We start from the raw sequence: 115343 nt of genomic DNA, 5'->3' as shown, positions 1-115343 counted from the left end.
TCTCTTGTGCAAAAGAAAATTGCATGGTTAACGCTGTAAATAATGTTAAAATCCATGTAAATTTTACCTTCATATTAAATTGTTTTTGGTTAATAATTCCTCAAAAATGATAAATTATTCCTACAATAGCAATTTTTATCAAAAAATATAAAATAATTTTCTTACTTTATTTTATTTAAAAACGCAAATACAACAAAAAAAGTAAGCTTATATGGCGTTTTAATGAATTATAGTAAAAAATTTACAAATAATAATTAATTATTTTAACAAGAAACAAAATGTTAAAGTTTAATATTTTACGATAAAACCATTTTATTTCATAATCTGTTAGCCATTTATTACGTTTCAATTTCTTTTTTTGTAGCCTATTTCAAGAAAAAATTATAATCTTTGCGATTAAAAATAAAGCATGCTTCAACTCAATTTTTCAGGATATAATTTAGAATCGGGAACCGACGAAGCTGGTCGTGGCTGTCTTGCTGGACCTGTAACGGCAGCAGCAGTAATTTTGCCGTCAAATTTTGAGAATAAAACACTAAACGATAGCAAGCAATTATCCGAAAAAGCGAGAGAAAATCTTAAACCCGTAATTGAAGAACAAGCGATTTCCTTTGCCATTACCCATTTGCATCCTAATGAAATTGATGAAATTAACATCCTGAATGCTTCAATGAAAGGAATGCAGGAATGTATCTTGAAATTAACCCAAATTCCTGAATTTATTATTGTGGATGGTAACAGAATGCTGAATGCAAAATTGGGATTAAAGAATACTACTGGGAAACAATTCACACAAGAAGAAATTGAATTATTAAAATCTATACCTAACCAGAGTATTATAAAAGGAGATGCAAAATTTTTGAGCATAGCAGCGGCATCTGTTCTCGCCAAAACCTATCGCGACGAATATATGAACAAGATTCACGAAGAGTTCCCGATGTACAATTGGAAAAAAAATAAAGGATACCCAACTAAGGAGCATCGTGAAGCAATAAAAAAATATGGCCCCACTAAGTACCATCGAATGTCTTTTAGATTATTGCCTGACCAATTGGAGTTGATATTTTAGACTAATTCCTTGATAAATCAGACTTCACCTTTATCATTTCACCTAATAAAACAGTAACAGGAACTGCTTCAATACCTCTTGTTAAAGCAGCTTTGACAACAGCAAAATTTAGCGTATCAATCTCCGTTTCCCGTTTATTGAGTATGTCCTGATATGTTGATATTTTTTGCCCATCAGACATTTTGCTTATAGCAATAATATTTTGCAATACTTCATCCATAGTTAGTTCAATACCATATTGCTTCGCAACCGTTAGACACTCAAGAATAACTGTTTTTGCAATTTTTAAAGCCACTTCATTGCGATGGAAAATGCCATTATCGACTTCTAGTAAAGGGCAAATAGAATTAAAAACACAATTACTAATTACTTTTTTCCAAATTACGGTCTGAATATCATCCTCACTGCGGAATGTAAAAAGCGATGTGTTGAGTATATTTACTATACTTTGCAACACCTCATCTGATCCCTGGATAATACCAACTGGCGATGGAGCAACAAGTTTAAACCTCACTCTGTTTTTGGACTCTAATTGGCTTGTTGCTAATAACACACATCTGTAAAGAGAAGTAAAGCCTTTTTCTACAAAACTATTTTCGATATGCAGTCCATTTTGAAGAAATACAATTGGCGAAGTCTTAACTTTATCCTTAAGCTTTTCTGCAAGCGCAGCATTTCCGAATGATTTGTTCGTTAATAAAATAATTCCATTAACCGATTCATAATTACTTATTGAACTAATTGTAATCTCGGCATTCAGTATATTACCATCTGTTTCTACTTCGATATTCTCCGTGTGAACCGATTGATCGTCAATACTTCCTCTCAGAATTATTACTTTTCTTCCATTGATAGTCAAAGCAACTGCCAAAGCTTTTGCGATAACACCATTGCCAATGATGTATAAAACCTGATGCAAACCAGATTCATTTTCTGCTATTAGTCCCATAATTATAATCCTTTATGCAGTATTTACTTTAACTGAAGTTCCATTTGGATATTACAACGTTCATAAGGAGTCGGGCGCCCTACAACTTTGCTAAATCCTAACTTGTGGTAGAGATTAATTGCAGGTTTTAAAATAGTATTACTTTCCAAATAAATTTTGGATGCTCCTAGCTCTTTTGCCGCATTTGTAACTGCCTGACCAAGTAACCAACCAATATTTTTTCCCTGACACTTATTCGAAACAGCCATTTTTGCCAATTCGAAATCATAATCCGGATCATCCATTTTTATCAAGGCACAAACACCTACTGGTTCATTTTCATAAAGTGCTACAAATATCTTACCTCCATTGTCCAGAATATATTCTTTTGGGTTATCCAAAGCCTTATAATCTGCTGCTTCCATTTTAAAATAAGAAGAAATCCATTCTTCATTAAGTGCTCTAAATACCGACTGATACTCGTCATTATACTCCACAATCTGCACTGCTCTACTCTCACGCAGTTTCTTTTGTTCGTTGACTCTCTTAAATAACGATTTCTGCCCAAGCAAAAACTCCCATTCTTCCAGAGCTGCCCATAAATTATGATTGGAATCCCCTATAAGATCTTCTACTGCAGCTTCAACATCAACACATTGTAATTTAAGTTTATTAAAAACTAACAAACCCTGCTCTGTTAAAACAATAACATTCTTACGTTTATCGGTCGTTTTTACGTTTTCCTGAATCAATCCCACCGCAATCATTTCCTGAACAATTTTACTAACAGAGGGCTGTGAATGACCTATCTCATTGGCTATTTCGGTGATAGTAATTTCCTTTTCTTCAGAGAGCAAATAAAATACAGGAAACCATTTCGGAATAAAATCTATGCCATGAAGCTCATAAATCTTAGCCGCATCATCAGTTATCATTGTACTCATTAAACGCAATCGGCTCCCTAAAGCCATCTTGCCTACTTTATTAAAAAACTTCATATTATAATTAATTATATAACTAGTTATGTAAATGTAATAAAAAAATTTATTCATCAAATAAAATTGCTGTAAAACGAATCTAGCAACACTTCTTATCGAAATAGTTAATTGCTGTAATCTCAGAAAATGCAAGGTTTTAAAACTAAATAATTTGTATTTTCGTTCTGCAAAAATCTCTCAATCTAAATATAGAGATTAAATTATTCTTCCATAAAATCTAGCTAAGCACTACTTTTACAAGTAGATCTAGGGTTTTTAGATACTTAAAAAATTAAAATTATGACAAAACGAGCTAATAAATATAAACTTACTTTAGAACAGGTTTCTCTAATGAAAGAAGAAACTCCTTTATCTGAACCTGTATCATTAGAATTTGAAAATCACGATGAAATTTTTAAAATTATAGATATAATAAAAGAGAAGAATCTTTTTGAGAATGAAAATCAAGCTACAGAATTTGCTATTGGATTAAAACTGTTTAGCGAAGTTATGCTTAAGAATAGAAAGCATCCGCTTTTTGAGGATTTTTTTCCTGCATTTGGAGAATTCATGAAAAAACTAAAAAGCCAATAATACCTAATAATCTATAGTTTATTGGGTATAACTACTTTTAACAGCTAGCAACATTATTTTTCTGCCTACCCCATTTCTCAAAAACAAGCCTCCCCAAAAATCAAAATGATTAAACGAAAATATCCCTTTTTAAAAAAGAAAAAAAATGAACTATTTGGAATAAGAAAAGAGTTTTATAAACGACTTCTCTATATTGCGCTTTGTATTATTCCTATTGTTTTATTTGGAAACGATAAGGGAACTTATAGATTAGTTCCTCTTCCATTTTTTTTAATCGGAATGTATAATCTACTATTAATAATAAGCTTTTCGCAACTAATAATTGATGATTTTTTTCCTCCTAAAACAGCATTTGAGAAAGTCACCAAACCATTTGATAAGTTTATGTATTATTTTTCATCTGCTTTGTTTTTTGTAAGCTTGGTCTTTTTAATTTTTGAAATAAGAAAAATCGACAACACTATAAACGGAACACAGCTTTTTTGGAGAGCTGGTTTTTCTGGAGTTGTTTTGGCTATCTTAATTACAATCATTTTAAAAGTTAGAAATCCATCAGTATATTTTGAAAGCAAAAGAAGATATGTAGTTCACTTTGGACTATTTATCGGGCTATTTTTACTTACAGCTGCCACAACTAGTTTTATAAATCACTTTTATGCAGCTCCCACCGAATCTTGTAAGCAGTATACAATTTTAGAAAAAGCAATTAGCGGATCTCGAAACAAAGAGCACTTTATTCATATAATTACAGAAAACAATACAAAAGAGCGTTTTTCTATAAAAAAAGTACTTTATGATGAACTAACAGAAGGCGGGGAAATTTAATTATGCATGTTAAAAGGAAAACTGGGCTATGATTATGTGGCAAAATTTAATACAATTAAAAACGAATCCATAGTCATCCATACGAACAGATAAACCACTAAAAATCAACACATTTATCTCTTAATAAAAGCTAACTTTAAAAACGGTTAGCTTTTTTTATTCCTAACTGCTTAAAATGAACTTTTGAACAAAGTGAAATTGGACTTTTAAACAAAGTAAGGCTACTTATTTTGATGCAATTTTGTACCATCAATTAAGAAGTTCACAGGAGTTTTAATTTAAGGTGTGTTGCAACCATAAATAATTTACTTGAATTTGATTCCATAAAATCAATACTAAAACAAATCGAATGAAACGATTTTTAAAAATCACAAAAAGAATTATGATAACAGTAATAAGCATTTTTGCCGTTTTAACCTTGGTTACTTTTTTATACATGATGCACCCAAAATTTGGTAAAGCACCTGAAGGTAATCGCTTAGAATTAATTAAAAATTCTAAAAATTATAGTGATGGGAAATTTCAAAATACCCATGACACACCAAGTCTTACAAAAGGATATAGTTTTGGTGGTATTCTTTATGACCAGCTATTTGGGAATCATCCTAGGCGAGAACCTGTTACATCCATTCCATCAGTAAAAACCGATTTGCATCACCTTTCGCCAGATACCGATCTATTAATTTGGTTTGGACATTCCTCTTATTTTATGCAAATAGACGGAAAACGTTTTCTCGTAGATCCTGTATTTAGCGGAAATGCTTCGCCTTTACCAGGAACTGTAACCGCATTTAAAGGAGCAAATGACTATACTGTAGATGATTTACCAACAATCGATTATTTATTCATTAGCCACGATCATTACGATCATCTTGATTATGAAACGATAATTGCTTTAAAATCGAAAGTAAAAAAAGTGATTTGTGGTCTTGGAGTTGGCGGACATTTTGAGCGTTGGGGATATCCTACTGCTAAAATAATCGAAAAAGACTGGAACGAAACCTTTACTCTCGAAGATGGTTTTAAAGTACATACCACTCCCGCCAGACATTTCTCAGGAAGAGGTTTCTCTAAAAACAATACACTATGGCTATCTTATGTTTTACAAACGCCAAATATCAAGATATACATTGGTGGCGATAGTGGTTACGATACCCATTTTGCTAAAATTGGCGAGCAATTCGGACCGATAGATTTTGCAATTCTAGAAAATGGACAATATAATCTGGCTTGGGAAGCCATTCATATGCTTCCTGAACAAGTGCTTAAAGCAGCACAAGATTTAAATGCTAAAAGAGTATTTCCTGTACATTCTTCAAAATTTAAACTAGCCATGCATTCTTGGGATGAGCCTTTAGAAAAACTATCAACACTTAGCAAAGCGGCTCATTTACCATTGGTAACTCCTATGATTGGAGAAGTTGTCAATTTAAATGATAGTACCCAAGTTTTTAAAGAATGGTGGAAAGATGTAAATTAGCATTAGTTAAATCTAAATCAAGATGAAAATTACCGAAATAAAATCCTGTCATATTGGCCCTGAAATCTCTCCAGAACAATTTGTTCCCGAACATATCTTCTTGTATCTGGCAGCTGGAGAAATTGAAGGTTATGACGGAAATGAAATGCACACCATTAAATCGGGAGATTACTGTATTGTAAGGAAAAATCATCTGGCTAAATACAACAAACAGAAAGATAATGGGCAATTTGAAAAAGTTGTAGTCATTTTTGATGAGTTTTTTTTGACTGAATTTAAAAAAAATCACGCCATTACAAACGTAAAATCGAACTCTAAGAATGCATTTATTATTCTTAAAAAAGATGTTCTAGTGCCAAATTTTGTGCGTTCGTTAATGCCGTATTACAATGATGGAGGTGTTATAGATGAAACCTTTTCGAAAGTAAAAAGAGAAGAGCTTTTATTAATATTACTACAAACCAATCCCGAAATTTCGGATGTTTTATTTGACCAAAGTATCCCCGAAAAATTAGATTTAGAAGCATTTATATACCGAAATTATAAGTTTAATGTGAGCCTCGAAAGACTAGCTTACCTAACTGGCAGAAGTCTATCTTCTTTTAAAAGAGATTTTAAAAAGATTTTTAATGACACTCCTAACCGTTGGTTAATGCATAAAAGACTGCAAGAAGCCCATTTTCAAATTGAAAAAGAAAGAAAAAAACCATCTGATATCTATCTCGATTTGGGCTTCGAGAACATTTCGCATTTTTCATTTGCTTTTAAAAAACAATTTGGATACAATCCTACAAGTCTGATAAAAGGAAATTTATAATCCTAATTATCACTTAGTAAGCAGAAAATGTAAATGTGTTTTTGGTTTCAGGTTTCAAGTTTCAAGTTTCAGGTTAAAAAACTTTGCGTTCCTTGCGTATCTAGATAGCTATTGGCATTGCGAACTTTGCGGTTAGGTTTCAAGTTTCAAGTTAAAAAACTTTGCGTTCCTTGCGTATCTAGATAGCTATTGGCATTGCGAACTTTGCGGTTAGGTTTCAGGTTTCAAGTTTCAGGTTAAAAAACTTTGCGTTCCTTGCGTATCGAGATAGCTATTGACATTGCGAACTTTTCGGTTAAGTTTCAGGTTTCAAGTTTCAGGTTAAAAAAACTTTGCGTTCCTTGCGTATCTAGATAACTATTGGCATTGCAAACTTTGCGGTTAAGTTTAAGGCGAAAAATAAGGTAAATTTCCTAAAATTTAACCTTAAATTTTATTTATCATAAAGTTTTTCCTATATTACATACAATAAAACAACACATAATAATGGAAAAAGATTTAATACTACTTGGAGCCAATGCTTTAAGAAGAGCTGCCATGAATAACAAAGCGAAAGAGCATATACTCTCTAACGAAATATTATTCAGAACTTTAAAAAAAGCAGCAGACAGGTATATAGGCGGAGAAACATTAGAAGAAACAATTCTTAAGGTTAAAACACAAAACAAGGAAGGTTTTAAATGCTCTATGGAATTTATGGGTGAAAATACCCTAACCGAAATTGAAGCTAATGAAGCTACCAAAGAGTTTATTAGAATAGCACAAGAAATTAAAAACCAAAAGCTTGATTCGACTGTTTCTTTAGACTTATCTCATATTGGATTATCTATATCTCCAGATTTATGTTTAAATAATTTGAGCTCTATATGCCAAGAAGCTGAAAAAGAAAATATAGAAGTTACTATAAGTGCTGAAAACGTTGAAATAACAGACGCTATTATTGATATTTACAAAACAGCATCCCAGACCTACAAAAATACTTCAATTACGCTTCAGGCCTACTTACATAGATCTCAAGACGATTTTAAAGAATTGATTCAAGAAAACGGAAGAATACGCATTGTAAAAGGAGCTTTTGACACTCCTCCTAACCTTTCAATTCCAAGAGGTGCGGCATTAGATGAGCGCTATTTGTATTATATTGATCAGTTACTATCAAAAAATCATCGATGTGCAATTGCAACCCACCATGATTATATCCAGAAAGAAGTTGTGTCGTTACTTAAAAAATACAAAACGAGTAATGATATTTATGAATTCGAAAGCCTATACGGAATCCAAACAGAACAATTGAGAAACCTAAAAGAACAAGGGTATTCAACTAAACTATACTTTGTATATGGCAAAGAATGGTATTTGTATTTATGCAACAGAATAGCCGAATATCCTTTGAATTTATTTCAGGCATTGGATGATATCGTAAGCTAAAACAACAAATGGAAACAAGAAACAAAAGATTTGTTTCTTGTTTTATATCCTCCTTATTTTAGAATTACTAAAACTGAAATTGATACCCAAATCCAGACGTTGCAATGCTAGTTTAGCAAAATATATTCGAGATAAAACACAATTCTCAAAGTCATTTAAAATTAAAAAAATCAATTCAAACTATTTATTTTCTTAAACGCAAAATTGGGAGCAATTCTGGAAAGTAAATAAAGAATCTTGACCTTTCCTATTCTAATTTCATCTCTATTTAAAGCAATTTCTCTTAACATTTCGGCTACTGCTTTTTCTGGAGATATTGCAATTTTAGGAGGATTGCCGTTATGCCAAGGTGTATTTACAACTGGAAACAACACTTCAATAATTTGTATGGGCTTATTGTTAAGCTGATATCGTAAGACCTGCGTAAAGGAATGCAATGCTGATTTTGTGGCATTGTAAAAAATATAAAAACCTCTGGGAACATAAACCAATCCTGTGGTGACATTTATAATCTTAGGATTAGAGTTTTTAATTAATGTAGGATAGAACTGTTTTATTAAACGAATTGGAGCAATAAAATTAGTAGCAATTTCATTATCCATCTTTTCCAGAATCAAATCATCTTCAATAAAAGTAGTTCTGGTTACAATTGCTGCATTATTGATTAAAATATTGACTTCTGGATGATTATCATTTATCCATTTTATAAATTCCTCACATTCTTTTTCGTTTGCAATATTACAGGGATAAATGATTAAATCTGGCACTATTTCTTGTGCTAGTTTGAGTTTTTCTAAAGACCGTGAACAGGTAATTACCTTATTTCCATTTTTAATAAACTGCTTACACATTTCTAATCCAATGCCAGAACTGCCTCCAGTAATAACGATAGTACTATTTGAGATTACCATAACTTTAGTTTTAAAATTAGGTTTCAAAAATAGCCTGCCAATTATGCTATTCCATTGATCTATGTTAAGCCCTTATATTTTCTCTTAATCCTACTTAATGATTCTGGCTGAATGCCTAAATATGAAGCTATAATTTGTTGTGAAATGCGATTTTCTAAATCTGGAAATTCTGTTACAAATATTTCATATCGTTTTTCTGCATCCAAAAGCAACAATTCTCGTTCTCTTTTTTCTTTAACAGAAAAGGCTTTTTCAATTATTTTCAGCAAAAAAATATTCCAAAATGGATTCTTCTCTTTTAACTCTAACCAATTTTCATAATTAATTTCTAAAATTTCAACTTCTTCTAAAGCCTCAATAAAAAAATAGGATGGACTATTATAAATCATCGCAGAATATGAACTAACAAAATTATTTTCTGTTATAATACTTTTTGTAAACTCATTCCCATTTTCATGAATATAAACATAGCGAAACAATCCTTTTGTAATAAAAGCAAATTTTCGGGGTATCTCTCCCGCATTAATAAAACAATCTCCTTTCTGAATTACTTTATAAAAAGAAATATCCAATAGCTCCTCTAGCTCTTTTTCAGGAAGTGCTAAACGATTTAAAATTGATTTTTTATCTCTATTCTCCATACATAATTTTACTTAAGAGTGTTCTAATTCATAAAAGCAAAATGCTGAATAAAACAATTCTAAAATTGATCTTATTCAGCATTTATGATACTATTTTTACATTGTGAAAGCTTACTTAAACAAATTCGGCTTCGAACAATTCTGTCAGATGTTTTAGGATTTTAGCTTTTACTTCAGCTTCATCTACTTTTTCTACACCAAGCTCTACCTGAAGTGAAGTGACGGCTTTACCACGTATTCCACACGGAATAATATTGTCAAAATAACCTAAATCGGCATTTACATTTAAGGCAAAACCATGCATCGTTACCCAGCGTGAAGCACGTACTCCCAACGCACAAATCTTGCGGGCAAACGGAGTTCCTACACCTAACCAAACTCCCGTTTCGCCTTCGCTTCGGCCACATTCTAATCCGTATTCCTGAAGAGTAAGAATAATAGACTCCTCAAGTAATCGCAAGTATTTATGAATATCGGTAAAGAAATTTTCTAAATCCAGAATAGGATATCCTACTATTTGTCCTGGACCATGATACGTAATATCGCCACCACGGTTTATCTTGTAAAAAGTTGCTCCTTTGGCTTCCAGTTGCTTTTCAGACAACAGTAGGTTACTCAAATCACCACTTTTCCCCAAAGTATATACATGTGGATGTTCGACAAAAAGAAAATAATTAGGAGTTGGCAGATCAAGTTCCTCCCTCCTATTTTTTATTTTTAAATCTACAATAGCTGCAAATAATTCCTCTTGATATTCCCAAGTAGATTTATAATCTTTTTGACCTAAATCTTGAAGTTGGATTTTTTTATTCATTGTATTATTTTTCAAACTCTACCTCTAACGCCATTTTAGCTGGATTTTCCATATAATCGGTAAAAGGGTATTCAATAGTTATCGTTTTACGGTCTTCGCTAAATACAGCATTACTATTAGATACTTTTTTTACCTTTTTAGGAAAATTGTATTTTAAAATATAAGTTGAAGAAGCAAAAATCATTTTATTCATTCCTAATGAATCTTCTACAGGCTTATTTGTTTCTTTTGGATTTAAGATAACTTTTCGGTTAAACTTTTTACCATCGTAATTAAAGCTTACAGTACTATTATTATTAAAATTCCCGCCAAAAGGTAGTTTGTCTTGTGAATTATTTTTTTCAATATTTTGAATTGCACTCAAGCTTTTCACCATATCCTGCAATTCGTTTACATTTTTAAAATCAGAATTTAAATTCAACAAAAACTGGTTTTCTGTTGTATTCATCTTCATATTAACCACAAAATTTTCTAATTTTTTAAGTTCTTTTTGCTCTTCTGAAGAAAGTTTAGCAATACTGTCTTTCTTATTTTTAAACATTTCTTTAAAAGAAAAAGTGGTATCGATCTTTTGTTTTGAATCATTCATTTCATTCCCTAATTGTTCCCCTGCCATCGCCATCAATGCCGATCCATCCATCTCGAGTGAGAATTTACCCGTTCCGTTATCTGTAATATTGATGTTTTCTGTAAAAGTACAACTCGTTAAAGTTGTCAATAAAAAGGAAAAACTAAGAAATTTTAATAGTCTCATATGTAGATTATATTTTTCTTCAAAGATACAAAGTCTATTTAAAAGAATTGTTGTCTTTAAGAGTTGCTATTAATTTTCAAATGTTACTTTAAAACCAAGTTTCTCTTCATCATCTGGAAAATCTTTCATCGGAATTTCAAGAATAAAGCTTTTTCTATCTTTTGAGATTATTGCATTTTTTAATGACACCGTTTTTATCTTTTTTGGAAATTGATATTCAATTGAATATTTACATTCTTTTAAAATTTCATCCATCTTTTTTGAAAAATCATTAGCTGCATTTTTTTCTTTTTTCTTCTTCTCTTTTTTTGCTTTAGCACCTTCGGGAAGTAAAATCACTTTCTCAAAAACCTTTCCATCGTAATTATATGAAAACATTGTTTTTTTATTTTCTTTTTCAGGCACACTCAAATTACCTAACTGTTTGCCCGGACCAATTTTCGGCATTGCTTCAAGAACCTCTAAAGGCGAAAGCATATTTTTAAGACTATCTATTGACTGAAAATTATATTCCATGTCAAGCTTCAATTGTTTTTCAGCATCATTTGCTTTTACATTGACTTTAAAGTTTTCAAGCATTTTAATTTTTCGTCTTTCAGACTCTGGTAATTTGGCAACACTATCTTTTACTTTTGCAAAAACTTCTTTGAAAGTAAAAACACTATCAATTACTTTACTATTCTTTGTAGAATCGGTACTCTTAAAACCCAATTTAAATATTCCAGACAAATCAAATCCGTATGAAAAACTCCCCGAACCATCTTCATGCATAACCATTTTTTCTTTCATAGTACAGCTCGACAAAGCCAAAACAATCAATAGACAAACTAAAACTTTCTTCATTCCCTTTTTTATATATTTAATTTTATTTATTCTAAAACAACTTCTAAACTAGTACTCGCAGGATCTTGCAAACAATCTAAAAGTTGAAACGTAAGTGTTAATGATTTTTTATCTGAGCTAAGTATTGCTACAGCATTCGAAACTGATTTTATCCTACGAGGAAAATTATATTTAAGTGTGTAAGTTAGCGTTAGATCTAAAGAATGCGTTTTAGATTTAAAATCCTTTATTTGGCTTTTATTTTCTGAATTTCAGCTTCATTTATAACATTCAAAGTCCTTTTAAAAACTGTTCCATCAAAACTATATTGTACATCAAAAAAATGTTTTTCGGCTGTAAGCGCATAATTATTCTCAAGATCACTTGCATAATCTTCTGTGTTATATAAATTAGGAATAGCATCTATTTTGGTAAAAGGAAATGTAATAATAGTTTTAAATTCCTTGTCAAAAGAGCTCTTCCTTACATGCACTTTTACATTTGTATATTTTTGAAATAGCTGTTGCTCTAGCTGGGTGTATTTTAAAAACGTTTCGTTATATTTTGCAATATAATCTCGAAAAACATAGGTTGTATCTTGAAACTTATCTTCTTTAGAGTACTTTTCTCCCGCCAAAAGCATATAACTGTGTTCATCTCTAAGCTGAATTATTTCAATGGTTCCACTTCCATCTTCGCTCAGATTTATTGTTTCGGTAACTTGACAACTTGTAAAAAATATTGTGAGTAAAAGAAAACAGGAATAATTTTTCATATTTATTTAAAGGCTTAGAATCTGAGTTGCTAATGTACTGAAGTTTTGTTCTAAAAAAGTTATCCTACGAAGTTTCTCAGAGAAAACACTAGCACTATTTTAACTTGAAACATGAAGCTTAACCGCAAAGTTCGCAATGCCAATAGCTATCTAGATACGCAAGGAACGCAAAGTTTTTTAACTTGAAACCTGAAACAACAAGAACCACATTGTTTGGTAATTCTCTCGCCAAGCCGTAGTTTTTTAACCTGAAGTTTAAAAATAATTAGTTGCTAATTAATGAGTTTTTTAGCACGCAGATTTAGGAGATTTGGCAGATTTTTCACTTGAAACTTGAAACTTGAAACCTGAAACAACAAGAACTACATCGTCTGGTAATTCTCTCGCCAAGCCACAGTTTTTTAACCTGAAGTTTAAAAATGATTAGTGGCTAATTAATGATTTTTTTAGCGCGCAGATTTAGGAGATTTGGCAGATTTTTCACTTGAAACTTGAAACTTGAAACTTGAAACCTGAAACCTGAAACCTGAAACCTGAAACAACAAGAACTACATCGTCTGATAATTCTCTCGCCAAGCCGCAGTTTTTTAACCTGAAGTTTAAAAATGATTAGTGGCTAATTAATGATTTTTTTAGCACCAGATTTAGGAGATTTGGCAGATTTTTCACTTGAAACTTGAAACTAACAACAAATCACTTTTCACATCTTACATTTCACTTTTCTCTTTTCTCTTTTCTCTTTTCACATCCCCTCCTTCTCTCTCAAAAACGCTATCTAAAACCGAAATATTTCTGCTTCTAAAAAAACTAAAATTATTTTCAAATTTTGAAATTGCCACTTTTTCAAATTTGACTATCTTTGCACACTTAAAAAACAGTATATAATGGCCTTATCTGAACAAGAAATCATCCGAAGAGAAAAACTTCAAAACTTACGCAACTTAGGAATCAATCCTTATCCTGCTAATCTTTTTCCTGTAAATCATACTTCGAAGCAAATTAAGGAGTCTTTTGAAGAAGGTAAGAAGGTTATTGTTGCTGGACGTTTGATGAGTGTTAGAGATCAGGGAAAAGCTTGTTTTGCTGAATTACAAGATAGCGAAGGACGTATTCAATTATATGTTAATCGTGATGTTTTGTGTGAAAGAGATGATAAAACGTTATACAATCAGGTATTTAAAAAATTAACTGATTTAGGTGATTTTATTGGTATCGAAGGAGAATTGTTTACGACTCAGGTTGGAGCAAAATGTATTCGTGTAAGCGGTTTTACTTTCTTAAGTAAAACATTGCGTCCGCTTCCTTTACCTAAAGTAGACGAAGACGGAAATGTACACGATGCATTTAATGATGCTGAATTACGTTACAGAATGCGTTATGTGGATTTAACGGTTAATCAACACGTTAAAGAAACATTCATTAAGCGTACGAAATTGTTTAGCGCTATGCGTAACTATTTTAATGATGCAGGTTACCTTGAAGTGGAGACTCCTATTTTGCAATCAATTGCAGGTGGAGCTTCGGCAAGACCTTTTATCACGCATCATAATTCGCTTGACATTCCGCTATACATGCGTATTGCAAACGAATTGTATCTAAAAAGATTAATTGTTGGTGGTTTTGAAGGTGTTTATGAGTTCTCTAAAAACTTTAGAAATGAAGGAATGGACAGAACGCATAATCCTGAATTTACCGCGATGGAAATATATGTAGCCTACAAAGACTACAACTGGATGATGGAATTTGCTGAAGGTTTACTTGAGCATTGTGCTATTGCAGTAAACGGTACTAGCGAAGTTACTTTTGGTGAACACCAAATTAACTTTAAAGCACCTTATGCTCGTGTTACAATGACAGATTCTATCAAACATTTTACAGGTTTTGACATTTCTGGTAAAACAGAAGAAGAGTTGTTTGATGCTGCAAGAGGAATGGGAATTGAAGTTGACAAAACAATGGGGAAAGGAAAACTAATTGATGAAATTTTCGGAGCAAAATGCGAAGGAAACTACATTCAGCCAACTTTCATCACAGATTACCCTAAAGAAATGTCTCCTTTATGTAAAGAGCACCGTGATAATCCAGAACTTACAGAACGTTTTGAATTAATGGTTTGTGGTAAAGAAATAGCAAATGCCTATTCTGAATTGAATGACCCAATTGACCAACGTGAGCGTTTTGAAGATCAAATGCGTTTGTCTGAAAAAGGTGATGATGAAGCTAATGGTATTATCGACGAAGATTTCTTAAGAGCACTAGAATACGGTATGCCTCCAACATCTGGTATGGGTATCGGAATGGATCGTTTGATTATGTACTTAACCAATAATGCCTCTATCCAAGAAGTATTATTGTTCCCACAAATGCGTCCAGAGAAAAAACAATCTATTGAATTATCTGATGAGGAGAAAGCAATTATACACTTCCTTAAAGAAAACGAAAACAAAATGGATCTTGCACAACTAAAAGTTACAGCTAATTTAAGCGGTAAAAAATGGGATGCTGCAATGAAAAATTTGTCAAAACACGGTTTGACTAAAGTTGCAGTTGAAGGCGAATTTAAATTTGTCGAATTGGTTGAGTAATTCACTATTTATCATAAAATACAAACCCGATAGATTTTAAAATCTATCGGGTTTTTTATTGATTTTTTGCACCCTTTTATTAATCAAAACTATTGCAATATGAGTATCTACAAATTAACAGAAGATGAACAAGATATTCTATATAAAAGCAAAGAAGATCTAGAATGGCTATCGAAATAATTAAACAAATCGTTTAATTATTCTCTATTTAATACAAAAAATAACCCCGACAGATTTTAAAATCTGTCGGGGTTATTTTTTTAATCTTCTAAATCCTTAAAAGGAAATCTTCTGAAATTTTTTATTATCTATATCCAGAATTGAAGGAGATTCTTCTGGAACTTCCCCTTTCCATTTTTCCTGAACTGATGGATTAGAAGGATATTTGCCATTTTTCATTTTTACATTATATAAAACTCCTTTACTGCTTACTATAAGATCCTGAAATTTCTCGGAAGTATTAGGGCCAACAAAAAAAGGAAAATCGGTTACTGTAAAATTATTCAATAAACTTCCGTCATTTTTTAAAATAAAGCCTGAACAGCCTCCCGTACCACAAAAATAAGGGCTAGAGAAACCAACAATATACTCGTCTTTTCCGTCATTATTTAAATCAAAAGCATCGTAGTAAAAAAAGCGATCTTCTTTTGTCATTGCTGCCAAATCGTTTTTCAACAATACTGTAGTTAGTTGTTTGCGAATTAAATCAACTATTTTTTCATCTATCCCTGATAAATTATCATTTGCTATTATTGAGTCGCTTTGAGTATTGGCCTCCATTGTAGTTGAATCAATATCTTTTACCCCATCGATTGAAGTTTCTTTTTCGCGGCAAGAATACAAACTAATTAATACTAAGCCTAGAAGAATTGTCTTTCTCATGATTTCATATTTTTTTTAAAAGTCTTAAAATTACAAAAATAAATTATTGCTACATACAAGTAAATCTGCTTTATACTAACAAAGCCAATTTATTTTCAATATCTTTTTTTATCAATAATTCTTTGATATTATTATACGTTACTAGTACAATTTGTGTCAATGCTTCACTGGTAAAGAAAGCCTGATGTGCCGTAACTAACACATTAGGAAAACTCATTAATCGCTGAATGGCATCATCTTTTATAATATCTTCAGAAAGATCTCTAAAAAATAACTTCTCCTCTTGTTCATACACATCAATACCCAAATACCCTACTTTACCTTCTTTAAGTGCTTCGATAACACTTCCCGTTTCTATTAATGCACCACGACTAGTATTAATAATCATCACATTATTTTTCATGTGTATCAATGAATCTTTATTTATGATATGTTTTGTTTTTTCGTTTAACGGACAATGTAATGAGATAATATCACTTTCTTTAAAAACAGTTTGCAAATCGGTAAACACAACACCATCTTTTTCCATTTCGGGATTGGCGACAATATCATAAGCAAGAATTTTACACCCAAAACCTTTTACAATTTTAGAGAAAGCTTTACCTATATTACCTGTACCAATTATGCCTATTGTTTTACCATTCAAATCAAATCCTAACAATCCATTTAGAGAGAAATTCTGCTCACGAACTCTGTTATAGGCTTTATGCGTTTTACGATTAAGAGTAAGGATCATTGCCATTGCATGCTCGGCAACAGCTTCGGGAGAATACGCAGGAACTCTGCATACATGAATTCCGTATTTCTTTGCAACTTCAAGATTAACATTATTAAAACCCGCACAACGCAAAGCAATTATCTTTACCCCTTTTTCTGCTAGCTGTTTAATTACTGCTTCATCAACTATATCATTTACAAAAACACAGATAATATTTGAACTCTGAATTAAATTTACGGTATGCTTATTAAGCTGTGTTTCAAAAAACTCCAGATCAAATCCGAACTCACAATTATGCTTATTAAAAAAAGTTTTATCATATGGCTGAGCCGAGAAAAATGTTATTTTATTCATGCCTGCTACTCGATCTAAATCCATATGGTGCTATCTTTAAAATTAGAATTCTTTATTCATTAAAATTAAGTAATTAATCGCAAAGTAATTTTACAGGCAGCAAAAAAAAAGCTTCAAAATTGAAGCTCTTTTTTTTTATTTAGTTTTCTTAACCACAATATGTTTTGACTTTAATTTTTTATCTGTTGCATATTTCATTAGTTGCTTACCCGCTTCTACGTTACGATCTGTCGAAAGCACATCGGCTCCATTAGCAACCAGATTGTAATACAATTCATCACCTTTAGCGGCAGCACTTTTGTCAAGATTCCCCATTGTTCCAAGAATACAAGAAATTTTACGACTGTGTAAATACTCATATACTTCTGGTTTTGGTTCTTTAGTACCTACAAATGCAATCATTTTATTGGCTTTAACGCCTAATGCTTCCATACGTTCTATATCTTCTTTTCCTCTTGCCGAAACCGAAATCATTAAATCTGGTGCCAATTTAGCAGCCTCAGCAGCTTGTGTTGCGTTATAAGTAATAATTACAGAATAAGCCTCTGCTTTATTTCTTCTTACTGCATCAACAATCATTTGCATTGGAACTCCTTTTTTAATATCCAAATTATAGATTACTTTGTCTTTACCCCATTGCAAAATTTCGTCTAAAGTTTCAATTTTATATGGAGTTACTTTTCCTTCTGTATCTTTTAAGAAAAGCTGTTGTAATTCTTTATAAGTATATCCTTCGATTACACCTGTTCCAGTTGTTGTTCTGTCTAGCGTATTATCATGCATCATTACTAAAACTGAATCCTTACTAAAAGCAATATCTGTCTCTACAATTGTTGGATTATACTTTATTGCATTAGCAAATGTTTGTGTACAATTTTCAGGAAACCCAACTGTTGGACCACCTCTATGTGCACTTACCAATGGAATAGTTTTTTTAGAATATTTTAAAAACTTTTGCAGTTCTTTAGCGGTTTTAAACTTTAATAAATATTCATTTTCTTGGGCAAAACCAAAATTAAAAATGAACGAAACCAAAACTACAAACCACAAATTTTTACTCTGAAACATATTATTTTTATTAAAATTGGACTGCAAAATTAAGCAATTCCAACTATGTAAGACGCTATTAAAAGCGAAATTACTATAAACTTCAACTGTATTTTCCTTTATTATTTACCCTCTAGGCAAAATACTTGCATCTGATTATTTCAAATCTAAATTCCTACCTACATAATAACCTGCCATCATCTCTATTACATCCTCAAGAATATCAACTTCACTATCCCTACGCTCCTCTATCAAAAAAGCATCAAACTCATAAAATTCTTTTAAGATACTTTCCTTACTAATCCCATCTTTATTCAAATCGATTGCAAGTTGTCTTAGTGATTCTGATGGAAACTCAGTTAAAAAAGCTTTCTTTATTCTCTTCGCAATAATTGATTCCATATATTTCTTTCTTTTGAATCCACAAATAAAAACACTACTTATAAATCTCTAAAACTCATATGATCGGTACTAAATAACAATCCAATACCGCTATAAGGATCTCTTTTTAAATCATAAAAATTAGTTACTTCTTCTAGATCTTTATATAAATCGGCAATTATTAAACTTGGCATAAATCCATCTATTGTATGATTTATAATTGTATCAGCTAGGCAAGTCAGTTCTTTTGTAGCGTTTGTTACACCTACATTCTTTCCTGTTTCCCAATCCCAGATAATCCAATCCCAATTGTGCTGTTTGTGCACACAATCCATCCATAAATAAGACAGGTTATTAATTTTTATTTTTCCTAATTCTTTTCCTTTCCAGTACTCAATACTTTCTATTATTGCTTGAATTGCAATATCGGTTTCACCATAAATAAAATCAGAATTTGAACCTTGAATCGTTTTTATAGCATCTTTTATTTTAGCATCAATCGCTTTTAATTCTTTTTCATTTGGCTTTCTTAAAAAAGCAAATTCAATATCCTGTCGTTCAAAAATAGTTCCTGCTGATTTCTCAAGCATTTCTTTAGGAATACATCTCGTATTAGAATTTTCATCCAAAAATTCATCTTTAGGATTGAAAGAGAAATTCTCATCCTCATAAAAACTGTTACAGTATCGCTGCTCAATTTCTTTTATTAACTTATACGTTTCATAATTTACATCCTCTTTTATTTCGTCTTCATTTTTAAACTTGCAAAAATAATCGGGCTGAAGAAACCAATACAAACAAAGAGCGGTGCCTTTATCACAAATCTTTTGCTTTACGATCCAATTAAAAGGCTCAATACCATCATCATAATTCCAATGCTGAACGAACTGATGTAACTCGGAAGCAGTTAATTTCTTATAAGACATTTCACTATTAACAGCTTTAAGAACCCTATTTTTACTTTTCTTATTTAACTCCATTCTTTCTCTTTACTTCTATCTATTTTAATTTGCTCAATCGCATCACAAATTTAAAAACCTATTCTTACAAACCATCATAATAGCGTATAATTTCCCTTAACCATCACGCATAAAAAAACTCCCATATCCACAAGTTTTTAAACGTATTGATATAGAAGTCTTCTCTTATTTAGTCTTATTTAGTGCTATCCTCTTTTTTAATGGTTAAAATAGAAACATCGTAACCCAGATTACTTAATATTTCTAATCCATCAAGTGGTTCCAATTTATTTTTCCCATTCCATCCTTTTTCCAAACCATATAAAATACATTCTCTAACATATTTAGGTCTATTCAGATTAACAACCTCTTTTTCGCCAGTTAATAGTTTAAAAAGAGGAAATCCAAAATTCAAAGGATGACCAATTATTGGATCATCCCAGGTTACAAAATTAACGAACAATGGGGTTTGCTTATAATCGCTTAGAAATATTTTTAATGACAATGTGCTCTCTTGAGAAGAAAAATCGATATTTCCCTTCATCACATATAGATAAACCTCATCCTCGATAGTTATTTTTCTTAATTTCATATCTACAAATAAAACATCGTGAAATTAACATATAAATCTTACAAAGCAAACTTAATAAATCTCAAAGATTATGAATCCAGCTACAGTGTATAATTCAGATTTATACTCCAACGATAATTAGCCTCCATAGCGCCACTAGACAAGTTTTGGTTTATAGGAAGCATTCCATTTACACCAACCGAAAATTTATCTTTCCCAACCTCTAATCCAAATTTCCCAAAAAGAATATCTCCCGCTGTATTTGGCAAGTCTAATCCGTGTTGTCTGTTTGTAGCATAAACTTCACCGGCAAAACCCAATTGAGGAACTAATTGCACAGATGGCAAATCAAATAAATAAAAGAATGTTCCTGAATAATTAAACTGGTTCCCATATTGGTATTTCTGTTCATTTTCGGTTTTTATAACGTAGTTCAACATAGTATTCAGCCCCAGATTCTTTCTCTTAATTACATATTCAGAAACTAGCAAATAGTCCCAACTTCCTGTTCCTAACTGGAAACTTTTGTTTACACTCCCTGCATTATTCGCCTCATTAAATTTCCCTGTTGGCATTTTTACACCACCACCAAATTCAACTTTATGTGTAAAAACAGTACTGTCTTTTTGCGTTTCAAACACAGTATAAAGCGCCATTACCGAAATATCTCCTAATCCCGAAATACTCTCAGTTCCTGTGGTTAATTCACGGCTATGAAAATGATACGGAACCAATGCCGAAATCTGAACTCTCTTACTAACAGGAATTCTTGCCCAAGCCTGAACCGTATTAAAATTTTCATCTATCCAGGGAGAATTAGCAAAAATACCATCGCGGCTCGTATAACTTTGGTTGAAATAACGTATTCCAACAAAATTAGTATTTAACATCGAGCTAAAACCCATGCTTCCACCACTTGCAGAACAGCCACAAGCATCGCAATCAAAGTCTTCCATCATTGCCAAACGCTGAAATGTAAAGCTCGAAATACTATCTTTTACCGTTGTAGCAAAAGTAAAATTGCAAACTAAAACCAAACTTAAAACTATTATTTTTTTCATTTTATTATTTTTTTTAGGAGCTCCCAACCCGCTTTTCGTTACAAGCTTTTCTTAAAATCCCATTTTTCTATACGTTTACAAAGTTTCCGCTGGTCACTTTGTAAACCCAAGAAAAAATAAGGGCTTTACTCAAAAAGGCTTTACACTACAATCGGGGCTAAAACTCCAATTTTTGTTATATTATATTCTAACAGGTTTCAAAAACCCTATTAGGAAAATCTTAAAACTCCGAGAATCGTCTATCTGTTAGAAATTGACGATCGGTTAATGTTTTTAAGAAAGCGATTAGCTGTTTTTTATCCATTTCCGAAAGTTGGATACCCAGCATTCCATTCTGCCTCAGGATCGGGTCTAAAGTTGGCGAAGCCTCAATTCCGCTAGCATAATGATCCAAAACGGCTTCTAGTGTTCCAAATCGCCCATCATGCATATAAGGAGCAGAAACTTCTACATTTCTTAAACTCTGTACTTTAAACTTATAATAATCACTAGCCTGTTCAGTAACCTTATAACGTCCCACATCGTTTACTTTAGGGTTTACTGCCAAACCATTGTTTCGAAACGAATCATCGGTCATTAAATCAGTTGCATGACATGAAGCACATTTAGAATTAAACAATGCATATCCTGCCAATTCATCGGCTGTAAGCGTTCCTCCTGTTTCATTACGACGGAATTTATCAAAGCGCGAATTAGAAGAGGTTACCATTACCATAAATTGCGAAAGTGCTTTTAACATATTCTCAGTAGTAATTGCACCATCAGTAAAAGCTTGTCCAAACAAAGTCCGATAGGTTTTATCACCTCGCATCATTTCTAGAATAGCATTTAAATTACCATTCATTTCGATTTCACTCGTTAATGGAATTATAGGCTGCAAGTCTAAATGATTCGTTACACCATCGTACATAAACGTTGCTTGATAAGCCAGATTTTGTATCGGTGGTGCATTTCGAATTCCTAGGGCATCCCCTACACCGTGACTCACTGTGTGCCCATGATGTGTAAATGCGTTTTCCTGTATATGACAAAAACCACAGGAAACAATTCCATCAGAAGCCAATCGCCCATCATAAAAAAGTTTTTTACCAAGTTCAAATCCTTTTACAGTTGGTGGATTTGCAGTTATATCATAAGTTAAAGCTGGGAAATTAGAAGGCACTTTAAAGTCTAAAGGCACATTTATATATTCATCATCCTGATCACTACAACTATATAACAACGGAATCATGACCCAAAGAAAATATTTTATTCTCATGGTTTCTAAATTTTAAAAGAAGCACAAAAGCTCATTTCTAGCCCCGATTGCCGCGACATCCTTTTTAATTTTTTTTCAAAATAAAAAAGATATAGCAAAAAGCGGGACAAGAGTTCCTAATGAAAAACAACTTTTGTGCTCCTAAAAATGAAATTAATCGTTGTGTACGTGATCTACTCTAAACATTGTTGCTACATTGACAGTAATTAAAGGCAAAGCTGCTCCACCCATAATCATAGCGCCCATTCCGCCCTTATTGTAATCTGAAAGTTTGATTTTATTTGGTCCGTCAAGAATTTTAGATAAATCGGTTATAATATGTACATCTGGCTGAATATTGGTTCTCACCAAAGCTTTAGTTGGGAAATCTAATGTTACTTCTGTATAATTATAATCGGTTCCTGTTTGTCCTGTATGAATCATAAAAGGAAGCGGAGCTGTCACTGTTTCTGAAGTAAAATTACCCTCGAAAGCAAGAAATTTATATCCGGCAGTCCAGTTCCATAACATTCCTGCCGCCTGAGCTTGCGCAAGAAAATCGCCTTGCCCAGAAGCACCTAATTGCCATTGTTCTTTATCTACTCCTATTCCAAATTTTACTTTTACGTAATCTCCAGCAGGAATATCTGTTAATATAAATTTGTAACCAGCATCACTAGCTTCGTCAGCAATAAAGTAACTTTTTGCCTTTGGGTATGTAAACAACGTTCCGTCACTTTTAGTTAAAACAACATTACTTACGATGTATTTAACGTTGGTGATTTTTAATACCTCATTATTAGAAGTTTTATTCCCTTGTGTTTCCAAAATTAAATCATTGGACCCAAATGAGTTGTCAAATTTTAATCCGATTTTACCCGTTCCAGAAACTTCTTCGTTATTATCACTTGAACATGCTGATACAGCAACAGTTATAGCTAAAATAGCTACTGCTTTATATAATATTTTTTTCATTTTTGAGTTGTATATTCTTAATAGATATTTAAAATAGTATGTGCATAGGCTTACCTCAAATGACAACAATCAAATGAAATAGCAAGACACAAAAGTGTTTTTAATTAAAATTTAAGAAATACGTGCAGGCGGATGAAAAAACAAATCAGCATTAAGATGCGAATACAAATTAGCGTAAGTCGCATTAATTTGTGATTTAGTATTGTTTGGATAAAATTGTAATGCAAATGCATTTGTAGATTCAAACATTAAATCGACTTTATCCAGAAGAGTGTGTTTTTTATCAGATGAAGAAGGTTTTTCGGCATCGGCAGCTTTGGCCAATTCTTTCATTAAATGACACTTTCCATTACATTGCATAACAGGTTGCGCTTTATTCTCGCAAAGTACAGTCGAAATATAATCATAATTGACAATATACTCTATAACCGGAAATACAGGTTTTAGAAAAATAGCTAGAATCAATATGAAGACCATTTTTTTCACGATGCGAATTTAAGAAACAAAATTTATTTTATCACCTGTTAAATAAATTATAATTAAAAAAAGTGCATTAAACCTATTTATTTTATAATTGTCTAATACCAATAACCTTTTAAAACAAACAAATCATGAAAAAATTATTTATCGCTGCTCTATTGTTCGTTGGAATGGTAAGCTTTGCTCAAGACGCGACTCAACCTACTAAACAACAAAGAGAAAGGTTGACTCCTGAACAACGAAATGAAAAACATTTAAAAAAACTAACTACCGAATTAAATTTAGATGCCAACCAACAAGCTCAGATTGGAAAGTTACTAGCTGACAAAAGTGCCAAAGCACAAAAACACATGGAAATGCGTAAAGCCAGAAAAGACAGTAACGTAAAACCAACTGCCGAAGAGAAAGCGGCTCTTAAAAAAGAAATAATGGATGAAAAAACTGCAACTGAAGCGCAGATGAAATCAATTTTAAATGCAGATCAATACAAAAAATGGACTGCAATGAGAGAAGAAAACAAGGAGAAAATGAAAGACAAAATGAAGGAAAGAAGAAATAAATAAAAAGAGACTTTGTACTAGTCATGGTCGGAAGAGTTTTCTTCCGACTTTTTTATTTTCACCTGAATCATTTTATCCATAAAATAAAAAAGGCTCAACTTTAATTAAAAAGTTAAACCTTAAATATTTTATTTATTGTGAGATCTTAAAACTAAAAAGTTTTAGAAACTTTATCAATTGCTTGAATTGTAAAATCTAAATCTTCGTATGTCAATGCATCTGTAATAAACCATGTTTCATATGCCGAAGGAGCAATGTAAACACCTTCATTCAATAATCCGTGGAAGAATTTCTTGAACGTTTCGTTATCTCCATTAGCAGCACTTTTAAAATCAGTTACTGGAGCACCATCAAAATGTACCGAAATCATAGAACCCACTCTATTAATCGTAAAAACTACATTATTAGCTTTAAGAACTCTATCAATTCCAGCCTCTAGGTAAGCCGTTTTCTCCTCTAAACGAGTAAAGATCGCACGGTCATTATCCAAAGCTTGTAACATTGCTAATCCTGCTGCCATTGCCAACGGATTACCTGATAATGTTCCTGCTTGATAAACTGGTCCTATTGGAGCTAGATAATTCATGATTTCTGCACGAGCAGCAAATGCTCCTACTGGCAAACCACCACCTATTACTTTTCCAAAAGTTACAATATCAGCTTTAATATTAAATAATTCTTGAACTCCACCACGCGCTAGTCTAAAACCGGTCATAACCTCATCAAAGATTAATAAAATTCCGTTTTCTGTACACAATTGACGCAAGCCTTCTAAGAATCCTTTATTTGGCGGAATACAACCCATATTTCCTGCAACAGGCTCAATAATAATTGCAGCAATTTCTTCTTTATTCGCTGCAATTAATGTCGCTACATTTTCTAAATCATTATATTTTGCCAGTAAAGTATCTTTTGCTGTTCCCTCAGTAACTCCAGGGCTATTTGGGCTACCAAAAGTCACAGCTCCACTTCCCGCTTGAATCAAGAACGAATCAGAATGTCCGTGGTAACAACCTGCAAATTTTACAATTTTATCTCTCTTTGTAAACCCTCTTGCCAAACGTATTGCGCTCATACAAGCCTCTGTACCTGAATTTACAAAACGGATTTTATCAATATTTGGAACCATCGAAACTGCTAAAGCTGCAATTTGTGTTTCCAATTCTGTAGGCATTCCAAAAGATGTGCCTAATTTTGCTTTTTCAATTACAGCATCAACAACTGGAGCATAGGCATGACCTAAAACCATTGGCCCCCACGAATTGATGTAATCTATCAATTTATTTCCGTCTTCGTCAAATAAATAGGCTCCTTGTGCACTTTTTACAAAAATTGGAGTTCCTCCTACTGCTTTAAATGCTCTTACAGGTGAATTTACACCACCCGGAATTACTTTTTCTGCTTCAGCAAAAAGCTGACTACTTCTTTGATATATCATTTTAATTTTATCTTTTGACTTTTATCTTTATTGGAATTTTACTTTACAATTAACCGTTGTCCGATAGAAAGGGTATTATCGACAAGATTGTTTTTTTGCTTTAAATCATCAACAAGTACGTTGAATTTTTTTGAAATAGAATACAATGTATCTCCTTTCTGAACTTCGTACGAAGCAAGGTTATTTATATTATTTGCTGCATTAGGAGTTCTTGGAACAACAACTGTAGTTGTTTTTTCAACTACAACGTAGTCTTTACCCATAGCCTGATTATCATATTGATGCAATTCATAACGCTCAATATAGCTGATTAATTTTTCAGGATATCTAGGATCAGTTGCATATCCTGCAGCTCTTAATCCTTTTGCCCAAGCTTTATAATCTCCTTTTTCATAAGTAAACAATGCAGCATATCGTTTCTTTCCAGTCAAAAACAAAGCATGATCACGAAACGATTCTGATGGGTCTTTGTATTTTCTAAAACATTCCTGCAATGAATCATCATCATGACGAACACTCTCGCCTACCCAATCCTTATGACATTTTATTCCGAAATGATTATTTGATGAAAGTGCCAAATCTCCTCTTCCTGCACCTGATTCTAAAATTCCTTGTGCCAAAATAATACTTGCAGGAATTCCGTAGTTTTTCATATTCCCCATTGCAATCTCCTTATACTGAGAAATATAATCCCCAATTAGGTTATTAGTAACAACTGTTTTTGAGGTTGACTCAATAACCTCTGTTTTACTATTTGGTGATGGCTTGGTATAAGTAGGCTTTTTCTTTGTGTTTATTGCTACCTTGTGTTTCTGATTAGTAGCTTTCTTTTGGGTTGTTACAATAGCAGGTTTGCTTGCATTACAACCTATTAGCGTTATCGTTAGTAAGAGTAAGAGTGTTTTTTTAAACATTGCTTTTTATTATTGGTACGTTTTTATTCATCAGCTTTATATTCATTCCTTTTATTCCTTGTAATCCTCCTGTATGAATCAATAAAATTTTAGAATTTGCAGGAAAATAGTTTTTCTTAATTAAATCTATAACGCCAAAAACCATCTTTCCTGTATAAATTGGATCCAAAGGGATATGATTTTCATCAAAAAACTGATTAATAAAGGCAATTAGCTCAAAATTGACTTTGCCATAACCACCAAAATGGTAGTCAGTAATCAGTTCCCAATTATGTTTCTTTGCAAAAATACGAATTTCATCTTGTAAAAAATCCCCTTTTAACGCTGGAAACCCTAAAACTTTTTGATTTGGTAACGCACTATTGCTAATTCCTGAAATAGTTCCGCCAGTTCCTACTGCACAACATACATAATTAAACTCGGCATCTTCAGGGGTTAAAATCTCCTCACAACCTCTAACTGCTAGTGCATTTGTTCCTCCTTCGGGCACTAGATAAAACGCTCCAAATTGTTGTTTCAGCTTATCAAGAAAATCTATTTCGTTTTTAAGTCGGTAATCCTCTCTAGTAACAAATTCTAATTGCATTCCATTTTCCTGAACAAATTTTAAAGTGGGATTTCCTTCTATTTTATCAATAAGTTCGTCTCCGCGAATAATCCCAATGGTCTTAAATCCGCTTTCTTTTCCTGCATAAGCCACAGCTGCAATATGATTAGAAAAAGCACCACCAAAAGTGAGTAGCGTTTCTTGATTTTCGGCTTTCGCCTGAAGTAAATTATATTTTAATTTCCGATACTTATTCCCTGAAATAAAAGGATGAATCAAGTCTTCTCTTTTGATTGTAAGTGAAATATTGTTTGGAAAAATAGTATAGATTTTTTGATTCAAAATTTTATTTTATTTGTAATTTAAATACTGTACAAACCGAAAAAAAGGCCTGTTTTTTAAATAATTCATATTAGCTTCATTTTGATATGCTTCTCTTTCAAAACTAATATTATGATAAGCCAAATCAGCATTTTTATATTGAAATAACCGCACTACATATTCAATTAAATACCAAAGAAAAAAAGGTAATATCAATAATTCTATCTGTTGGCGTAAATGTATTTTTTCATGATTAATAAAAACTTCATTTTTTTTATCCGAAGGATATTTCATAACCACAAAAGGAAATACAGCCATTCCGCGATATCCTTTCGGAATTAAATATTTAGCAATAATCAAAAACATTCGCTGTAAAAATTATAAATTTGTACTAGTAAATTACTTCTACACAAAGAAAAACATAATCAACCGAATTTACTTAAAATTAAAGATAAAAATAGCTTTTTGCCAAATTCAGGATTATGAATGAACAAAATAAGGAAAATAAATTAATTGAGGGCGAAGATTTTTATTATACCCCCGAAGGATATAAATGTTTTACAGAAAAACACCATTTAAAAAGAGGTTATTGTTGCAAAAGTGGCTGTCGCCATTGTCCCTATGGATATGATAAGAAAACTGGAGAGATAAAAAAATAAGATTATTTTAAAAATGTACCGATTTCAAAATTAGATAATGCTATTTTTAGATTATCCTAAAAGTCAAAATCATAAGAAATCTAAAATTATTTTGAAACAAGTTTTTAAATCTTTAAATTTCCGAATCTTTAAAATAGGATAATTAGGAAATATCTCAATAAAAAAATAAGATAATTCTTTTTAATTGACTTTTCCAACATTTAAATTCTTGAACCTTTAAATATAAAAATATGGATATCTGTTCACAAAAATATAGGATTACTATCCACAAATCCTATCATAGGTCGGATATCCGGTATCCTTAGCTTTTAATTAGAAAATGTGCCAATGAGTCAATTTGAAAATGAGATAATTATTTCAGATTGAATTTGCATTGATAGTATTTCGCTCCTATGGGCTTTTACCAACTGATCGTGTTGTTTTCTATTAATATTACGCCTTTAACAAGGCTGAAAAAATAAATTCGTTAGGATTACAATATTTTATAGAAATAAAATTTATCGATTAGTATTTGAGCCCCAACAGATCGACAATAATCTGAAGAACAAAAAAATTAATCCGTTGTTAATCTAGCTAAAATACCTTAGCAACATAGAATCTTAACAACTTAGCACCTTTAAAAAATGACTTTCCAAGAACAAATTCAACAAGGAATCCCATCAATATTACCTCCAAAAAAAATATACGATTTAGCTATAAATCACGCTCCAAAACGAAAAGCAATTCTTTCGGCTGAAGAAAAAAAATTGGCATTAAAAAATGCATTACGCTATTTTGAACCGCAACATCATGCTGAATTAATTACTGAGTTTTCAGAAGAATTAGAACAATACGGCCGTATCTACATGTACCGTTTTCGCCCAGATTACAGAATATACGCCAGACCAATTAGCGAATATCCTGGAAAATCAGAACAAGCAAAAGGAATTATGCTAATGATTCAGAACAATCTGGATTATGCTGTTGCACAACATCCACATGAATTAATTACTTATGGCGGTAATGGTGCTGTTTTTCAAAACTGGGCACAGTATTTACTTACTATGCAGTATTTATCTGAAATGACAAATGAGCAAACGCTTACTATGTATTCTGGTCATCCGATGGGGCTTTTTCCTTCACATGCTGAAGCACCACGCGTAGTTGTGACTAACGGAATGGTAATCCCGAATTACTCAAAACCTGACGATTGGGAAAAAATGAATGCGCTTGGAGTTTCTCAATATGGGCAAATGACAGCAGGTAGTTATATGTACATTGGACCACAAGGAATCGTACATGGAACAACAATTACAGTTTTAAATGGTTTCAGAAAAATAAAATTAAATCCAGAAGGAAACTTATTTGTTACTTCAGGATTAGGAGGAATGAGCGGTGCACAACCTAAAGCAGGAAATATTGCAGGCTGCATCACCGTTTGTGCTGAAGTGAATCCCAAAATTACTAAAATCCGCCACGAACAAGGTTGGATCAATGAGATTGTAGAAGATCTTGACCAATTAGTAAAAAGAGTTGCTTTGGCAAAAGCCAATAAAGAAGTAGTTTCTATTGCATACCTAGGAAACGTGGTTGATGTTTGGGAAAAATTCGACCAGGAAAACATCAAAATTGATTTAGGTTCAGACCAAACTTCATTACACAATCCTTGGGCTGGAGGGTATTATCCTGTCGGAATAACCTTTGAAGCAGCAAATGAAATGATGGCAAACAATCCTGATCTATTTAAAGAAAAAGTACAGGAAACATTACGTCGACATGCAGATGCCATAAACAAACATACTGCCAAAGGAACTTATTTCTTTGATTACGGAAATGCTTTTTTACTAGAAGCTTCTCGTGCTGGTGCGCAAGTAATGGCTGAAAACAATATCGATTTTAAATACCCGAGTTATGTTCAGGACATCATGGGACCAATGTGTTTTGATTATGGGTTTGGCCCTTTTAGATGGGTTTGTACGTCTGGAAAACCAGAAGATTTACAAAAAACAGATACCATTGCATCACAAGTTTTAGAAGAAATGGCAAAAACTGCACCTGATGAAATTCAACAACAAATGCAGGATAACATCAAATGGATAAAAGGAGCTCAAGAAAATAAATTAGTTGTAGGATCACAAGCACGTATTTTATATGCTGATGCCGAAGGTCGAATCAAAATAGCTGAAGCTTTTAACCAAGCAATTGCAAAAGGAGAAATTGGAGCCGTAGTTTTAGGTCGTGATCATCATGATGTTTCAGGAACTGATTCTCCATACAGAGAAACATCAAACATTTATGACGGATCAAGATATACTGCTGATATGGCGATACAAAATGTCATTGGTGACAGCTTTAGAGGCGCAACATGGGTCTCTATCCATAATGGTGGTGGCGTAGGCTGGGGAGAGGTTATAAATGGTGGTTTTGGTATGATTCTTGATGGAACTAAAGAGGCATCTAGACGCTTAGCGTCAATGCTTTTTTGGGATGTTAACAATGGTATTTCAAGAAGAAGTTGGGCGCGTAATGATGAAGCAATTTTTGCAATAAAAAGAGCGATGCACACGCAACCTTTATTGAAAGTGACCATCCCTAATATAGTTGACGAAACATTATTTTAAATCAAAGTCGGTATAACTTAAAAACTATCTAAACATGAAAAAATTATTTATTTTACCAATTCTATTACTTCTAGTTCTAACTTCTTGTAGTAGTATTAGTGTATACTCCGATTATGATAAATCTGTTGATTTTACAAAGTATAAAACATATGCTTATTTCAAACCTGGTATCGATAAAGTTGAAATTTCTGATTTAGATAAAAGAAGAATTTTACGTGCTATCGATGAACAAATGGCAGCAAAAGGTTTTACTAAAAGTGATAACCCAGATTTATTAATAAACATTTTTACTAAAGCAAGAGAGGAAGTAAATGTAAACCAGTTTAACGCTGGATGGGGTTACGGATGGGGTTATGGATGGAATCCTTACCTAATGATGGGAAATCAAACTTCTGTATCAACATCTACCCAAGGAACTTTATACATCGATTTTATCGATGCTAAGAAAAAAGAAATGATTTGGCAAGGTGAAGGAGTTGGTTATTTAACCAACCAAGGACCTGACAAAAAAGACAAAGTAGTTGCTGAGTTTGTGGGCAAAATACTAGCGCAGTATCCTCCAAATCTTGCAAAAAAATAATCTTTTTTCGTGTTCTTATCAAATAATTAATACATTTGTTTTTTTCAAATAATAAACAATGACAAATTTAAATAACATTATTATCGCTATTAACATTATTGTAATTCAACAATAGTGGCGAGGTGTTATATAAATAAGTAAACAAAATACAATTTATTAGAACCTCCCAAATCGGGAGGTTTTTTTATTTTAAAAAACAACCAAAACACATGATGCTATTTAACGAAGTAATTACAGCCAAAGAACAACTAAGCAAAGTAGTTGCCGCTACTCCACTCACACAAAACCTCAATCTTTCAGACGAATTTAAGGCAACTGTCTTATTAAAAAGAGAAGACCTGCAAATTGTACGTTCTTATAAAATTAGAGGTGCTTACAATAAAATTTCTTCTCTTAATGATACAGAAAAAACAAAAGGTATTGTATGCGCAAGCGCTGGAAATCATGCACAAGGTGTTGCTTACTCTTGTAATTTACTACAAATTAAAGGCAAGATTTACATGCCTAAAACTACCCCAAAGCAAAAAGTAAAACAAGTACAATTATTTGGAAAGTCTTTTGTAGAAATTGTTCTTACTGGAGATACTTTTGATGATGCATACGCTTCTGCAACAGAAGATGCTACAATGAGTAATAGAATATTCATTCATCCTTTTGATGATTTAAAAGTTATTGCAGGGCAAGGCACCGTAGGGCTTGAAATTTTGGAATCGTATAAAGAACCTATAGATTATGTTTTTGTTCCTATAGGCGGTGGCGGATTAGCATCGGGACTTTCAGAAGTTTTTAAACATCTAAGCCCAGATACTAAAATTATTGGTGTAGAACCAAAAGGAGCCCCATCAATGAAAACATCTATCATCGATGGAAAAAACACCGCTTTAAAAACGATTGATAAATTTGTAGATGGCGCTGCAGTAAAACAAGTCGGGAACATGACCTTTGATATATGTCGCAAGAATTTAGACGATATAATTCTTGTACCAGAAGGTAAAGTCTGTACTACTATTTTGAGATTGTATAATGAAGAAGCTATGGTTGTAGAACCAGCAGGAGCGCTTACAATAGCTGCATTGGATTTCTATAAAGAAAAAATAAAAGGCAAAACAATTGTTTGCGTAGTAAGCGGAAGTAATAACGATATTGAGCGAACTGCCGAAATAAAAGAACGCTCCCTCCTTTACGAAGGATTGATGCATTATTTCATGATTCAGTTTCCGCAACGTCCAGGTGCACTTAAAGAATTTGTAAATGATATTTTAGGACCTAATGATGATATTACTTATTTTCAATTTGCAAAGAAAAATAGCAGAGAAGTAGGTTCAGTAGTAGTTGGATTAGAACTAAAAAACAAAAAAGATATCAAAAATATTAAAAGTAATATGATAACCAAGGGATTTGAGTTTCAATACCTCAATGAAAATCAGGATTTATACACACAACTTATTGGATAAAATACCATTTGTATCGTTCTGAAATATGTTGGTATAAAAAAAATATTCGATTTTGTAACCCGTTAACTAATCAATGCATCAAAAATGACAAATTATAACTTTATTCATACATTTTTTTAGATTCATTTAACTAAACTAAAGAGAAAAACCCTGCATTAAGTTGTATTTTTGCATATAATCTTTTTACATAAAAATATGGTAATTTTAGACATAACAACAATCGAAGACATAAAATTATTAGTCAATACTTTTTATGCCAAAGTTCAAAAAGACGACCTTATTGGACCAATATTCAATGAAAGGATCCAAGGAAGATGGCCAGAACATTTAGAAACAATGTATAAATTTTGGCAAACTATCTTGTTAGAACAACATAGCTATTCTGGAAGTCCATTTCCACCACACAAACATTTGCCTGTAGACCAATCCCATTTTAACAGATGGATTGAAATTTTCACAAAAACAGTAGACAGTCTTTTTATAGGTATTCTTGCCGAAGAGGCCAAGATGCGTGGTGTAAATATGGCCTCTATGTTCCTCTATAAAATTGAATATTTTAGAGATTTAAAAAAAACATCTAAATAAAAAACTAAAAATAGTTCTTTAAATTTGTAATTTCGCAAAAGAACTACAACGATTTCGAAATGAACCCAACTATTGAAACAAATCCTTTATTAGATCGATTGCCTAATCATTTAAAGCAATTTATTAAACCTCAAGATTATAGTGATTATACTCCCATTAATCAAGCGGTTTGGAGGTATGTGATGCGCAAAAATGTAGATTATTTATCTAAAGTAGCGCATCATTCCTATCTAGATGGATTGAAAAAAACTGGAATCGAAATTAATAACATTCCGAGCATGTACGGGATGAACAGAATTCTAACTGAAATTGGTTGGGCTGCTGTAGCAGTTGATGGTTTTATTCCACCAAATGCCTTTATGGAATTTCAGGCTTATAATGTTTTGGTAATCGCTTCTGATATTCGTCAGCTCGAGCATATCGAATATACACCTGCACCCGATATTATTCACGAAGGTGCTGGGCATGCTCCTATTATTGCTAATCCTGAATATGCTGAATACTTACGCCGCTTTGGTGAAATTGGTTGTAAAGCTATCTCTTCACACAAAGATTACCAAATGTATGAAGCTATTCGATTGCTTTCGATCTTAAAAGAAGCTGAAGGAACTCCACAAGCGGATATTGATCAAGCAGAAAAAGCGGTTGAAGATTTACAAAATAATATGGGAGAATTGTCAGAAATGGCACAAATTAGAAACTTACATTGGTGGACTGTTGAATATGGCTTAATTGGAACTATCGAAGATCCTAAGATTTATGGTGCTGGTTTATTATCATCAATTGGCGAAAGCGCTTGGTGCATGACTGATAATGTTACCAAAATTCCATATGATATCTCGGCAGCAAATCAGAGTTTTGATATTACAAAATTACAACCTCAACTATACGTTACACCTACTTTTGCCTATTTAAGTCTTATTCTTGAAGAATTTGCTAATAAAATGGCATTGCGTACAGGTGGGATTTCTGGTATTCAAAAATTAATTAATTCGAATGCTTTAGGAACGATTGAACTAAGCACTGGTTTACAAGTTTCTGGCGTTTTTACCAATGTTATAGAAGCTGATGGAAAGCCTATTTACATACAAACAACAGGAAAAACAGCTTTATCTTACCGTGAAAAAGAATTAGTTGGGCACGGAACACTAACGCATCCTGAAGGTTTTGGTAGCCCTATCGGAAAATTAAAAGGCTTTAATTTGGCTATCGAAGATATGAGCCCGATGGATTTAAATGCCTACAAAATAGTTGAAAATGAAACTGTAAAATTAGAATTTGAAGGCGGAATTATTGTAAAAGGAGAAATCATTACTGGTTCTAGAAACTTACATGGTGAGATTATTTTAATCAGCTTTAAAAATTGCACTGTAACTCACCGAGACACTATTTTGTTTAAACCAGAGTGGGGTAATTATGATATGGCAATTGGCAAAAAAGTAGTTTCTGCTTTTTCCGGACCAGCCGATGTTAATAGTTTTGACCTCATCAATTCAGTTCCAAAAACAAAAACAATCAAAGCCAAACATTCTAAGGAACGTGATGAGCTAGAAGAATTATACCAACAAGTTAGATCTATAAGAGAAACCAATTCTCATGAAACATTATTGACTTCTATCTTTAAAAAAGTAAAGACAAATCATCCTAATGACTGGTTGTTATCTGTAGAGATTACAGAACTTTTAAAGAACAGCAATCAACCTCAATTGCTACAGGAAGTACTCGCACATCTTGAAAATTTAAAAACAAAAAGACCAGAAGTGGCCCATTTAATTTCAGGCGGTCTGGACTTGATTTTTGATAAGGAAAAGTGTTAGAAAGAAACTTTTATAAAGGAGATCTTTGTCAAAGTTCAAAACTTTGACAAAGATTACATAAATATTCTGATTGCAAAATCTGTGTGATATTGACCACAATCTTATCTTTTTCTTCGTAGTCGAAGGGCGTTAACAATGTAATGCTTCGACTCCGCTCATCATGACAAGACTAAAAGAAAAACTTTGTGCCTTTGTCACTTTGAATCTTTCACTTAGATTTCTATAACTTCAAATCGTTACTAAGCTCTGTTTCGTTTTGAATTGTTTTACCATCGTATTGCAGTTTCCATCCCATTGAATTTGTCAGGATTAAAATCTTAGATAACTCGCTAATCAGTCGATTTTGCGCATTTGTTTTAAGCGATGATTTTTCTATTTTCTTTGCCAAATTCGCCTTAACTGATTTGTTTATTTTATTATAATCATCTCCCGTAAATGCGTTTAATTGACTTTGCTCAACATTATAATATTGAATATCTGGGTTGATAGTAATTTCCTCTTTTGGAATTGATACGATTTTTATAACCTTATTTTTTTCATCAATTTCATACTTCATTTTATGTAAATCGTAGGCTACTGTAACATTCGCATTTACTACAATCAACGCTTTCTTTTCAAAAGAAATCATATCCAGCAAGTACTTATTTGAGTTTTTATAGGTTACTACTTCAGAGAAATGTCCTTCGGTAACTATCAGCTTCCCAACGTTTACAATTTGTTGCTGTATTAAATTGGTGTTATAATCCAAACTCGTTGAATCATCTTTCTTGAATTCACAATACTTAAATGCAAGAACGATTCCGACTATAATTACAATTCCTATTAAAATTCTTCTCAACATAATTATGTTTTAATGATGACTATTATATAGCCAATTTAGTGATTTTTTTAGAAAACACCACTACGCTTTATTTATGTTGTCGATAACTTCTTTTAGAATTTTCAAACTTTTTAGTTTATCCTTATGATCAAAAATTGGACTGGTAATCATCAATTCATCTATACCTGAACGCGCTATAAATTGTTTTAAGTCTTTTTCTAACTTTTCTTTATTCCCTGCAAAAGTACAAGCGACCATTTGATCTACATGGAATTTTTCTTCCTCACTCATTAATCCATCTAATGATGCAAGTGGTGGTTGAACTGGCTTCCTGTTATTACGTATTAACCCTAAAAACATTTGATATAAAGTAGTTGATAAAACTTCCGCTTCTTCATTTGTATCTGCTCCAATAGCATTTACACACGCCATTGTTTTAGGGCTACTTAAATATTTTGAAGGAATAAAGTTTTCGCGATAAAACTCAAATGCTTGCAACATCATTCTTGGTGCAAAATGCCCTGCAAATGCATATGGCAATCCTTTTGCTGCAGCTAACGAAGCACTATCCATACTAGAGCCTAATATCCAAACTGGCACATTAGTTCCTTCGGCAGGAAAAGCACGTACTTTTGCGGAAGCATTATCAGGTGAAAAGTAATTATGAATAGCCTGAACGTTTTTCGGGAATTGTTGCGACTGTGCGTAAAAATCTTCACGAATAGCCTGAGCAGTTAAAGAATCAGTTCCTGGCGCTCTACCTAAACCTAAATCTATTCGGTTAGGATATAGTGTTTCTAATGTTCCGAATTGTTCTGCAATAACAAGCGGTGAATGATTGGGAAGCATTATTCCTCCTGAACCAACGCGAATATTTTGCGTTTGACTTGCTATGTAACCTATTAAAACTACTGTTGCTGTACTAGCCACATGCTCCATATTGTGATGTTCGGCCAACCAAAATCGGTTGTATCCTAAAGTATCAGCTAGTTGAGCAAGCTCTTTTGTTTTCTGAAATGTTTCTTTTGCATCACTACCCTCTGTAATTAATGCTAATTCTAATAAAGAAATTGGTATATTATTGTTCATCTGGATTAATCTTTTTACAAAATTAACCATTAATAAATTCTCAATTGTTAATTGAATTATAAATTTTTAACAGCGTTAAATAAATCTAACATCGATAAATATGTGAATTTTTATTTTGAATGATTACATAATAGTTTGATGATACTAAATTTATTAGGCCAACTTAATGAATCCATAAGTTATTTTTTGTAACTTTAAATAACAAATTATAAATCCCTTGTTTATGAAAACTCGTAGAAAAATTAAATATATCACTAAGCGATATATTTACAGAATCCTCAGAGATATAAGCGGCAATAAGGATAAGTCTAAAAAGTTGCTTTTATCTAATTTATTAAAAACAAACGTCCAATTACTTAAAGGTATAGATGTTAATAGTACGATGCTATTTTAGCCTTAGTACAGCAAAAGCACATCTCTACATACACAAGTTTTGTATTGGCTTCTCCTAAAAAGGATATCCAATTGCGATATTAAGTATCAGATTATCTTTTCTCCAAGAACCGCTTCCAAAATTAATATCATCTATTACCCATCGTTGTCCTTCAGGTAAATATGGTATTCTTAACGGAAATGCAATATCGGTTCTTAATATTAAAAATGATAAGTCGAAACGTAATCCTGCTCCAGCACCAACAGCAATTTCTTTCATGAAGTTTTTACTGATTTTTGCTCCAGCTTTATTTATGTCATTATTGAGTAGCCAAACATTTCCAGCATCTAGAAATATTGCTCCTCGTACTATACTAAATAGTTTAGCTCTGTACTCTGTATTAAATTCTAGTTTTAAGTCTCCTGACTGATCTGGCAAAAAGTTGCTTGTTGTATCTTGACTCTTAAAACTACCCGGACCAATTGATCGAGCTCTAAAAGCACGAATACTATTAGTTCCTCCTACAACAAATTGCTTTATCGAAGGCAAAGAAGAAGAATTACCATACGGCAAGCCTACTCCAAGAATAAGTCGGCTTGCTAATTGGCTTTCTTTTCCTAGCTTAAAATAATGTCTAAAATCAGTTTTTAGTTTTACATATTGACTAAAAGGAACATCAAATATTTTTATGGTATTATCCTTCTTGATATTCGCTTTTGTTGCCAAACCTGTTATATTACCAGCTAAATCAAGCTCGCCATTAAAATAGAACGTATTCTTTTTTCTCTTTTGCATCGTATTGGTGTAAGTATACGAATACGTAGGCCCAAAAATCAATTGTTTTTCCAGTACTTTAGATAATGATTGATCTTTCTCTACCTGTTCTAAATAATAAGGTGTTACATGGTTTGGACTTACATAATTAACCTCTATGATATCCAATTGATGTTCTTTTCGAACATTTTCTTTCCATGAATAACCAAAGGATCCTCTAAAAGAATTTAAAGCATATAGATTAATTCGGTTTTGATATTCATAACTTAAACTCGCTTTTGTTCTTGGAACAAACTCACTAGAACCTTGAAAATTAAACGGCGTAATTAATCTTGGCCAGGTTAAACTTGCTTCCCCTCCTATTTTATATATATTATTCCCTTTATTTTGTCCCGAAATCTGAAAATCTGCTCCTCCAAATACTGATAATGTAAATAATTCAGCCCCTCTAAGTAAGTTTCTGTTGTTCCAGTTTGCATTAATCTCTGTACCTGAATAACTAGCCGAATTGGTTTTTCCTAATACCTCAACTCTAATAAATTTCTTTGGCAATAAGGTTAGGTAGTAATAGGCATCTAAAGCATTTTTTATACTATCAGATTCTTTAAACTCATTTTTTACAAAATTAAACGTTCCTAAATTCACAAAACGATTCAGAGAAAGATTGTGATCGGATCGATTATAAAAATCTCCTTTCTTAAAATACAAAGCTCTATCAAATACTCTGGGTCTAAATGTATTTGTGGAATCTATAATCGTGAAATCTTTATACTTTACGATATCCTCTTTTTTATATGCTACAGCTGTACTATCCTTTAAAATAGAAAAATTAGGATATACAACTATATCATTTATTGTGTAAGGCACTTTGGCTTTGGCTGGCGTTTCGTCTTTTATTTTTAATTTTATACTTACCTCGTGATCTCCTTTTGTACTATCAACTTGCGCCAAGATATAATCTGAATTGAAATAATAAAATCCCTTTTCTTTCAATCGCGAATCGATACGCTCTCTCTCTGATTTTATAACGTCCAAGTCATAAGGCTTACCTACTTTTAGCAATGATCTACGAGTTGTTTTAGCTATTGTTTTGGCTACAGCCGAAGAATCATCCGGAAAGCTAACACTCTTTATTTTATATTGCTTTCTAGGTATAACAGTATATTCTGCCGTTGCTCTTTTATTTTTTGCAGTAGAATCTGCACTGACGCTTACTTTAAAAAAACCTTTGTTTTCAGCATAATTTCTTAGCACTGCCGAATTATAATCTAAATCGACTTTACTGTAAAGTACTGGAGCTTCTCCAACTTTATTCCTTAACCAATACCTTGTTCCTTTCTTTTTCTTTGGTTCGCCAGCTATATTGTATATCCATAATTTAATACGCAATCCTAAAAATTGTTTATTAGGCAAAGGGCGCAACAAACTTTGCAGTTCATTTTGAAGTGCTGTTTTTTCTTTCTTTTTAAGAATAGAGTCTTCTACTTTTACCGAAGCGCCTGTGTACAATAAATCTCCTTTGGGCAAATACTTGGTATTACTACATCCAAATGCAAAAAACAAAGAGAGTATTATAAAATATTTTAAATATTTAGTTCCCATATTGCTACGTTTTTTGCTCTTGTTCATTATCTAATTCTTCTTTCTTTTTCTCTTCCTTCTCTTTTTGACTTTCTTTCTCTTTGCGTAATTTTTCTTTTCTAATTAGTTCTTTTTCTTCTTTGCTACGATGAAACAATTCTCTAAACTTATTGTAATTCATCGTAATAATAAATGCAACTCCAGTTTCAATAACCTGACCTTCTACTGCTACTTGATATTGATTTTTTCTATATGCTCTAAGCATATATCGTCCGTCTTTTGTAAGTTGGTAATCTATAGAAACATCTCCTGCTATATTTGCATCCTGCTCATTCTCTCTTTCCTGTCCTTCTAATGCAAAACTACTTCCAATGGTTACTTTTAATCTATCGTCTAATAGCTTTTTAGAAACTCCAACATTTAAATCTGTTCTGTTTTGTTTAGATCCCGAAGTATAATCATCTGTAGATTCTAAATCAAATTCCAATTCGACTCCACTTATCAATTCGCCTGCAAGATTATTTAATTGATCCGAAAGTATTTTACTCACACTTTGTCTCGCCATAGATTCAGCACTTGTACCACCACTTTCGCTTGCAAAAGGATTTTCACCAACAAATCGGTTTAAAAGTAAAAGTGCAAAAACCTGCTTATTTAATTCAGCTGGATCCTGTCGTAATTGCTGTAATTTTGCTTGAGAAGTAGTTATAATATCTGATGAAACATCATAGTTACCATCAGGAAGAACAATATCAAAAGAAATCTCAGGCTTCATAAGCTCCCCATTCATCTTTAATAAAGCTTGAAACGGAATTTTTTGTTTGTATGTATTTTTAACTGCTTGCGACTTACTTCCTAACTGATTGCCTAATAAATCTATCGGAGCAGTATTTACTTTATATATTGCAGTTAAATTTAGATTTGCCATTGTAGGCTCTCCATTCCATATAATATAACTTCCTTTTTGAATATCAAATTTTCGTTTTATCATATTAAAACTCATCTCATATGCCCCTTCACTAAACTCATATTTTCCCGTAAGGGTAGTTTTTCCCGAAGGATCAATTCCTCCAATAAGATCTGCTTCACCCAATAATCTCAGATAATCTCCATTTCCTTTATCTATAACCAAAGTAAGCTCTGCCTTTTTGTCTATAGAAATAGCAACACTCACATCCATACCAATTAATTGAGATTGATTAAGTTTATTTTCCATTGCAACAGTTTGTTTCAACAGTAAATTATCTTCGTTCACAAACTCTACTATTCCTTCTCTATCGGCAATAGATGGATCTGATTGAGGCATAACAATTGTAAATTTTGTATCCTCATTAATTTTTATGTTTCCACCTACAACTGGATTATCAAGCGTTCCTTTTATATTCAAATTAGCATCTAGAAATAAATCTCCATAAAACAAATCGTTATCTGCTTCGGTAGAATTAATAGCTCTAAAATTGTCTGCTTTTATTGTTAATCCAAAATCATAATTTTTAAAATCATTAGAATTGATTTTTCCATTAACAAATAACTCATTCTTATTTTCATCATAAACAGAGAAGTTATCGAAAATTATTGCACCATCCTCTAATTTTATTTTTTCATTAGTTATTTTAAAATTAGAATCAAATTTTGTCACTTTAAAAGCTGTATCATTAAAATCTAGTTCCCCATTGACTTTTGGAGCATCAGCATTACCTGTAATTTTAAAATTACCTGATAAGTAGCCTGAACCATCTTTAAGATTACCCATACTAAAGCCCTGAATACTCTTAATATTTAAATGATTTATAGCTACATCAAAATCAAAAGTACTATCATCAATTTTATAATTTCCTGTAAGATTTACATCATTTCCTTGCTCACTTAATGTAATATTAGCTGTTAATAAATTATTGGTTTTGTAATCTACTTTTATACCTATATCCCCAACTGGCTCTCCTTTAAAACTAAAATCGTCTATTTTTAAATCAGATGTAAAAGTTGGTTTTGTCATAACATTTTCAACCAAAGCCGATCCATTTATCAATCCTTGAGCTAACAATTTGTCTTTGGTAACCATATTTAAAATGGTCTCAATTTTAAAATTGACAAAATCTATTTGTAATGGCGCATTCTTCCCTTCATTTTGAGATTGAATTTTTAGTTCATTTCCTGAATTATCTAAAAAGAACTTATCTATATAAAGTCTTTTATCTCCAAATTCAATACAGTTTTCTGAATTCAAATTCCATTTATCATAATTCAAAACAAAATTATCTGAATCAAATTTTATAGTACTTTTTGCATTTTCGTGAAGTAATTCTCCTTTAATAAAATATTGTTCCTTGTCTTCTTTATCTTTTATTTGCAATGCATACTCTAAAATATTGTTTTCAATTTTACCTGACAAGCCAACAAATGGTATTTTAAAATCTCCACTCTCTACAGGAGCTACAGAAACCTGATATTCTAATGCTCTGTCCTTTGCTTCTATATTTATTTTACCATCAGAAATTGTATTTGTATCATAAATAATTTTCGGAATAGTTCCTTTTACTTCCAAAGAATCTACCACGTTATTATACTTTCCAGTAATTTTGATAGGCTCTAAACCTTTAAGTTTTGGAATAAGCTGAAATAACAATGGATCACTATCTACCGATAAACTAAACGCTACTTGTTGTTCATCTGAATCCCCTTTTGTTTTAGGAACCTGGAGATCCATATATTTTGACAGTGATTTTTTTAATGCTACCGATAATGTCGTTAACTTATACTTTCCATCAACTTCGGCTTTAAGAAATTGCGACTGTATCTTAATATTGTTTCTTTCTTTATCGGCATAAGCCAAAATTTTAATAGAATCCAATACGATTGGTTGTGCCCCTTTTAAAACCTGAATATTTGATAAGAAAACCTTTCCGTTTAAAAAATCAGGATTACTATTGATTATATCTGCATCAATGTTTCCTCGAAGTTTCATCGGGCCTGCATGAAGATTTAGCTTTTCAAGATCTGCAATATCTAAGTTTAATTTTAATTTTACTGCTGGATATTTATCATCAAATCTCCCATTGGCAACTAAACCAAAATTCAAATTCGGATCTTTTATTCCTGACTTAACTGCAAATGCTCCTTTAGCAATCTCTCCGTTTAAAGTTAAATCTTTGTATGTATATTTATTAAATACTGCTTTTTGTACAATCCCATCTAAATGAGCCTGCGCCGTTTGGGGATCCAGTCCCTTCCCTTTTACTTTTGCTTTAAGCGTAATCTTTCCTAATGAATCATTTTTTATTAATTTACCTAAATCAAATTCTGTAAATGAAATTGTTGCGTCATATCTCTCTGACTTCTTAATTCGCTGATCAAATAAAGCATCCACTTTGGCATTTCCGAAACTGCTATTTAATGCCAAATTGGTTTTGAAATTATTAACTGATCCTTTAAATTTTCCTTTTAAATTAAATTGTGACGGCAACTGAATATTTTTAGGAATTGTTCCTGCTGGCACAAACGAAATCACATCTTTTGATGAACTCACAAAATTTTTAATATCTAAATCATAATAGGCTTTCTGTGCATCTGGCATTCCAGTAATTTTTCCCGAAATAGAAACTTTTGTAGATCCAATTCCAGCCATTTCAAACTGCGGAATTACTAAATCTTTTACTTTCCCATTCACTCGTGCGTTTACAGATAAAATCGCATTAGGATTACTCTTAAACGGATTGGTATTTTGTAAATCTGGAACAAAAAGTAATATGTCTTTAAATCCTATTTTCGCCTGATTTAAATTAGCATCCAATGTAAGATTATCAATATTCTTAGTAATCGATGCAATTGATGGATAGCCTACTTTCATCTCTTTTTGTAATAAAGTCTGTGGCGTTTTTAAATATAGATTATTTAAATATGCATTTTTAGGCCCGTAGAAAAAATCAGTTTTAAATTCCTGAATTTTAAGTCCGCTTTTTTCGTTTACTGCAAATGATTTTATACTTCCCGAAATCGTATCATTTGCATAATATAGTTTTTCGGCTTTTAAATTAAAATTATCCAAATCAATATGTCCATAATCAATTCCTTTTTTATTAGGTTTCGATTGCATATCATCATATTTAAAAGCAACATCTTGTATATCAGCAGATTTCAATTTTAACTTCCATCCTGCTTGAGGAATTGCGGTAGAATCTAAATCTGGAGTTTTAATCTGTTTTTCTTTTACTCCTAATTGTAAATTCCCCTTTAGGTTTTTTAACTCAAAAGCATCAAAATCTAGCATTTGATTATTTAAATCTAATGTATTGACCAACAATTGCAATTTATCTAGTGTTACTCCTGAAGCAAGTTTAGAATCTTTATTATCATAAGAAATATCAATTTTAGACAGTTTGATTTTATTTAATTTCAAATTAAAATCTGATCTTTTAGAAATTGTATCTACTGTATTTACCGAAACTTCAGCTATTTTTTCAACCAAATCCTGATTTAAGACTAATTTCAATCCGTTTAAATCAATATTCGGAATATCGAAATCCATTTTATCCAAATCGAATTTCTTAAATTCTGTTTGAAAATCAGTCAGCTTAACACGAATATCATTTTTAGAGAAATCATCTTTAAAATTCAGATTGATTTTATTCAAATTAATTTTTACAACCGATATTTTAAATGGCTTACTATTAGGATCTACTGGCTCTGGCTCTTTGGAAGCAAATGCAGCAATTATATAATCAAAATTAAAAACTCCTTCTTTGTTTCTCGAAATATTAGCAGTAGTATTTTCAAGAGAAATAGAGTTGATCTCTACCTCACTGTCTATTAGTTTAAACAAATCAATATCAACTTCTAAACGTTTCCCACTAAGTAGCGTATCTTTCTTTTGATCTTCAAAATAAAACCCTTCTAATACAATATCTTTAGGGAAATCAATAGAAATTCTATCTAGAGAAACCTTAGTTTTTATCTTTTTTTGCAAAAAGGTGATTGCTTTATCTTTGGCAAAATTTTGTACTGCTGGAACTTGAATTAAAATTATAATCAATAACAATAATGTCACTAATGTTATGACACACCAAAGCAGCACACGAAGTATTTTTTTTAGAAAAGAAATTCGTTTCTTGTTCATATAAAGAAAATAGGGCTAATAAAACTGGTTTATATTATAGATACGTAGTCACTAATTTAGCTAACTATATACAATTTACAAAATTGTAAAAAATATACTTCAATACTTTACACAATTATTTAAACTTATTCTAGAATTAAACACCATTATAAGTATATTCTTGCTTAATATTTAAACAAAGAACGCGTTTAAAATTTTATATATGACCAATTTTCTTCTATACTTTTTATTCTCTTATGCAATTTTGATAAAAAAATACGATGCTGTTCTGAGTCTGGATTAAAACTTCGATGGGAAAGTCCCTTTTGTATTTCGTAGATCTCTCTCATTACAGTAATTCCTTCTTTAGAAATGTAGTTCTCACTAAATCTTTCCCAAATATAATCGATAGCAATCTGATTAGGATGCAACATATCTTCGGCATAAAACCGATAATCACGAAGTTCGTCCATCATGATTTCATAAGAAGCAAAGTATTCTGTTTGCATCTTATATTCTTCCCTATTTAAAGTAGGATACAGTGAAGAAATTAAATTTGATTTACTCCATTGATTTTCAACAAAACCATCTTTTATATGACGAACTGGAGATACAGTAAAAATGATTTTCACTTCTGGATTTATCGAAGCGATTAAGTCAATTGTATTCTTAATGCTTTCTTTGATTATCTCAACCGGTAACAGTTCTTTAGTAAATTGTTTTTGTGGTACTTTATGACAATTAGCAACTACTGCGTTACTCTCTTTTGCACGATACACCCACGAAGTTCCATAAGTTATAATAACATGAGTCGCTTCAGTTAATTCTTGATGTGTCTTTTTAGTAATCTGATTGAGATGATAAATCAAATCTTCTTTATTCACATTACTTAAATCGGAATGTACATCAAACGAGTGCCAACGTTCATTATGAAAGAATACATCCTTTTCTGTAAATGTCTTCTGCAAAACCGCAAAATTTATTAATTTTTCAATTGCCAAAGGATGAAATAAAATTCCTAATGGATTGCAACTATTATTGAACTTAAAATAATCTAGTTTCTCTGCCATATTTACAGCAAAACAAGAACCTAATGACAATACTTTAGAATTATAATCAATCGGATTATTACTTTGTGAAATAGGTATCTGAGTTCTGAATTGCATATTTTGAAGTTTTAAACAAATTTCAACCATTTTATACAAACAAAAAAGCCAAACACAGAAGTATTTGGCTTTTTAAATAATTTAAAAAAAATGGCTTAATTAATATGTGTATTCAATCTCATATTCGATTACACCTCCACCCGTAAATGATGTATGTCTCTTCGGATATCCATTATCATCATAAATATAAGTAGTTATATAAACTGAAGGACTTGAAAACTCATCACTTGTTCTTGTTATTTTGATAACATTATTCTTTCCACAATCATCAACTTCATCAAGCAATAAACTAAATCCTAAAATATTTTTTAAAGGATTTTTTTTAGTATCATACTCATAAACTCTTATTCCATTACCAAAACTAATACTAATATTGTTCGTCTCACTCTTAATAAGGTTTCCATCTTTGTAAATTAATTTTCCTGTACCTTGTTTTTTTTCTACTTGTGTAATCGAGTCAACATCATACACTATATAAGAAATAGTTCCGTCTTGATTGTGCGTATAAATAGTTTTAGTAATATATCCATTAGGTCGATCCTCAGAAATCCTAGTTTTATAAATTCTGATTTTTAACTTTCCATTTTCATATAAATACACAACCTCTTTAGCTTTAACTTCTTTTCCTTGTGTATTTATACTAAATTGTTCTTGTTTTGTGATAAGATCACCATCATAAGTATAGGTTGTTTTTGAATTCTCATCAACAATGCTCAGAATTTTGTTTCCACTATAAGTAATAGTGCTTTTACTATTAGTACCGAAAAAATCAGATGGATAGATATACGAAATTGTTTTAGGTAGAATTAAGATTTCTTCTATAGGAAGTATAGGTGACAAATCATCATTATCTGATGAACACGAACTTAAAGCAAATAATGAAGCAGTGAATAAATAGAGTATTTTTTTCATGTATAAATTTCTTTTTTCGGCAAATTAAACGAAACCAAAGCTAATTACCTAGTAATACAGACTCATTTTTAACAATAAAAACCTTGAGTTTTATTTAATTAGCATAGGAGTACTGAATTATATAATTTGAAGTTTTCAACCATTTTATACAAACAAAAAAGCCAAACACAGAAGTATTTGGCTTTTTAAATAATTTAAAAAAATATAATTAATATGTGTATTCATCTATTCTATTCTCAGTTGTACCATCTTTTTTATAAGATGTAATTTTTGTTGGGTATCCCTTCTCATCATAAACCAACTCTCTTTTATAAACCCTAGCCTCAACATCAGTACTATACGAAGCCGTATATTTTACAGTATTATTAACAGAACTCATAGATCCTTCTCCTTCACTATGATCTATTAATAAACTAAATCCTAAAATGTTTTTTAAAGGATTATTTTTATTATCGTATTCATATGTAGCTGTAAAAACACTGTTTGTTTCACTATTTGTTTCTACGCTTTTAACTAAATTTCCATTTGTATAAGTAAGGACTTCAACATAATTACTTTTTTCTTCTATTCCAGTAGCATAATCTGTCTTATAAACCTCTCTTTTTACTGTACCATCAATATTGTGACTAAGTACTGTTCTCCTTTTGTATTGTCCATTAGGGAAATCTGTCGAGTAAGCCTCCGTATATGATGATTCTACTAGTTTACCATTTACATAAGAATAAACTGTTACATCGCTTATTACATCTTTACCAGGTATGCTCTCAGTATCATAATTAATTTCTTTTACAATAAAATTACCATCATACGTATAATCTGTTCTTCCTGCCTCATCTTTGACACTCAAAATTTTATTCCCATTATATGTAGATATATATGTAGCATTTTCAGATGAATCTTCCATATCCTTATATTTCAATATTTTAGGAAGAATTACACTAACATCTCCAACAGAATCATTAACAGAATTATCATCTTTATCATTTGAACAAGACGCTAAAACTAAAGTCAAAGCACTAAATAGGCATAAAAAATTTTTCATAAATAAATTTGTAGGTTTATAATTTGCTCAAAAGTATCTTTTTAAAAAACCTAACACAAACTATTAAAGGTCTTTTTTCTATCATGAATTAAGAGATGTTTTAACATATGCCAAATCAGCAATTAAACTAAAAATCACAATTTTAATACCTTAAACCAACAGTACAAAGCCAATCAATTCATTACTTTTGCATCTCTTTTAAATTAATATTCATATATGAAATTACTATATTCCTATATAATCAAACATAAAATGCTGTTGTTTCTAGCCTTGGTTATGGCAACTATAAACATCTGCTTCAGCTTATCCGATTCTGTAATTACGGGGAAATTGATGCAAGATTGCGGTGTTGGATTAGCTAAATACAAGGGAAATGAGATTGGTTTTATTAAATCTGTAGCATTTTGGCTTGGTCTTTCACTTGGCGCAGCAATGATTTCAAGAATTACCAAAAACTTTCAGGATTATTTCACCAATGTTGTTATTCAGCGAACTGGTGCTCAAATGTATACTGATGGTATTAAAAAATCACTCGATTTACCTTTTGCTGAATTCGAAGACCAGCGTAGTGGCGAAACTTTAAGTAAACTGACCAAAGTACGCTCAGATTCTGAAAAATTAATTACACTTTCTATTTCTCTAATTTTTCAAACTGTTATCGGATTCATATTTGTAATCATTTATGTTGCCCGAATTGATTATCGCATTTCTATAATATTCTTAATTACAGCTCCAATTATCGCCTTAGTAAGTTCTTATTTAGGTAAAAAGATAAAAATTGTTTCTCGAAAAATTGTAAATCAAACCAATGCTTTGGCTGGTTCTACTACCGAAAGTCTTAGAAATATCGAACTTGTAAAAAGTCTTGGATTAACGTATCAGGAAGAAAAACGTTTGAATTTAAACACCTTCAAAATTCTGCAATTGGAATTGCAAAAAATCCGTTTCATCAGAAGTTTAAGTTTTATTCAAGGTACAACTGTTCACTTTTTAAGAACTTGTGTGGTTTTTACACTGTATTATTTCTTGTTTGGGCAAAAAATAATTGTGGGTGATTTACTAACTATGGTATTCTTTACTTTTTTCATTTTTGGACCTTTACAAGAATTAGGAAACTTTATAATTGCTCTTAATGAAACCAAAGTTTCTATGGAAAATTTTAAAACCTTGTTAAGCGCTCCAAAAGAATTTCGTCCAAAAAACCCAAAACACGTTGGAGCCATTCGCTCGTTGCTTTTTTCGAATGTAAGCTTTCAACATAAAACCGCTAAATTCAAAGCCGTAGAGAATATTAATTTTGATATTAAACAAGGAGAGACAGTAGCTTTTGTAGGTCCATCTGGCTCTGGAAAAACCACTTTAGTAAAACTATTGGTTGGATTATATACACCTGCTCAAGGTAAAGTTCTTTATAATGATATCGATTCAACCGAAATTGATTTATTAGATTTAAGAAAACAACTGGGATTTGTAACCCAAGATGCACAATTATTTTCAGGAACAATTCGGGAAAATTTATTGTTTGTTAAACCATCCGCTACAGATGAAGATTTACATGATGCTCTGAAAAGAGCCAGTTGTGAAAAGCTCTTACAGCGTGCCGAAGATGGTTTAAACACAACAATTGGCGAAGGAGGAATTAAAGTGTCAGGTGGAGAGAAACAGCGTTTATCTATTGCACGCGCCATTTTAAGAAATCCTAATTTGTTGATTTTTGACGAAGCAACTTCAGCATTAGACTCTATTACCGAAGAAGAAATTAATACTACAATCCGAAATATATCAGACAAAAACAGAATTACAGTTTTAATTGCACATCGATTATCAACTGTAATGCATGCTGACAAAATATTTGTATTAGAACAAGGTAAAATTATCGAACAAGGTAAACACGATGATTTAGTACTCGAAAAAGGATTGTATTATGCCATGTGGCGTCAACAAATTGGTGAACGAAAATAGTTTTTCTATGAGTTGCTAAGATCTTAAGGTTCTAAGTAGCTAAGTTTTCTATTCTAAAAACAGAAACCCCTTTCACTAAAATGAAAGGGGTTTCTAAAAATTGTATGTGCCTTTTGTTATTATATAATCCTAAGAACAAGTCTTAAATTATATTTTTTTTTAAATAACTACTGGTAGAAATATTCCGTAGATACTTTTCCTACTTGAGTAGTTTCAATACTTGTTGCAGGGTAATTACTTGTGTTATAAGTATAAACAGAACTAGCCCAAACCGCATCACCAGTATGATCAGTAAGAATATTATGCAAGTTCCCATCAGCTTCACCATCAACAAAAGCAATTTTATCCATACCTAAAACATTCTTTAAAGGATTATTTTTAGTATCATAGGTGTATTTGTGATTTGGTGAATTTGTACTAGTAATTTCAATCACTACTCCATTAAGAAATGTAATGGTACTTTTTCCCGCAACATCATTTTGTGCCCCTACATTTCCTCCATATGAATTTACTGTAATTGTACCATTTGCATTATATGTATATGACTCTTTATATCCATAATCTTCAAGAGGCTCAACTCGTGTAAAAGTTGTCAACTTACCATCTGTACTGTACATATACGAATTTACTTGTTCTAAGGTACCATCTGCTAGTTTAAATTCCAATTTGGTAATTAAATCTCCTGTATAAGTATAAATCATAGATCCACCATTACTATCGATTACGCTTACCAATTTATTACCATTATATTTATAATTGGTAGTTAATGTTAAGCCATCCTCTTTTTCAATTGTCTTTTTTAAGAATGTCTGACCCTCAGTTGGATTAGTTATAGTTGTATCATCATCTTCTCTGGTCACATCACTTGAACAAGAAGCCAGCACTAATAAAGCACTAAAAAGGCAAAGTAGGTTTTTTTTCATTTTTTTAATAGGTTATGTATTAACAATAAGCAACAAATGTAAACCAAAAATTAACAAATAACCTAACAAAAACATACTTAAACACAACAAAAAAGCTCAAACAAAACAATAAAACTATTATTTTGTTTGAGCTTACATTATATTTTAAGAATATTTAAATCTTAGAGACTTAACTTCCTAGAAACCCAGTCCCTTAAATCCTTACTTTACGTACTCAATAGCTTTTGCTAAAGCTTCTGGAATTCCATCTGCATTTTTACCTCCAGCAGTTGCAAAGAAGGGTTGTCCTCCTCCTCCACCTTGGATATATTTCCCTAATTCACGAACTACTTGTCCTGCGTTTAGTTTTTTGTCTGCAACTAATTCTTTAGAGATATAACATGTTAACATCGGCTTTCCTTCTTCGGCTGTAGCCAAAAGTAAAAATAAATTAGTTCCTAAATTTCCAAGTTCATAAACTAAATCTTTAGCCCCTTCTGGAGATAAATCAACTTGTTTTGCCAAGAACTGTACTCCATTTATTTCCTGTAATTCCTTAGCCAGATCCCCTTTCATGTTTTTAGCTTTATCTTTCAATAAAGATTCCAACTGTTTTTTCAATTTAGCATTTTCATCTTGCAACGAAATAACTGCCTTTATAGGATCTTGTGCATTTTTTAAAACTGCATTTATTTCTTTTAATTTCTCAGCTTGATTTGCAAAATATTCTTTTACAGCCTCTGAAGTTATTGCTTCGATACGACGAACTCCAGATGCAACTGCTCCTTCACTCACAATCTTGAAATACCAAATATCAGCAGTATTATTTACGTGAATACCACCACATAATTCCATACTATCACCAAATTTGATTGCACGTACGTGATCTCCATATTTTTCACCAAACAAAGCCATTGCACCTTCTTGAACAGCTTGTTCAAATGGTACATTTCTTCTCTCTATTAATGGCAATTGCTCTTGAATTCTTGCGTTTACAAAGTCTTCAACTTGCTGTAATTCTTCGTCAGTTACTTTTGAGAAATGAGAAAAGTCAAATCTTAAATATTTCGGACTTACCAATGATCCTTTTTGCTCTACATGCGTTCCTAAAATAGTACGCAATGCCTGATGCATTAAGTGTGTTGCTGAGTGATTTGAAGCAGAGCTTTTTCTTGTACTTACGTCTACATAAGCTTTAAAAGTCTCTGATAAATTATTTGGAATTTCTTTAGCGAAATGTATAATTACATTATTTTCTTTCTTAGTATCAATAATATAAATCACATCTCCATTACTAGCCTCAAAATATCCTTTATCACCTACTTGTCCTCCACCTTCTGGATAAAAAGGCGTCATATTAAATACGATTTGATAAATTTCTCCATCCTTAGCGCTCTCCACTTTACGGTAACGAGTAATTTTAACCATCGCTTCAGTACGGTCATACCCTATGAATTCTTCATCTTCATCATCAATCAAAATTTGCCAATCTCCTGCTTTTACTTTTGAAGCTGCACGAGAACGCTCTTTTTGTTTTTGCAATTCTGATTCAAAACCTGCTTCGTCTAATTTAAATCCTTTTTCAGAAAGAATCAAAGCTGTTAAATCAATTGGAAAACCATAAGTATCATATAATTCGAATGCTTTTTTCCCCGAAATAACTTTATCGCTATTATTTGCAATAATATTATCTAGTAATACCAATCCTTGGTCCAGTGTACGTAAAAAAGAATTTTCTTCTTCACGAATTACATTTGCACAAAGTTCTTTTTGCAATTTAATTTCTGGAAACGAAACACCCATTTGTGTGCTTAGTGTCTCTACCAACTTATAAATAAAAGGCTCTTTGGTATCTAAAAAAGTAAATCCATAACGAATAGCACGACGCAATATTCTACGTATTACATATCCTGCTCCTGTATTTGATGGTAATTGTCCATCGGCAATTGCAAATGCAACAGCACGAACGTGATCTACTACTACACGAATCGCAATATTAGTTTTATTTTGCTCTTCACTTATATTTTTAACTTCGTCAGAAGTGTATTTAAAACCTGTAATTTGTTCTACTTTTTCAATAAGTGGTGTAAAAACATCTGTATCATAATTAGACGTTTTTCCTTGTAATGCCATACACAAACGCTCAAATCCCATTCCAGTATCAACGTGTTGTGCCGGAAGTTTTTCAAGAGATCCATCAGCTTTACGGTTGAATTCCATGAATACATTATTCCAGATTTCTACCACTTGCGGGTGGTCGTTATTAACTAAACTCTTTCCTGAAACTTCTGCTTTTTCTTCCTCTGTACGTAAATCAACATGAATTTCTGAACATGGTCCGCATGGTCCCTGATCACCCATTTCCCAAAAATTATCCTTTTTGTTTCCAAGAATAATTCGATCTTCATCGATTAGAGTCTTCCAAATATCCCAAGCTTCCTGATCAAACGGAACATTATCTTCTTTGCTTCCTTCAAAAACAGAAACATAAAGATTTTCCTTTGGAATTTTATAAACTTCAGTCAATAGTTCCCATGCCCAATTAATTGCTTCTTTTTGAAATAATCTCCAAAAGACCAATTTCCAAGCATTTCAAACATTGTATGGTGATACGTGTCAAAACCTACATCTTCAAGATCATTATGTTTTCCTGAAACACGAAGACATTTTTGCGTGTCGGCTATTCTAGGACTTTTTGGCGTTCCATTTCCTAAAAAATATTCTTTAAACTGGGCCATTCCCGAATTATTGAACATTAGGGTTGGGTCGTCTTTAAGAACAATTGGAGCAGATGGGACAATTAAATGCCCTTTACTCTGAAAAAAGTCTAAAAATTGCTTGCGTACGTCTTGTGATTTCATATTTAAATTTGAAAATGTGCCAATTTGAAAATGTGTCAATTATGTATAGATAACTCTATTTTTAATTATCTAAATTATAAATTATCTAACTGACTAATTATTTTATTATTGAAAAAAGGGCAGAACAACTGAAACAATTTATTAAATTTGTTCGACTAACATTTTTACAATGTGCAAAAATAGGGTATTTTAAAATATGGCGAAAGTAAAATATTATTACGATTCGGAAAATTTGGCCTACCGAAAAATAAAAACTAAAAAAAGGACTAAATTTGGCTTTGTTGTCTTGTTTTTAGTGGCTTCTACATTATTTGGCTTTTTGGCTTTTGTAATATTGTTGAACACTCCTTACTTTGAAACTCCAAAAGACCGCTTACAAGCTCGTGAAATTGAAAATTTAAAATTGAATTATTCGATTTTAAATAAAAAAATGGATCAGATTGATGCTGTAGTTGAGAGTCTTGAAGAACGTGACAATAATTTATACAGAGTTTATTTTAATAAAAAAGAGATTCCAGATTCGATACGAAAAGCAGGATTTTCCAGAATTGAAAGATATAAAGCGTTAGAAGGGTATAACAATTCACAATTAGTAATCAAAACAACTAAAAGAATTGATGTTCTATCTAAACAATTAGCAATACAATCGAGATCATTAGATGAAATTTTAAAACTAGCGAGTGCCAAAGAAGATTTATTATCTGCAATCCCTGCCATTCAGCCAGTACAGAATGAAAATTTAAAACGCATGGTTTCTGGTTTTGGTTACAGAACAGATCCTTTTACCAAAGTACGTAAAATGCATGAGGGTATGGATTTTACAGCCAAAGTAGGAACTCCCGTTTATGCCACTGGAGATGGTGTCATAGATAGAGCTGACAATAATGCTTCTGGTTTTGGTAATCATGTCGTAATTAGGCACGGTTTTGGCTACGAGACTCTGTATGCCCATTTAAGCAAATACAACTGCCGACCTGGACAAAGAGTAAAACGTGGTGATGTAATTGGATATGTAGGAAGCACAGGAAGATCAGAAGGACCACATTGTCATTACGAAGTTCATAAAGATGGTAAAGTAGTAAACCCGCTTAATTTTTATTACGGAAATATTTCAGCAGTAGAATACGTCGCCATTTCGCAATTAGCAAACCAAGAAAATCAATCATTAGATTAAAATGCACATAGAATTACAACCTGACAAACGATATTATAGTATTGGCGAAATCGCCAAAGCATTTAATGTGAATGCTTCTTTGATACGGTTTTGGGATGGAGAATTTGATATTCTTAAACCTAAAAAAAACGCTAAAGGCAACAGAATGTTTACGCCTGAGGATGTAAAAAACCTGCAGTTAATCTTTCATTTGGTAAAAGAACGTGGCTTTACACTCGAAGGAGCCAAAATCCACTTAAAAGAAGGACAAAAGAAAACATTAGATAAATTCGAAATAATACGTAAATTAGAGTCGATAAAAAAAGAATTGATAGAAATTAAAAACGAATTGTAACAATAAATTAATAAACTTAAAATTAGAAAAATATGAAAAAATGGTTAATACCTGTCGGAATTATTATTGCATTAATCGCTATTATAGCTTTTTGGTCTATCGGAATTAAAAATACTGGTTTAAAATACAACCAAGCCGTTAATAAAGAATGGGGTAATGTACAAACTGCTTACCAAAGACGTAATGACCTTATCGGAAATTTAGTAAACACAGTAAAAGGAGCTGCTGATTTTGAAAAATCAACATTAACTGCTGTTATCGAAGCACGTGCAAAAGCTACTTCTGTTACAATTGATCCAAGCAATGTTACTCCAGAACAATTAGCACAATTTAATCAGGCTCAAAGCGGAGTTTCATCTTCTTTATCAAAATTATTAGTATCTGTAGAAAGATATCCTGATTTAAAAGCAAACCAAAATTTCTTAAAATTACAAGACGAATTGGCTAGTACAGAAAATCAAATTCTTACTGCAAGAACTCGTTTCAATGAATCTGTACAAGAATATAACGGATACATCCTTTCTATTCCTAACAAATGGTTCTTAGATTACAAAGAAAAACCATATTTTGAAGCTGTTACAGGAGCTGATAAACCTGTAGAAGTAAAATTCTAAAAGAAGTTTATACCTTTAATAAATGATTTTCAATTGTAGAACCAATTGCTACAATTGAAAATCATTACTATCCATTCAAAAAATAATTTCAATGTCAAAAGTAGAAGATTTTTTAACCAAAGAAGAGGAAGAAGCAATTGTTGAAGCTATTCGCGTGGCCGAAAAAAACACTTCTGGCGAAATTAGAGTTCATATAGAAAAATCGACTACTAAAGCACATTATGATAGAGCTTTGGAAGTTTTTCATGAACTAAAAATGGATGAAACACAATTACAAAACGGTGTTTTAATTTATGTTGCCGTAGATGACAAACAGTTTGTCATTTGTGGAGACAAAGGAATAAATGATGTTGTACATCCTAATTTTTGGGATTCTACCAAAGAAGCGATGTTATCACAATTCAAACAACAAAATTTCAAACAAGGACTTATTGATGGTATCTTGGTAGCAGGCGAGCAATTAAAAAAATACTTCCCTGGATCTGCTGACGATACTAACGAATTATCAAACGAAATCTCAAAAGGATAATGATTACACCCAAACTAAATACCTCGATTTTCCTAAAATTAATTGTTTGTCTATTCTTTACCCAAATAGGTTTTGCTCAATTTACAATTCCTGAAAAACCAAAATTTCAGACTTCTGTTTACGATTATGCAAATGTTTTAAGCCCTACAGAAAAAACACAGTTAGAAGAAAAGCTTATTCGCTACTCTGACTCTACCACTACCCAAATTGTTGTAATTACCATAGAAAGTCTTAAAGGCGAAGATATAGGGATATTAACTCCAAAATGGGGACAGGAATGGGGAATTGGTGGAACTGCAAAAGATGATAATGGGGTTCTTATTTTATTGGCTAAAGCCGAAAGAAAAATATGGATATCACCTGGTTATGGACTAGAAGACAAATTAACTGCTGGTATTGGTGGAGAAATTATCCGAAACATTATTATCCCAGAATTCAAAGCGGGAAGTTATTACAAGGGACTAGATAAAGGTACTGATGCTCTTTTTGATGTCTTTAAAGGAAAATACAAAGGAACCCGAAAACAGGCAGCTGAAAGACAAGATTTTCCTTTTTTCATTTTCATCATTATTATAGCTATCATCATATTTCTTATATCAAGAAATAAAGGTGGAGGCGGAAACTCAGGAAACAACGGCGGTGGAGGCCCTAGCCTACTTGATGTAATCATCTTAAGTAATCTTGGTCGAAGCGGCGGAGGTGGTTTTGGAGGCTTTGGCGGCGGATCATCTGGCGGCGGTGGCGGTTTTGGTGGCGGCTTTGGCGGAGGCGGATTCTCTGGTGGAGGTTCTGGCGGAAGCTGGTAATTTTTACTTTTCAGTGACAGTAACGAGTCACAGTTTAAAAACTTATAATATATTTGCAATTCATAATTTATAATAATGTTATCACATAAAGCCAAATATGCTCTTAAAGCATTACTTTATTTAGCGGAGCAAGACGAAAATCACATTTCTAAAACTATAGAAATCGCTGAGGGAGCCAATATTCCTAAAAAGTTTTTAGAGCAAATTTTACTTGATCTAAAACGAGGTCATTTTGTGAGCAGTAAGCAAGGAAAATACGGTGGTTATTATCTTATAAAATCTAAAAACGACATTACCCTAGCCGAAATTCATCGTCTATTTGATGGTGCAATTGCACTTTTACCTTGCGCATCTTTAAACTTTTACGAGCCTTGCTCTGATTGTAAAACCGAATCAGAATGCCACTTAAGACATGGCTTAATGCTTATTCGAGATAAAACTTTACAAGCAATGCAGGGGATTACAATAGCCTCATTAGTAGAAAAATAAAAAAATATATTTTAAATTCTAGTAATTATGTAGAATTTATATATATTTGACAAAAATAAACACACACTAATTAAAACCAACCTTATGAAATCACGTAAAAACCTTGTTGCAAAAACAAGCTGGATGCAGAGCGGCATCCCAAAACCTATTGTAAAAAACAATAATAGCCTTATTATGTGTATGTGTTAGTAAAAAAATTTAATTTAAATTCTACTAATTACATATACTTAATATAAAATGAAAAATTCTATAAAAAATACATTTACAGTACTATTAGTTTTAACCTTCTCAGTCTCATTTGCACAAAATATCGAAGGCGTTGTTACAAACAGCGAAAACATTCCATTAGAAGCCGCTAACATTGTCATAAAAGGAACAACTTCTAACACAATTACAGATCAAAATGGAAAATTCACCATTGAATCTAAAGGAAAACTTCCACTAACACTTTTAGTTCAGTATGTAGGATATAAAACTACAGAAATAGAAATTACACAATTACCAATATCTACTCCATTACTAATAACACTAAACGAAGAAAATGCTCTTATAGAAGTAGTAGTTTCCTCAAGACGCCGAATAGAAAAAGCACAAGATGTTCCTATTGCAATATCTGTAATAACAGGCAAGCAAGCAGAGCAAACTGGTGCATTTAATGTGAATCGTATTAAAGAACTGGTTCCATCGGTACAACTATATTCATCGAATCCCAGAAATACAGGTATTAATATCCGAAGCCTAGGCTCACCTTTTGGGCTTACTAACGATGGGATCGATCCTGGAGTAGGTTTTTATGTAGATGGTGTGTATTATGCACGTCCAGCTGCAACAACACTAGATTTTATTGATGTAGAGCAAATCGAAGTATTACGAGGACCACAAGGATCTTTGTTTGGTAAAAACACTACTTCTGGAGCTTTTAACATTACTACTCGTAAGCCAAGTTTTACATCTGGTGCCGATTTTGAAGTTAGTTACGGAAATTATGCCTTTCTGCAAGCCAAAGCTTCGGTTACAGGAGCATTAAGCAGTAAAATAGCGGGCCGATTATCATTCTCAGGTACGCAACGCGATGGTTTAATCGACAACATTGTAACTGGCAGAGCTACAAACACATTAAACAATCAAGGAATTAGAGGGCAATTACTTTATACTCCATCAGAAAATACAAATATCATTCTTGCTGCAGATATTACAACGCAACGTCCAGATGGATATGCGCAGGTAGTTGCAGGTGTTGCTCCAACACAAAGAGCTCCTTATCGCCAATTTAATGCAATTACTGCCGATTTAAACTACAAACTTCCAACTCTAAATGCATTTGACCGTAAAATTGATCAAGATACACCATGGCGTTCTGGACAAGATTTAGGAGGTATCTCACTTAATGTTGATACGAAAATTGGAAATGGTACCCTTACCTCTACTACAGCATGGCGTTTTTGGAACTGGGATCCTTCAAATGATAGAGATTTTACAGGACTACAAGTACTTGCAAAATCTCAAAATCCTACTAGACAAACGCAAATAACACAAGAAATTCGTTATGCAGGACAGCTTTCATCAAAAATAAGTGGTGTTGTAGGAGTCTTTTTTATTGATCAAACATCACATACAAATGGTACTGAAGAATCTGGAAATGCACAATGGCGATTTTCTCAAAGTTCAACTAGCCCATTATGGAAAACTCAAGGCCTTTTTGAAGGATATGGGATAAAAACTGATGCAAAAATTAGATCATCCAGTGCTGCCGTATTCGGACAGTTAGATTGGGCAATTACAGATCGTTTGCATGTACTTCCTGGTGTACGCTATAATTTTGACAAAAAAGAAGCCGATTATTCTCGTACAACTTACGGAGGACTTCAAACTACTGATCCAGCATTACTAGCATTGAAAAAATCTGTTTATAACGACCAAGCTTTTACTTCTGACACAGACAATACTGACTTTTCAGGAAACTTAACGGTAACTTATAAAGCTTCAGATAAAATCAATGGATATGCTACTTATGCAAAAAGCTATAAACCAGTAGGTGTAAATGTAGCGGGACTTCCAACTGACTCAAAAGGACTGCCATTACTTGATCTTGCTGTAATTAAACCTGAGAAGGTAAATCATTATGAAATAGGAATTAAAACATCTCCTTTCAAGAATTCAATATTCAACTTAGCATTCTTTAATACTGATATTAAAGACTTCCAAACCAATGTTCAAGCTGCCGAATTAGGTGTAAATCGTGGCTATCTTGCTAACGCAGATAAAGTACGTGTAAGAGGTGCTGAACTAGATGCTAGTTTTATAATAAACAGCCATCTAACCATAAATGGTGCTGCTACTTATACTGATGGTAAATATGTTAAATTTACCAATGCGCCACTTCCGTTAGAAGAAACTGGAGCCCCAGTAGCATTCAAAGATGTTTCAGGAACGGCTTTACCTGGTGCTTCAAAATGGGCAGGATCATTAGGAGGAGAACTTTCTGATAAAGCAAAGTTCTTCGGAAATGTTGGTAAAGTTTTCGTAGCAATTGATTCTTACGCCCGTTCTGAGTTCTCATCAAGTCCATCTGCATCTAAATATTTAGTTGTTCCGGGTTATGCAATTTTTAATGCTCGTTTAGGTTTCCGTGCATCCGAAGGGCTATCTGTTCAGTTCTGGGGACGTAACATTTTAAACAAAGATTACTACGAGCAATTATTACCTGCAGGAGGAAATACTGGGCAATATGCTGGTGTATTAGGTGATCAAAGAACCTATGGAGTTACTTTAAAATATTCTTTGTAGAACCAAACATAAAAATTAAATATCTATTAACTGGGGTAAGTTTCAAAATAACTTGCTCCAGTTTTTTTATTAAAATTGCATAGATTGTCTAGAAAGGAATGCTAATGAAACGGATTCGCGTTCTATTTTTAATCAAGCCGACAAATCACAAAATCACACCAAAAGCCCATTTATAATCGGCATCATTTGTATATATTCGCAACCTGAATTTATAACAACTGAATGAAATCCTGCAGATTACTTTTTTTACTAGTACTTACAAGTCAAATACTGGCAGGGCAAACCAAAAAAAATATCGACCAACAAACTCTTACCTGGATTAGATATTACAATATAGCACCACTGACAGAAAAATGGTCACTTCATTCCGAATTCGATAACCGAAGCTTCATTAATCCCATTCATGAGAATCTATGGGTTTTAAGAATACAGGGAAGACATAGAGCAACTAAACTTATTGATTTAGGCGGAGGATTTACTTATTTTCATGTTAATACCCAAGATCCTAATAGGAATCCTGATTTTTCTGTCCCAGAATACAGAGGACAACAAGACATTACGATTATAAATGACATTGCCAAAATTACTCTCCACAATCGTTTGCAGTTAGAAGAACGCTTTATTCAAAAAGCAAGCAAAACAGAATTACTGGATAATTTCTCTTTTTCTTTCCGTATTAGATACCGCTTGCAATCTACTTTTACGATTTGGGAAAAAGACAAACAAAGCCTTAAAGGAACTATTTCTGATGAAATACTGTTTAATTTTGGAAAAGACAACAAGAAAAACACCTTTGATCAAAATCGAATTTACCTCGCGTTACGCTATCATCCCACCCCAAATATTGGCTTAGAATTAGGCTATTTAAATAGCTTTCAAAGAAGAGCTAGCGGAATCGATTTTTATGACCGAGACATCATGCGTTTTACTATTTATCACAAAATTAATCGCAAAATGTAAATTGTGAAAAATGTTAGATGTTAGATGTTAGATGTTAGATGTTAGATGTTAGATGTTAGATGTTAGATGTTAGATGTTAGATGTTAGATGTTAGATGTTAGATGTTAGATGTTAGATGTTAGATGTTAGATGTTAGATGTTAGATGTTTAAAAATTGGCTAATGCCAATTTTTAACCTTTGTCTCTTTGTCTCTTTGTCCCTTTGCCCCTTTGTTACTTTGCCCCTTTGTTACTTTGAGCCTTAGCACCTAAACCTTTAGCCCTTTCTCTTGGATCCTTTTTTGGTCGACGCAAAATTTCCAATTTTATACGATAACGAAAACATCACATAACGTTTTAAAACTGTGTTTTCTTCATCACGAATCGAGGTTGACGAAATTGTTCTCGTTGCACTTTGGTTTTGATTTAAAAGATCATACACTTTTACTTTTACGAACACTTTTTTATCCAAAACCCCATAAGACAAACTTGTATTCCACAAGAAAAAATATTTCTTGAAATCGCTAGAAATATTAGAGTTGTAAGTATATCCAAAATCATTACCAAAAACCAAATTTTCAGGCCAATAGGTTGTTGCTTGTAAATTGATATTATGAATCACATTCGAAGTAGCATCTCTAGAGGAATTCTCATATTTTGTCTCATTATATGACAAACTATACGATGGAGCAATAGTAAGCAGTTCCCCATATTCGTATGACAGATACAATTTTGGCGTGATTGCCGTAGATTTTGCATTGTATAAAACAGCATTTGTATACCCTTTATCAAAAGCATACGTCCCGTTTAATCCCAAGCCGTATCTTAAAACATGAGCATCTTTCTTAATCGATTGATTCCAGTTTCCACCTACAGAAGTACTATAAGTTCCTGAAATGTTTGTATAAGTAGTAGTTCTTTTTCCACTGTCGTCGTAAACAGAAGTCGAAACTACATCATTATTATAAAAATCTGCCCGAGCAAACATACTATAACCTGAACGTGTACGGAAATCAAAATTTCTAAAATTGAAATTAACACTATTTTTTTCTATCGGATTTAAATCTGGATTTCCTATTATGGTATTCAATGGATTACTCAAATTCAAAACTGGTAATAACTGAATTGAAGTAGGAAGCGAATTAGAATGATCTAACCTAAATGACAAATTTTTAGATTTACTAAACTTATATCTAATTTGGAAATCTCCATAAGACAAAGCATATTTTCTATTTAAATCTGTCGTTTTATCCAAATACAAAGAATGATTATCATAATCAACAACAGCCGTTCTGGAATTCATATTAATGGTAAATTTACTTTTTTGCCAAGTAATTCCAACTTTAGGGCTAAATGTATTTTGTCTTGATGTGATATAATTACTCAATGCTGAATTTAAGTTTGAATACGATTCGGTGTCTGCATCAAAATTGAATGTTTTTTCATCGTTTACTGCACTTACAAAATCCAAATTTGTACCAAATCGCACTCGCAAAGAATCCGTAATAGGCTCGGTATATTCTAAATCTAACGAATAGGAATCATTTACAGTATTCTTTTTAGTATTTTGATTTCTCTCATCATCAGGTTTATTGTCTTTATAAAAAATAGTCTTCGAGCGATTAAAAGCATCCGAATCATTACTTGTATTATTATTCATAAATACAAAATTTAGGTTACGCTTTTTTTTCTCAAAATTCTTATTGAAATTTATAGTATTACCAAAACTATTATTCTCCGTTTCTGAATACGATTTTGAATTACTTTCATTTAAAGACACACCATTTTCATCTTCTGAAAAGCTAAAAGAATCAGCATTATTATTAGAACGTGTTTGCCCCAACTTTGGAGAAACAAAAATATAAATACTAGGACTGACTTTATATTCTAAATCAAGATTCACAGTATTTCCTGTGTTTTCATTTCTTGAATTCGATTCAGAACTTGTTACAATATTTCCTGTAGGCAAGAAACTCGTTTGATCTGATTTACTTGCATTATTATTAATCGAATTCGAAAAATTATAACTCGCTGAAGCTTCCAAATCTTTTGCCCATTCATCCGAATAATTAAATCCAACCAAACTAGACTGAGTAATTCCTCTACCTCCTCCAGAAGCTCCTAGACCTTTACTATTCCTTCCTCCTCCCATATTATCAAATACTTCATCCATAGAAAACCCCGAAGAATTAATATTATTAGAAGACGCTAAAACACTTATTTTTTGTTTGTTATTAAAAAAATTCATAATAAGACTACTTTCATACCGATCATCAGAGCCATAACCACCAAGAATTTTACCAAAGAAACCTTTATTCTTTTTTTCGTCTATCGTTAAGTTAATGCTGGAATAATCCGAAGTAGCTTCTTGCTTCGACAACTCTTCTTTTTTGGTTTTAAAATCAGATACCTGAACTTTTTTTATAATTTCTGCTGGCAAATTTTTCAAAGCAATCGCACCATCTTTATCAAAAAATGGTTTTCCGTTTACCAAAAATTGAGTTACTTGTTTTCCGTTTACAGTAACCTTACCTGCATTATCGACATCAACACCTGGCAATTGCTTTAATAAGGTTTCTACATTTGAGTCTGGACGTACTTTATAAGAAGACGCATTAAACTCCAATGTGTCTTTTTTCATTGTTATCGGAGGAGCTTCTGTTTTTATAATTACATTATCTAAGGCATTTACATTTTCTAATAAATATAATTTCCCGTAATCCTTACTTACCAAAAGCCCTTTTTCTTCCTCAAAATAAGGTTGGTACCCCATGTAGTTTATCTTTAAAAAAACTGGTTTATCGTATTTCTTGGTATTTATACTAAAAAAACCGTTTTTATCTGTCGTTGCATAATCAATTACAGTTGAATCTTTGGCCGCAGAAAAATAAACTGTAGCAAGTTCTAATGGTAATTGCGTATTTATGTCAACAACTGTACCTTTAATAACAATATCATTCTGAGCGCTTGCAACATAACCTAAACTAAAAAACAATAAAAAGAAGTACAATCTAAACATGAAAGAATTTTTTAATAGTGTAAGACTCAAAAAAACAGCCAAAGGTTTAATCTATTTTTTTGTTAGACAAATAATTTTCTAAACAAAGATAACTTACTAAAGATATAAATATTTCACGATCGCACTTCATTCCATAAAAAAATCCCGATTTCTCGGGATTTCTTTTTATTATTTCTCTCTAATATAAATATCGATTGGTACTCCTGAGAAGTCCCAGTTTTCTCTAATCTTATTTTCAAGATATCTCTTATATGGTTCTTTAACGTATTGTGGCATATTTGCAAAAAACACAAACTGAGGCGTTGGTGTTGGCAACTGCATACAATACTTAATTTTTACATATTTTCCTTTAGTTGCTGGTGGTGGATATGCTTCGATTACCTTCAACATAAATTCATTAAATTTAGATGTAGGTATTCTTTGTTGTCTGTTTTCATAAACCTGAACTGTTGCCTCTAATGCTTTCAACAAACGTTGTTTTGTTAAAGCTGAAACAAAAAGAATAGGCACATCAGTAAAAGGCATTAATTCTTTTTTGATTTTCTCTTCGTAATCACGAGTTGACATAGTATCTTTCTCTACTAAATCCCACTTATTAACTAAGATTACAACCCCTTTACGGTTTTTCTCTGCCAGCCAGAAAATACTCTGATCCTGACCTTCAAATCCACGAGTTGCATCGATAACCAAAATACAGATATCTGCATGCTCAATTGCACGAACTGAACGCATTACTGAGTAAAACTCTAAATCTTCCTTTACTTTAGCTTTACGACGGATTCCCGCAGTATCAACCAAATTAAATTCAAAACCAAAACGGTCAAATTTAGTATCAATCGCATCACGAGTTGTTCCCGCAATATCAGTTACCATAAAACGTTCTTTACCAATTAATGCATTGATAAAACTTGATTTTCCTGCATTAGGACGTCCCACAACCGCAAAACGAGGCAAAACAACCTCTTCCTGAACTGGTTCTGGTTTTACTGGAAAAGATTCAATTAAAGCATCTAATAAATCTCCAGTTCCACTTCCTGAAATACTAGCAAAAGTAAAATACTCACCTAAACCTAGGTTATAAAACTCAATAGCATCTTTCTCACGCATGGCATTATCTACCTTATTTACGGCCAATAAAACTGGCTTAGTAACTTTACGTAACAAACGAGCAACAATATCATCCATTGGAGTGATGCCTTCTTCAACATCAACTACAAAAATAATTACATCAGCTTCGTCAATAGCTAATTCTACTTGTTTGCGGATCTCTCCTTCAAATACGTCATCACTTCCGCGAACATATCCTCCAGTATCAATTACAGAAAATTCTTTTCCGTTCCACTCGCTTTTACCATAGTTTCTATCACGGGTCACTCCCGAAACTGAATCTACAATAGCTTCTCTTCTTTGTATCAGCCTATTAAAAAGGGTTGATTTCCCTACATTAGGTCTTCCTACTATCGCAACAATGTTATTCATTTTTTTTTGTTTTAGTCCCGATAGCTATCGGGATCAGATTTTAGATTTCAAATTCTCAGTCTCCTAAAAGCCTAATCACTTGTAATCCAAAATACTTTATTTTAATTTTTTGCAAAGGTAGTTAAAAAAGTGGCTAAGTCACTAAGTTTCTAAGTACCTATGTTTTTTATCTTTTCGGAGCTATCCCTACAGGCTAAAATCCAGTTTTCAATTTTATTCTAAACATTACATTTTCAAACCTGAAACTTGAAACCTGAAACAAACTAACAATTAAACAAAAACTATTGGTTATACCCAAAACGTTTTAGCATATTAGCATTACTTCTCCAGTTTTTATTCACTTTTACATATAGTTCGATGTGAATTTGTTTTCCGAAGAATTTCTCCAAATCGGCACGAGCTTCTGTTCCTACCTTTTTCAAAGCAGCTCCTTTATGCCCGATGATAATTCCTTTTTGTGTATCGCGCTCCACCATAATCAAAGAACGAATTCGGATGATATTTTCATCTTCAAAAAATTCCTCAGTTACGATTTCTACTGCATATGGAATCTCTTTACTATAATTCAACAAGATTTTTTCACGGATAGTTTCATTTACAAAGAAACGCTCCGGCTTGTCTGTCAATTGATCTTTTGGATAATATGCTGGTGATTCTGGTAATAATTCGATGATTCTTCCAAAAACCTCAGGCACATTAAAATTCTGTAATGCCGAAATTGGAAAAATCTCTGCATTAGGAACTTTGGCAGTCCAAAAAGCTACTTGCTCTTCTAATTGTTCCTGATTTGAATTATCGATTTTATTCAATAACAACAATACTGGAATTTTAGCATGGATGATTTTATTAAAGAATGCTTCATCCTTAAGTTCCTGCTCCCCTATCTCAACCATATAAACTAGGATATCAGCATCTTCAAAAGCCGATTTTACAAAGTTCATCATCGATTCCTGCATTTCGTATGCTGGTTTGATGATTCCTGGAGTATCAGACAAGATTAACTGAAAATCTTCTCCATTTACGATTCCTAGAATTCTATGACGTGTAGTTTGTGCTTTAGATGTAATGATTGACAATCGTTCTCCAACGAAAGCATTCATAAGTGTTGATTTTCCAACGTTTGGATTTCCGATAATGTTTACGAAACCTGCTTTATGTGACATTTGTGAATTATTTATTCTGCAAAGGTAGTTATATCAAGCCAATACAGAAAATAAAAACATTTTTTTAATTTTTTGTTGAAATATCCAATAATTGGTTATACCTTTGCACCCGAAACAACGCGGGATAGAGCAGTAGGCAGCTCGTCGGGCTCATAACCCGAAGGTCACAGGTTCGAGTCCTGTTCCCGCTACTAAGACAAAAGCTTCAGAGAAATCTGAAGCTTTTTTTGTTTTCGACTACTTTGAAGCACTTTGTATTCACGAGCGGGACGCTCGTGTCAGCAAGGGAAGTAAATCATATCAAATACGAAACCAACTTTACATTAAGCCAATTGCTAAATTCGTTATTATATCTGTTTTAGATATTTTTCTTTTAATCTATAGTTATCATTTTCAATTTAGTTCCTTCTGTATAAAATATCTTATCTTCTTTAATACAATACGTTGAACCAACTTCTCTTCCTACTAAAAAGTATTCTTTGGTATTAATGTTCAAAAAATAAAATTTATTATAATAAACCTCTACTATGAAATTTTTAATATTGTATACCCCTTGACAATGATAAGTATCCTTTAAAATATTGGTTTCAATTCTAATTTCTTTTTCAAATTTATTATTATCTAATTCTCTAATAACTACTTCGTCATGTAGCCTATAGACTATTTTGTTATTATCAGAATTAAATCTATGTCCATTTCCGCATTCGTCAATTCGGTAAGAAAAAATTAATTGGGGATTATTAAAATCACTGACTTCAAATACTGAATAATTTCCTCTTGGACTATTATCATCCTTATTAAAATAAATAAAACCTAGTTTTTTATTATCTGATGATAGAAAAAGACTGAACACATAGTTATCCATTACACGATTATATGAGAAATCATCACTTTCAAAAAAAATGTCAAAAAACTCGAATAGCTTATGTTCTTTAAAATTTTCAATATCAAATATTATATAGTTTTGATCACAATAAAATTCAACTCTTTTTTGAACATCATCTTCAATCTTTTTTATGACGTTTCCATTTGGGTCAATTTCTATATGCCAATCGCCTCCTTCAATTGTCAGGTGTAAATAAAAATTATTATTTGATAAAGAATTAAACTTATTTACTTTACATAAAATTTTATCATTAAGATAGAGAGAACGGGAATAATAATCATTTGAAGATTTATTAACATTATTAAAAAGATTAAAATCTTTTGGATTTCCATGAAAATCATTTAACGAAATAATATCGACAAAATCTCCATTTTCAATATCAAAAACTTTTAAAAACAACCTACATAAGTTATCAACTGTAACTAAAGCAATTTGATGTTTGAAATTAATTAAATCCATTCCAATTATGTTTTCATTACTAATTAGAATTTTTGTATTAAAACAGTTTAAGTTTAGATTCATTTTTTAATTTTATTTTGTTTCTCTAAAATATATCAACGCCCATTTGATACATCAAGTTTCATATTAAACTAAAGCTCATTATTTAGATTTACCAAAACATCCAAATACAAAACCAACTTTCCATTAAGCCAATTGACTAAATCCGCTGTAGTAGAAAATAAACTAAACCTTCAATAGCCAGTATCGAGCTCGATTCCTGTTCCCGCTACCAAGACAAAGCTTCAGAGAAATCAGGAGTTTTTTTTGTTTTTATAATTCTGATTCTCTTTGCGGGCACAGATTGCAAATCTGCGCTATCGTCGTCTAGATATCGGAGAAATCGGGTAAATTAGTTTCTTTCATCTTCTCTATAAAAAGGTTAATTTCTTTCAAGTTATTATTCTTCAGCTTGAATGAATAAAATAGTTTTTGCTCTATTATTTTAGAAGACTTAATTGGTGTTTTAATTAATTCTTTGTCTAACTCTTCATCACATAAATGTTTAGGAACTACACTAAATCCGCTATTATTTTTTAAAGCTTCTATTATATCCAAATAAGAGGGTAAAATATATCTTGGAACTATTCTAGGATTAGTATTAAATGTAGAATCCCAGAATTTTTTTATATCATTTTGGTTATTGTCATATGTAAACCAAGTTTGATTTTGTAGCCATGTGATGAATTGCTTATCATTTTTTTCAATATTCTCTGGAATAACAATGGAATTGGAGCAAATTAATTCTAACTCTTCATTCTTTAAGTATGTGAATTGATGGTCGTAAGTATTGTGTTTATTTATTCCAACCAATAATTGAATTTTTTCCATTTCAAGAGCTTCAATCAATTCTTTTTCATTTCCAAATTGGGTCACTATATACATGTCAAAAGAATAAATATGATGTATTAATTCTTTTCTGAAAAAGTCTGTGGTACAACCAATAGTTATTGCAGATCGTTGTTTTTTTGTTCTTTGACTTGAATAATATTCTACTTTTTCTAATTCACTTAATGGATTATTAATTTGTGAATATAAAAATTTCCCATATTCAGTAGGCGCTAATTTCCGAGTAGTTCTTTCAAATAGTTTTTTTCCAATATGGCTTTCTAGGGCAGATAAATGTTTACTAACTCCAGGTTGAGTCATGTTTAATTTTTTTGAAGCTTCTGTTATATTTTTACATTCATATATAGCGCTAAAAGTTCTCAACCATTCTAAATTAATCATAACATATATTATAAATAAGCAAACAAAAATAATTAAAATTATCAATGCATTGACTCTATATTTGTTAAAAAAAAGATGACAAAAACATTAGTAATAAACTATGCACCTAAAAAAGGCTCTTACACCCAAATTTTATTTGATGAGTTTGTGGAACTAGCAAAAGGAAAAACAGAAATAAAACATCTAAATTTAGCCGCAACTCCACCAGAATTATTATTAGAGAAAAATTTGAATTTAATAATGGAATGGAATATGGGTAAAAGAGACTTTTCAGAAACAGAGCTATTAACGCTATCTAATCATCATAAACTTATAGATGAAGTTATTGAAGTTGATAATATTGTATTGGCTTTTCCTATTTACAATTTTACAATGCCAGCAACAGTAAAGGCTTGGATAGATGCTATTGTCGTTAGTGATAAGACATTTTCTTTTAGCCCTGAAACAGGCTTTAGTGGTCTTTGTAAAAATAAAAAAGCTTTATCAATAATAGTTAGTGGATTCGATTACAATAATTCCGATAATATCAAGGAATTTGCTTCATCTACAATAAAACAAAATTTTGATTTTATGGGTATCTCTTCTGAACAGATTTCTGCTTTTGGGGTTGACCAAAATAGAGACCAATTAAATTCAATTCTTGAAAATGCGAAATTGGAAATAAAAACTTTGATTGACAGATGGTTTCCAAATTAATACTAATGTTTCAGCATCTCGTTCAGTTAGCCAAAGCTTCAGAGAAATCTGGAGCTTTTTTGTTTTCTACCTTTCTGATTCTCTTTGTGGGCACAGATTGCAAATCTGCGCTATCGTTGTCTACATATCGGAGCCATCAGGGGCTAAATCCGTTGTAGTAGCTGTTGTGCATTCGTTTTTTTATTCTCGATATAATCCATTTGCCATTTCTTCTTCTGATAATTGGATATATTCAATTTTCAATAACCCCATTCTTACCGCTGGTTCGAATTCGATAATTAATTTGTTTTCATAACTACCATAATCTCTTTCTCCTGTTGTTATTGGTCTATCAACTAAAATTAAATTTAAATAGGCATTTGTTTTTTTTTGCCTGTCTATAATAAAATAGTTTTGATAACATTACATATAATCTTTCGCGAAAAATTATTAACGGTGAATTTCGTAATTTAATTTCAATAAACATTTCATAATTTTCAGTTTCAACATAACCATCAAATATCGGATTAAAATGACTAATAGGGTCAATTTCCTTCTGAGGCATTAATATTTGTGCGTTTTCAATAAAACTAAATTTTCTTAAATCTTTATTTTCTATAAATTTCAACAATACAACTTCCTCTAACTTTTGCAAATTAATTCTTCTTCGTGCAGTTTGTTGTGGTCCATTTTTCTCTTCTTCTTCAACAACTATTTCAGCAATTTTTTCTTTTCTGTTTTCTTCATTATCTGTTGTTTCTTTGCTTGCTTTTACTACTGAAATTATTGATTTTGCAAATTCTTCAGGACTTATTCCTGTAAAATTTGTCATTGAGGATTTTTGAGACAAGTTATTGTTTGAAATTACAATATTTAAAAGTTTGTCATTGCTTTCTTTTAACTCAACAATTTTTTCGTTTTTCTCAGAAATTGTTCTTTTAAGTGTTAGAAATTGACCTAAAGAAAAACTGTCAAAAATTTCACTTAAAAAGAGGATTATTAAAAGACTGATGAGGATTATTATTCCATTTGAGATTTCTCCTTTTGGCTCGAAAATATAAAATCGAGAAATAATTAATGAAGCAATTAAAATTCCAAGAACAACAATTAGAGTTCTAACGAAATAGTTTATTTTATTTTCTTGATTATTTTTTTGTTCCATAAATAAATTCTTTTTTCCATTTTTTGGCTAAAATGACACACAACTTGTATATATGTCTGACGACATCCGACTTATCTACCCTAAATGGGGTCGAGATATCTGATAAATATCAGTATTTATTTGTTCAAAAATAGGATTTTTATTTCATAAATCATCAAGCGGACTTTTTATTTATTGAATACCTTTCATACTAACATGGTACAAATTTCGGAGGTCTTGCAAATTTGATAATCTAATAATTCTTAGATATATCTTAAGTCAGTTTTGCTTTCAAGTAAATGGATAGCAAAGCTATGGCGCAACCAATCTAACCTTACAGGTTTTATCATGCTAAATTTCTTAAGTACTTGTTTTTAACAAACTTTGTAAACTTTTTTCAAGACAACTCAATTGAGATTTACAAAACAATACCTGATTCAGATTACGCGTACAAATTACAAACCCTTATTACTGTTGATTTATTTCACGCATCTTATCCAGCAACTCCATTTCATCTTCAGGAAGAAGCTGTAAAGCGATTTCAAGTAAGATTATTAAATCAATTGTAACATCAGAAGAAATATCTTTTTTAAGTAAGCTAATACATGTTTTAAGCAAAGAAGAAACGGTTAGATTTAATTCATAATAAGAAGATAATTTTATTGGTACGCTAAACGAATTATTTTCAGCATCGGGTTTTAGTTTTGTGAAATAATTCATTTTACCCATTAATTCTAAAATAGTTGTGGCTAATTCTTTTTGTTGCGTTTCCATAATATCTAATTATTTTTATTTGCATAGTTCAGGAAACTTTTACAATAAAACAGGAACGTATATGACTGGGCTTATACGTTCCTGCATTTATGATTGCCTATTAATAAATACTAATATCAATCTACCAAAGTTAAAGAAGTTGGAAAACGAATTCAGGAAATTCGAATTAACTGCAAAATGTAATCTTGAGAAAAGTAATATGTCCAGACTGGAAAAGGAAAATATAATTTATTTAATTTTTACCCCAGTTGCGTATATATACACAATATATAGAGTAAAATGCTACAGGTGCAAGTCCTATTCCCGCTACTAAAGAGAAAAAGCTTCAGATTTCTCTGAAGCTTTTTTATTTTCTAACCTTTTGTTGTGCCTTTTATATTCTCTAATTACAGTAACTCTTTTAATACTTTTTTACCATTTTCATTATCTGGATTTAATTCAACAGATTTTTGATACATTTTAATCGCATCCTCTTTTTTACCACTTTGGAGTAATGCCTCCCCATAGCTATCATATACATTTGAGCTATTTGGAAAAATTAATGTAGCTGAAGCAAATGTTAGTAAAGAATTCTCTGTTTTTTGAAGTCTAAGAAATTGATACCCTAATCTATTAAAATCTCTTTCTGTTGCTTCGTAACTGTCTGGCTTTTTTAAATATTCTTCAATTAACTGATTTGCTTTTTCTTTACTCCCACTTTCAAGCAAACTACCATAGATTCTCGAAAGACTCTGCAGAGGCATTTTATATGGCTTATTATCAATTAATTTCAAAACTTCATTGGCAATCACAAAAACCGGACTTGCTGTATTGGACAACAAAATGACAGTGTTATTTCTAGTAGTGTTATGCATCAAAATTGACGTAAGCCCGGTAATGAATCCATCGTGAAAAACTATTTTTTCGTTACTCTCATTAGTGTATGTTTGCCAACCCAAACAATAGGCAATGTCTTTTTCGTCAAAGCGATAAGAAGCAATTTTTCCATCATTGAGCTTTGTCGGCGTCAGCGCTTCTTCTAATTCCTTTTTATCCAAAAGCTGATAACTGAATAATGCTTTCTTGTACTTCTGTAAGTCTAAAGCCGTACTTACAATACCTCCATTTCCATAAAAATTGCTTTTCTCAGCTATTAAAAAAGGTTCTTTTAAGGTTTGAACATTCACTACGTTCGTCGAATAAAAGTTTGGATAAGTGTACAATTCTACTTGCTTTGGTTCTTTAAGTTTTCTATTCTTAGGCAGAAATGAATCTTTCATTTTAGCAGGGCTGAAAATATTTTTTTCTAAATAATCTCCAAAACTAATTCCAGCTATTTTTTCTACTATCAATGCCGCAAGACAGAAATTAACATTATTATATTCCCATTTGTCTCCTGGAGCAAACGAAAGTGGTACTTTATTATCAATTAATACTGGTATAATATCTGCATTAGATATAATTTTTACTGGATTTTCTTTTATTACATTATCAAATAGATGGTACTCTTGCACCAATCCAGAAGTATTGCTTAGCAGGTGTTTAATACTAACATTTGGATAAGGAAAATCCAGAAGATATTTTCGGACAGGATCATCAATATTCAATTTTCCTTTTTGCTTAAGTTGCAATATTGCTACCGCAGTAAATGTTTTTGACACCGATGCAATTGGAAATTGTGATTTTTCAGTGATTTTTTCTTTCTTATCTATATTAGAATATCCATAAGAATTTGAAAAAATATTTTCTCCTGATTTGGAAACTAAAACACTGCCACAAAAAAGATCATTTTTAGCAAGCGTTGAAAAGAAACCTTTTATCTCTTGTCCTGAGATAATACTTGTAAAAAGTAAAGCTGTTAAATAAAGAAATAACTGTTTGTTCATTTTGATTGATTGATTGATTGATTGATTTTTAAACGAAAATAATGAAATATTATTACTACAATTATTTTTTCATATTTATATTATAGTCGTTTTACAAAAAGTTTATTCAAATCATGCCAAAAATAGTTTGCAAACAATTTGATTTTTACTGACTTTAAAGGGATTATCTCAGTATTTAAAAAACTCAACAAAAATCATATAATAATGATTAGATATTTCGATATTACCAATTACTAAAAAAGCTTCAAATTTCTCTGAAGCTTTTGTTTTAACTATCTTTCTTTAGAGCTCTCTTTACTGTCATCGCACTACGTTCACGAGCGCTACGCTATCGCCAGCAGGAGTTTTTATTTATTCAACTCTTTTTCAATTTCTTTAATAAGATCAATTGTAAGTGGTTTTGTATTTTTGTCGTAAACTCTTATATTATTATTACCGAGTTTGACAAGAAATTCAATTGTCTTCTTAAATTTTGGGTCTGAGTATAACTCTTTTTCTGGTTTATCTGCATTTTCTATCATTTTATCAAAACACTTAAACAGAAAATCATTATAATATTTATCGACTTCGTTAATTGCCGGTACAAATATTTGGTAATAATTTAAGATTTTCTGTTTTAATTTTTCGTCTTCAATATACCCAATTTTACCACTTGACTTAAAACCTTCATAATTACCAATATTCATTTTTGGTCCATGTGAATAAATTGGGAAATCAACTTTATTTTTAGACTTATAAATACTGTCAAGTTCGAAAGTCGTTAGTGCTAAAATTTTTTCATAGCTTATGTTTGACTTTTTGTATGCTTCCTTTTCAATGTCGATGTTTTTTACATCATTTTGTAAATCATTCTTTAAATTTTCAAGAAACACCGTTACTTCTTCTTGTTGATGTTTGTGTTCGCTCCAGCTGTGTAGCGATATTGAAAGTGTTACAGCAAAAACGATTATAAAAATTTCTATAATAATTTCCTTCACTTTCTCACCAAATGTATGTTTTGAATTTTTCACAGTTTTATAAATTTTTCCTGAATGTTTCGTTATTTCTTCTTGCATCTTTTTTTGTTAAAATATCTTTCTATTATTTTATTGAGATTTCTTTACTTTTAGTCACTTTAGGAATATAAATAAGATAATCATACCCCTTTATGACTCTCGATAAGTACGCATCATCTAGTTTCAGTTTGTTTTCTAGAATAGATTTCTTTAAAGGTCTTAAATCATAACAATACCATTGTTCCTCTTTTTGTACATTTAAAAAAGATTTAAAACTACTGTCATCACTTTCGTCTTCTCCTTTCCCAATAAGCATTATATGCAACGATTTCCTAAAACTTGCCTCTTCAATATTAAGAACTAAACTACCAATATCATATATATCAGTTTTCATTAATATGGTTTCCCCTTTTGGTAAATGGACCGCACCAAATTTGAAAAGATTTTTTTTGTCTTTCCAATCAGGCATTTGGTTTAGCAAGATGCTTTTCATCAGTTGAATTCTTAAGGGATGATTTCTATTAATATAAATCTCTCTACTTAACTTTAATGCCTCAATTTGTTTTCGCTCATTATCAGAAAGTTTTAACTTCAACAACGAATCTATTTTTTGAAGACAATCTTCGGATAATAAGTAGAATTTTTCAAACCCTTCTTTAGACGCAGCTAGTTTGGAATTATGAAGCATTTGCTCATAGATCTCAATTGCTTTTTTATTTTTCGAAGTTTCTTTTAAAGTTGAAATTATCATTTGATCTGCAAAAAGGCTAATTTGCTCGGCACCATATATTTTGGTATTACGTTTAACTAAATCCTTAAACAAATTAAATTCGGGTTCATACTCTAAAAAAGAAAAGTTTGTACTATATTTTTTTACAAAAAAATCAAGCTGTTCGGGAGATAGAGTTTTAATTTTTTTTTCGATTATATCTACTGAATAAGGATCTACCTCAAGAAAATAGTTGTCGAACTTTACCTCATTGATAATAGCATTTGTGAAATAAGGTATTTCGTTTGTAAAATGAGATTCTCCCAACAAAACCGAATTAGATTGTTTTATTTCGTCTAACAAAACATCCCATCCTTTTCCTTGAAAGGAAATGTTTTTATCATTTTGGAAAGGAAAAGCATTCTTTTGAACTAAACTGTCAAGTAATCTGTTTTGAGCATAATTAAAATTTGTAATGAATAATGTAAGAAGTAAGAGTATTATTTTTTTCATTTTTGTATTAACTTTTTTTTTTGGTTTGTTTTTATTTGGTTTATTTTTTTATTATTTAAGGTTCCCGAAAATTGCCTCCAACTTATTTATACGTATGACAAAACCACAGAAAACGCCCCAAATTAGGGCAGATATTTGTGATGAGTATTACACATTATTTATTTTCAAATATATAATTTTTACATTATAAATTATTCAAAAGAACTTTTATTTAGCTGGATGTTTTTGATACTTATGCGAATGTGAATATGCAAACAAAAAAATTGCGCAAATGTCTCTATGACCTTTGCGCAATTTTTCATGTAAGCACTTTGAAGAACAACGGCACTACCAAATTGTGATTCTATCTTTCTTCGGCAAGAACATTTTATCACCAGATTGTACATCAAATGCTTCGTAAAAAGGTGTCGTATTCATTAGAGGGCCATTCACACGCCAATTTGGTGGAGAATGTGGGTTATTGTTAATCCATAAACGCAGGTACTCGTCTTTCATTTTTACTCTCCATATTCTAGCTAAAGAAATAAAGAAACGTTGATCTGGAGTAAAACCGTCAATTTTTGTATTCCCTTGTCCTTCTTTGGTCATTTTAAAAGCATCATATGCAACTGCTATTCCAGCAATATCTGCTGTATTTTCGCCAACTGTCATCGCTCCATTAATGTGTAAATCACCTAAAACGGTATAGGTATTATACAAATTGATAACCTGTTGTATTCTTGATTTAAACTTTGCATAATCCTCTTTTGTCCACCAGCTTTTTAAATTTCCATCTTTGTCATATTGAGCACCCTGATCATCAAAAGTATGGGTTATTTCGTGGCCTATAACCATTCCTATACCTCCATAGTTAAGTGCATCATCTGCATTATTATCAAAATATGGGGGCTGTAAAATACCTGCAGGAAAAACAATTTCATTTGCAGTTGGGTTATTATAGGCTGTAACTGTTGGAACTGTAGTATACCATTCTGATTTATCCACAGGTTTATCTAATTTTGCCAATTGAAATTGATATGCCGCTTTAGCAGCCGAAACCATATTCTCAAAATAGGCATCTCTAGCTATATGTACATCACTATAGTCTTTCCATTTATCTGGATATCCTATTTTTTTGGTCATGGCAAACAATTTTTCTTTCGCTTTTTGTTTGGTACTTTGGCTCATCCATTCCAATTTATCAATTCTTTTGGCATATGCTTTTTGCAGATTATTCACGAGGATCAACATCCGTTTTTTTGCATCTTCTGAAAAATATTTCTTTACATACAATTCACCCAACGCATCGCCTAAGTAAGCATCAAGGACACTAGCCATTTTTTCGCCACGTGATTTTTGAACAGCTTGACCAGAAAGCACTTTGGTATACTCAAATGACGCATCTACAAAAGGTTTGCTTAAATCTTCTGCATATCTCTCTATAGAATTTGCTTTCAAATAAATTTTCCAATTATTAATAGGAATGGTTTTTAATAGCTTATTAAGGGCATCATAATAAGCAGGTTGACCTACATTAATAGAATCGGTTTGCGCTCCTAAATTTTTCAAAAAAGCAGTCCAGCCTATGTTGGGATGTCTTTTTACAAGATCTGCCACAGCCATTTTATTATAATTTGCTTGTACATCTCGAAGTTCAACTTTTGTTTTATGCGAAATGGCGAGTTGTTTGTCAATATCATAAACCAAATTAGCATTCTTTTTAGCCTCGTTGGTATTGCTTCCTGTTTGTTGAAATAATGCAGTAAGGTATTTTTTGTATGCCTCCTGTATGGCAATTGTTGGCGAATCTGATTTGAAATAATAGTCCCTATCAGGTAAACCGATACCCGTTTGATAGATTTGGGCAATATTCATACTGCTGTTTTTATCATCAGGTGACACTCCAAAACCTATAATAGAAGAATTATCCACTTTTACTTCATTAACTACAAAATTCATTAAGGACGGTAAATCGCTAATTGCTTCAATTTTAGCAAGTAAAGGCTTTATTGGTGTATAACCGCGTTTGTCAACAGTAACCGTATCCATTCCTGATGCATAAAAGTCTCCTACCTTTTGTGCTATACTTCCTGCTGGATTCTTGCTTTGCGAAATACTGTCTAATATTCCTTGCAGGCGCATACGTTGTGGGTAATTCATAAACATATAGACACCAACTCCGGCCTGAGATGCAGGTATTGGTATAGAATCGTACCATTTTCCATTTACATATTTAAAAAAATCATCACCAGGCCGCAATGTGGAATCTATTCCAGTGATAGCAATGTTTTTTTTTCCTTGATGTTTTGAGCATGCTGTAAAAGCTAAGAATGCAACGAAGAGTGGTATTAATGAATTTTTCATAATTTAGATGATTTCTATTAAAAATGAACTGAAAAATATTTGAAAGCAGGTATTTTAAAATGTATATACCTGGTATAGTTAATTTTAGCAGAACAATATACGAATTCAGTTTTTAATTCTAAAGTCATTGTTAGAATTACTATTTATAAAAACGCTAATTACAAGCAGTTATTTATCGTTAATGTAGCAATCCGGCATAACATTTTGAGACTACAGTGGCTTCAAAACTAAATTAATCCCATTATTCATATTGCCAACCGAGCAATAGCAAACAGCCGACGAAAATCATCCTAAATACAAAACCAACTTTCTATTAAGCCTATTGCCCAAATCTGTTGTAGGCAATGCTTTATTTTGATACTTTAGACTTCTTAATTTTCAAAGCTTTCTGTTTTATCCACTGAATTGAAATATCCACTGGTGCTGTAACATTGCCAGAAACAGTATTGTGTCCTAATGTTGAGAACAAGGTATATTCGAAAGGTTTGCCTTGAGCTTTCAATGTATTTAATTGCTCCATACACAACTTTACTGGAATCTGTATATCTTTCTCACCAAAAAGCCAAAGCCCTGGAATTGAAAGAGTATTCAGAGAGGTTTTTGGGTCAGTCGCCACGAATTGATATCTATCTGGGTCATTTTCAGTATGTTCACGAGCATCTGATTCTGTATGATTTTCCCAAAAATTATTGTTCCCGTTAGTATAAAACTGAAATCGAAGTTGTTCTAGAGTTGTAATTGTAGGGCAACTAAATAAAACCATAAATTCTATTTGTGGATTTTCACTCGCAGCAATTGGGATTATCCATCCTGCTTGGCTGAAGCCAACTAATCCAATTGGTGTTTTTTTATCTTTCAAATAGGTTCGAAATGTATTTACTGCTGAACTTGCATCATGAGATAATAAATTAAGATTAGTAGTGTCAATATTATTCGTGCCAACAGATGGCCCTACATATACACCGCCTGATTCTCCAACTCCACGTTTATCATATGTCAATACAGCAATACCTTCTTTGGCAAGACGTTTAGCGAACTCCATTTCTCTTTTTACAGGATCAGACCCATGAACAATTACAACTGCTGCAAATGCTTTTTTAGGCGTTAAAATCGAGCCTGCAAGAGTGACACCTTGACTTTCAAACTTTACATCTTGAATGGTAAAATCGGCCGATTGAGAAAATACCATTTCTGGTAAAGTTATTAATAATAACCAAAGAAATAAGTTAATGTTCATTTTGGTTTAATTTAAAAATTGTTTTGAATTGTCTTGGTTTTCATTAGCATTGCTTACGTTCTGGTACTACAACAGATTTGGAACTAAATTAGAACATAGTTTCGGATTTGCCCACAAACGATAGCAAACAGGCTAAACAAATCATCTCAAATACAAACCCTCTTTTCATTAAGCCTATTGCCCAAATCTACTGTAGTAAGTACTGACAGTAGTTTTTATTTATTTTTCGCGATTCTAAATCCAAATCCATCATTTCGTGTACCTTTTGGAGATTGGTATCTAACTTCTGGCATATGAATTCCATATTCTAATGGCTTTCCATCAGCGCTTTGGGTTTCGTAAAACCAACTAACTCCTTTCGAAATTTTATATGCTCCTTCTGTTGGTCCTTGTGGATTTTTTTTACTCACTAAACTATCTTTCTCAGGGTTATACCAATCAAAAACCCATTCACCAACATTTCCAGTCATATCATAGATCCCTAGTTCATTAGGTTTAAGTAACCCCACTTTATGAAAGGTGCTGTCTGAGTTTTCTTTTACCCATCCAATCTCGATTGGATTATTACTGCCACTATATTTATAGCCTCTAGTTTTCTTTCCTCCTTTAGCGGCATATTCCCACTCTGCTTCTGTTGGTAATCTTCCGCCTGCCCATTTTGCAAAGTCATTTGCTTCGTCCCAAGTTGCAAGCATCGGGTTTTCGTCTATCCATTTATAATATACTTTTATTCCGTGAGCGTTTTCAATAGGTGCTTCAGGCATTTTTCTGCCTGTTTTTTCACAAAACTCTCTAAACTGTTTTACGGTTATTTCATATTTACTTATGTAAAAATCATCAAGTTCAACCATTCGGTGTGGACTTGTAAAACCATTTATTATGTCACCTTTGGGACTAATAACGATTTGGTTTTTACCTTGTTCAAAAGCCCCACCCTCTACAAAAACATAGTCAACATTGTCTTGTCTGCAGGAATTTAGTATCAAAAGCCCAAGAAAGAGTATAAATGTCTGTTTTGTCATAATGTCTGTTTTTAAATTACCGTTAACTTATTTAATGTGTGCAAAAAACCACACAAAGCTATCCAAATTGGGAATATTTTCTCAATATAAATCATTAAAATTTATAAGCAATAATTCTCTCGCATTCTTCAATAAACTGATTCGCTATTTGAATGTTTCCCACTACTAAAACAAAAGCTTCAGAAAAACCTGAAGCTTTTTTCGTTTATATTTGCCAACATTAATGTATTTTAAGAATAAAATACTGAACCCAAATCAAACATTACAATTAGAAACAAAAATGAAAAAAGAACTAATAACTATCTTATTTATATTTACTGTTATAAATATGTTTGGCCAAATTACAGCCACATCAAAACCTGATAAAACGAATTATTCTAATGATAAATTACCTCTTAGCGAAGCAGTTACTAATAAGGTTATAAGTCCGCTTAAAAAAGTTGAATTAGACGAAGAAGCAATCCTACTTTATGATTACGATGGCTCTATCTTTTCATATGATTTCGACTCCGAAGATATTAATTGGACTATAAAAGCTACAGATTCTAATACTGAAATGTGTGCAAATAAAGTAACCATACATGATGGCGTTATATATGTTCCGTTTATAAACGGTGAAATTTTTGCAATAGACAACGTAACTGGTGAGGCCTTTTGGAAATCAAGATTAGGCAACATTACTGATCAAATCGTTCTAAAAGATCAAACTCCAATTATAAATGGCGGAAAACTGTATATAACTGCTCAAAACCAAGATCAAAGCAGTAACATATATGCTCTTAATATAAAAGACGGGAGTTTATCATGGAGCTACAAATTAGACACTCCAAATAACGACATTCCAGTACTCTTTTTTGATAACAAAATTTTTACTCAAAGTGCTTCGAATGTTTATAGCTTTGATGCCAATACAGGAAAAGTTCTTAACCAAAAAAGCTTTGAAGAACCTATGCATGGAAAACCTGTAACAGATGGTGAGAATGTATTTATAGCAAATGAAAAAAATCTTCTTTTTGCCTTAAGTCCTGATAAACTAGACATTTTATGGCAATTTAAATTAGATGAAAATCAACATAATATCAAGGAACGCATATTCTGCAAAGACAAAAAAGTATATTTAGCTGCACAAGGTTCCACAGTTTCTTCTGTATATGCTGTTGATTCAAAAACAGGAGCTCAGCTATGGAAAACTGATTTTAAAGATGATAATATCGAATATATCACCGAACATGATGATACAATTTGGGGATATACTCGTAAAGGAAAACTTTTTAAACTAAACTTAACGAATGGTGAAATAGTATTAGAAATTAAATTAACAACCCTACCTGTTTCAAATATCGAATTTCCTGAAGATGATAACTTGTTCTATTATTATTGTGATGCTGGTTTAATTGAATACAATATAAAAGATAAAGAAGAAATTGTATATTATATGCGAACCTCCCTTAAGGACGACATCTATAGTGCATACATAAAATTAATTCAATAACAAGAAAAGAAACTTTCTCAGCATCAGAAGGCTTTTATCAAAATAAAATTAAGTTTCAATATTATCCGCTACTAAGACAAAGCTTCAGAGAAATCTGGAGCTTTTTTTGTTTGTGTAAATTTACAAAACAATCTCTGATTCAGATTACAAGTGCGAAGCTAGAAGACATTCGCCTGTATGAGAACGCTTCGGGGAGCAGGTCATTTTAGTTAATCATTTCTTAATCCCTTAAGAAAGTTCATCAGCATTAATATAAATTCGCCTTGTCAATTATTATGAAATAAGCTACGTTTTAAAAAAATGACTAATTATCATAATATCCTGAAAAATATTAAAACAACTTTTATATTAAAAAATTGATTTATACAACACTTTTAAATATTGCGATTTTTCAGGGAATAGTCTTAGGCTTAATTATTTTAAAGTCTTCTATATTCAATAGTAATTCAAATAAATACCTGGCCTTCTTACTATTTGCACTTTCCATTGTTTTATTAAATTATGTTTTTGAAATTGAAGGTGTATTTACATCCTATCCTTTAATACTTTTTATAGACGCTATCGATTGGGTATTTCTATTACCTGTTTTCACATTTTTGTTTATTATAAACCGTATTGATGATGCAGTAAAAAACAGACAAAAAATTTATTTGTGTTATATTCCATTTGTCTATTCTACTACTCTTAATATTACAATCCAACTTGATCATGTAGCAGGAATTTATAAAATCCCTGAGTCCTACATGTACCTAATCAATATACTTCAGCTGATTCAGATTTTATTGGTCATTATTATCATCCTGTTTCTACCTCTTTACTCTTATTTTATGATAAGGCATTTAAAAGACCCTCAAGAGAGAAAATGGGTCATTACCTTATTAACTATCATGTATTTGCTCTTATTTATCTGGCTAACGACCTATTTGATTGGTCTGTTTTTTCAATTAGATATTTCCTCTACCATGAGTGGGGTGGCTATATCGGCAACATTAATAATGCACTGGACAGCTTATATAGGAATTTACAAATATAGGCTTGCCAAAAATAAAGATGCCATCTATAATTTTCTAAATACCAATTTAGTTGTTTCGTCTCCCAATCTCCAAATTATAGAAACCAGCCTATCAGAAGAAAATAATACCCAGGAAGAATACAGAGAATCTATCACGGCAGATAATCTTTATTTTCAAAAACTGGAACTTCTTTGCAAAGAGCAACACATTTATACTGATAGTACATTAAACCGAGAAAAGGTCGCTGAAAAACTAGGTATAAGCTCCGGATATGTTTCACAAATAGTAAACACGATAACAGGAGACAACTTTGCCCATTATATCAATCAATATCGAGTGGAGGCTGTCAAGGAGATGATATCAAATTCGGAATATGAAAACTATAATTTGTTGGCGATGGGATTAGAATCTGGATTTACTTCAAAAACGACTTTTTATAAAGCCTTTAAAAAAGTTACCGGTCAAACACCAAATGAATATAAAAATACCAGCAAATAAGTACCATTTTATACATTTTTAAGCTTTTGGAACCTTTTCTAGTTTTTCTTATGTGAATTTTGCACTTAATAATTCAAATCACTTTTTATGAAAAAATTTTTATTACTAACTGTTATTACAGTTTTAGGATTTACAAATGTTAATGCCCAAAAAATTAAATTTGGAGCTAAAGGAGGTTTAAACTTTGCATCTATCAGCGGAGATGATACCAAAGGTATAGATGTCGTAACATCATTTAATTTTGGTGTTTTATCAGAAATTCCACTTTCTGATAAATTCTCTTTTCAACCTGAATTAATGTATTCTGGTCAGGGATATAGTTTTGACGATAATACAATTGCCTTAAGTTATCTGAACATTCCTTTAATGGGAAAATATTATTTAACAAAAGGATTGAGTCTTGAAGCTGGACCACAAATAGGTTTTTTACTTGCCGCTAAAAATGAGAAAACGAATGTAAAAGATTCGTTTAATACTTTTGATTTTGGTGTTAATTTTGGTGTAGGCTATAAACTTGACAACGGACTTAATTTTGGTGCAAGATATAATCTGGGATTAACTGATATCAATAATATAGAAGGATCTTCTAGTAAAAATAAAAACGGAGTATTCCAGCTATCAGTTGGTTATTTCTTTTTCTAAAACTTAATAATACTATAATAAAATTACAAGCTGCATCATAAATGTATTAACTCATCATTTCTTAGAGGATCTAAAAATTTTGAATTAATCATTTTGCTCTTTTCAATATTCTTAAATCATTCACAAAACGGTTCGAGAATTGTCCCGTTAGAGCTGCTAAAATAAAGCTTCAGAGAAATCTGGAGCTTTTTGTTTTTAAACTGCTTACTTCTCCGCTTAAGAAACATCAATTTTGTTTCCTAGATAAAGATTGTGGGAACGAAGTCAGGAAACATTCGCACTTTTTCATTAGCATACTTTGGAGAACTAACTAAATTCACAACAATTTCGAATATCCCCTAAAGATCAACTAATTATAAGCTTTAAGATACTTTTAAAATCTTTAAAGCATTTATTTTTTGAAAATGAACTTCTTATTTTGTCCCAATAAGAAATATCGCAGTAAAAATCAATTACATTTACTTGAGAAATGATGCTCATACGTTTTTAGATAAGCTGACGTTGAGTACCACCTAAATGAAACCTTCCAATAAATTAACAAATAGAAATCTGAAAATGAGACATTTTAAAATTGTATTACTTTTACTCTTATTCAACATTAATAGTTTCGGGCAAAACGAATCTTTAATAAATTACAGTTCCATTGCAGATAGTTTGTACAAAGAAAAAAACTACAACTTAGCTACAAATTTTTATATAAAAGCATCACAGTTTGCTGATTTCCCCAATAGAAAAGGAAGCTCTTTCTATAATGCAGCTTGTTGTTTGGCTCTTCAAAATAAAAAAGACAGTGCTTTAATTTTTATAAACAAAGCTGTAGATCTAGGCTATGATGATAAATTAAATATTATAAATGATTCTGACTTAAATTCACTTCATGGAAATAGCGAATGGAATAATCTTGTAAAAAAGCTTAAAGTAACAAAACAGCTAAACGGCAATCCCGCAAAAGTTTCGTTTTTTACTGAAGATATTCATAGATTCTGGAAAGCATACGATTTAGCCAACAAAAACCCAACTCAGTACAAAGAGATTTTTAAAACTAATTACTTTGACAAAGCAAGCATTGGGATGAATGATTATTTTGGTAGTAAAGTTGGTAGTATTGATCAGTTTATAAACCATATAAAATCTGCTCCTAAGTTTTATCAATCTATCCGAAAAAACACTTTAAAAGTTGATGATTATAAAAAGGATTTTAAAAAATCATTTCAAAATTTAAAAGATATCTATCCTACTGCCAAATATCCAGATATTTATTTTGTAATTGGTGCTTTTACAAGTGGCGGAACCATTTCAAAAAATGGCTTATTAATTGGCTTAAATCAAACAAGTCAAAGTGACGAAATACCAACAGATGAATTAAGTGAAGGGCTAAAAACAAGATTAAACAAAATTAAATATTTACCCAACTTAATCGCACATGAACTTATTCACTTTCAACAAGAAACAAAGAGAGACACCATTACCTTAGGTTATGTAATAGTTGAAGGAGCTGCAGATTTTATTGGTGAATTGATAAGTGGAGACACTGCAAATCCAGATTTAATGAATTGGGCAAAAGGAAAAGAAAAGGCAATTTGGGAAAAGTTCACAAAAGACATGTATTTTAACAGATACAATAATTGGATTGCAAATTCAAAACAATCTTCAAAAAACAATCCACCAGACCAAGGTTATTGGATTGGTTACCAAATTTGTAAAGCATATTACGAAAATGCAAAAGACAAAAAGAAAGCCATTTCTGAAATACTAAATATTCAAGATTATAGAAAATTTTTAGCCGAAAGCGGTTGGGAGGATAAAGTAAGCAGGATAAAATAAAGTAGTGTTCCGTTATAACTACTAAAACAAAGCTTCAGAGAAATCTGAAGCTTTTTGTTTTTAGACTGCTTTACTACTCAGTTTAGAAAATATAAATTTTATTTACATGATAGATTACTGAAACGAAGTCGGGAAATAGTAGTGTAACCTCTCATTAAAACCCTTTAAATAGTGACCATCTTAAAAAAACACAACGCAAAAACCACAAGATTATTCTTTCAAAATAAATAAATTTCAATTTTATAAAAAAATATTAATTTGATATTAAGAAGAGATAAATACCCCTTACCCTTTTTTCCATCCAAAACAAACCATTATTAATCAAATAAATACATCTTGATTAATTAAATTTATTTTCGATTGATTATCTCTAAATGCAATATTTCCAAAATAATTAAAAAAGTTTTTTTTAGATCTTACTTGTATATCTTAAAATTAGTTCTAATTTTGCACTCGCAATACAAAAGCAGGCCCGTTCGTCTATCGGTTAGGACGCATGGTTTTCATCCATGTAAGAGCGGTTCGATTCCGCTACGGGCTACTAAAAACAAAGCTTCAGAGAAATCTGAAGCTTTTTTTATGCAATAGGTTTTATCTTAACCTGTGCTTATAAGTAAAAATCTACTTTTAATATTCGGCACGCATCAAATGTGTAGCATTATGATTCAATTCTATCCCTCCATTTTCTCCGACAACGACTGTTCCTCCTAAATTTACTAGATGTTTTCCAAAAGCACAATTAGGCTCAAAGGCAAACGTCATTCCAGACTGCAAAACAATGTCTCTTCCCGGATTAGGCAGTCTTCCTACATTACCATATCTTTTAGCTTGAGGCAAAATCTCTATACCTGGAGCTGTACCAAATCCGATTGGCCCATACGGATTAATACTATGAATAAGCGGATGTACATGCCATCCTTTAGAGTCTAACAGCGGTTTCTCCATACAATCAACCACTTCTCCAAAAGTACTCCCTGCCTTTAAGCTAGCAACGCCTAATTCGTAGCATTCACGAGCCACTTGTGCTGCACGTTCTAAATCGGGATGAATTTCTCCAACAGCAACTGCTGCTTGATGTTGCGTTTCATACATTCCATAAAGGGCAAATATTTCAGACAATACAATATCTCCTTCTCGAATAATACGAGGAGCTTGTGAGCGATATTGCCATGCTGGTGGCCCCCATCCCATATATTCAGGTCCTGATCCCATCAATATTTCTGCAGTAAATCCCCCCATAGAAATACAAGTAGAAGTTATTGCTGCTGCAATTTCTGCTTCACTTACTCCCGGTTTTACAGTCATTCGCATGGCTTCACTCATCGCTTCTCCAATCATAGCTGCATATTTCACTAATGCTAATTCTTCTTCACTTTTGGGTGCTGCAAGTTTAAAGAAATCTAAAAATACTGGCTTGAGTTCTGCTTTAGGGAATGCTTCCATTATTCCTTTCCATGTACGATGTGGAAGTGCACCATCAAAATAAAACGGTGGATATGGCTCTAATCCTATGATTCCGATTTTGGGATTTTCAGGCAATCCTATTTCTTTAAGCATTCGCCCAATGTTCTCCCCTGTTTTCCCGACATAAATTTGCTCTGGTGCGATCCACTGCTGATCGCCGCGTAATTCGGCTTGCATATGGTCGGCAATCATCATTGGAGCAAAAGTAATAACAACAGGACTTTTATCTTTATAAAACACAACCACAGAACCAAGTCTGTCATTTGTAAAATAATGATCGATACAAAACGGGGCTGGTGCTGCCGACTCACGATCTCCATAAATAATAAGGGTATCTAAGCCATTATTTGCCATAATAGTGCGAGCTATTTGCCAACGACGATCACGTTCCTTCAATGTCAAAGGTGCCGGAATATTCAATTTTGTTTTCATAACTGTAATCTTTTAATTTAACTATTACAAAGTAAAAGCAAGCTGAACCAAATACTCTTAACAAAAACGGAGATAAATTGTGCAATATGTTCTTTATTTTAACATTAATAGTTTATATTTAGACTTATAAAGTGCAAATACACCTTATTATGAAAGAAAAAATAAGATCTTATGATGTTGCTGCTGTAGCCAAAGAAGTTGGTTTACAAGAGATAAAAGGAATTGCAGTAAACAGATCCTCAGATGCAGTACGAATAGGCCTAACAGATCATCCTCATCTAGTAGATGGAATTATTTGTGCGATATGTGTAAAAGGATATGCTAAACTAAAAATCAACTTTCAGGAAAAAGAATTAAAGCCAGGCACTCTTATGGTTGTTTTACCCGATTCGATGATGGATCCAATTGAGATTTCTAACGATTTACATATTGACACTATCTTTTTTTCATATGATCTTATTTCAAAAATTGAATTTGCTAACGATTTCAATCTTTTAGAGAAAATAAATAGTAATCCATGCCAGTTACTAGGCGATGAATACCTCAACCTGTTTCAAGCTCATCATAGTTCTATTGCTACACATTATTATAGAAAACAAGAAAAAGGAAAAGAAGATGTTCTTAGCTATCTGCTTTGTGCCTTAATTATAGATATAAGAACTTTATATACCGAAAGAAATTATACTACAAAAAAGATAAGCAGACCTGAACAATTAACCAACGAGTTTTTTCAATGTCTGCTGAAATACTACAAAAAAGAAAGAAGCATTACTTTCTATGCAGATAAAATGAATTTGACTCCTAAATATCTAACGACTGCGATACGTAAACAAACAAAAAAAACGATTTCAGAATGGATAACTGAAGCTGTTATTACTCATGCTAAATCTATTCTTAAAACAACAGATACAAGCATTCAAGAAATTACCGACTTACTTAACTTTTCTGATATTTCACTATTTTGCCGTTACTTTAAAAGATACACAAATATGACTCCTACTGAATACAGAAAGTAAAATAAAAATTACATACTACTTTATAGCTACTTAACTAAATTCTTGGTTTTTCGAAATGACTCTTTTGAGAAAGACTATAATACAAATAAAAGTCATCCTCAATAGCAGATTTGTCTAGGTAATATCCATATTTGTCCATTGCTTCTGTATGCTGAACATCTTAATTTTGCATACAAACAAGACTTTTTTTTATTATAGCAACTCAAATGGACAAACATAAATTAATCCGATACCTATTTGCACTCATCATGATTGGCTTAATGATAGGAGTTTCGGAATGGCTAGATGAAAAAGAAATTCTATTTCCCGAAATGGCCGCATTAGTTCTTGGTTTATGGGTTATAGATAAAAAAATATGGACTGTAAGCAGACCCATGCTAATTGTACTAATGACTGTTTGTGCCGTTTTCGGAATCCTGCTTGTTCGTTATTCTCCGTTTCCGTTACTGGCTAATATTGCCATTTCCTTTGTCTTTACTTCGCTATGTCTTATTACTTCACGTACCACGCTAATTCCTATAACATCTGCAGCAATGTTACCTGTATTAATGGGAACTCATTCTTTAGTTTATCCTGTTTCTGTTTTTATCATGAGTATTTTAGTTGTTACAGGGCAGTGGTTTCTAGAGAAAAATAAATTACGCCAAACTCCCCTTTTACACAACAAAAAACAGCACATCCATAATCCGAAACACTGGATCAAGTTATTTTTTTGGTTACTGCTTATAGCTGTAATTCCAGTATCTACTGGTCAAATATATTTTATAGTACCTCCGTTGGTGGTGATGTTTATAGAATTTAGTTCATCTAAAGCTGGTTTTCGTAATCGTCCGGTTCAGGTTTATTCAATAATGGTAATTTCTGCTGTTTTAGGAACTCTTTTTCAATATTATCTTTATTCAATATTGGGTTTACCTCTAGTAGATACGGCATTATTACTATTTTCATGCCTTTTTATACTTTTTGAAATTGTCGGTAAACCTTTTGCTCCTGCTTGCGCAATTGCCCTTGTACCGATGATTATTCCCCAAGAAAATATACTTTCCTATCCTTTTCAGGTAGCTATTGGAACAGGCGTATTTCTATTTGTAGCCATGTTCTTTTTTCAAAAATGCCATCGATGGAGACGTGCTCAGCTTTTCGTTTGCTTTGTACCTCAAGTTATAAGATTAAGAATAAAGCGTCCGAACCGCAAAATGTAGTCAATTTAATACTATCAAAGCTACCCTAATACTGCATCATAAAAAACTTAGATATGTACTTGTGTACGTAAACATGAGCATGCTTCGTAAGCAACTAACAATTCTTAAATATATAACTAAGTAAGTTTTTTATTCGCAAATAATCTTTTAAAAACATAAGAATTTACAACTAAAATTATATATTCGCCATCGTTTTAAGAGACACCTTAATATAGATACAACTTCTAATAAAACTAAGTTTAATCTCACTATTAGAGGCTTAATTATATGGATCAGTAGTTGTACTTTTTTTAACCTAAAACCCTTTTACATTAACATCATTTAAAAAACCAAACCACTTTAACAATTAACTAAAAACAAAAATGAAAAAACACCTTTTATTACTCTTAATCATGTTCTTAGGCTTCAATGCCTACTCTCAAATTATTTTCGAAAAAGGGTACTATGTAGATAATTCAGGACAAAAAATCGATTGTTTAATTAAAAACGTAGATTGGAGAAGCAACCCAACTACATTTGAATATAAATTATCTGAAGATGGTGAGCTAGAAATTGCGTCTATTAATTCGATTAAAGAATTTTCGATATACAATAATATAAAATACATCCGTAGAACTGTAAAAATAGACAAATCAAGCACAAAACTTGATGACTTGAATACTGACAAAAATCCAGTTTTTGTTGAAGAACAACTTTTTTTAAACGTATTAGTTGAAGGAAAAGCTAATTTATATTTATATGACAACGGTAACGCTCTCAAGTTCTTTTACAGTGTAGACAACGCTAATCTGGAACAACTAGTTTATAAAAAATACCTAAGTTCAATCGATAAAATAGCTCAAAATAATCATTTTAGACAACAACTATGGAATGATTTACAATGTTCTTCAATTGAAATAACTGATGTTAGAAATTTACAATATAGAGAAAAGGATTTAGTTAAATTTTTTACTGAATATAATAAATGTAACAATTCAAGTTATATTAATTATGAAAAAAAGACAAAACAAGATCTATTCAATTTATCTATCAGACCTCGTTTGAACAACACTTCTGCATCTTCACAAAATTATATTTCTAACCCAAAAAAAATTGATTTCGGAAATAAATTAGGCTTTGGTATTGGACTTGAGGCTGAATTCATATTGCCTTATAATAGAAACAAATGGGCTATTGCAATTGAGCCAACTTATCAGAGTTTCAGCAGTGAAAATTCGATTGATGTCACCCAAATATATGGAGGCAAGTTATATGGAAAAATTGAATACTCTTCGATTGAGGTTCCGTTAAGTTTAAGACATTATTTATTCCTTAATGACAAATCGAAACTTTTTGCTAATCTTTCATACGTTTTTAATATTACCTTAAATAAATCTTTTGAGTACACCCGAGCAGACGGAGCAAGATTTGGCTCTGCAGAAGATCGATCTAGAGGTAATTTCGGAATTGGAGCTGGTTATAAATTTATGGATAAATACAGCTTAGAAGTAAGACTACAAACAAACAGACAACTACTATCTAAGTATTCTTTTTGGCAAGCAGACTATAATTCATTTTCTGTAATTATAGGATACACAATATTTTAACAAAACACGTTAAACTATACCAAACAAAAGCTTCGGAGAAACCTGAAGCTTTTGTTTTTTTTGAGATATAATTATTTCAAATCTTATCATCTAGACAAAAAACTCAAATCTAAAAGTATTACTTGCTTTCATTCTCTAGTCTTATAAATTCCTTTTTGGCCATTAACTCTGCCTGCTCAAAAAAACCAACACAAATCTCTTTGAGAAAGTTATTATATTCTGTAGCGTTCCTTAGTACTTCTTTATACTTCACCCTTTCTGAATTAAAAGACAGGAATTGAAATATTAAATTCTCTTCATTATCTGCATAAGTAAAAGGGAGCTCAATTTCTTGTATATATTTCAACAAATAAAATAAAGTACTCATTGAAAACCTACCTGTATGATATCCTAAAAACAAATGAATATGTGCAATTGCAATTTGCTTCATCGCTTTATGCAAAAATTCATTTTCCATAGTTGTCGCATCATCACTAAGACAATCTTTTCCAAGACTAAGAAATTGTTGCGCCAGTACCATTTTACTATCATAAAATTTTTTAACAAAATCAATCTCCCTTTCTAATTCAAAAGTTTTAGAATAAATAAGAAATAAAGGATTATTATATATCAAAAGTCCATTTGATATAATTGCATTAAAAAAATATTTCTGATTATGATTTTTCTTGCGTAAATAATTAACACTATGATTAAGAATAGTCACTTTGTACTTATCTCCAAACTTTTCTTGTATCAGAGTTTCCAATAGTGTTACACCATTTTCGATATGTTCTAAATTAAGTACCAGTAAATAAAAATGATAACTAGGGAGTTGCTTGCTATAATTTGCACTTCTGTCTCCATTATCCCCATGAATTGTAGTGTATCCAAAACAATATATTGCTCTTACTTTCTTAAAGGATCCTGTAATTACATCACTTATTCCGGAGAGTGCATCCTCCATAATGTAATTAGACTGAATCTTAATATTAAAAATAGATCTTCCTAAAAAGTCCTGATTATTTAACGCTCTTACTTTTTGCTTACACGTTTTTATATATTCATAAAAGAGCCTGTTAATCTCTCTATGCATTAATTCGATTTTGTTTTTTGTTGCATCTATCAGTGTAAGATCTATAGCTACCATATCAAGATTTTGCTGTACACTATTATATGCAGTATTTAGCATAATTAAGATTTCTTTATCTTCCTGAATATCTTTATTTAATATGGCTTTAAAAGTGGGTGCAAAATCAATAATATAATCGTAGTGTACTAATAAACAGGTCGAGCTAATAAACTCTGGCATAAGAAACTCTGAAGCACATATAAAGATATAACGCAACGTTTGATGCATTGCAAAGGCTGTATCTATACTCTTATTACTCCTTCTATAAATCGACACATTACGAAATATCACCACTGCTGATTCAATATCTAACTCAAATCGTCTTTTGGCTTTTTTAGTTATATGTTTTGAAATAGCTAACCTTGGATAGAATACTTTTGAATCTGGCTCAAAATAAACCAATTCCTTATAAGTACAATGCTGAATAAAAAATAGTTTTCCTTTTCTAAATCCGTAATCGGCCCATTTAGAATTAATGAATTTAAAAACAAAATCGGGATATAACTTAATAATCTTAAATGCAGTTTCCCCCAATACATCTCCGTCCTGACTGCAATTCTCTTTGAGTATAAATGTTACTATAACTGCATCATTATTGCCTTTATATGACACATAAACTGCTCCTGCTTCAATAAACTGAAGCAAGTCTGAAATTGCTTTTACTAATTGTTCATAATGGGGGGTACTTTTTGCTATTTTAATCGGATATTCCATAATTCATTTTTACATGTTAAAACAACTCATTTTCTAATGTCTACCTAATATTATTTTTTTGATCTTCTAAATACTGCGAAACTTAAAAGTTTGTCAATCCTTTTTGTCAATCAAAGTATTAATGTCCCTGCTTCTTAATCATATTTGTACTTTTTTTTTGTACGTTTGTTATTTACCTAATACTTTTCTTATAATATTACAAATATATAGAGTATATCCTACATATCACAACTAATTGAGTAAATAATCTACAAAAAAAATAAAATGATAACCGATAGAATACTACAACTTATTAAATACAAACGAATTAGCAGAAGAAAATTTTATATCGAAACTGGGCTTTCTAATGGTTTTTTAGATAAGGTAAAAGACATTGGCGTATCAAAAATAGAGCATATACTCAATGCTTATCCTGAAGTTAGCATGGAATGGCTTTTAACTGGTAATGGGGATATGATATTAAAATCTCATAAGTTTGGAGACCGATCCAATATAAAAAATGGTTCCGTTCACGAACCCGGTACTAATTCTTACAATCCTGAAAATAAAGAGGCTATTCAAAACCAACAAGTTCCTTTATATAACATACAAGCTCCTGCAGGAATTGCTTCTATATTTCAAGATGCAAATCAAGACCCAATAGACTTTATATCAATACCTTATTTACCTAAATGTGATGGCGCTATTCATGTAAATGGTGACAGCATGTACCCCCTTTTAAAGAGCGGAGATATTATTATGTATAAAAGAATGAAAAATGTTATTCAGAACATCTTTTGGGGCGAAATGTATTTGGTTTATCTAATAACCGATGATCTTGAAGAATTAGTTATGATTAAATGGATACAGAAATCTGATAAAGGGGATGATTGGATAAAATTAGTAAGCGAAAATACGCAACACCAACCTAAAGAAGTTCTTTTTACAAATATTAAAGAACTAGCCCTGGTTAAAGCATCTATTAGAATAAATGCTACGCATTAAATTAAAGTCACATAACTATACATTTAAGAGTTAATCTCTTTCCTTCACAGTACGCCCTAGAACAAGAAAGCTTCAGAGAAATCTGAAGCTTTCTTGTTTCATACCATTCCTATATAAAACTAAATTAAAATAAATCATATATTAGCTAAACACTATAAGAACCAAACTGTTAAAACCAAAAATAATGAATTTACCTCCCTACTCTAGTTTTCCAAATATTACTGACGTTACAATTTCGTTGCGACAAATCATTCCCACAGACATTAAAGACATTATCGAAATTTCATATTATGATGCCGTTCAAGCAACAACAGCGGAACAAGCAGCAGAAATGCAGGCTAAAATTAACAAAGACTACAGCGATGGTAACTCAATTCATTGGGGCATTGTAGAAAATAGTACAAATAAAATTGTCGGAACTTGTGGTTATTATCGCGGTCTTGACAGTGGAGCTGGCGAACTCGGCTGTGTTTTGTTACCTGCATACCGAGGTCAAGGCTATATGTCTTTAGCAATGACTTTGGCCATAGAATTCGGTATCAGCCAAATTGGTTTAAACCGCATATGGGCCGAAACATCTCAAGATAATAGGAATGCGATAAAACTTTTGGAGCGTCTTAACTTTATCAAAATTGCCGATTTAGCGGATAATCATATCGAATACGAATTAAAGCAAAACGCATAAATACATAAGGCATAACTTATTAATTTACAGCTATATATTATAAATTTAAATAAATTATATATTAGTTAAAGAATTAACAAAACCTTTTTTAGCCCCCAAAACCTATGTCTAAAAAAACTATAATCTTACTCGGATTTATCCTTTTAAAATTCATCTTACAATATTCACTTATAAGTCCTGAATATGATTTGCAACGTGACGAATACCTGCATCTCGATCAGGCGCATCACTTGGCTTGGGGCTATTTATCAGTACCACCTGCTACCTCCTGGATTTCTTATATCATACTATTATTAGGGAATTCTGTTTTCTGGGTTAAATTCTTCCCTGCCCTTTTTGGCGTTTTGACACTCTTAATTGTTTGGAAAACTATCGAAAAACTCAACGGAAATTTGTACGCTTTGATTCTTGGTGCAACTTGTATTCTATTTTCGTCATTGTTACGAATAAACATACTTTATCAACCCAACTCATTAGATGTATTATGCTGGACTACTTTTTATTATATCTTAATTCAATACATCAATACCGAAAAAACAAAATGGCTCTTTATAGGAGCAATCGTATTTGCCCTTGGCTTCCTTAACAAATACAATATACTTTTCCTGCTTATAGGTTTGCTTCCCGCTCTTTTATTGTCTAAACAAAGGCGAATGCTAACAGAAAAAAAACTTTACATCGCCTTGGCTATAGGATTAGTACTGATACTACCCAATCTTTTATGGCAATACAATAACCATTTCCCAGTTATTCACCATATGAAAGAACTAGCCGAGACACAATTAGTAAATATGGATCGTTTTGACTTTTTAAAAAAGCAATTGCTTTATTTCATAGGCTCCTTCTTTGTGCTTCTTTCATCTTTATATGCACTATTGTTTTATAAACCTTTTAAAAAATATAGATTCTTTTTTGCTTCTATAATTTTCACACTACTTGTTTTCTTATACTTCAAAGCCAAAGCTTATTACGCCATAGGCCTATATCCTATTTATATCGCTTTTGGTAGTGTATATCTTTCTGAAATTATAAAATCAGGCTGGAAACGTTATCTGCAACCAGTATTCATCGCTATTCCGCTATTATTTTTTGTCCCTATGTACAATTTATCATTCCCGAATAAAAGTCCCGAATATATAATAAAACACCCTGAGGACTATAAAAAACTAGGCATGCTCAGATGGGAAGATGGAAAAGACCATCATTTACCACAAGATTATGCCGACATGTTGGGATGGAAAGAACTCGCCAGTAAAACTGATTCGGCTTATGCAACCATTGCTAATCCCGAAAAAACGTTGATTCTTTGTGATAATTATGGTCAGGCAGGTGCTATAAATTATTATACAAAAAAAGGAATTAAAGCGGTTTCTTTTAATGCGGATTATATAAATTGGTTTAAGCTTGACATACAATATACCAACTTAATACGCGTGAAAGAATACCATGAAAAAGACAATGAACTTGCAGAAACTAGCCCCTATTTTAATACATCTAAAATAGCTGGTTCTATCACTAACAAAAATGCCAGAGAGTACAAAACAACTATTTTTGTATTTACTGATGCAAAAACTGATATTAATAAACGAATTATTGAAGAAATTAAAGAATCTAAAAAATTCTGAAATGGGAGTGCTGAGGTTTTGAGTCTCTGAATTGTAAAGGGTTAATCAAAGCCAAAAAGGTTTAGTTTGAGCATACAAAACCAAAATGATTATAATTATGAATGATAGCAAGAATACAATCTTAAAAACTAAAGAATAAATGATTAACAGCATCCAATTAATAATAACCAAACTGATTTCTAAACCAAAAAATATTTTTATTTTAGATAGTATTGGTGCATTTCTAACTACTTTCTTATTGGGATTTATCTTGATACGATTTCAAAATGCTTTTGGCATGCCGCAAAAAACTCTTTACTTTTTATCTGCTTTAGCATTGGCTTTCGCACTATATTCTTTATGCTGTTATTACTTTATTTCTAGCAAATGGAATAACTTTCTTAGCGTAATTGTAGTCGCTAATATCCTATATTGTTGCCTCACAACTGGGCTTATATTCTATCACTTTCAAACGCTAACAATATTGGGATTAACTTATTTTGTCCTTGAAATAATTATTATAGTCTGTTTGATATTTATTGAAATAAAAGGGTTAAAGTCCCAAAGAAACAAAGTTTAGTTTGATCATAAAAACACAAAACTGCTTCTTAATGCTTTCATCCTAAGCATAGTAAAAGAACCGCAAGTAGCTCAACACAGTTTGAGGAGCTATTCGTGGGATTCTTCGACTCCGCTCAGAATGACAATATCATGTTCAAACTAAAACTTTAAACCTTTACCTCTAAAAGCCTTAGCGCCTTCCTCATGCCATAAACAGCATATTCTTATTATAGTTATAGAGTACTAAATCATATGGTACTATATTTGGTAAAACTTTTTCTGAAGTGGCATCAAACTTAATATTATTTGCTTTTCGGAATAAGTAAATATCTTTTAAACAATTTGATAAACTCTGGTGAATCATTGATGAAGTTATTGGTAATTTATTATCTCCTACCAATAAATCAATTTGATAATTAGAACTAGATTTTGAAAGATTATTACCTATTATTCTTATTTCGAATGTTGTAGGTTTTCCGTTATGTTCTCCCTGATATTGTACTCTCATAGTTTATCAATTTAAATTAAGTATAATTTCATTTATAAGGCTTCCCTAGCCTTTTGAAATATAAATTTACTAATAAAAATCTTTTACATTCATAATTAATTCTGAAATTTTAAAAAGCATAACTACAGTTAGTTCATTACTGCTTTATTTAAAACTCCCTTAATACCTAATTATCAATACTTCACAAAAAACACATATTAAACACATATTAAACACAAAAAACTTAATTATTTAAGATGATTTCAATCGATGTAATTAGTATTTAATATTTTATTAAATTTGAACAACTAACCTTAAAACCTAATTTTATGGAAATGAATATCTTAGCATTTTTTGCTTCAGCACTAACCACTCTTGTTACTGGTTTTATCTGGTATAATCCTAAAGTCTTTGGAACAATCTGGATGAGAGAAGCCAGAATAACTCCAGATGATCTTAAAAAAGGAAGCATGCTGAAAATTTTCGGATTGACTTATATATTTTCCTTAATGATAACGATAATTGTTTCGGCATTAACAATTCATCAATCCGGAGCAATAGGAATGGTTGGAGGTCCTCCGATGCTAGAAAGTGCTAAACCCTCTTTTGCAGCTTTTATGGCCGATTATGGAACTGCTTATCGCACTTTTAAACACGGTTCGCTTCATGGGTTTCTAACTGGAGTCTTTTTTGCTTTTCCAATGCTTGCTATTAACGGTTTATTTGAAAGAAAATCTTGGAAATATATTTTCGTTCATGCTGGATACTGGATTCTTACCTTAACCATAATGGGTGGAATTATTTGCGCTTGGGCATAAAATAGAAATATAAAAATCCGTTTGAAAGATAAAAATCAAACGGATTTCTTTTTTAAGTATACTGTAGCTAAATAAGCTATAAATTATAATATTCTGTTATTATTAAGTAAATTTGAAAAATATAGTACCCATACCTTGAATGCATCTTATTCCTTCCAGATTTACAACAACATTGCGTCACTTCCTATATCATGGAATGATTTAGCTAACCATAATATTTTTTTATCCAAAGAATATTTAGAGGTATTAGAAAAATCTGCCCCAACTAATATGTCGTGCCATTATATCGGACTTTTTAAAGAATCTGAATTAGTTGGTATTACTCTCACGCAGTTTTTAGATTCTAATAAATTAGAATCGTTTGGAGAACGTGATCAATGTGTAAAAACTACAGTTCGTAATTTTGCTTTTAAAAAATTTGCTTCGCATGTTTTATTTGTTGGAAATAATATGCTTACTGGACAAAATGCATTTTCTTTTTCTGAGAAAATAAGCCAGCCAAAAGCAATTAAATTAATACACAAAGCTATTAATGCATTAAAAAAAGATTTTAAATCCAAAGGAAAGAAGATTCATATTACAACTATTAAAGATTTTTCGGCAAAAGAAATTGAGATCCTCTCTACCGAATTTAAAAAAGGATACACATTTTCTATTCAGCCAAACATGATTTTTAAGATCAATGAAAACTGGAAAACTGAAACCGATTATATTGATGCTTTGTCTAAAAAATATCGTGACCAATACAAACGTACTCGTAAAAAAGCCTTGGGAATCGAGAAAAAGAAAATGGATCTAAATGACATCATAGCTTTTGAAGATACTATCTATGACTTGTATTACCATGTTGCCAAAAATGCTCCATTCAACACCTTTTTCTTAGCAAAAAATCACTTCAGAGTTTTTAAAGAAACATTACAAGACAAGTTTCTTTTTTACGGCTATTTTATCGACGGAAAATTAATTGGTTTCAACACCTTAATCATGAATGGAACCCTCATGGATACTTATTTTTTAGGTTACGACGAAAGCATCCAACGCGAAAAAATGCTGTACTTAAACATGCTTTACGATATGATCGCATTTTCTATAAACAAAGATTTTAAAGAAATTATTTTCGCCAGAACTGCTCTGGAAATAAAAAGTTCTGTGGGCGCAAAACCTGTTAAAATGTACGGACTTATCACACACAGCAACGCTTTAATCAATCATAATATTGCCAAACTTTTTAATTACCTAGAACCAAAAAGTGATTGGAAGGAACGAAATCCGTTTAAATAAATATATTTCTTCTTTAATAAAATGACAAACCCTATCTAAAATTCTTAAGGAATGGCAATTTTCATTTGCTTATGCAAAATATGAATATCTAACTCCGTTTGTGCTCCACAATACTCTCCATCAATCTGAAAACTTACTGGATAATTTGTTTTCATGACTGCTTTATCTGTCGAAATAATAACAATATCATCTGAGTCAATAGGCATGTTTCCTGTGATTATTTTCCCAAGAATTATCAAATCTAAATTTTTTAAAACTACCAATTCAAATTTACCATCATTCACAGTTCCTTTTGGATTAATTACAACCCCTGTTCCATATTTTTGAGAATTAGCAATTACAACCATCCTTGCTTCATGTTCTACCGTTTGGTTATTTGCTGTAATGGCTACAACAAACGGATCTCCTGATTCTTTTATAGTCGTATAAGCTTGTGATGCATAACCCCAAAATCCTCTTATATTACTTTCTTCATAGTTCTTAATCAAATCGGCATTCAGTCCAATATCACTTAAATGAATACTTTTTTTACCATTAATAGAAATCATATCCATTTCGATATAATTACTATGAAAAGCTATACTTAAATTCTCTTCAAGTGTTTTTGGCAAATTTAAATCAACAGACAAACCATTGGCTGATCCTGCAGGCAATATTCCAATAACAACATCATATTGCTCCATTGCTTCGGCAACCATCTTTACAGTACCATCTCCGCCTGCAACAATAACCCGATTAGGCAAGTGCTCTTTATAGAGCGCTTGTATTTTAGTAACATCATTCTTTCCTGTCGTTTCATAAACTTTTAAATTAATATGACAGGTTACTGCATAGGATTTTACTGTTTCGATAAGCTCAGACTTATCCAAATCACCCGAAATAGGGTTTACAACAAATAAGATATTTCGTTTCAAAATTTTATCTTTATATTTATTCAAAAGTAATTTACACTAGTTATTCCAAAAGTACACAATTAATGAAACCTATTTTAAAATTATATCGCGGATATGCTAATGATCAGGAACTAATTGTGATGGGACACATTTTTAAACCATCAACGGCTAATGATTATGATTTTCAAAAGAAAAATTTCAAAAATGCTACTTCGGTTCTTAAACTTTTTCAAATAAAAACGATTCCCAACTACGATGTTTATTTAAAACATGGTGATAGACAAATCCACACAAAAACCCTTGATGATGGTTTTTTTAAATTTTGTATCCCTCTAAAACAAGAAACTGGTTTTGGATGGATGGACTATGAAGTTAGTATTACTCATAAAAGTGAAACAATAACTTCTTCGGCATCTTTCATTAGACCTCATGAAGGAAATTTAGGAATTATATCAGATATTGATGATACTTTCCTGATTTCGCACACAAAGAACTTTTTTAGAAAATTATACATTCTACTCTTTAGAAACGTAAATGATCGCAAAATATTTGATGATGTCGTACCCCATTATCAAGCACTAAGTTCTGCTGGAAGAAACAATAAAAATGAAAAAAATGCTTTTTTCTATATTTCAAGCAGCGAATGGAATTTATATCGATTTATTATTCAGTTTACAAAAATCCATGATTTACCAAGGGCTGTAATATTATTAAAAGATATTAAAACTGGAATGTCTGACTTTTTTATGAGTGGTAGAGGAAATCATGACCATAAGTTTGAAAAAATAAAGCATGTTTTGGAGTTTTATCCAAATCTTAAATATGTTCTACTAGGCGATGACTCTCAACATGATCCAATATTATATGAAAGAATTTGCAAAATATTTCCTGTAACAGTAAAAGCAGTTTATATAAGGCAAACTGGCAAGTATAAAAAAGAAGCAACCGAAACTATTCTGAAAAATTTAGAAAACCTGGAAGTTTCTGTTTGTTATTTCAAGCATAGCAGCGAGGCTATTGAACATTCTAAAAGGATTGGTATTATAATGTGATCTGTGAAATGCGGGCTGTAAAATGTGCTAGATGCAAGATGAAAAGCAAAAAACCAAGACTAACTCTTTGACTGAGATTGCCCTTCGTCTCCGCTCAGTATGACATTTGACTGAGACTAAATACTGAATACTAAAAAATAGCCCAGATAGAGCAAAAAGCCCGGAATAAAAAAATCTGCATTTCCTGTTTTAAAAAAGCGACTTTAGAAGCTCTTTTTATAACATTAGAAATGCAGATTTTTTATGAGGACTTGTAGCGAAAGCTGGATTAGCTCCTAACTATTGAATTATAGATTATCTATTTCTTCCTGAACTACTTCCCATTCTGAAAGTAATTTATCTAATTCGGCTTTCTTTTTATTGTAAGCCATAAAGAATGAAGCATCTTCGATATGCTTGTCATAATTTGAAGCTAACATTTTATCGTCATGCTGAATGTCTTTTTCTAATTGCTTGATTTGACTTTCTACTTTACTCAAGCGATTCTGCAATGCTTTATTTTTCTTTTGATCTTCGTATGAAGCTTTATTACTTTCTTTAGGAGCTCCCGCTTTTGTAGCATCTTTTTTCTCAACTTCACGCATATTTTCTAAATTACGCTGTTCTAAGAAATAATTGATGTCTCCTAAATATTCTTTTATCTTTTGATCCTTGAATTCATATACTAAATTAGACATTCCCTGAAGAAAATCTCTATCGTGAGAAACTAGTAACAATGTTCCTCCAAATTTTTGAAGTGCTGCTTTCAGTACATTCTTAGATTTAATGTCCAAGTGATTCGTAGGCTCATCCATTAGCAAAACATTTATAGGCTGTAACAACAACTTACATAATGCTAAACGGTTTCTTTCTCCTCCCGAAAGAACTTTTACCTTTTTCTCTACATCATCTCCACGAAACAAAAATGACCCTAACATGTCACGAACCTTAGATCGGTTGGTATCCATTGCAGCATCTTCCATTGTTTGTAACAATGTAATTTCACCATCTAGATATTCTGCTTGATTTTGTGCAAAATAACCCAACTGAACATTATGTCCTAATTTTATACTTCCCTGATATTCAAATTCATCAACAATCGCTTTAATAAAAGTTGATTTTCCTTGTCCATTCTGTCCCACAAAAGCAATTTTGCTTCCACGTTCTACCAACAGATTGATATCTTTAAGTATAACTTTATCTCCATAAGCTTTTGTAACATGATCAGCTTCGACTACTACTCTACCAGGTTCTTTAGAAACTGGGAAGGAAATATTCATTACCGAATTATCATCTTCGTCAACCTCGATACGTTCTACTTTATCTAATTTTTTGATAAGCGATTGCGCCATAGATGCTTTTGAAGCTTTGGCACGGAATTTCTCAATTAGCTTCTCTGTTTCTTCAATTTTCTTAGCTTGATTTTTTTGTGTAGCCAATTGTTTTTCACGAATTTCATGACGTAACAATAAGTATTCTGAATATGGCTTATTAAAATCGTATGCCTTACCTAATGAAATTTCGATTGTTCTGTTGGTTACATTATCCAAGAACATTTTATCGTGGGAAACAATTACCACAACACCAGGATAATTACGTAAAAAACTTTCTAACCAAATGATACTCTCAATATCCAAGTGATTCGTAGGCTCATCCAGCAACAAAATATCATTAGACTGTAATAATAATTTTGCCAACTCGATACGCATTCTCCATCCTCCCGAAAAAGTTTCGGTTTGGTTATTAAAAACTTCTCTTTTAAAACCTAAACCTATAAGGATTTTCTCAGTGTCTCCTACATAATTATATCCACCTAATAAATCAAAACGGTGTGTATAATCAGATAAATCTTCGATAATCTGACTGTATTCTTCACTTTCATAATCGGTTCTGGTTACCAATTGATGATTGATTTGCTCTAATTTTTTCTCTACAACTTTTATATCTGTAAAAGCTTCGTAGGCCTCTTCGAGTACTGTTCTTCCTTGTTCGAAATCAATATCCTGACGCAGGAATCCCATTCTTACTTCTTTCTCTGTTGCAATCTGACCAGAATCTGGTTTAAAATCTCCTGCAAGAATTTTTAACATTGTTGATTTTCCAGCACCATTTTTCCCAACAAGACCTACTCGATCTCCAGCACCTAAACGAAAAGTAACTTCCTCAAATAAATAAGACCCCCCAAACGAAACAGATAAATTATGTATATTAAGCATTTATTATTGTTATTTTTAACTAATTGATTGTGTAAATTGATAGCTTCAAATTAATGAAAATCAATTTTTGTAGACATTGAAATACTTTTCTCTAAGTAATTAAACATTTATTGAGCTTACAAAAACTTTATTTATGTGCTTAACTAACCTCTAATCCGTATTTTTAATTCTTGATTTTCTAAAATATAAAGCAATAAATATTGCATTTTGCTTATGATTTTAAAAATGCAAAGGTAGTGAAAAGGAATGTATTATACTATAAAGTTAAAAAACCTAATTACAGCGTACTAAAAGCATCTTTTTTACATCTTTTTGGTTATTAAGAATAGGAAAATTGTGAATGTGGCAATCAATGATTATCTTTGAATTAAAATCATATCTTATTATTTAAAATAATTACTCTGTCTTAACTCAAAATAACAGGTAGCTATTTTACATTTCACAAAAACCTACTCAAAATGTTCAAAAAGGGATCTAAACTAAATAGTATTTTAAAAGGAACTTGTCCTAAGTGCCAAAACGAAAGTATGTACGAAGACAAGAATCCATTCCATTTAAGTAAGGTTCTAAAAATGAATGAATCTTGCAGTCATTGTGGATTTGTGTACCAAATTGAACCTTCGTTTTTTTATGGAGCAATGTATGTAAGCTACGGACTAAATGTTGCTTTAGGAATTGCTGCCTTTATTATATCTTATGTTTTATTTAATTCAAGTATTGAAACTTCTTTTATAGCAATTGTAATAACTCTAGTTTTATTATTTCCTTTTGTATTAAGATGGTCGAGAAACATATACATCAATATGTTTGTTTCTTACGACCCTAACAACAATATAAAATAAATTACTTTTTATTCTTTTTATAAAATCGCTGGATATTTATCTCACTATCCAGAGGGATGTCATTTTCAATATTTTCAAATAAAGCTTTTGCCATTGCTGGTCCGAGCATGACCCCTCGTGTTCCTAATCCGTTAAGAACATGAAGTGACTTATGAGTATGATGTGTCCCTACCAATGGTCTTCTATCTTTTACTGTAGGACGAACCCCAGCAAAATGTTCAACTATTTCAAAATCACAAGTGATAATTTCACGGATACGCTCTAGAAGCTCTTGTTTAGCCTCCTCAGTAGGCAAATCGGTTTTATCCTTCCAATTGTAAGTAGCCCCTACTTTAAACAAATCATCTCCTAAAGGCAGGATAAACACACTTGTATTCACAATCACATCTATATTTAAACCAACTGCTTTTATAATAAATAATTCTCCTTTTGTTCCATCTAAAGGCAAATCATTAAAAAACGGGTTCTTATATAACCCAAACCCCTCTGCAAAAATCACATGACGTGCTTGGATATTTTTATATTGAATACCTGAATCTAAAAACTCTATTTGATCATAATCAAACGATTCTTGTAGCAACAAATTATTAGCTAGTAAATATTCTCTATACTTTTCTAACAATAAAGCGGTATCAACATAACCAGTGTGTAAAACTTCTCCATAATCGTATGGGGAATCTATGCTATTGTATTTTTTAGAAACTAACTTAGTAGACAAAAAAGGAGCTAAGTTCTTTTTATCAGAAGCACTAAACCAATTGTTCTGTTCTTCAATCGAGAAAAATTTTCTCAAAATCGGAAGCTGATAGTTGAATTTTGTGGCTAGCTTAGCTTCAATTTCTCCATAAAACGAATCCATTAAAACTAACTGCGCTTGTGCTTGCCACACTTCACTAAATCTTTTTAAAATTACTGGATTATATAATCCGCCAGCAATTTTTGATGAGTTTTGTGATTTATCATCTACCACCAATATAGATTTATTGTGCGTCAACGCTTTTTCTGAAAAAGAAATCCCAGCCAAACCTGAGCCAATAATTAAATAGTCAATCATGAAAAAATAAATTAAACTGTTACAGCCATCAAACTTAAATAAAAAAAAACTCTTACCATTAATGGTAAGAGTTTATATTAAAGAAGTAAATTATTTTATTAGTAATTCCACATATCTGATTCGAAATTTCTAATTTTTTCTTTCACTCTCTCAGATTCTAATAATTGATTCTGAGCATTATCCTTCATGTATTCATCGATAGCTCTATCTCCATAAACATTTTCTTCTTTATAGATTGTGCTGTTAAAACGTCTAGAGTTCAAGATTTGATCAAAAGAAATTGGCATTGCAGAGTTTTTGTCATTAAAAGCTTTAGCTTCATGCAAAACATTTCTAGCATCTGGGAAGAATACCCAGAACAATTCTATATAATCCTTCTCTTCACTATTAATAGTGTAAACATCTGGAGTTACAGGACAAATCCCTAATAGACGATACTTTAATTCACTTTGACGTTTATCAAAATACCAATACCCTTTAATTTTATATTCTGTAACATCTTGAGCTGTTAAATCAGTTTTCAAGATATACTCAGAAGATATAGTTTTAGATGCAGGAACGTCTACTGTTTCAGTTGTAGTTACTTTGTTTTTCCCTTTACCTGTAGTCTTCTTTTTTTGGATCGTTTGCGCAACATATGCACCTGGATCTTGATTCAATTGCTCTCTACCTGCATCAGTTGTATCAATGCGTGATAAAGAAGCCTGAATATCTTTCATAGACTTTTTGGTATTGAAATAACTATCAGTATAAACTTCAGTAATTTTACCATTTTTAATTGCTTTTGTCAAGACATCGTACATAGAACGTCTGTCTGAACCAATATTGGCAGTGTCAATAGGAAAATACAATGAGAAGTTGATTTTTTCATTCAAATCAATGATTTCCCAAACAGTTTTCCCCATCAAAACATCTCTATCGTGTACATAACCATAAGCTAATGGTTTGTCATTGTCTGAAATAAGTTGAGCTGGTGTTTTTAAACCAATTTCTGCTGGTGTTTTTGCATTAAGCAAATTCGACTGTGCAAATGTGGTAAAACTCCCTGCAACAGAGACAATAGCTATTAAAAAATTTCTTACATTCATCATGGTATCTATCAGTATAAGATATTGAAGTAGTTTACTTTATAGAACTACTTATTATTGTATTTCAAAAATTACTGGAGAAGTTCTAGGCAATAAATAACTTCCTGCTCCAACAAGTTTAGTTTTAATCTCAGAAATAGTGACTTGGTCACCTCTACCTGCTTTTGAAAGAACTGATTTACATTGTGCATTTAATTTATTACCAGAAACTACAACTGTAGGTTGTCCAGTAACTTTTAAATTAAATCCAACAACATCTAATCCAACTTCAAAATCAAAATCAACTAATTTAGCTCCAATTGTAGCTACTTCAAGGTTTGATTTAGGTCCTTTTACGATACCCATTTCTCCTCTAATAGTTCCACTTGGCCCAGGGATACCTTTAATTCTGAAAGTTTTCTTATCAGAAACTGTAGTACCATTTGGCAATGTACCTGTAACAGAAATTGTAGTTTCTGTACCTGTACCTGGACTCATATTATATTTTCCTGGCTTACCTGCTGAAGACAATCCTGGAGCACTTGCTACAACTTTATTATCAGCAACTCCTGCGAATGAAACTGAGATAGGGTTAACAACACCTCTATAAACTACATTCATTTTATCTGCAGAAATAGTAGCCGAATTTGGTTTTGGTACTACAACATATTTACCTTCAAATTTAAGCGGAATAGTTTTTCCGTCTTCTAAGAATGTAAATTGTCCGTTAATACTTTGTTCTCCAATTCCACCAGCAGTCATCGAGATAACAGCTTGTCCGTTAACAATTTTACCTGGTCCTGAGAATGAAGTAGGTTTTGTGTTTTCGTCATAACGACCTAAAACTACTTTACCTGTAACAGTTTCTCCTTGGAAATATGCGTTTTTATCAAGAACTACAATTGCTTTATAATTACTATAAGAAGCTGCTGCTACTGCCGCTTTTCCTAAAGCTGAACTATAAACATCTGATTCTGCTTTTTTAACATCACTTTGCCAAGCTGATAATTTTGCAACTGAAGCTACAGCTGGAAAACCTTTAAAATGGTAAGCTAAAAACTTATCTTTTAAACCTTCTTTGTTTTTAACGTCAGAAGTATTAAATTTATTATCAATCTCAGCTACAATTGCACTATACTTTTTATCGCCCAATACAGCTTTCATATCAGCTTTGTACTTATCGATTTTAGCAACGATTTCGTTACCTTTTGCAGTATAACCTTCACCTGTAAACCAGTTGTCGATATTATCACCTTTGTCCATAGACTCATAAGGTAATTTTCCAGTCTCTTTGTCTTTTTCGAATCCTTTTAAAACATCTCCTTTTAAAGTTTCGATATAGCTATAAAAATCTTTTGATATTGCTTCTACTTTGTGAGCTGTTTGAGCAGCTGTTTCAAATTCTCCTTTAGCCTCAGCAGCTTTCTGATCTAACGAAGACAATAATTGCTCATTTGTCATTTTAGCTGACTCATTTGCACTTTCAAATTTTTCATTCATTAAGCCAAAAGCAGACAAAACTTCTTTTGACATATTCATTGCTAACATTGCGATAAAAACCAGATACATCAGGTTTATCATCTTCTGTCTAGGGGTTAATTTTCCTCCTGCCATATTTTCTAAATAATTAGTTTTTTATTAATAATAATTGTCTTTAACTAATTATCCTTTATTATTCATAGCTGAAAGCATACCACCATATACATTGTTTAAAGAAGCAATATTTGCAGTCATTGATTGCATTTGTTCTTTTAATTTAGTTGCATTTTCAGCAATCTCTTTATTAGCTTCTGCATTTCTAGAAGCACTTTCTAATTGAACTTTGTATAAACTATTTAATGATTCCATTTGTGCAGCGGCAGTAGATAACTCTTCGCTGTATTTTTTAGTAGAAGCGATTGAATCAACAGTTGGAGCAATACCTTTAGCAGCAGACTCAAAGTTTTTAATACTATTACCTAAGCTTGACATTAACTCTCCATCAATTTTAGCTTCTTTAAGCATAACGTCTAATTTTTGAGAAAGTAAACCTTGCGCATCTGAAGTTTTTTCAGCTTTTGCAACTTTTGCTTTTGCCTGTCCGTTAGCCAATTCTGGGTATACTAATGTCCAGTCTAATTCTTCGTCAACTGGTTCAAAAGCAGATAAAGCAAAGATTAATGCTTCTGTTACTAATCCGATTGAAAGCATCAAGGTTCCTGTTAACGGTCCAATTTCAAAGTGAGTAATTTTGAATAAAGCTCCAATGATTACTACTGCTGCTCCCATACCGTAAGCGAAATTCATCGCTTTTTTACTTAATAATGCCATAATTCTGTTTGTTTTGTTTTAGGTTTTAAAATAAGGATTTGGTTATTGAATTTAATTTTCTTTCTTTTTAATATTTTGATTATTTCTTGTTTCCAGTTGATTGTGTTCCCATATAATCTTGAACAGTTCTAAAACCGATAAAACTTCTTGCAGAATCTGCATATTCAAAATCTCTAGTACTTACTTGTAAGAAATAAGCAACATCTTTCCACGAACCTCCACGTACTACCTTACGCTTATTAGAGCCATCTTGCACATTAGGATTCATTGTAGACACATATTCGTAAGCATTTGGACTATATGAAGAATCTGTCCACTCAGCAACGTTACCAGCCATATTATACAAATTATAACCATTAGGGTCATATGATTTTGCTTCTACAGTATACAAAGCATTATCTGCTGCATAATCTCCTCTATTTGGTTTAAAGTTTGCCATAAAACAACCTCTATCGTTTCTAATATAAGGACCTCCCCATGGATAAGTTCCTGACTCTAGACCTCCTCTAGCAGCATACTCCCATTCTGCCTCTGTAGGCAATCTGAAAGAGTTTACTAAATCATGTCCTTTCTTTTTAGCTTTTATGTAAGTGTTTTTATTTAAAGTTCTCCAAGCACAGAACGCTTTTGCCTGAGTCCATTTTACTCCTACTACTGGATAATCTCCATACGCTTTATGCCAGAAATAATCATTGTGCATTGGCTCATTATACGAGTATGTAAAGTCTTTAATCCAAACTGTTGTATCAGGATAAACCTTAACTTCTTCTGTCTTAACAAATTCTTTTCTTTTTCCTACTTTAGCTTTAGCTGCAGCTTGAATATCCATCCAAGAATATCTGAATTTTAATTTATTAACATCTATAGTTCTTAATCCATTGTAAGACTCTTCAACAGGGATATACATAGAATCCATCACCTCAGCGTAATACTCATCTGGATAGGCTTGTGTTCCTTTTGCTAACTTAACTTTTCTGTTTAATTTTCTTCCTGCATAAGGATCATCAGCAGTACCGATACTGTAGTAATTATCATACATGTACTTATCGTAAGCAGTCATTTTTTCAGGATCAGAATCATTAAAAGCATAATCACCTATGCTCCCACTTTTTTTACCTTTAGCATCAGCTCCACCACCAGGTTTTTGACCCATTTCATCAGCCATAATTGCCAAACGAACTCTCATTGTAGAATCCTTAACCCATTCTACAAATTGACGGTATTCACTATTTGTTATCTCTGTTTCATCCATATAAAAAGAACGAACTGTAACTGTTTTTGTTGGTGCATCCTCTACTTGTGCCAAGTCATCATCTGACTTACCCATGATAAAAGACCCTCCTGGAATCAAAGTCATTCCGTAAGGTTTTTCTGGATACCATTTCCCGCCTTTAACACCTACTAATTCTCCTTTGTCACTTGACCTACCACAACTAACTATTAGTGTTAAAAATGCCGCAAATGCAATAAACTTCTTCATATATATTTGGATTATCTATTCATTATTATAAGTCCGTAAACCTATTTATTATTTTTCTAAAAAACAATAGCTTTTTGTGTAATTTCTTTCACGGTCCAAAATTAAAGTTAAAAAAAATAAAAAAAAAATATTTAGTCGATAAACTGCCACAAAATACCGCTTAAAAACGTTAAATTTTAATATCTATAAGTATAACCTTATTAATGAAAACAAAATCAATCATTTTAAAACCCCCCTCAATCATTAACATCTTATTACGAAAACGATTACACCGTGTTTTTCCTCTGTGCCTTCCACCATCTTTCAGGTAATTCCTGATTACACGCTATCAAATATTCATCGTAAGAACAAGATAACAACGTATTTCTCTTCAATTTATTATTCCCATTTGAAATAAAAGGTATCTCTATCCACCAACGATCTGTTTTGTCACTTTTATAAAAAACTAATTCTTCTTCTTCTAACGGAACTATATATTTTAGATAGTTTTTTCGACTACCATAAGGATACTCATTTGAACGGTAATGATACCCTTCAATAAAATACCAAACTATTTGCGCCATTAAAGGAGCTTCTTGCAATGTACTATTCTGATTAAACAAACCAAAAGCAGACACTTTATCACTAATTCCAGCATACCTTGCCAACGAACAAATCTCTTTACCATCAAAACCATTAGGCTCAAAAGCAATAGTATTTCCTGAATCAGCAGATTTAACTGAATTCAAATCAAAACTGACTAAATCAGCATCTCTAAAAACTGGCTCAGCAAGCGCAATTTTATTTGAAATCTCTCCTAAACGATATGCATCAAAAAATAATTTTTCGATTAAATCTATTTCTTCTTGAGAATTATAATAGGTCTGATACCCTATATTACAATAATTAAATAAGTTATTAGGAGCATCTACTATAATTTTAGTCAAATATGAAGTTGCTGAAGAATCTTCACTCTCTTTCCCAAAATCAAATTTATTATCGACCGCAACTAAATTAACCATCTGCTCTAAATCATCGTAAGCACGATACAAAGCATAAGTCAAATCTTGAGAACCACCTATTACTATAGGCACTATTCTATTTTTTATTAAAGCGGCTGTTATTTTTTTTAAAAGATAGTAAGTATCATCTACTGAATCCCCTTGTACAACATCTCCTAAATCAGCGATAGACATATCCCAATTTCCAGGAAACATACCATATAGTTTTTTACGAAATGGATTTAGATTTACATCATTAATCGCAGTTGTATCTCCACGATTATCCAAAACTCCTATTATAGCAATATTAATTTTAGTTATATCAGGAAATTGTTCTTTAGTATGTAAAACTATCTTACTTCCCAATTCTTGAGAAGACAATGTATCAACGTAGTTTAGAATTTCTTCGTTAACTGGTTGTAGAAAATCAAATTCCATTTTTTATTTCTTTTTTACTACTGTTTTTTTCGCAACAGCTTTTTTGGTTGCTGGCGCTTTTTTAGCAGCTGTCTTTTTAACTGGGGTTTTCTTCGCAATCATTTCTTGAACTTCGGCCAATGTTAATTTTGTAGCATCAACATCTTTACTTAGTTCAATTTTAATTTTACCTTTTGTGATAACTGAACGCCCCCAACGTGCTTTTTCAACCAAGATTCCTTCTTCTTCCCAGTTATGAAGTACTTTATCAATATTTTTCTGAAGCTTATCTTCAATTAATGCCTCTATATCCGATTGTGACAAATTATCAAAATCGTATTTCTTACTTACATTAATAAACAATCCATTCCATTTAATGAACGGACCAAAACGCCCTACTCCTTTTTGTACACCTTCGCCTTTATAAACAGCGATAGGCGCATCAGCAAGTGCTTTTTCATCTATTAATTCTTGAGCTCTAGTAATTGTCACATCCAAAGGATCTTCTCCTTTTGGCAACGAAATAAACACGCTTCCATGACGAACATAGGGTCCGTAACGTCCATTACTTACTTCAACTTCTTCTCCTTTATATTCACCTAATTTTTTAGGCAATAAAAACAAATTTAAAGCTTCCTCTAAAGTTATATTCCCAATATTTTGGTCTGCCATTAAACTAGCAAACTTTTTATCTTCATCATCCGGCTCACCAATTTGCACCATTGGACCAAATTTCCCTAAACGAACCGACACTGGCCTTCCTGAAACCGGATCTTTACCTAATATTCTTTCTCCACTTTCTCTTTCAGCATTTGCCTCAACATCTTTTACATTTGGATGAAATTTATCGTAAAACTCCTGCATCATTTGTGCCCAATCAATATTTCCTTCAGCAATTTCATCAAAATCTTGCTCTACTTTTGCCGTAAAGTTATAATCTAATATCGTCCCAAAATTCTTAACCAAGAAATCAGTAACAATTGTTCCGATATCAGTCGGAACCAACTTCCCTTTATCCGAACCTGTATTTTCTTTAAGTAACTTCTCTCCTACCTTGTTAGATTGTAACGTAAGTTGTGTATAATTACGTTCTTGCCCATCAAGATTACCTTTCTCAACATAATTTCTATTAATGATTGTAGAAATTGTTGGCGCATAAGTAGAAGGACGTCCAATACCAAGTTCCTCTAATTTCTTAACCAAAGATGCTTCTGTATAACGCGCTGGTGGTCTTGAATATCTTTCTGTTGCCGTGATGTAGTTATTTATTAATTTCTCATTCACTTTCATTGCAGGCAACATTCCTTCTTGCTCCTCTTCATCATCGTCATGACCTTCAAGATACACCTTTAAGAATCCTTCAAAAAGTAAAACTTCACCAGATGCAGTAAATATTTCGCTATGATTATTAGCTTCAATTTTCACATTGGTTCTTTCCAATTGCGCATCACTCATTTGTGAAGCCAATGTTCTTTTCCAAATCAAATCATACAAACGCGCTTGATCTCTGTCGATATTTACCGTATGACGTGACATATCAGTAGGTCGAATCGCCTCATGCGCTTCCTGAGCTCCTTTGCTTTTATTTGTAAAGGTTCTCGGTTTTGAGAATTCTTTCCCGTATGATTTGATAATTTCTGCCTGAGCAGCATCCATTGCATCTTTAGAAAGATTAACACTATCGGTTCTCATATAAGTAATAAGTCCCGCTTCGTATAAACGTTGTGCTAACTGCATTGTGATTCCAACTGGCAAATACAATTTTCTCGCTGCCTCTTGTTGCAAGGTAGAAGTTGTAAACGGTGCTGTTGGTGATTTTTTAGTAGGTTTCGTTTCTAAGTCTGAAACCTTATACGAAGAACCTATATTTTTATTTAAAAAATCTTCGGCTTCTTTTTTTGTATTAAAATTTTTAGGCAATTTAGCCTTGAATGTTTTACCACTTTCATTAGTAAATTCTGCAACAACAGAATATGTTGCAACAGCTTTAAAATTCTGAATCTCACGTTCTCTTTCAACAATTAAACGCACAGAAACTGATTGCACACGTCCTGCTGATAAACCTCCTTTTATTTTTCTCCACAAAACTGGAGATAATTCATAACCAACTAATCTATCTAATACACGACGTGCCTGTTGTGCATTAACTAAGTTATAATCTATCTCTCTTGGATTTTCAATTGCTTTTAAGATTGCAGTTTTAGTAATCTCATGAAAAACAATTCGTTTGGTTTTCTTTCTATCTAACTTCAATTCCTCAGCAAGATGCCATGAAATAGCCTCACCC

The 115343-nt window shown here is 31.8% G+C and carries 94 protein-coding genes, 2 tRNA genes and 1 pseudogene (2 of these 97 cut by a window edge); 40 read left to right on the top strand and 57 right to left on the bottom strand.

The annotated features are described in order from the left end of the window. A protein-coding gene (locus EAG11_RS00780; protein WP_129537446.1) for a SusC/RagA family TonB-linked outer membrane protein crosses the window boundary here: on the bottom strand, window positions 1-73 show its 5' end (the start). The gene continues 3059 nt to the left of window position 1, outside the view; only the first 73 of its 3132 coding nucleotides appear in the window; its start codon is at window positions 71-73; its stop codon lies off the left edge, out of view. A 336-nt stretch (window positions 74-409) separates the two neighbouring features. Here EAG11_RS00780 and EAG11_RS00775 point away from each other — a divergent pair, with 336 nt between their 5' ends. Beyond that, window positions 410-1069 (top strand): ribonuclease HII, encoded by a 660-nt coding sequence (locus EAG11_RS00775; RefSeq protein WP_129537445.1) that lies wholly within the window; start codon window positions 410-412, stop codon window positions 1067-1069. Window position 1070: 1 nt separating this feature from the next. Here the strand turns inward: EAG11_RS00775 and EAG11_RS00770 are convergent, their stop codons facing one another. Together EAG11_RS00770 and EAG11_RS00765 are read right to left on the bottom strand one after the other, a co-directional pair. After that, on the bottom strand, window positions 1071-2018 hold the full coding sequence (locus tag EAG11_RS00770; protein WP_129537444.1) for a ketopantoate reductase family protein: 948 nt from the start codon (window positions 2016-2018) through the stop codon (window positions 1071-1073). 23 nt (window positions 2019-2041) lie between these two features. Next, complete coding sequence (locus EAG11_RS00765; protein WP_129537443.1) at window positions 2042-2995, bottom strand: bifunctional helix-turn-helix transcriptional regulator/GNAT family N-acetyltransferase; 954 nt, start codon at window positions 2993-2995, stop codon at window positions 2042-2044. Between the two features lie 279 nt (window positions 2996-3274). Between EAG11_RS00765 and EAG11_RS00760 the strand changes: the two genes are divergently transcribed. The 5 genes from EAG11_RS00760 to EAG11_RS00740 all read left to right on the top strand — a co-directional run bounded on the left by EAG11_RS00760 (window position 3275) and on the right by EAG11_RS00740 (window position 8118). Next, the gene (locus EAG11_RS00760; protein WP_129537442.1) at window positions 3275-3568 is read left to right on the top strand and encodes a DUF3861 domain-containing protein; all 294 of its coding nucleotides are present in this window, start codon (window positions 3275-3277) and stop codon (window positions 3566-3568) included. Window positions 3569-3673: 105 nt separating this feature from the next. Then, window positions 3674-4393: a hypothetical protein gene (locus EAG11_RS00755; protein ID WP_129537441.1), complete on the top strand. Its 720-nt coding sequence runs from the start codon at window positions 3674-3676 to the stop codon at window positions 4391-4393. Between the two features lie 349 nt (window positions 4394-4742). Next, complete coding sequence (locus tag EAG11_RS00750) at window positions 4743-5873, top strand: MBL fold metallo-hydrolase (protein WP_129537440.1); 1131 nt, start codon at window positions 4743-4745, stop codon at window positions 5871-5873. A 22-nt stretch (window positions 5874-5895) separates the two neighbouring features. Continuing rightward, entirely contained in the window at window positions 5896-6690 is a 795-nt protein-coding gene (locus EAG11_RS00745; RefSeq protein ID WP_129537439.1) for an AraC family transcriptional regulator, read from the top strand. 486 nt (window positions 6691-7176) lie between these two features. Then, window positions 7177-8118, top strand: a complete 942-nt coding sequence (locus tag EAG11_RS00740) for a proline dehydrogenase family protein (RefSeq protein WP_164998637.1) — start codon at window positions 7177-7179, stop codon at window positions 8116-8118. Window positions 8119-8288: 170 nt separating this feature from the next. Here the strand turns inward: EAG11_RS00740 and EAG11_RS00735 are convergent, their stop codons facing one another. The 6 genes from EAG11_RS00735 to EAG11_RS00710 all read right to left on the bottom strand — a co-directional run bounded on the left by EAG11_RS00735 (window position 8289) and on the right by EAG11_RS00710 (window position 12835). Next, window positions 8289-9029 carry an SDR family oxidoreductase gene (locus tag EAG11_RS00735; RefSeq protein ID WP_129537437.1) on the bottom strand — a complete coding sequence of 247 codons (741 nt, stop codon included), beginning with the start codon at window positions 9027-9029 and terminating at the stop codon, window positions 8289-8291. Between the two features lie 59 nt (window positions 9030-9088). Then, a complete protein-coding gene (locus EAG11_RS00730) occupies window positions 9089-9670 on the bottom strand; it encodes a Crp/Fnr family transcriptional regulator (RefSeq protein ID WP_129537436.1) in 582 nt (193 codons plus the stop codon). Between the two features lie 115 nt (window positions 9671-9785). Beyond that, window positions 9786-10484 (bottom strand): lipoyl(octanoyl) transferase LipB, encoded by a 699-nt coding sequence (gene lipB / locus EAG11_RS00725; RefSeq protein WP_129537435.1) that lies wholly within the window; start codon window positions 10482-10484, stop codon window positions 9786-9788. A 4-nt stretch (window positions 10485-10488) separates the two neighbouring features. Beyond that, window positions 10489-11238, bottom strand: coding sequence for a hypothetical protein (locus EAG11_RS00720; RefSeq protein ID WP_129537434.1), 750 nt, complete (start codon window positions 11236-11238; stop codon window positions 10489-10491). 69 nt (window positions 11239-11307) lie between these two features. After that, window positions 11308-12081: a hypothetical protein gene (locus EAG11_RS00715; RefSeq protein ID WP_129537433.1), complete on the bottom strand. Its 774-nt coding sequence runs from the start codon at window positions 12079-12081 to the stop codon at window positions 11308-11310. 226 nt (window positions 12082-12307) lie between these two features. Continuing rightward, entirely contained in the window at window positions 12308-12835 is a 528-nt protein-coding gene (locus EAG11_RS00710; protein ID WP_242499235.1) for a hypothetical protein, read from the bottom strand. Between the two features lie 884 nt (window positions 12836-13719). On the opposite strand from EAG11_RS00710, the gene lysS reads away from it, so the two are divergent. Next, window positions 13720-15420, top strand: coding sequence for a lysine--tRNA ligase (gene lysS / locus EAG11_RS00705; RefSeq protein ID WP_129537432.1), 1701 nt, complete (start codon window positions 13720-13722; stop codon window positions 15418-15420). 276 nt (window positions 15421-15696) lie between these two features. Here the strand turns inward: lysS and EAG11_RS00700 are convergent, their stop codons facing one another. The 10 genes from EAG11_RS00700 to EAG11_RS00655 form a co-directional block, all read right to left on the bottom strand. Then, window positions 15697-16302, bottom strand: coding sequence for a hypothetical protein (locus EAG11_RS00700; RefSeq protein ID WP_129537431.1), 606 nt, complete (start codon window positions 16300-16302; stop codon window positions 15697-15699). A 70-nt stretch (window positions 16303-16372) separates the two neighbouring features. Beyond that, on the bottom strand, window positions 16373-17398 hold the full coding sequence (locus EAG11_RS00695) for a 2-hydroxyacid dehydrogenase (RefSeq protein ID WP_305775263.1): 1026 nt from the start codon (window positions 17396-17398) through the stop codon (window positions 16373-16375). A 111-nt stretch (window positions 17399-17509) separates the two neighbouring features. Then, complete coding sequence (locus tag EAG11_RS00690; RefSeq protein ID WP_129537430.1) at window positions 17510-18442, bottom strand: glycerophosphodiester phosphodiesterase family protein; 933 nt, start codon at window positions 18440-18442, stop codon at window positions 17510-17512. A 135-nt stretch (window positions 18443-18577) separates the two neighbouring features. Next, window positions 18578-18823: a hypothetical protein gene (locus EAG11_RS00685; RefSeq protein WP_129537429.1), complete on the bottom strand. Its 246-nt coding sequence runs from the start codon at window positions 18821-18823 to the stop codon at window positions 18578-18580. 38 nt (window positions 18824-18861) lie between these two features. Continuing rightward, entirely contained in the window at window positions 18862-19728 is an 867-nt protein-coding gene (locus EAG11_RS00680) for a DUF4274 domain-containing protein (RefSeq protein WP_164998636.1), read from the bottom strand. Between the two features lie 229 nt (window positions 19729-19957). Beyond that, entirely contained in the window at window positions 19958-20353 is a 396-nt protein-coding gene (locus EAG11_RS00675; RefSeq protein WP_129537427.1) for a hypothetical protein, read from the bottom strand. Between the two features lie 80 nt (window positions 20354-20433). Then, on the bottom strand, window positions 20434-21393 hold the full coding sequence (locus tag EAG11_RS00670; protein ID WP_129537426.1) for a transporter: 960 nt from the start codon (window positions 21391-21393) through the stop codon (window positions 20434-20436). Between the two features lie 220 nt (window positions 21394-21613). Beyond that, the gene (locus EAG11_RS00665) at window positions 21614-22651 is read right to left on the bottom strand and encodes a cytochrome-c peroxidase (protein ID WP_129537425.1); all 1038 of its coding nucleotides are present in this window, start codon (window positions 22649-22651) and stop codon (window positions 21614-21616) included. Window positions 22652-22804: 153 nt separating this feature from the next. After that, complete coding sequence (locus EAG11_RS00660) at window positions 22805-23605, bottom strand: MbnP family protein (RefSeq protein ID WP_129537424.1); 801 nt, start codon at window positions 23603-23605, stop codon at window positions 22805-22807. A 111-nt stretch (window positions 23606-23716) separates the two neighbouring features. After that, window positions 23717-24082, bottom strand: a complete 366-nt coding sequence (locus EAG11_RS00655) for a hypothetical protein (RefSeq protein ID WP_230604918.1) — start codon at window positions 24080-24082, stop codon at window positions 23717-23719. Window positions 24083-24216: 134 nt separating this feature from the next. Between EAG11_RS00655 and EAG11_RS00650 the strand changes: the two genes are divergently transcribed. After that, entirely contained in the window at window positions 24217-24648 is a 432-nt protein-coding gene (locus EAG11_RS00650) for a hypothetical protein (RefSeq protein ID WP_129537423.1), read from the top strand. Window positions 24649-24796: 148 nt separating this feature from the next. Here the strand turns inward: EAG11_RS00650 and hemL are convergent, their stop codons facing one another. Genes hemL through EAG11_RS00630 form a run of 4 tightly spaced genes read right to left on the bottom strand, consistent with a single transcriptional unit; the run spans window position 24797 to window position 28231 of the window. Further along, window positions 24797-26083: a glutamate-1-semialdehyde 2,1-aminomutase gene (gene hemL / locus EAG11_RS00645; RefSeq protein WP_129537422.1), complete on the bottom strand. Its 1287-nt coding sequence runs from the start codon at window positions 26081-26083 to the stop codon at window positions 24797-24799. A gap of 38 nt (window positions 26084-26121) precedes the next feature. Further along, window positions 26122-26997 carry a glucosaminidase domain-containing protein gene (locus tag EAG11_RS00640; protein WP_129537421.1) on the bottom strand — a complete coding sequence of 292 codons (876 nt, stop codon included), beginning with the start codon at window positions 26995-26997 and terminating at the stop codon, window positions 26122-26124. Further along, entirely contained in the window at window positions 26990-27886 is an 897-nt protein-coding gene (locus tag EAG11_RS00635) for a 1-aminocyclopropane-1-carboxylate deaminase/D-cysteine desulfhydrase (RefSeq protein ID WP_129537420.1), read from the bottom strand. The genes EAG11_RS00640 and EAG11_RS00635 overlap by 8 nt, the downstream gene beginning before the upstream one ends. 9 nt (window positions 27887-27895) lie before the next feature. Further along, window positions 27896-28231, bottom strand: a complete 336-nt coding sequence (locus EAG11_RS00630; protein ID WP_129537419.1) for a hypothetical protein — start codon at window positions 28229-28231, stop codon at window positions 27896-27898. 116 nt (window positions 28232-28347) lie between these two features. Here EAG11_RS00630 and EAG11_RS21605 point away from each other — a divergent pair, with 116 nt between their 5' ends. The 6 genes from EAG11_RS21605 (at window position 28348) to EAG11_RS00605 (ending at window position 35560) form a co-directional block, all read left to right on the top strand. Beyond that, window positions 28348-28524 (top strand): DUF5522 domain-containing protein, encoded by a 177-nt coding sequence (locus EAG11_RS21605; RefSeq protein WP_164998635.1) that lies wholly within the window; start codon window positions 28348-28350, stop codon window positions 28522-28524. 623 nt (window positions 28525-29147) lie between these two features. Next, window positions 29148-31124, top strand: a complete 1977-nt coding sequence (locus tag EAG11_RS00625) for a urocanate hydratase (RefSeq protein ID WP_129537418.1) — start codon at window positions 29148-29150, stop codon at window positions 31122-31124. A gap of 34 nt (window positions 31125-31158) precedes the next feature. Next, a complete protein-coding gene (locus EAG11_RS00620) occupies window positions 31159-31704 on the top strand; it encodes a DUF4136 domain-containing protein (RefSeq protein WP_129537417.1) in 546 nt (181 codons plus the stop codon). Window positions 31705-31913: 209 nt separating this feature from the next. Continuing rightward, complete coding sequence (ilvA, locus tag EAG11_RS00615; RefSeq protein WP_129537416.1) at window positions 31914-33158, top strand: threonine ammonia-lyase IlvA; 1245 nt, start codon at window positions 31914-31916, stop codon at window positions 33156-33158. Between the two features lie 195 nt (window positions 33159-33353). Then, window positions 33354-33743 carry a group III truncated hemoglobin gene (locus EAG11_RS00610; protein WP_129537415.1) on the top strand — a complete coding sequence of 130 codons (390 nt, stop codon included), beginning with the start codon at window positions 33354-33356 and terminating at the stop codon, window positions 33741-33743. A 59-nt stretch (window positions 33744-33802) separates the two neighbouring features. Further along, window positions 33803-35560, top strand: coding sequence for an aromatic amino acid hydroxylase (locus EAG11_RS00605; protein ID WP_129537414.1), 1758 nt, complete (start codon window positions 33803-33805; stop codon window positions 35558-35560). A 220-nt stretch (window positions 35561-35780) separates the two neighbouring features. Here EAG11_RS00605 and EAG11_RS00600 read toward each other — a convergent pair whose 3' ends face one another. The 7 genes from EAG11_RS00600 to EAG11_RS00570 form a co-directional block, all read right to left on the bottom strand. Then, entirely contained in the window at window positions 35781-36401 is a 621-nt protein-coding gene (locus tag EAG11_RS00600) for a DUF4230 domain-containing protein (RefSeq protein WP_129537413.1), read from the bottom strand. Between the two features lie 60 nt (window positions 36402-36461). Further along, the gene (locus EAG11_RS00595; RefSeq protein ID WP_129537412.1) at window positions 36462-37469 is read right to left on the bottom strand and encodes an LLM class flavin-dependent oxidoreductase; all 1008 of its coding nucleotides are present in this window, start codon (window positions 37467-37469) and stop codon (window positions 36462-36464) included. A 448-nt stretch (window positions 37470-37917) separates the two neighbouring features. Next, the gene (locus EAG11_RS00590; RefSeq protein WP_129537411.1) at window positions 37918-40218 is read right to left on the bottom strand and encodes a BamA/TamA family outer membrane protein; all 2301 of its coding nucleotides are present in this window, start codon (window positions 40216-40218) and stop codon (window positions 37918-37920) included. Between the two features lie 4 nt (window positions 40219-40222). Beyond that, window positions 40223-45310 (bottom strand): translocation/assembly module TamB, encoded by a 5088-nt coding sequence (locus EAG11_RS00585; RefSeq protein WP_129537410.1) that lies wholly within the window; start codon window positions 45308-45310, stop codon window positions 40223-40225. Between the two features lie 188 nt (window positions 45311-45498). Next, window positions 45499-46455, bottom strand: coding sequence for a GSCFA domain-containing protein (locus tag EAG11_RS00580; protein ID WP_129537409.1), 957 nt, complete (start codon window positions 46453-46455; stop codon window positions 45499-45501). Between the two features lie 99 nt (window positions 46456-46554). Further along, window positions 46555-47367, bottom strand: a complete 813-nt coding sequence (locus tag EAG11_RS00575) for a hypothetical protein (RefSeq protein WP_129537408.1) — start codon at window positions 47365-47367, stop codon at window positions 46555-46557. A 208-nt stretch (window positions 47368-47575) separates the two neighbouring features. After that, window positions 47576-48409: a hypothetical protein gene (locus tag EAG11_RS00570; RefSeq protein WP_129537407.1), complete on the bottom strand. Its 834-nt coding sequence runs from the start codon at window positions 48407-48409 to the stop codon at window positions 47576-47578. 216 nt (window positions 48410-48625) lie between these two features. Here EAG11_RS00570 and EAG11_RS00565 point away from each other — a divergent pair, with 216 nt between their 5' ends. Continuing rightward, window positions 48626-50371 (top strand): ABC transporter ATP-binding protein, encoded by a 1746-nt coding sequence (locus tag EAG11_RS00565; protein ID WP_129537406.1) that lies wholly within the window; start codon window positions 48626-48628, stop codon window positions 50369-50371. Between the two features lie 167 nt (window positions 50372-50538). Here EAG11_RS00565 and EAG11_RS00560 read toward each other — a convergent pair whose 3' ends face one another. After that, a complete protein-coding gene (locus EAG11_RS00560) occupies window positions 50539-51294 on the bottom strand; it encodes a hypothetical protein (protein ID WP_129537405.1) in 756 nt (251 codons plus the stop codon). Window positions 51295-51495: 201 nt separating this feature from the next. Then, a pseudogene (gene alaS, locus EAG11_RS00555) lies at window positions 51496-54134 on the bottom strand (alanine--tRNA ligase). A 196-nt stretch (window positions 54135-54330) separates the two neighbouring features. On the opposite strand from alaS, the gene EAG11_RS00550 reads away from it, so the two are divergent. From EAG11_RS00550 to EAG11_RS00515, 8 genes are all read left to right on the top strand, one after another. Beyond that, window positions 54331-55308, top strand: a complete 978-nt coding sequence (locus EAG11_RS00550; protein WP_129537404.1) for a M23 family metallopeptidase — start codon at window positions 54331-54333, stop codon at window positions 55306-55308. A gap of 1 nt (window position 55309) precedes the next feature. Continuing rightward, on the top strand, window positions 55310-55642 hold the full coding sequence (locus EAG11_RS00545; RefSeq protein WP_129537403.1) for a MerR family transcriptional regulator: 333 nt from the start codon (window positions 55310-55312) through the stop codon (window positions 55640-55642). Between the two features lie 32 nt (window positions 55643-55674). Beyond that, window positions 55675-56256: a LemA family protein gene (locus EAG11_RS00540; RefSeq protein ID WP_129537402.1), complete on the top strand. Its 582-nt coding sequence runs from the start codon at window positions 55675-55677 to the stop codon at window positions 56254-56256. Window positions 56257-56347: 91 nt separating this feature from the next. Continuing rightward, complete coding sequence (locus tag EAG11_RS00535) at window positions 56348-56785, top strand: TPM domain-containing protein (RefSeq protein WP_129537401.1); 438 nt, start codon at window positions 56348-56350, stop codon at window positions 56783-56785. Further along, on the top strand, window positions 56785-57591 hold the full coding sequence (locus EAG11_RS00530) for a YgcG family protein (RefSeq protein WP_129537400.1): 807 nt from the start codon (window positions 56785-56787) through the stop codon (window positions 57589-57591). Before EAG11_RS00535 ends, EAG11_RS00530 begins: the two co-directional genes overlap by 1 nt. A gap of 75 nt (window positions 57592-57666) precedes the next feature. Beyond that, on the top strand, window positions 57667-58080 hold the full coding sequence (locus EAG11_RS00525) for an Rrf2 family transcriptional regulator (RefSeq protein WP_035619335.1): 414 nt from the start codon (window positions 57667-57669) through the stop codon (window positions 58078-58080). Between the two features lie 237 nt (window positions 58081-58317). Next, entirely contained in the window at window positions 58318-60867 is a 2550-nt protein-coding gene (locus tag EAG11_RS00520; RefSeq protein ID WP_129537399.1) for a TonB-dependent receptor, read from the top strand. A gap of 222 nt (window positions 60868-61089) precedes the next feature. Further along, entirely contained in the window at window positions 61090-61827 is a 738-nt protein-coding gene (locus EAG11_RS00515) for a DUF2490 domain-containing protein (RefSeq protein ID WP_129537398.1), read from the top strand. A 256-nt stretch (window positions 61828-62083) separates the two neighbouring features. Here EAG11_RS00515 and EAG11_RS00510 read toward each other — a convergent pair whose 3' ends face one another. The 3 genes from EAG11_RS00510 to era form a co-directional block, all read right to left on the bottom strand. Continuing rightward, a complete protein-coding gene (locus tag EAG11_RS00510; RefSeq protein ID WP_129537397.1) occupies window positions 62084-64825 on the bottom strand; it encodes an outer membrane beta-barrel protein in 2742 nt (913 codons plus the stop codon). A gap of 168 nt (window positions 64826-64993) precedes the next feature. After that, on the bottom strand, window positions 64994-66304 hold the full coding sequence (gene der / locus EAG11_RS00505) for a ribosome biogenesis GTPase Der (RefSeq protein ID WP_129537396.1): 1311 nt from the start codon (window positions 66302-66304) through the stop codon (window positions 64994-64996). 281 nt (window positions 66305-66585) lie between these two features. Further along, window positions 66586-67467 carry a GTPase Era gene (gene era, locus EAG11_RS00500; RefSeq protein ID WP_129537395.1) on the bottom strand — a complete coding sequence of 294 codons (882 nt, stop codon included), beginning with the start codon at window positions 67465-67467 and terminating at the stop codon, window positions 66586-66588. A gap of 118 nt (window positions 67468-67585) precedes the next feature. Between era and EAG11_RS00495 the strand changes: the two genes are divergently transcribed. Then, window positions 67586-67658: transfer RNA gene (locus tag EAG11_RS00495), tRNA-Met, on the top strand. Window positions 67659-67840: 182 nt separating this feature from the next. Here the strand turns inward: EAG11_RS00495 and EAG11_RS00490 are convergent. Beyond that, window positions 67841-68812, bottom strand: a complete 972-nt coding sequence (locus EAG11_RS00490) for a hypothetical protein (protein WP_129537394.1) — start codon at window positions 68810-68812, stop codon at window positions 67841-67843. A gap of 366 nt (window positions 68813-69178) precedes the next feature. Next, window positions 69179-70081, bottom strand: a complete 903-nt coding sequence (locus EAG11_RS00485) for a LysR family transcriptional regulator (protein WP_129537393.1) — start codon at window positions 70079-70081, stop codon at window positions 69179-69181. A gap of 75 nt (window positions 70082-70156) precedes the next feature. On the opposite strand from EAG11_RS00485, the gene EAG11_RS00480 reads away from it, so the two are divergent. Beyond that, window positions 70157-70777, top strand: a complete 621-nt coding sequence (locus tag EAG11_RS00480; RefSeq protein WP_129537392.1) for an NAD(P)H-dependent oxidoreductase — start codon at window positions 70157-70159, stop codon at window positions 70775-70777. Between the two features lie 331 nt (window positions 70778-71108). Here EAG11_RS00480 and EAG11_RS00475 read toward each other — a convergent pair whose 3' ends face one another. The 8 genes from EAG11_RS00475 to EAG11_RS00440 all read right to left on the bottom strand — a co-directional run bounded on the left by EAG11_RS00475 (window position 71109) and on the right by EAG11_RS00440 (window position 81355). After that, complete coding sequence (locus tag EAG11_RS00475) at window positions 71109-71918, bottom strand: hypothetical protein (RefSeq protein ID WP_129537391.1); 810 nt, start codon at window positions 71916-71918, stop codon at window positions 71109-71111. Between the two features lie 447 nt (window positions 71919-72365). Then, complete coding sequence (locus EAG11_RS00470) at window positions 72366-72671, bottom strand: hypothetical protein (RefSeq protein ID WP_129537390.1); 306 nt, start codon at window positions 72669-72671, stop codon at window positions 72366-72368. A 386-nt stretch (window positions 72672-73057) separates the two neighbouring features. Then, the gene (locus EAG11_RS00465) at window positions 73058-74536 is read right to left on the bottom strand and encodes a serine hydrolase (RefSeq protein ID WP_129537389.1); all 1479 of its coding nucleotides are present in this window, start codon (window positions 74534-74536) and stop codon (window positions 73058-73060) included. A 347-nt stretch (window positions 74537-74883) separates the two neighbouring features. Beyond that, a complete protein-coding gene (locus tag EAG11_RS00460) occupies window positions 74884-75591 on the bottom strand; it encodes a DUF6090 family protein (RefSeq protein WP_129537388.1) in 708 nt (235 codons plus the stop codon). Between the two features lie 25 nt (window positions 75592-75616). Next, entirely contained in the window at window positions 75617-76753 is a 1137-nt protein-coding gene (locus tag EAG11_RS00455) for a hypothetical protein (RefSeq protein WP_129537387.1), read from the bottom strand. A gap of 327 nt (window positions 76754-77080) precedes the next feature. Continuing rightward, window positions 77081-79096, bottom strand: a complete 2016-nt coding sequence (locus EAG11_RS00450) for a M13 family metallopeptidase (RefSeq protein WP_129537386.1) — start codon at window positions 79094-79096, stop codon at window positions 77081-77083. A gap of 349 nt (window positions 79097-79445) precedes the next feature. Then, window positions 79446-80333: a S9 family peptidase gene (locus EAG11_RS00445; protein WP_129537385.1), complete on the bottom strand. Its 888-nt coding sequence runs from the start codon at window positions 80331-80333 to the stop codon at window positions 79446-79448. 215 nt (window positions 80334-80548) lie between these two features. Next, a complete protein-coding gene (locus tag EAG11_RS00440) occupies window positions 80549-81355 on the bottom strand; it encodes an SUMF1/EgtB/PvdO family nonheme iron enzyme (RefSeq protein ID WP_129537384.1) in 807 nt (268 codons plus the stop codon). 280 nt (window positions 81356-81635) lie between these two features. On the opposite strand from EAG11_RS00440, the gene EAG11_RS00435 reads away from it, so the two are divergent. The 5 genes from EAG11_RS00435 to EAG11_RS00415 all read left to right on the top strand — a co-directional run bounded on the left by EAG11_RS00435 (window position 81636) and on the right by EAG11_RS00415 (window position 87365). Next, complete coding sequence (locus tag EAG11_RS00435; protein WP_129537383.1) at window positions 81636-82847, top strand: PQQ-binding-like beta-propeller repeat protein; 1212 nt, start codon at window positions 81636-81638, stop codon at window positions 82845-82847. Between the two features lie 356 nt (window positions 82848-83203). Continuing rightward, window positions 83204-84358 carry an AraC family transcriptional regulator gene (locus EAG11_RS00430; protein ID WP_129537382.1) on the top strand — a complete coding sequence of 385 codons (1155 nt, stop codon included), beginning with the start codon at window positions 83204-83206 and terminating at the stop codon, window positions 84356-84358. 87 nt (window positions 84359-84445) lie between these two features. Further along, window positions 84446-85000: a porin family protein gene (locus tag EAG11_RS00425; protein ID WP_129537381.1), complete on the top strand. Its 555-nt coding sequence runs from the start codon at window positions 84446-84448 to the stop codon at window positions 84998-85000. 555 nt (window positions 85001-85555) lie between these two features. Further along, window positions 85556-86824 carry a DUF2268 domain-containing putative Zn-dependent protease gene (locus EAG11_RS00420; protein WP_129537380.1) on the top strand — a complete coding sequence of 423 codons (1269 nt, stop codon included), beginning with the start codon at window positions 85556-85558 and terminating at the stop codon, window positions 86822-86824. Window positions 86825-87293: 469 nt separating this feature from the next. Further along, window positions 87294-87365: transfer RNA gene (locus EAG11_RS00415), tRNA-Glu, on the top strand. A gap of 86 nt (window positions 87366-87451) precedes the next feature. On the opposite strand, the gene EAG11_RS00410 is transcribed toward EAG11_RS00415, so the two are convergent. Continuing rightward, window positions 87452-88720, bottom strand: coding sequence for a M24 family metallopeptidase (locus EAG11_RS00410; protein ID WP_129537379.1), 1269 nt, complete (start codon window positions 88718-88720; stop codon window positions 87452-87454). Between the two features lie 149 nt (window positions 88721-88869). On the opposite strand from EAG11_RS00410, the gene EAG11_RS00405 reads away from it, so the two are divergent. The 3 genes from EAG11_RS00405 to EAG11_RS00395 all read left to right on the top strand — a co-directional run bounded on the left by EAG11_RS00405 (window position 88870) and on the right by EAG11_RS00395 (window position 92524). After that, entirely contained in the window at window positions 88870-89736 is an 867-nt protein-coding gene (locus EAG11_RS00405) for an AraC family transcriptional regulator (RefSeq protein WP_129537378.1), read from the top strand. 206 nt (window positions 89737-89942) lie between these two features. Next, complete coding sequence (locus EAG11_RS00400) at window positions 89943-90938, top strand: HPP family protein (RefSeq protein ID WP_129537377.1); 996 nt, start codon at window positions 89943-89945, stop codon at window positions 90936-90938. Window positions 90939-91300: 362 nt separating this feature from the next. Continuing rightward, a complete protein-coding gene (locus tag EAG11_RS00395; RefSeq protein ID WP_129537376.1) occupies window positions 91301-92524 on the top strand; it encodes a PorT family protein in 1224 nt (407 codons plus the stop codon). A 118-nt stretch (window positions 92525-92642) separates the two neighbouring features. On the opposite strand, the gene EAG11_RS00390 is transcribed toward EAG11_RS00395, so the two are convergent. After that, complete coding sequence (locus tag EAG11_RS00390; RefSeq protein ID WP_129537375.1) at window positions 92643-94346, bottom strand: hypothetical protein; 1704 nt, start codon at window positions 94344-94346, stop codon at window positions 92643-92645. A gap of 264 nt (window positions 94347-94610) precedes the next feature. On the opposite strand from EAG11_RS00390, the gene EAG11_RS00385 reads away from it, so the two are divergent. The 3 genes from EAG11_RS00385 (at window position 94611) to EAG11_RS00375 (ending at window position 97640) form a co-directional block, all read left to right on the top strand. Then, window positions 94611-95330, top strand: coding sequence for a S24 family peptidase (locus EAG11_RS00385; protein ID WP_129537374.1), 720 nt, complete (start codon window positions 94611-94613; stop codon window positions 95328-95330). Between the two features lie 184 nt (window positions 95331-95514). Further along, complete coding sequence (locus EAG11_RS00380; RefSeq protein ID WP_129537373.1) at window positions 95515-96015, top strand: GNAT family N-acetyltransferase; 501 nt, start codon at window positions 95515-95517, stop codon at window positions 96013-96015. Window positions 96016-96119: 104 nt separating this feature from the next. Further along, window positions 96120-97640: a glycosyltransferase family 39 protein gene (locus tag EAG11_RS00375; RefSeq protein ID WP_129537372.1), complete on the top strand. Its 1521-nt coding sequence runs from the start codon at window positions 96120-96122 to the stop codon at window positions 97638-97640. A gap of 742 nt (window positions 97641-98382) precedes the next feature. Here EAG11_RS00375 and EAG11_RS00370 read toward each other — a convergent pair. Next, the gene (locus EAG11_RS00370; protein ID WP_129537371.1) at window positions 98383-98688 is read right to left on the bottom strand and encodes a hypothetical protein; all 306 of its coding nucleotides are present in this window, start codon (window positions 98686-98688) and stop codon (window positions 98383-98385) included. Between the two features lie 308 nt (window positions 98689-98996). Here EAG11_RS00370 and EAG11_RS00365 point away from each other — a divergent pair, with 308 nt between their 5' ends. Next, window positions 98997-99485, top strand: a complete 489-nt coding sequence (locus EAG11_RS00365) for a DUF1761 domain-containing protein (RefSeq protein ID WP_129537370.1) — start codon at window positions 98997-98999, stop codon at window positions 99483-99485. 135 nt (window positions 99486-99620) lie between these two features. Then, complete coding sequence (locus tag EAG11_RS00360; protein ID WP_129537369.1) at window positions 99621-100766, top strand: peptidogalycan biosysnthesis protein; 1146 nt, start codon at window positions 99621-99623, stop codon at window positions 100764-100766. A gap of 44 nt (window positions 100767-100810) precedes the next feature. Here EAG11_RS00360 and EAG11_RS00355 read toward each other — a convergent pair whose 3' ends face one another. Then, the gene (locus tag EAG11_RS00355) at window positions 100811-101680 is read right to left on the bottom strand and encodes a diacylglycerol kinase family protein (RefSeq protein WP_129537368.1); all 870 of its coding nucleotides are present in this window, start codon (window positions 101678-101680) and stop codon (window positions 100811-100813) included. Window positions 101681-101742: 62 nt separating this feature from the next. On the opposite strand from EAG11_RS00355, the gene EAG11_RS00350 reads away from it, so the two are divergent. Next, complete coding sequence (locus EAG11_RS00350; RefSeq protein WP_129537367.1) at window positions 101743-102711, top strand: App1 family protein; 969 nt, start codon at window positions 101743-101745, stop codon at window positions 102709-102711. 287 nt (window positions 102712-102998) lie between these two features. Here the strand turns inward: EAG11_RS00350 and EAG11_RS00345 are convergent, their stop codons facing one another. Further along, window positions 102999-104906 (bottom strand): ATP-binding cassette domain-containing protein, encoded by a 1908-nt coding sequence (locus EAG11_RS00345; RefSeq protein ID WP_129537366.1) that lies wholly within the window; start codon window positions 104904-104906, stop codon window positions 102999-103001. 458 nt (window positions 104907-105364) lie between these two features. Here EAG11_RS00345 and EAG11_RS00340 point away from each other — a divergent pair, with 458 nt between their 5' ends. After that, a complete protein-coding gene (locus EAG11_RS00340) occupies window positions 105365-105748 on the top strand; it encodes a DUF983 domain-containing protein (protein WP_129537365.1) in 384 nt (127 codons plus the stop codon). A gap of 1 nt (window position 105749) precedes the next feature. Here the strand turns inward: EAG11_RS00340 and EAG11_RS00335 are convergent, their stop codons facing one another. The 7 genes from EAG11_RS00335 to topA form a co-directional block, all read right to left on the bottom strand. Continuing rightward, the gene (locus tag EAG11_RS00335; RefSeq protein ID WP_129537364.1) at window positions 105750-106802 is read right to left on the bottom strand and encodes an FAD-binding oxidoreductase; all 1053 of its coding nucleotides are present in this window, start codon (window positions 106800-106802) and stop codon (window positions 105750-105752) included. A gap of 98 nt (window positions 106803-106900) precedes the next feature. After that, entirely contained in the window at window positions 106901-107890 is a 990-nt protein-coding gene (gene gldN, locus EAG11_RS00330; protein ID WP_129541001.1) for a gliding motility protein GldN, read from the bottom strand. A gap of 54 nt (window positions 107891-107944) precedes the next feature. Next, a complete protein-coding gene (gene gldM, locus EAG11_RS00325; RefSeq protein ID WP_129537363.1) occupies window positions 107945-109483 on the bottom strand; it encodes a gliding motility protein GldM in 1539 nt (512 codons plus the stop codon). Between the two features lie 48 nt (window positions 109484-109531). Continuing rightward, the gene (gene gldL, locus EAG11_RS00320) at window positions 109532-110179 is read right to left on the bottom strand and encodes a gliding motility protein GldL (RefSeq protein WP_129537362.1); all 648 of its coding nucleotides are present in this window, start codon (window positions 110177-110179) and stop codon (window positions 109532-109534) included. Between the two features lie 79 nt (window positions 110180-110258). Next, entirely contained in the window at window positions 110259-111659 is a 1401-nt protein-coding gene (gene gldK / locus EAG11_RS00315; protein ID WP_129537361.1) for a gliding motility lipoprotein GldK, read from the bottom strand. 266 nt (window positions 111660-111925) lie between these two features. After that, window positions 111926-113077 carry a formimidoylglutamase gene (locus EAG11_RS00310; RefSeq protein ID WP_129537360.1) on the bottom strand — a complete coding sequence of 384 codons (1152 nt, stop codon included), beginning with the start codon at window positions 113075-113077 and terminating at the stop codon, window positions 111926-111928. Window positions 113078-113080: 3 nt separating this feature from the next. After that, window positions 113081-115343, bottom strand: the 3' portion of a protein-coding gene (gene topA / locus EAG11_RS00305; RefSeq protein ID WP_129537359.1) for a type I DNA topoisomerase. 257 nt of this gene lie beyond the right edge of the window; 2263 of the gene's 2520 nt are visible here — the last part of the coding sequence; its start codon lies off the right edge, out of view; the stop codon is at window positions 113081-113083.

This window comes from Flavobacterium sp. 140616W15 (genome assembly GCF_003668995.1).
GTDB lineage: Bacteria > Bacteroidota > Bacteroidia > Flavobacteriales > Flavobacteriaceae > Flavobacterium.
Note: the sequence above shows the minus strand (reverse complement) of the source record. Positions and strands in the feature narration are given on the sequence as shown.

Excerpts from the sequence above, each read along its gene's own strand:
- EAG11_RS00775 (WP_129537445.1), top strand. The coding sequence starts at position 410 with ATGCTTCAACTCAATTTTTCAGGATATAATTTAGAATCGGGAACCGAC.
- EAG11_RS00770 (WP_129537444.1), bottom strand. The coding sequence starts at position 2,018 with ATGGGACTAATAGCAGAAAATGAATCTGGTTTGCATCAGGTTTTATAC.
- EAG11_RS00765 (WP_129537443.1), bottom strand. The coding sequence starts at position 2,995 with ATGAAGTTTTTTAATAAAGTAGGCAAGATGGCTTTAGGGAGCCGATTG.
- EAG11_RS00760 (WP_129537442.1), top strand. The coding sequence starts at position 3,275 with ATGACAAAACGAGCTAATAAATATAAACTTACTTTAGAACAGGTTTCT.
- EAG11_RS00755 (WP_129537441.1), top strand. The coding sequence starts at position 3,674 with ATGATTAAACGAAAATATCCCTTTTTAAAAAAGAAAAAAAATGAACTA.
- EAG11_RS00750 (WP_129537440.1), top strand. The coding sequence starts at position 4,743 with ATGAAACGATTTTTAAAAATCACAAAAAGAATTATGATAACAGTAATA.
- EAG11_RS00745 (WP_129537439.1), top strand. The coding sequence starts at position 5,896 with ATGAAAATTACCGAAATAAAATCCTGTCATATTGGCCCTGAAATCTCT.
- EAG11_RS00740 (WP_164998637.1), top strand. The coding sequence starts at position 7,177 with ATGGAAAAAGATTTAATACTACTTGGAGCCAATGCTTTAAGAAGAGCT.
- EAG11_RS00735 (WP_129537437.1), bottom strand. The coding sequence starts at position 9,029 with ATGGTAATCTCAAATAGTACTATCGTTATTACTGGAGGCAGTTCTGGC.
- EAG11_RS00730 (WP_129537436.1), bottom strand. The coding sequence starts at position 9,670 with ATGGAGAATAGAGATAAAAAATCAATTTTAAATCGTTTAGCACTTCCT.
- lipB (WP_129537435.1), bottom strand. The coding sequence starts at position 10,484 with ATGAATAAAAAAATCCAACTTCAAGATTTAGGTCAAAAAGATTATAAA.
- EAG11_RS00720 (WP_129537434.1), bottom strand. The coding sequence starts at position 11,238 with ATGAGACTATTAAAATTTCTTAGTTTTTCCTTTTTATTGACAACTTTA.
- EAG11_RS00715 (WP_129537433.1), bottom strand. The coding sequence starts at position 12,081 with ATGAAGAAAGTTTTAGTTTGTCTATTGATTGTTTTGGCTTTGTCGAGC.
- EAG11_RS00710 (WP_242499235.1), bottom strand. The coding sequence starts at position 12,835 with ATGAAAAATTATTCCTGTTTTCTTTTACTCACAATATTTTTTACAAGT.
- lysS (WP_129537432.1), top strand. The coding sequence starts at position 13,720 with ATGGCCTTATCTGAACAAGAAATCATCCGAAGAGAAAAACTTCAAAAC.
- EAG11_RS00700 (WP_129537431.1), bottom strand. The coding sequence starts at position 16,302 with ATGAGAAAGACAATTCTTCTAGGCTTAGTATTAATTAGTTTGTATTCT.
- EAG11_RS00695 (WP_305775263.1), bottom strand. The coding sequence starts at position 17,398 with ATGGATTTAGATCGAGTAGCAGGCATGAATAAAATAACATTTTTCTCG.
- EAG11_RS00690 (WP_129537430.1), bottom strand. The coding sequence starts at position 18,442 with ATGTTTCAGAGTAAAAATTTGTGGTTTGTAGTTTTGGTTTCGTTCATT.
- EAG11_RS00685 (WP_129537429.1), bottom strand. The coding sequence starts at position 18,823 with ATGGAATCAATTATTGCGAAGAGAATAAAGAAAGCTTTTTTAACTGAG.
- EAG11_RS00680 (WP_164998636.1), bottom strand. The coding sequence starts at position 19,728 with ATGTCTTATAAGAAATTAACTGCTTCCGAGTTACATCAGTTCGTTCAG.
- EAG11_RS00675 (WP_129537427.1), bottom strand. The coding sequence starts at position 20,353 with ATGAAATTAAGAAAAATAACTATCGAGGATGAGGTTTATCTATATGTG.
- EAG11_RS00670 (WP_129537426.1), bottom strand. The coding sequence starts at position 21,393 with ATGAAAAAAATAATAGTTTTAAGTTTGGTTTTAGTTTGCAATTTTACT.
- EAG11_RS00665 (WP_129537425.1), bottom strand. The coding sequence starts at position 22,651 with ATGAGAATAAAATATTTTCTTTGGGTCATGATTCCGTTGTTATATAGT.
- EAG11_RS00660 (WP_129537424.1), bottom strand. The coding sequence starts at position 23,605 with ATGAAAAAAATATTATATAAAGCAGTAGCTATTTTAGCTATAACTGTT.
- EAG11_RS00655 (WP_230604918.1), bottom strand. The coding sequence starts at position 24,082 with ATGGTCTTCATATTGATTCTAGCTATTTTTCTAAAACCTGTATTTCCG.
- EAG11_RS00650 (WP_129537423.1), top strand. The coding sequence starts at position 24,217 with ATGAAAAAATTATTTATCGCTGCTCTATTGTTCGTTGGAATGGTAAGC.
- hemL (WP_129537422.1), bottom strand. The coding sequence starts at position 26,083 with ATGATATATCAAAGAAGTAGTCAGCTTTTTGCTGAAGCAGAAAAAGTA.
- EAG11_RS00640 (WP_129537421.1), bottom strand. The coding sequence starts at position 26,997 with ATGTTTAAAAAAACACTCTTACTCTTACTAACGATAACGCTAATAGGT.
- EAG11_RS00630 (WP_129537419.1), bottom strand. The coding sequence starts at position 28,231 with ATGTTTTTGATTATTGCTAAATATTTAATTCCGAAAGGATATCGCGGA.
- EAG11_RS21605 (WP_164998635.1), top strand. The coding sequence starts at position 28,348 with ATGAATGAACAAAATAAGGAAAATAAATTAATTGAGGGCGAAGATTTT.
- EAG11_RS00625 (WP_129537418.1), top strand. The coding sequence starts at position 29,148 with ATGACTTTCCAAGAACAAATTCAACAAGGAATCCCATCAATATTACCT.
- EAG11_RS00620 (WP_129537417.1), top strand. The coding sequence starts at position 31,159 with ATGAAAAAATTATTTATTTTACCAATTCTATTACTTCTAGTTCTAACT.
- ilvA (WP_129537416.1), top strand. The coding sequence starts at position 31,914 with ATGATGCTATTTAACGAAGTAATTACAGCCAAAGAACAACTAAGCAAA.
- EAG11_RS00610 (WP_129537415.1), top strand. The coding sequence starts at position 33,354 with ATGGTAATTTTAGACATAACAACAATCGAAGACATAAAATTATTAGTC.
- EAG11_RS00605 (WP_129537414.1), top strand. The coding sequence starts at position 33,803 with ATGAACCCAACTATTGAAACAAATCCTTTATTAGATCGATTGCCTAAT.
- EAG11_RS00600 (WP_129537413.1), bottom strand. The coding sequence starts at position 36,401 with ATGTTGAGAAGAATTTTAATAGGAATTGTAATTATAGTCGGAATCGTT.
- EAG11_RS00595 (WP_129537412.1), bottom strand. The coding sequence starts at position 37,469 with ATGAACAATAATATACCAATTTCTTTATTAGAATTAGCATTAATTACA.
- EAG11_RS00590 (WP_129537411.1), bottom strand. The coding sequence starts at position 40,218 with ATGGGAACTAAATATTTAAAATATTTTATAATACTCTCTTTGTTTTTT.
- EAG11_RS00585 (WP_129537410.1), bottom strand. The coding sequence starts at position 45,310 with ATGAACAAGAAACGAATTTCTTTTCTAAAAAAAATACTTCGTGTGCTG.
- EAG11_RS00580 (WP_129537409.1), bottom strand. The coding sequence starts at position 46,455 with ATGCAATTCAGAACTCAGATACCTATTTCACAAAGTAATAATCCGATT.
- EAG11_RS00575 (WP_129537408.1), bottom strand. The coding sequence starts at position 47,367 with ATGAAAAAAATACTCTATTTATTCACTGCTTCATTATTTGCTTTAAGT.
- EAG11_RS00570 (WP_129537407.1), bottom strand. The coding sequence starts at position 48,409 with ATGAAAAATTTTTTATGCCTATTTAGTGCTTTGACTTTAGTTTTAGCG.
- EAG11_RS00565 (WP_129537406.1), top strand. The coding sequence starts at position 48,626 with ATGAAATTACTATATTCCTATATAATCAAACATAAAATGCTGTTGTTT.
- EAG11_RS00560 (WP_129537405.1), bottom strand. The coding sequence starts at position 51,294 with ATGAAAAAAAACCTACTTTGCCTTTTTAGTGCTTTATTAGTGCTGGCT.
- EAG11_RS00550 (WP_129537404.1), top strand. The coding sequence starts at position 54,331 with ATGGCGAAAGTAAAATATTATTACGATTCGGAAAATTTGGCCTACCGA.
- EAG11_RS00545 (WP_129537403.1), top strand. The coding sequence starts at position 55,310 with ATGCACATAGAATTACAACCTGACAAACGATATTATAGTATTGGCGAA.
- EAG11_RS00540 (WP_129537402.1), top strand. The coding sequence starts at position 55,675 with ATGAAAAAATGGTTAATACCTGTCGGAATTATTATTGCATTAATCGCT.
- EAG11_RS00535 (WP_129537401.1), top strand. The coding sequence starts at position 56,348 with ATGTCAAAAGTAGAAGATTTTTTAACCAAAGAAGAGGAAGAAGCAATT.
- EAG11_RS00530 (WP_129537400.1), top strand. The coding sequence starts at position 56,785 with ATGATTACACCCAAACTAAATACCTCGATTTTCCTAAAATTAATTGTT.
- EAG11_RS00525 (WP_035619335.1), top strand. The coding sequence starts at position 57,667 with ATGTTATCACATAAAGCCAAATATGCTCTTAAAGCATTACTTTATTTA.
- EAG11_RS00520 (WP_129537399.1), top strand. The coding sequence starts at position 58,318 with ATGAAAAATTCTATAAAAAATACATTTACAGTACTATTAGTTTTAACC.
- EAG11_RS00515 (WP_129537398.1), top strand. The coding sequence starts at position 61,090 with ATGAAATCCTGCAGATTACTTTTTTTACTAGTACTTACAAGTCAAATA.
- EAG11_RS00510 (WP_129537397.1), bottom strand. The coding sequence starts at position 64,825 with ATGTTTAGATTGTACTTCTTTTTATTGTTTTTTAGTTTAGGTTATGTT.
- der (WP_129537396.1), bottom strand. The coding sequence starts at position 66,304 with ATGAATAACATTGTTGCGATAGTAGGAAGACCTAATGTAGGGAAATCA.
- era (WP_129537395.1), bottom strand. The coding sequence starts at position 67,467 with ATGTCACATAAAGCAGGTTTCGTAAACATTATCGGAAATCCAAACGTT.
- EAG11_RS00490 (WP_129537394.1), bottom strand. The coding sequence starts at position 68,812 with ATGGATTTAATTAATTTCAAACATCAAATTGCTTTAGTTACAGTTGAT.
- EAG11_RS00485 (WP_129537393.1), bottom strand. The coding sequence starts at position 70,081 with ATGATTAATTTAGAATGGTTGAGAACTTTTAGCGCTATATATGAATGT.
- EAG11_RS00480 (WP_129537392.1), top strand. The coding sequence starts at position 70,157 with ATGACAAAAACATTAGTAATAAACTATGCACCTAAAAAAGGCTCTTAC.
- EAG11_RS00475 (WP_129537391.1), bottom strand. The coding sequence starts at position 71,918 with ATGGAACAAAAAAATAATCAAGAAAATAAAATAAACTATTTCGTTAGA.
- EAG11_RS00470 (WP_129537390.1), bottom strand. The coding sequence starts at position 72,671 with ATGGAAACGCAACAAAAAGAATTAGCCACAACTATTTTAGAATTAATG.
- EAG11_RS00465 (WP_129537389.1), bottom strand. The coding sequence starts at position 74,536 with ATGAACAAACAGTTATTTCTTTATTTAACAGCTTTACTTTTTACAAGT.
- EAG11_RS00460 (WP_129537388.1), bottom strand. The coding sequence starts at position 75,591 with ATGCAAGAAGAAATAACGAAACATTCAGGAAAAATTTATAAAACTGTG.
- EAG11_RS00455 (WP_129537387.1), bottom strand. The coding sequence starts at position 76,753 with ATGAAAAAAATAATACTCTTACTTCTTACATTATTCATTACAAATTTT.
- EAG11_RS00450 (WP_129537386.1), bottom strand. The coding sequence starts at position 79,096 with ATGAAAAATTCATTAATACCACTCTTCGTTGCATTCTTAGCTTTTACA.
- EAG11_RS00445 (WP_129537385.1), bottom strand. The coding sequence starts at position 80,333 with ATGAACATTAACTTATTTCTTTGGTTATTATTAATAACTTTACCAGAA.
- EAG11_RS00440 (WP_129537384.1), bottom strand. The coding sequence starts at position 81,355 with ATGACAAAACAGACATTTATACTCTTTCTTGGGCTTTTGATACTAAAT.
- EAG11_RS00435 (WP_129537383.1), top strand. The coding sequence starts at position 81,636 with ATGAAAAAAGAACTAATAACTATCTTATTTATATTTACTGTTATAAAT.
- EAG11_RS00425 (WP_129537381.1), top strand. The coding sequence starts at position 84,446 with ATGAAAAAATTTTTATTACTAACTGTTATTACAGTTTTAGGATTTACA.
- EAG11_RS00420 (WP_129537380.1), top strand. The coding sequence starts at position 85,556 with ATGAGACATTTTAAAATTGTATTACTTTTACTCTTATTCAACATTAAT.
- EAG11_RS00410 (WP_129537379.1), bottom strand. The coding sequence starts at position 88,720 with ATGAAAACAAAATTGAATATTCCGGCACCTTTGACATTGAAGGAACGT.
- EAG11_RS00405 (WP_129537378.1), top strand. The coding sequence starts at position 88,870 with ATGAAAGAAAAAATAAGATCTTATGATGTTGCTGCTGTAGCCAAAGAA.
- EAG11_RS00400 (WP_129537377.1), top strand. The coding sequence starts at position 89,943 with ATGGACAAACATAAATTAATCCGATACCTATTTGCACTCATCATGATT.
- EAG11_RS00395 (WP_129537376.1), top strand. The coding sequence starts at position 91,301 with ATGAAAAAACACCTTTTATTACTCTTAATCATGTTCTTAGGCTTCAAT.
- EAG11_RS00390 (WP_129537375.1), bottom strand. The coding sequence starts at position 94,346 with ATGGAATATCCGATTAAAATAGCAAAAAGTACCCCCCATTATGAACAA.
- EAG11_RS00385 (WP_129537374.1), top strand. The coding sequence starts at position 94,611 with ATGATAACCGATAGAATACTACAACTTATTAAATACAAACGAATTAGC.
- EAG11_RS00380 (WP_129537373.1), top strand. The coding sequence starts at position 95,515 with ATGAATTTACCTCCCTACTCTAGTTTTCCAAATATTACTGACGTTACA.
- EAG11_RS00375 (WP_129537372.1), top strand. The coding sequence starts at position 96,120 with ATGTCTAAAAAAACTATAATCTTACTCGGATTTATCCTTTTAAAATTC.
- EAG11_RS00370 (WP_129537371.1), bottom strand. The coding sequence starts at position 98,688 with ATGAGAGTACAATATCAGGGAGAACATAACGGAAAACCTACAACATTC.
- EAG11_RS00365 (WP_129537370.1), top strand. The coding sequence starts at position 98,997 with ATGGAAATGAATATCTTAGCATTTTTTGCTTCAGCACTAACCACTCTT.
- EAG11_RS00350 (WP_129537367.1), top strand. The coding sequence starts at position 101,743 with ATGAAACCTATTTTAAAATTATATCGCGGATATGCTAATGATCAGGAA.
- EAG11_RS00345 (WP_129537366.1), bottom strand. The coding sequence starts at position 104,906 with ATGCTTAATATACATAATTTATCTGTTTCGTTTGGGGGGTCTTATTTA.
- EAG11_RS00340 (WP_129537365.1), top strand. The coding sequence starts at position 105,365 with ATGTTCAAAAAGGGATCTAAACTAAATAGTATTTTAAAAGGAACTTGT.
- EAG11_RS00335 (WP_129537364.1), bottom strand. The coding sequence starts at position 106,802 with ATGATTGACTATTTAATTATTGGCTCAGGTTTGGCTGGGATTTCTTTT.
- gldN (WP_129541001.1), bottom strand. The coding sequence starts at position 107,890 with ATGAATGTAAGAAATTTTTTAATAGCTATTGTCTCTGTTGCAGGGAGT.
- gldM (WP_129537363.1), bottom strand. The coding sequence starts at position 109,483 with ATGGCAGGAGGAAAATTAACCCCTAGACAGAAGATGATAAACCTGATG.
- gldL (WP_129537362.1), bottom strand. The coding sequence starts at position 110,179 with ATGGCATTATTAAGTAAAAAAGCGATGAATTTCGCTTACGGTATGGGA.
- gldK (WP_129537361.1), bottom strand. The coding sequence starts at position 111,659 with ATGAAGAAGTTTATTGCATTTGCGGCATTTTTAACACTAATAGTTAGT.
- EAG11_RS00310 (WP_129537360.1), bottom strand. The coding sequence starts at position 113,077 with ATGGAATTTGATTTTCTACAACCAGTTAACGAAGAAATTCTAAACTAC.